Origin of the sequence: Pseudodesulfovibrio hydrargyri (assembly GCF_001874525.1) — a bacterium.
Taxonomy (GTDB): Bacteria; Desulfobacterota; Desulfovibrionia; order Desulfovibrionales; family Desulfovibrionaceae; genus Pseudodesulfovibrio; species Pseudodesulfovibrio hydrargyri.
In genome coordinates this window covers 55,372-168,527 of record NZ_LKAQ01000004.1, presented here as the reverse complement: position 1 = coordinate 168,527, position 113,156 = coordinate 55,372, and the positions used below count along the sequence as shown (strand labels likewise).

Genomic DNA, 113,156 nt, shown 5'->3' with positions numbered 1-113,156 from the left:
ATCGGAGAGGGGCTGCGTTGCCTGGGCGAGATGCTGCGCATGGACCCCACGGCCAAGGTCATCGTCATCACCGGCAACGAGGAAAAGGACGCGGCCCTGCAGGCGGTCCGGCTCGGGGCCTACGACTACTACAAGAAGCCGGTCAACCTGGATGAGCTCAAGGTCATGGTCGACCGGGCCATGTACCTGCAGAACATCGAAAGCGAGAACCAGGAACTGCGCAGGAAGACCGTCAACGAGAGCGGCATCGTGGGCGAATGCGCGCGCATGCAGGCCGTCTTCAATCAGATCGACCGGGTGGCCGCCTCGGACGTGCCGGTCCTGATCTGCGGCGAGTCCGGCACCGGCAAGGAGCTGGTGGCCCGGGCCGTGCACCAAAAAAGCCTGCGCGCGGACATGGAGATGGTCTCGATCAACTGCGGCGCCATCCCCGAGAACCTGCTGGAGTCCGAACTTTTCGGACACGAGAAGGGCGCGTTCACCGGGGCGAACAAGCTGGTCAAGGGCAAGGTCGAGTACGCGGACAAGGGCACCCTGTTCCTGGACGAGATCGGCGAGATGCCCATGGCCCTGCAGGTCAAGCTGCTGCGCTTCCTCCAGGAGATGGTCGTCACCCGGGTGGGCGGGCGCAAGGAGATTCCGGTGGACGTGCGCATCATCACGGCCACCAACATCGACATCCAGAAGGCCATGGAGGAGGGCGCGTTCCGCGAGGACCTCTTCTACCGCATCGGGGTCATGACCATCAACCTGCCGCCCCTGCGGGAGCGCGGCGACGACATCGAGCTTCTGGCCAACTATTTTCTCAAGTCCGTGTCCGTGGGGCAGCGGACCACGTCCAAGCGGTTCTCCGGGGAGGCCATGGCGTGCATCAGGGGGTACGAGTGGCCGGGCAACATCCGCGAGTTGGAAAACCGGGTCAAGCGGGCGGTCATCATGGCCAACGGGCCGGAGATCATGCCCGAGGATCTCGGCATGAAGGGTGACGAACCTCTGCGCCAGAAGCTCCAGACCAACGACATCTCCCTGAAGGACGCCCGGCTCCTCCTGGAGCGGGACATGGTCGAGAACGCCCTGGAGAAGTTCTCCGGGAACATCGTCAAGGCCGCCGCGTCCATCGGCGTCAGCCGGCCCACGTTCTACGACCTGATGAAGAAGCACGGGCTCAAGAGCTCCTAGGGCGCGGTGGAAACCAGAAGACAGACCAGGCCCCGGACCGACGGGGCGAAACATAGCGAACGAGGTTGAACATGTTGCAGCCAGTCATTCTTTGCGGCGGGGAAGGCACCCGCCTGTGGCCCCTGTCCCGGACCCTGTACCCCAAGCAGTTCATCGAGGTGTCCGAAGGACGCGTGCTCTTCGCCGACGCCGTGTCGCGCTGCATGTCCCTGCCCAAGGCCGCCGAGCCCATCGTGGTCTGCAACACCGAGCACCGTTTCCTGGTGGCCGAGCAGCTGCGCAGGCTCGGCACGTCCGGGCGCATGGTCCTGGAGCCCTTCGGGCGCAACACCGCACCGGCCGCGGCCGTGGCCGCCCTCATGGAGCATGGCGGCGACCCGGTTCTGCTGGTCATGCCCGCGGACCACTCCATCGCCGAGGGCGAAGCCTTTGCCCGGGCCGTGGCCCTGGGCTATGAGCGGGCCAAGCAGGGGCGCTTCGTCTGTTTCGGCGTGGTCCCGGACCACCCCCACACCGGGTACGGCTACATCCGCAAGGGGCAGGCCGCGTCCGAGGGCGTGTTTTCCGTGGACAGCTTCGTGGAAAAGCCCGGGCGCGAGGCGGCCGAGGAGTACGTGCGGTCGGGCGAGTATCTCTGGAACAGCGGCATCTTCCTGTTCAAGGCATCCAACTACCTGGACGCCCTGGCCGCCCACGCCCCCGGCATCCTCAAGAGCTGCCGGACGGCCGTGGAGAACAGCTACCGGGACCTGGACTTCATCCGGCTGGGCGAGGAGGAGTTCGGGCAGTGCCCGTCGGATTCCATCGACTACGCGGTCATGGAAAAGGTGGACGGCATCGAGGTGGTCCCCCTGGACATGGCCTGGCGCGATCTCGGCTCCTGGAAGAGCCTGCACGACATGCACCCGAGCGACGAGGCGGGGAACAGCCTGCTCGGCGACGTGGTGGCCGAGGACACCGGCAACTGCTACGTGCGCTCGTCGGGCCGTCTGGTGGTCACCCTGGGGCTGCGGGACACCACCGTGGTGGAGACCACGGACGCGGTCTTCGTGGCCGCCAACGACAAGCTGGACAACATGAAGTCGGTCATCCGCCGCCTTAAGGACGCGGGCAGGCCCGAGACCGAGGCGCACAAGATCGTCTACCGTCCCTGGGGCAGCTTCGAGTCCATCTCGGCGGACGACCGGTTCCAGGTCAAGCGGATCATCGTCAAGCCGGGCGAGGTCCTGTCCCTGCAAAAGCATTTCCACCGGGCCGAGCACTGGGTGGTGGTCAAGGGGACCGCCCGGATCGTCAACGGGGACAATGAGTCCATCCTGTGCGAGGACGAATCCACGTACATCCCGCTGGGCAACATCCACCGCCTGGAAAACCCGGGCAAGATTCCCCTGGAACTCATCGAGGTCCAGACCGGCAGCTACCTGGGCGAGGACGACATCGTCCGGCTCGAGGACAAGTATAAACGCTAGCCCCGGCCGATGCGGCCAGGAGAATGTGAGCCATGTGCGGAATCGCGAGCTTTTTGAGCAACAGGCTGTGGGTGGCCGTGCCGGACGTATCCTGGCTCGGGGAGCTCGAGGCGTCCTTTGCCGAGGCCAACGCCGGGACCGACCTCCTCGCGGCGTCCAAGCCGCTGAATGAGCTGGCGGGTCGGTTTTATGATCTGATGTCGTTCGGGGTGCACATGCGGCTGGTGGGGGATGCGGAGGCGCTGGGGGCGTTGTCGTCCATCCGGGACACCATCCGGGCGTTGCGCAACGCGGCGGCCGTGAAGCTGGAGCAGGGGCCGCGCACGGACGAGCTGGAGTCGCTGCGCGAGGCGTTGGACGACTATCTGTGGCAGATCGAGCGCGAGGTTCTGGTCAACGTGGACCGGACGCTGGCGCTCATGCCCGGGGAGTTGGCCGGGGACGTGGAGGCGCGGGACCGGCATTTTCTGGCCTGGGGGGCCGAGCAGGTGCTCCAGTCCATCGACAAGCTCGAGGTGCGCGGCCGCGACTCGGCGGGCGTGGCCCTGGCATTCGTCCTGCCCGAGGGCGTGGATCCGGAGGCCGGTCTGACCGCCGCTCAGAAACAGGAATTGGCCGACCGCTCGTCCATCAACAACGCCGACACCCGCCAGGTGCTGGTGCGCAAGCTCGCCGACGGCCGGACCGCCTGCCGCTTCCTGTACAAGGTGGCCCAGCTGGTCGGCCAACTCGGGGACAACGGCGCGGCTCTGCGCGAATTCATCAAGCATGACGAGCTGTTGTGGACCATGTCCCAGGGGCTGCGGACGCTGAACATCATCGCCCACACCCGATGGGCGTCCAACGGGATCATCTCGGTGCCCAACTGCCATCCGGTGGACGGCCTGGTCGAGGGCGACATGTCCACGGGGCTGGAAAAGACCATGTTCGTGCTCAACGGCGACGTGGACAACTACCGCACCCTGGTGGAGGAATCGGTCCTGTCCAAGGGGGCGCACATCCCGTCGGCCATCTCGACCGACGCCAAGATCCTGCCCGTGCTCTTCCACCTGGGCGTGGAGGAGAGCGACGACGCCGAGGAGCGGTTCCGCAACGTGCTCAGGCGCTGCGAGGGGTCCCTGGCCGTGGTCATGCAGAATTTGAACGACTTCGACTCGCAGTTCCTGGCCCAGAAGGGGTCGGGCCAGTCCTTTTACATCGGCCGCACGCAGGACGGCTGGCTGGTGGCCAGCGAGGCCTACGGCATGGCCGCCCGGGCGCGGTCGTCCTTCCCGGTGGCCGTGCACCGCCAGGGCGGGGTGTCCGTGGTCCTGCGCGACACCGACCCCTCGGACGCCGTGCCCGTGGCCCGCTACCTGGACAACGGCGAGCCCGTGGCCCTGGCCGAGGAAACGATCGAGATCTTCTCGCGCGACATCTTCCGGGGCGAGTACGCCCACTACATCGAGAAGGAGATCCACGAGGCCCCGGACTCGGTGCGCAACACCCTGCACGGTAAATATCTCAAGAAAAACGGCGGTGTGGAGTTCCTGCCCGAAGGATTCGGGCGCGGCCCGGCCCTGGTCGGGCGGTTCCGGGACAAGACCCGGCCCATCCGGCGGATCATCTGCGTGGGCCAGGGCACGGCCGCCGTGGCCGCCATGGCCGTGTCCCGGCTGCTGCGCCGCACCCTGGCCGACACCGGCATGGCCATCGAGTCCTACACCGGGAGCGAACTCATCGGGTTCATGGGCGACGAGGGCATGGACGACGTGTTCCTGATCCCGGTGTCGCAGTCGGGCACGACCACGGACACCAACCGGGTGGTGGACCTGTGCCGCGACCGGGGCGCGTGGGTCAACTGCATCGTCAACCGGCGCAACTCGCCCCTGGTCCAGAAGTCGGACTCGCACATCTACACGAGCAACGGCCGGGACGTGGAGATGGCCGTGGCCTCGACCAAGGCGTTCTACTCCCAGATCGCGGCGGGCAAGCTGCTCTCCCTCTGGCTGGCGGACATCCTCGGGACCATGGACAAGGGGGCCATCCTCAAGGAAATCGAAGCGTTGGAAGGGCTGCCCGCGAAGATCGACAAGGTTTTGGAGAACAAGGAGCAGATCGCCGAAGTGGCCCGCAAGTACGCGCCCGTGCACCGCTACTGGGCCCTGGTCGGCAACGGCGCCAACTGCGTGGCGGCCCAGGAGGTGCGCATCAAGCTGTCGGAATTATGCTATAAATCCATCCCGTGCGACGTCACGGAGGACAAGAAGCACATCGACCTGTCCACCGAGCCCCTGACCCTGGTCATGGCCTCGGATTTGCCGGAGATGGTCGTCACGGACACGGTCAAGGAGACGACGATCTTCAAGGCGCACAACGGCTCGCCCATCGTGTTTTGCGCCGAGGACGAGGACCGCTTCGACCGGGTGGCCGAGGCCACGGTCAAGGTGCCGCGCGCGGGCGGCGGCCTGGATTTCGTGCTCGAGACCGTGGCCGGGCACTGGTGGGGCGTGTCCGCCGCCAAGGCCATCGACGGCCACGCCGAGCCGTTCCGCAGGGCCCGGGTGCTCATCGGCGGGATGCTCGAGGGCAACACCACCTTCGATCGCGAAAAACTGCTCATCGCCCTGAACGAGTGCGTCGAGCGCATCGCCTCGGGCGCCACGGACTCGGCCCTGCCCGCCCGGGTGGCCGCATCCCTGGCCAACTACATGCTCTGGCTGGTCAACCAGGCCCGGGCCATCCAGGCCACCGAGGCCCGCCTGCCCGACATCCTGACCATCCTGAACAAGGCCATCGAGGAAATGACCCGCCCCATAGACACCATCCGCCACCAGGCCAAAACCGTCACCGTCGGCATCAGCAGGCCGCAGGGCTAGGGCGGACTGGTGACCGAACACGCAACGGCCGACCCCGGAGGACCCGTGACAGTTTCCAAGTGGCTCGAAGCAAACAAGTGGTACGTGGCCGCGTACTGCGTGGTCATCGGTCTGGTGTACCACGAAATCATCACCGACATGGTCTCGGACTGGGCCAGGGACGACAACTACTCCCACGGGTTCCTGGTGCCGCTGGTCTCCGCCTATTTCCTCTGGGCCAACCGCAAGAGCATCCTTGAGGCCCCGGCCGAACCGGCGGGCTGGGGACTGTGGATCGTGCTCCTGGGGCTGGCGCAGCTGGTGGTCGGTTCCCTGGCCACGGAATACTTCACCATGCGGACCTCGATGATCACCGTCACCGGCGGGACGATCGTCTACCTTTTGGGTTGGGAGGCGTGCAGGCGGATGCTGCTTCCCCTGCTGTACCTCCTGCTGATGGTGCCCATTCCGGTGATCCTCTACGACTCCATGACCATGCCGCTCAAACTCTTCGTGGCCAAGGTCTCGGTCCAGGGGCTGGTCTTCTTCGGCTACCCGGTCCTGCGCGAGGGAAACATCATCATGCTGCCCAACATCACCCTGGAGGTGGCGGACGCGTGCAGCGGCCTGCGTTCGCTCATGTCCCTGATCGCGCTCAGCGTGGCCTTCGCCTTCCTGACCCAGCGCGGCGTCTGGAAGAAATGGGTGCTCATCGTCTCGGCCCTGCCCGTGGCCGTGATCACCAACATCATGCGGGTGTTTCTGACCGGCGTGCTGGCCAAGCACTACGGGAGCGTGGCCGCGGAAGGGTTCTTCCACGAGTTCGCCGGGTTCATGGTCTTTTTCGTGGCCATGGTCGTCATGGCCGTGATCGGCTGGGGCCTGAAACTGGGGGAGAAGCGCCATGAATCGTAAGTTCGTCCTCGTTTTCGCCCTGCTGCTCGCGGCAGGGGCCTACATCCAACTGGTCGAACCGAAACCCGTACTCCTGGAAAGGCCGCTGTCCGAGTTCCCGGCGCGGGTGGGGGAATGGCGCATGGTCCGGGAGGACATCTTCTCCCCGGAGATCATGGCCATCCTGCGGCCCACGGACTACATGTCCCGGGACTACGTGGACGCCCAGGGGCACCGGGTGACCCTGTACATCGGCTATCACGGCGGCAGGAAGGGCGACGGCGGCATCCATTCCCCGCGCAACTGCCTGCCCAGTTCGGGCTGGTACACCAATTCCACCGGGCTCATTCCGGTTCGCCTGCGCGACGGCCGGGACGTCGAGATCGTGGACACGGTCATGAGCAAGGACGTTTATACGGTCTCCTTCTATTACTGGTACCAGGTCAGGGGTGGCATTCTGACCAACGAGTACGCGCTCAAACTGTCCGAAATGTGGAACTCCATCGTCTCCCGGCGCAAGGACGCCGCCTTCATCCGCGTGTCCATGCCCATCCCGGACCCGCATGCGGGCCGTAACCCCGTGATGGACCGCTTTGTCGCAGATTTCTATCCCCTCATCCACCAATACCTGCCGGAATGATGGAAGTCGTCTGGTCTAGTGGGCGGTCGGCAATCGGGGACAGTGGAAAAACATGCCCGGCAGGGACATTCTCGCCGGTCCGCAAATGGTGCCTCGGACACGGCACCAGTGAATCAGGAGTCAATTATGGCCGTTGCGGCGAATGAAGAAGTCATGGTCAGTGTCGTCATACCGACGTACAACCGCGCGGGCCTGATCGGCAAAGCCCTCGAGAGCGTGCTGAGGCAATCGTACGGGAAGTACGAAATCATCGTGGTGGACGACGGTTCGGTGGACGATACGAAGGCTGTCGTGACGGGGAACTATCCCCAAGCCCGATATATATACAAGGACAATGGCGGGGCCGCTTCCGCCCGGAACATAGGCATTTCGGAGGCAAGAGGGGAGCTGGTCGCGTTCCTCGACGCCGATGACGCCTGGTATGAAAGCAAGCTTGAGAAACAGGTTGAAGTGATGGCGGCCGATACGGGCATTCCGCTGTGCTTCACGGATTGGCGCGAGGTCAAGGACGGCAGGGTCTGGCATGAATCCGGCGTGCACTGGGGCCGTGGCTTCAGACCGGACGGCGACTATGTTTATCATAACATGGTTAATGGATTCAAAATGTTGCCGTCATGCACCATGGTCAGAAAGGACCTGCTCGTCAAGCACGGCCTCTTCAATGAGGAACTCCCCATTTGCGAGGACTGGGATCTTTTTCTGAAAATATCGACCGAAGGCGACGTGGCCTACATCGATACGCCTCTGCTCGACCGACATCTGGAAGACGACCGGCTGACGGCGAAAAGAGCAATCTGGATGCGTGCCTCCGTGACTATAATTGAAGACCATCTGCGGCTTATATCGAGTGGCCGGCTGGTGGTCGGCGACAGTCGCGCCGCATGGGAAACATTGACCCAAAGGCTGCTGCAGGACGGGCATACCCTGGCGTATATCCTCTACACATCCGGAAAGGGCGCGGAGGCAAGAAACCTCCTTGTCCGGTGCATGCGGATCGCCAAGGGGACCACCAAGGACGCGGTCATACTGCTGCTGAAGACGTTCATCCCGTATAAGATCGGTCATGGAATGAAATATATATTATTGGGCAAGTGGCTGAAAAATGATTAGCGTGCACAGGCTGTTGGCGAGAAACACCATAGCCTCCTTCCTCAGGCATTTCATCAACCTGGGCATCCTTTTCTATCTGACGCCGTTCACCATCGCGGCCATCGGAGACCTGCAGTACGGGCTCTGGGCGGTGGTTCTGACCGTGGCCGGGTATTCCGGGCTGCTGGACATGGGGATCACCACGGCCACGACCAAGCTTGCGGCGGAGTACCGTTCCAAAGGGGAGCTGGATGAACTGAACGAGCTGATAACCTCGTCGATTTCCCTGTTCACCTTGTTCGGGGCGGCATGCCTGGTGGCGATTATGCTGTTCATGCCTCGGTATATAGCCTCCATAGACCACGGCGCGCTCGGGTCCGAGTCGCCCCTGGCCATTTCCGCGCTGATCGGGATCGATATCCTGTTCGTCTTCGTCGCCAACATATTCACGGGTATCATCCTCAGTTTCCATCAGTTCCACATGAAGTCGTTGATAGACATCACTCTTGGCGTGCTGAAGCTGATTGCGACCATCGTTGTCCTGAACGCGGGATACGGCCTGCTCGGCCTGGCGGTGGTCAAGCTGTCCGTGAGCGTCCTGTCCACGATCGCCTTGTACATGGTCTTCAAGAGACAGATGCCGACCCACAAGCTGCGGCTCCGGATGCCGGCTCCGGCGCAGATGAAGAGACTGATCAACCTGGGCGGCAAGTTGTTTTACATGACCCTGGCCATCAGGCTGGTCGACAAGACGTCGCCGATCATCATCGTGTCGACCATCGGCACCATTTGGAATGCCTATAATTCCGTGGTAAACCGCCTGGCCACCTACGGCAACGAGATCGTCTACTCCACCACGGCGGCGTTCATGCCCGTCTTCAGCGAGCTCTACGCCCAGGATGACGACGGGACGGCCCGAGGCCTGTACCTGCAATATACGCGGTACGTCATCGCCCTGAGCATGCCGATATTCTTCGGCGTGATGGTGCTCGGTCCCGATTTCGTCGGCGTGTGGATCGATCCGGTCTACAAGGAGAAAGGCGGGGCCGCCCTGCGGTTTCTCGCCGGGTCCTTCGCCATTGTCGGCCTGCAGCCCCTCCTGGGACGGCTGGTCATCGGCCGTGGGGATGTCGGCTTCTACACGAAGACCATGACAATCGGCCTGGTCCTCAACATCCTGCTCTCCATACCGGCCTGCTACCTGGGCGGGATCACGGCCCTGGCCGCGCTGAGCACCGTCGCCTCGCTGTGTTTCTTCTCCATCTTCACGGTGTATCTGAGCAGAAGTTTTCATATTTCCATCACGGACCAGTTGCTGCGCTGCTACCTGAAGCTGGCCCCGCCTATCGCGGTCTTCCTGCTCGCGTTTTTTCTCATCGACGACAGGCTGCCCTCCAACTCCTACGCCGACGTCTTCCTGAAGGCGGCCATCCTGGTGGCGGCCTATGTCCCGGTGGCGTTCGTGACCATGCTGAGCGCAAACGAGCGCTCGCGGATATGGCGGATGGTCGTCTTACGCGGCCGCCAGGCCGGATAGCTTCTGGGCTAAAGGGCGGCGGTAAACGTCGCTGCGGCCGGAAAAGAGCACGAAAAGGGCGTTCCATGGGACGCCCTTTGTTTTTCGGTTTGGCGGAAGCGTACGGGAGCCTGTAGCCGAGGTTGGCTCTGTGGCAACCTATCAATTCGTATTTGCTGATGATTTACCCTGGCCTCCGTGTGCCGTCCCTGTCATGACTGCTCGAATTCGTTCGCTTTTCAGGGACGGTTCGGAATCTTGGACGAAAGCGGTAGGAGCGGTAGGGAGGTCAATGTACGGCAATCCCCCATGGACGGTGGCGCCGACAGGGAGGCCATGATAGAGAGTGTGTCGATTCGTTGGGCATGGACTCTATCCGGGTGAAGAGACAATCACTCATGTATTAAAAAACAGGAACAAAAGCTTGAACGACAAACATATCCAGCGCATCTCGCAGGAACTTGCGCTCTCCGGCAAGCATGTAAAAGCCGTGGCCTCTCTCATCGACGAAGGGGCCACGGTTCCTTTCATCTCCCGCTATCGCAAGGAAGCCACGGGGAGCATGGACGAAGTGGCCGTCGGCAAAATCCGTGACCGGCTCACCGAGTTGGCCGAACTGGATAAACGCCGCGACTCCATCCTTTCCTCTTTGGCCGAACGGGGGCTTCTCACTGATGAACTCAAAATCGCCATCGAGAACGCCAAGGACAAGACGATCCTTGAGGACATCTACCTTCCGCACCGCCCCAGACGCCAGACACGCGCGAGCATCGCCAAGGAACGCGGCCTGGCTCCTTTGGCAAAGTCGATCTTCAAGCAGGAGGGCATCAATCCCAAATTGGAGGCGAAGCGCTTTGTCGACGCCGACAAGGATGTCCCCGACATTGAGACCGCCCTTGCCGGTGCACGAGACATCATCGCGGAAGATGTGAGCGAGCAATCCAAAATACGTGGAGCCCTCCGCGTCCTGTTCGTGAAGCGTGGCCGTTTCCAGTCCAAGGTCGTCAAGAAGATGATGGAGGAAGGGCAGAAATTCCGGGATTGGTTTGAGTGGGATGAGCCGCTTGTGCGTGTCGCGGGGCATCGGGCCTTGGCCATGTTCAGAGGGGAGAAGGAAAAAGTCCTCCGGCTCTTCTTGCGACCGCCCGATGATGAAGGCGTGGGCCTGCTGGTTCGTGAGCTGGTCCACGGTTCCGGCCCTGATGCCCAGGAGGTCGGATTGGCCCTTGAAGACAGCTACAAACGGCTTCTTCGTCCCTCCATTGAAAACGAGGTCCGTGCGGAAATCAAGAAGAGGGCGGATGCCGAAGCCATTGGCGTATTCGCCTCGAACTTGCGCGAGTTGTTGCTCGCGGCGCCTCTTGGCCAGAAGCGTGTACTGGCTCTTGATCCCGGTTTTCGAACCGGCGCCAAACTTACCGTCCTCGACGCCCAGGGCGCACTCCAGGATCATACCGCGATCTATCCGACCGGCTCAAAGAAACAGCAGACTGACGCGGCGCAGATACTCCGCGATCTTTGTTCACGGTATGACGTCGAAGCCATAGCGATAGGCAACGGCACGGCGGGACGCGAGACCGAGGCCTTCGTGCGTGAGCTTGGTCTTGGTGTTCCCGTCGTTCTGGTCAACGAGTCCGGTGCCTCCATCTACTCGGCCTCCGAAGTGGCCAGGCGTGAGTTCCCGGATCTTGATCTCACTGTGCGCGGCTCTGTTTCCATCGGCCGCAGGCTCATGGACCCGCTGGCCGAACTGGTCAAGATTGATCCCAAATCAATTGGGGTGGGACAGTATCAGCACGACGTGGATCAGACCGCTTTGAAAAAGGGACTTGATGACGTTGTGGAGCGGTGCGTCAACTCTGTAGGCGTCGACCTTAACACCGCCAGCGCCGAACTGCTGACCCATGTCTCCGGCCTTGGACCGGTGCTGGCCGAGAACATCTTGGCTTACCGAGACGAAAATGGATCGTTTTCTTCACGGCGCGAGTTGCTCAAGGTGGCTCGGCTTGGCCCCAAGGCCTTTGAGCAGGCCGCCGGATTCCTCCGCGTCAAAGGCAAAGAGATTCTCGACAGCAGCGCCGTTCATCCCGAGCGATATGATCTGGTGAAAAAGATGGCCAGGGACGCGGGGTGCTCCGTTGCCGAACTGGTGACGAATGAGGACTCCCGGGCCCGCGTGGACATCGGATCGTATGTTTCCGAAGATGTGGGCCTGCCGACCCTTCGGGACATCATGAATGAACTTGCCAAGCCCGGCCGTGATCCACGAGCCGGGTTCAGCGTGTTTTCCTTTGCCGAAGGGGTGAACGACATCAAGGATCTCCACGAGGGCATGAAGCTGCCCGGCATCGTCACCAACGTGACCAAGTTCGGTGCCTTCGTTGATATCGGCGTCCATCAGGACGGCCTGGTGCATATCAGCCAGCTCTCGGACGGTTTTGTCCGTGATCCTTCCGACGTCGTGGCCGCGGGCAAAGAGGTGGAAGTCACTGTGCTCAGTGTTGACGTTCAACGGCGGCGGATTGGGTTGAGCATGAAAAATGGATAATTGTTAGGCCAGCCGTGTGGCTTGCGCAAGCTGGCCTGGCGCAGGAACCATTGCTTTAATAAAAAAAGAGACAGTCTCCGGACTGTCTCTTTTGGTTAGCGATGGCGGAAGCGTACAGGAGTCGAACCTGCCCGTGACATCACTGCCACACATTGGTTTTGAAGACCAAGCGACACACCGGTGCCGAAACGCTTCCCCGAATTTTCGCGCAGGCACGCCGTCTGCGGCGTTGCTGCGGAAATCCCAGACCCTTGCGTATAGGAATACGCGGCGGCCCTGTGATTTCCTTGCGCCTTGCAGCCGACGCGCCTGCGCGAAAATTCGCACTTGAGCGCCGGTTGAGGCGTTGGACGGAAGAAGATGCTGCGTATGGGATACGCGGCCCTTGCTCCAAGCCTTTGCGGGCGGCCGGGGGAGCGGGGGCGCTGGTCGCGTCCTCCCCCGGGGCCTGCAGACAGATGCCTACTGGAAACAGACACCTATCAACTTTGTCCGGGGGGGACAAGGGGGTTGTGTTTGGGCGTGGTTTAGCACCGGTTCAGGGAAACAGGGGCGGTGGGGGCGGGGGCGGCAGGCGGAACAGGCTGAAGGGCCGTTCGCGGTTGCGCCGGATCAGCTCGTCGAGCTCGGCCTGCTGGGTCTGGGTCAGGTGGCCCTTCACCCGCTCGATGCCGTCCGTGACGATGGCCCGGGCACGGGGACGGAGTTCTGCGTGCACGGCCTCGAGCTCGTCCAGGGTGGCGGCCACCTCGGCGCGCACCGCCTTGGCCGCCTCGCCGGTCAGGTCCAGCTCGCGGGACAGGGTGGAGGACACCCGCTCGGTCAACTCCGTCCGGAAGGTCTCGCGGTCCGGGGGCGGGGCGAAGTGCAGCCTGATGTACAGTCCGGTTCCGGCCACGCCGGACAGGGCCCCTGCCAGAAACACCGCCAGAAAGGCGGTCCAGATTTTCCATTTGCGCATGGCCCGCTCCCTATATGCCGAGGCCGGGCGCGCCGAACTGGAGCGCCTGGCTGGACAGGACCGAAAGGATTCGGGTGGACAGGTCGCTGAGGACCCAGAAGGCGGCAAGCAGGCTGACCCCGGACACGGCCGCGGCCGCAAGGGTGAAGCGGGGTGCCAGCCGGTCCAGGTCCATGGCCGAGGCGCGCAGCCGGGCCGCTTCGTCCAGAACCGCGTCGCGCCAGGACCGGTCGGGCCGCCAGTCCGGGCGGGCCGCATGGATCCGGGAAAGCAGGGTGTGAAATTCCTTGGGGGTGGATCTACGCTTCATGCTCCTCTCCTTGGATGCCGTAGCGTTTGAGAAAGCCTTTGAGTTTCCGTTTGGCCCGGAAGGCGCGCACCTTGACGTTGGGCACGCTGAGGCCGAGCATCTCCGCCGTCTCCTTGGTCGAACGCTCCTCCAGGTAGCTTAGGGTCATGACCATTCTGTCCAGCGGCGAAAGCATGTCCAGGACGGCCGCGAGTATCTCGCCCAGCTCACGCCGCCGGGCCAGGGTTTCGAATTCCTCGGCCGAGGCTGCGGCCAGGGCCGTGTCCAGCCAGCGCTGCCCGTCCTCGCTCAGGTCGCATACCGGAGCTTCCCTGCTCCGGTACGTCCTGCGCCAGTAATCCTTGCAGCAGCGCAGGGTCACGGTGGTCAGCCAGTTGCGGAACGGCTTGACCGGACGGTAGCCCGGCAGTCCCTTATACGCCCGGATGAACGCCTCGTGCGCCACCTCGGCCGCCTGGTCGGCGGGCACATGCGCGGCCACCAGCCGGGAGACATGGCTCTCGTGCCGCTTGAGCAGGAGCGCGAAGGCGTCCCGGTCGCCATCGAGGATGCGCTCGATGACCTCTGCGTCGTCCAGGTGTACGGGCATTCGACCTTTTCTATCGTTGCGGTGCCGTCAATGTCCGCAGCATGCCTCATGCGGCGCGGGGCCACAAGCGGGCCGCGCCCTGTATTCGTTGTGGGGGCCGCGCCCGGCGCGGCCCCCGGGAGATCGATCCTTTACCAGGGTGGGGCGGGAGACGGTGCCCCGTGCCGTTGGAGTCGACGGATCGAACAAACGGGGGCCTCCGGCCGGGGGAGGGATCGCCGCGCCCGGCGCCGGTCCGCCCGGAAACCCGTGGGCCGGAAACGCGCCGCCCACAGTGGTAACATCGCCGCGCGTCCGGAAGCGGTTACACGGTTTTTCGCCCGGCGCGAAAAACGGCCCGTCGGCCGGTTGCCCGGCCGCCCGGCCTGGGCTACCCTGGCTCGGCCCGCCGGGGAGAGCCCCGGCGCAATCAAAAGGAGTAAAGACATGGCGAAGACCTATGTGACGGCCGTCATCATGGCCAAGGATGGCTGCGAGGCGGCCCTGGAAAAGGAACTGCGCAAGGTGATCCCCGAGGTCCGCGCCGAGGCGGGCTGCCTGCGCTACGACCTGCACCGCTCGGGCTACGGCAACACCTTCCTGTTCTACGAGATATGGGAGAGCCCGGCCCACCTGGAGGCCCACGGCCGCTCCGCGCACATGGCCGCCATGCGCGAGGCCACGGCCGACCTGCAGGCCTGCCCCACCGAGGTCAACCTCTGGGATGCGGTCGACGCGGCCTGACCGGCCGGTGCCGTCTCAAGCCGGGTCTATCGGGAGCCCGTGAGCGCCCTGGTCAGGCGGGGCGACACGACTCTGAGCAGGGCCAGGAGGAGGCTGGATATCGTTACACCCGCAATGAAGAGGACGAGGAATCGGAGACCGCCCAGGGGCGGAACGTAGTCGCGGATGCTGTTGATGATCGGTTTGTGGAAGACGTAGATGCCGAACATGGACGAGGAGAGGAACAGCAGCAACCGCGCCGGGAGGCCGGAGCCGTCCTGTTTCCATATCAGGTCCAGGAATCGGGCGAAGTACAGGGTGGCGAATGTCCCGGCGATGCCGGTGGCGAAAAACAACAGGTTGGGAGAGATCCTGTATTTGGCCATTATGAAATAGGGGTGGCCGCCGAGCATCCTGGTGGCCACCCACAGGCCGAAGCAGAGAGCGAACGCCGCGAGGTTCCACCTGGGCGAGGGGTTGCGCAGGCTATCCCGGCCGGAGACCAGGACTCCAAGGCTGAAGAAGGCCAGGCCCGGGACTGCGGTGTCCAGGCCGAAGAACAGAAAAGGGCGGACGGGCAAAACCAGGTATGAGGCCGCCAGCCCGAGGACGATCCCGGCTAGGGCGGCGGCCCGGGTGCTCCGCAGCGCGGCTTCGAGCAGCGAGAACGCCACTATGGTGATGAAGAGGCTCGGCAGGAACCAGAGGGGGGAGTTCCACACCAGACCTTCGTCCTTCGCATCGAGCAGCCTGAAGACAATATCCGTGTTGAACAGCGACCCCTGGCCGATTGCCCAGAGGGTGGGCAGCGTGACGATGGCCGCCATGAAATAGGGGACAACCAGCGTGCTCAGCTTGTTGCGCAGGGCGTGCGCGACGCCTCGGGGTTTGTAGAGCAGGCCGCTGATCATGTAGAACACGGTCATGGTGAACGAAGTGATCATCTTTTCCAGCGGAAAAGGCGATTGGGAGTGGGCCATCACCACGAGCATTATGCCGAACACCTTGGCGATGTCGATGCTCAGGTCCCTGTCTCCTTTGCCGGGATGTCCGGGCCGATCCATGCGGACTCCAATTGGTATGCTGGAAGGTTACGCCTGCGCAAGACGCCGGGATGTCCTTGCCGACACGCCCGGCCTCCTTACGGTAAACGATAAATTACCGACCCGGACTCTACGCAAAGAACGGCCCGCTGTACAGGAAGGGCGATGATCCGGCGGCGGATTCCGCCGCCCGCTTTCCGATCCATAATCATCCGTGAAACAAGGGCGTTGCCGTGGCGCGGAAGAGGGGCATTCCGACGGGCCGCGTTGATCGGCCGGCCCCTTTCCCAAAACGGGCCGCGTGTGCTATGCTGGCAGGTATCGTTATCGCTGCCTCCCTGCCGGAGCCGGACGCACCCGGGCCGGGCGGCGGCACAATACGCCCTCTTTGCGGGCGGTTCGATGCGGGGAACAGATCATGGGCACACAGGATTCGAACACCGACGGCAGGGAACAGGATTACCGCAACCCCGAGGAGGTCTTCAGGGACCTGGACAGCTCCGCGCAGGGGCTGAGCTCGGTCGAGGCCGCCAACCGGTTGGCGCAGTACGGGCCCAACGCTTTGGAAGAGCACAAGGTCAGCCCGCTGATGCAGTTTCTCGGCTATTTCTGGGGGCCGATTCCCTGGATGATCGAGGTGGCCGCCGTGCTCTCCCTGGCCGTGCGCCACTGGGCGGACTTCTGCATCATCCTGGCCCTGCTCGTGTTCAACGCGGTGGTCGGCTTCTGGCAGGAATACCAGGCGGGCAACGCCGTGGACGCGCTCAAGAGCAAACTGGCGCTCAAGGGGCGGGTGCTGCGCGACGGCGAGTGGCACAGCGTCGAGGCCCGCGACCTGGTGCCCGGCGACGTCATCCGCCTGCGCATGGGAGACATCATCCCGGCCGACTGCCGCTTGGTGGACGGCGACTATCTCAGCGTGGACCAGTCCGCCCTGACCGGCGAGTCCCTGCCCGTGCAGAAGGGCGTGGGCAACCTGGCCTATTCCGGGGCCGTGGCCAGGCAGGGCGAGATGGAGGCCGTGGTCACGGCCACGGGCGGGGAGACCTTCTTCGGCAAGACCGCCCGGCTGGTGTCCGACGCCAAGGCCGTGTCCCACTTCCAGAAGGCGGTCATCCGGATAGGCGACTACCTGATCTTTCTCAGCCTGGCCCTGGTGGCCGTGCTCATCGTGGTCCAGCTCTTCCGGGGCACCCCGTTCCTGGAGCTGGTCCAGTTCGCCCTGATCCTGACCGTGGCCTCCATCCCGGTGGCCATGCCCGCCGTGCTCTCGGTGACCATGGCCGTGGGCGCCCTGGCCCTGTCCAGGCACAAGGCCATCGTCTCGCGCCTGGAATCCATCGAGGAGATGGCGGGCATGGACATCCTCTGCTCGGACAAGACCGGCACCCTGACCCAGAACAAGCTCAAGCTCGGCGATCCCGTGGTCTTCGAGGCCACGGACGCGGCCGACCTGATCCTGGCCGGGAGCCTGGCCTCCAAGGCCGAGAACGAGGACGCCATCGACATCGCCGTGATGGAGGGGCTTGGGGACAAGGCCGTCCTGTCCACGTATACCCAGGAGAAGTTCGTGCCCTTCGACCCGGTGGGCAAGCGCACCGAGGCCTCGATAAAGAGGGCCGACGGCGCGGGGTTCAAGGTCAGCAAGGGGGCGTTGCAGGTCATCCTGGACCTGGCCGGAGTGGGCGACGACGTCCGCGACAAGGCCGAGGAGGCCTCCCACGGCTTTGCGGTCAAGGGATACCGGACCATCGGCGTGGCCCGCAGCGATGCGGGCGGAGACTGGCGGTTCCTGGGCATCCTGCCCCTGTTCGACCCGCCGCGCGAGGACTCGAAGGAGACCATCGGGCAGGCCGGGAAGCACGGCATCGAGGTCAAGATGGTCACCGGCGACAACCTGGCCATCGCCAAGGAGATTTCCGGCCAGCTCGACCTGGGGCAGAACATCGCCGTGGCCGGGAAGTGGCTCAAGGCGGACGGTCAAGAGGGGGAGGCCGCCGAGGAGGTGGAGCGGTCCGACGGCTTCGCCCAGGTGTTCCCGGAGCACAAGTTCAACATCGTCAAGCTGTTGCAGTCGCGCAACCACATCGTGGGCATGACCGGCGACGGGGTCAACGACGCACCCGCCCTGAAGCAGGCGGACATGGGCATCGCCGTGAGCGGGGCCACGGACGCCGCGCGCATGGCCGCCGACCTGGTCCTGACCGCGCCGGGCATCTCGGTGATCATCAACGCGGTGGAGGAGGCCCGGCGCATCTTCGAGCGCATGGACAGCTACGCCATCTACCGCATCACCGAGACCATCCGGATCATGATCTTCGTGGTCCTGGCCATGATCGCCTTCAATTTCTACCCGATCACGGCCATCATGATCATCCTGCTGGCCTTTCTCAACGACGTGCCGATCATCACCATAGCCTACGACCGCACCTGGCTGGACCCCAACCCGGTGCGCTGGAACATGCACCGGGTCCTGTCGGTCTCCCTGGCCATGGGACTGACCGGGGTGCTCGGCAGCTTCCTGATGCTCTACCTCGGGCTGACCTGGCTGCACCTGACCATCGCCGAGGTCCAGACCTACATCTTCCTGAAGATGGCGGTGTCCGGCCACCTGACCCTGTTCGTCTCGCGCAGCCGGGGGTACTTCTGGAAGCCGCCGTACCCCGCGCCGGTGATGGTCTGGTCCGCCGTGGGCACCAAGCTTCTGGGCACCCTGCTGGCCGCCTACGGCTTCGGGCTCATCGCGCCCATCGACTGGGCGGCCATCGGCCTGGTCTGGGGCTATTCGCTGGCCTGGGCGTTTTTGACCGACTTCGTCAAGATGGCCATCTACAAGCATATGGGCGAGGGCTCATCGCACAACCGGGCCTTCTTGTGCCGGGTGCGGGAATCCCTGCACGCCGGGTCCTGCCTGGACAGCAGCCGTTGAGGACACGGCCGGGGCAAGAATGAAAGGGGGAGCCACGCGGCGACCCCTTCTTGCCGGGACGCGAAAAAGCTGTCGAATTTTTTGTGATTCATTGTTGACAATGATTATTAAAATGTTATTAATACCCCTAGTTGATTGTACCTTTTATTAGCGACTACATACCTGAAGCCGAATGCATCGATCCCCGGGCATCGGTTGGAATCCGACTCAAGCATTGTAGTTTACCCGCTTCGGGCCGTGCGCCCGGACAGCATGCAAGGCGGCATGCGCGACGGGATTTGACTTCGCGAAACAGACCGTTTGCGGCCCGTTTCGTTCAACCACAGCATCCCGAGGCATGTTGCCGATACCGGGCGCCATGCGCCCAAGGAGTTCCACTATGAGTTACGCCACCATCAATCCGTATTCCGGCGAGACCGTCGCCACCTTCCCCTTTGCCACCGACGACGAGGTCCGCAAGGCCCTGGATGACGCGCAGAGCGCTTTCGAAGCCTGGAGGAAGACTCCCTTTGCCGAGCGGGCGGCGGTCATGCGCAAGGCCGCCGAGATCCTGCGCAAGGAGAAGTCCGAGTACGCCCGGCTCCTGACTCTGGAGATGGGCAAGGTCACGGCCGAGGCCGAGGCCGAGGTGGACCTGTCCGCCGACATCTTCGACTATTACGCCAAGCACGCCGAGGCCCAGCTGGCCCCGCGCAAGCTGGACGTGGACCCGTCCACCAAGGGGGAGTACAAGCTCCTGGCCGAACCGCTGGGCGTGCTGCTGGCCATCGAGCCCTGGAACTTCCCGTACTATCAGGTGGCCCGGATCATCGCGCCCCAGCTATCCGCGGGCAACACCCTGCTGCTCAAGCACGCCTCCATCGTGCCCCAGTCCGCCCAGGCCATGCAGAAGCTGATGCTCGAGGCCGGCCTGCCCGCCGGAGCGTTCACCAATCTGTTCGCCACCCGCGACCAGCTGGAGTTGATCATCAACGACGTCCGCGTGCGCGGCGTGGCCCTGACCGGTTCAGAAAAGGCGGGCCAGGTGGTCGCCACCCAGGCGTCCCAGGCGCTGAAGAAGGCCACCCTGGAACTGGGCGGCAACGACGCCTTCGTGGTCCTGGCCGACGCCGACCTGGACAAGACCGTCAAGTGGGGCGTGTTCGGCCGCCACTGGAACGGCGGCCAGGTGTGCTGCTCGTCCAAGCGCATGATCATCGTGGACGAGCTGTACGACCGCTACCGCGAGAAGTACGTCAAGGGCGTGGAGGGCCTCAAGGCCGGTGATCCCTTCGATTCCGCGACCACCCTGGCCCCGCTGTCCTCCCAGGAGGCCGCCGACCAGCTCAAGGCGAGGATCGCCGAGGCCGTGAAGCACGGCGCGACCGCCACCGAAGTGGGCCCCAAGGTCCCGGAGACGGGCGCTTTCGTGCAGCCGACCATCCTGGAGAACGTTGGCCTGGACAACCCGGCCCGCTACTGGGAGTTCTTCGGCCCGGTGTCCATGCTCTTCCGGGCCAAGGACGAGGAAGACGCCGTGGCCATCGCCAACGACACCCCGTTCGGCCTGGGCGGTTCGGTCTTCACCTCGGACCTGAAGCACGGCGAGGAAGTGGCCCGCAAGATCTCCACCGGCATGGTCTTCGTCAACCATCCGACCATGGTCAAGGCGGACATCCCGTTCGGCGGCGTCCGCAATTCCGGCTTCGGCCGCGAGCTGCTCGACCTGGGCATCAAGGAGTTCGTCAACCACAAGGTGGTCGGCGTGGCCGACATCGACGGCGACTTCTAGCCGATTCCCACCAAACGCAAAAAGGGCGGTCCCGATAAGGGGCCGCCCTTTTTTATGACTCCACCCGCGCCGCAGGCGCATAACCGGGATGCAAGGGTGCGAACCCTATCGCTGCTGTCGCTATCTCTAAGGCTCGAGGACTCGCCTAAGAGCTAGTGCTGCCCGCCAGAGGCGAAATCACCCGGCAAACGCCGCGAAGCGGCCATCAAAACCTGATTTGAATCTAAGGAATCAACTGCAAAACAGGCGAGGGCGCGACGCCCAAACCGACGAGGGCGAGCAGGACCAGGAAGACGGCCACGCCGCCCGCCACGGTGAGGCGTTCGGGGAGGGACGGCGCGCCGCCCTCGCGCAGGTAGAGGGCGACCAGGGGGCGAAGGTAATAGAATACGGACAGGGCCGCGCCCAGGATGCCGATGACGCCCAGCCAGTTGTAGCCGCCCATGATGGTCGCCCGGAAGAGGAGCAGTTTGCCGGTGAATCCGGCGGTGGGCGGCAGCCCGGCCAAGGCGGCCAGCCCGGCGGCGAGCAGCCCGGCGGCCCAGGGGCGGGAACGGCCCAGGCCGCGCAGGGAGGCCAGGGTGTCCACGGGCTCGGTCCCGTCGTCCAGCAGGGAGAGCCCGCCGAAGGCGGCCAGGTCCATGACGGCCAGGGCGGCGGCGTAGAACATGACCGGGCCGGGCCCGGCCTGGTTGACGCAGAGCACGCCCATGAGCAGGTAGCCCATGTGCGCGGCGGACGAAAAACCGAGCATGCGCTTGAGGCTGTCCTGGGCCAGAGCGGCCAGGTTGGCGGCCAGCATGGTCAGGGCGGCCAGCCCCCAGAGGACCGGGACCGTGGCGGGCCACAGGTCCGGGCCGAGGTCCAGGACGATGCGCAGCAACCCGCCGCCCACGGCGGCCTTGACCATGGAGGTCAGCAGGGCGGCCACCGAGGCCGGGGCTCCGCGATACACGTCCGGGGCCCAGAGGTGGAACGGGGCGAGCGACAGCTTGAAGGCCACACCGGCCAGGACCATGGCCAGGCCGACGAGCACGGTGCCGCCGCCTTCCGGGGCGCGCAGGCTGTGCGCGATGTCCAGGCTGCCCGAGCCCGCGTAGATGAGGCCGGTGCCGAAGAGCAGTATCCCGCTGGCCGTGGCCCCCATGACGAAATATTTGACCGAGGCCTCGGTGCCGCCGCTGTCCTTGCGCAGGCCGATGAGGATGTACAGCGGCAGGGAGAGGAGTTCCAGGCCGAGGAAGAAGGCCAGCCAGTTCCGGCCGCCCGCCAGGATGACGCCGCCGAGCAGGGCGATCAGGAACAGGGCGTAAAGCTCGTCGTCGTGCTTGTGCCCCTTGCGCTTGAGCTCGCCGCCGAAGAAGAGCAGCACGCCCAGGCCCAGGGCGCAGATCAGGGGCAGGAAATAGGCGGTCAACGCGTCCGTGGCCAGAAACGGCTTCAGGGCGGGGAGGAGCGGGGCCTCGGAGGGGTACGCGGCCATGCCCAGGGCCCCGGCCAGAAGCGTGGACGCGAACGTCACGCCGTACAGCCCGGCCGGGCGCTTGAACAGGGTGCCCAGGACAAAGCAGAGCAGGATGCCCAGGGTGAGCAGCAGGTGCGGTGCGAAGAGAAGGATATCGTGCATGGTCGCCGCCTTTGCCTAGATGGGCCTGCCCGCGGCCAGGATGTTGAGCGGTTCGCGGATCAGGTCGAGCAGCGGACCGGGGTGCACGCCGATGAGCAGCACGGCCAGGGCGAAGACCGACAGGATCAGGATCTCCCGGCCGTCCAGGTCCACGGCCTGGCCGGACTCGGTCAGGGGGCCGGGTTTGCCCAGGATGGTGCCGCGCAGCAGGCGCAGGACGTAGGCCAGGCCGACCACGATGCCGAAAAAGGCCAGGGACGCGCCGACCGGATAGACCTTGAAGGAGCCGAGCATGATCATCAGCTCGCCCACGAAGTTGGACAGGCCGGGCAGCCCGGCCGAGGCCACGGCGAAGAAGAGCATGAACGCGCCGTAGACCGGCATCTTGCCCCACAGCCCGCCGAAGTCGGACAGCCGCCTGGAATGGAACCGCTCGGCCAGCATGCCGACCATGACGAACAGCGCGCCCGTGGTCAGGGCGTGGCTGACCATCATGACCACCGCGCCGGACAGCCCGGTGCGGTCAAAGGCGAACAGGGCGAAGGTCAGCAGCCCCATGTGGGCCACGCTGGAATAGGCCACCAGCCGCTTGGCGTCCTGCTGGGCCATGGCGGTCCAGGAGGCGTAGAACAATCCGGCCAGCCCGAGCCCGGCCAGCCACGGGGCGGCCTGGGCAACGGCATGGGGGAACAGGGGGATGGCCCAGCGGAGCATGGCGTAGGCCCCGGTCTTGAGCAGGACCCCGGCCAGAAGCAGGCTGCCCGCCGTGGGGGCCTGGGTATGGGCGTCCGGCAGCCAGGTGTGGACCGGCAGCAGCGGGGTCTTGACCGCGAAGGCCAGGATGAAGGCCGCCGCGCACCAGCCCTGCATGGCGCCCGGCACGGGCGAGGCGGCCAGGGCGGCCAGGGACGGGTTGACCCCGGTGAGCATGAGCCAAACCACGGCCAGGAGCATGGGCAGCCCGCCGACCATGCTGAAGACGAAGAATTTGAGCGCCGCGTAGCGCCGCCGCTCATGCCCGAACCGCCCGATGAGGAAGAACATGGGGATGAGCTGCGCCTCCCAGAAGAGGTAGAAGAGCAGCAGGTCGCGGGCCAGGAACACGCCGATGGCCGCGCTCAGGGCGGCCAGGAGCAGGCAGTGGAACACGGCCACGCCCTCGCGGATCTCGCGCCACGAGGTCAGGATGCCGAGCACGCCGAGCAGGGCCGTGAGCAGGACCAGGACATAGCTTAGTCCGTCCATGGCCAGGGAATACTGCACGTGCAAAAGCGGAATCCAGTCGAACCGTTCGACCAGGACGCGGGCGTCGAGGACTTTCGGCAGGAGAACCAGGGCCAGAGCCAGCTCGGCCAGGGCGGCGACCAGGCAGATGAAACGCGCCTGGGCCGGTTGGCGGTGGAAGAACAGCCCGGCCAGCCCGCCAAGGAGCGGGAGCAGGATGAGCGCGGTGAGCAGCGGAAAGTCATGCATCATGAGCCTCACCGAATCCCTATGGCGGCCATGACCACGAGCATGGCGACCACGCCCAGCAACAGCCAGAGCAGGTAGTTGGAGAGGCGCTCCGCGCCCCATTTGGAGAGCCGTCCGCCCGCGCGCAGGGCCAGCGCCCCGAGCCCGAGGGCCGCGCCGTCCACCAGCCGGTCCTCGACGTTCCGCCAGACCTTGGAGGCCGCCCGGACGTAGGGCCGGGCCACGGTGTTCATGTACAGGGCGTCCAACCCCCAGCCGTTGAGCAGGAACCGGGGCATCCCCTTGTCCTGGGCCGGGGCGCGGCGTTCGCGCCAAGGGCCGTACAGGGCTAGGGCGACAAGGAGCCCGAGCACGGCCAGCCCGGCGTCCAGTCCCTCGGCAAGGGTGCCGGTCCATTCGGCCCCGTGGCGCGCGGCCGGGATAAGCCCGGTCAGGCGGTCGAGCCACAGGGCGGGCGCGCCGACCAGATGGGCGAAGTGCGCGGGCAGGTCCAGGAGCCCGGCGACCACGGCCAGCAGGGCCAGGGGCCAGAGCACGTGGAGCATGGCCCCGGGCGTCTTTTCCGTGCCGGTCTCGGGCGGCAGGGAGGGACGCCCGGTGAAGGCCAGGAGAAAGACGCGGAAGCTGTAAATGGCGGTGAGCAGGGCCGTGACCGTGCCCGCCGCCCAGACGAAGACCCAGATTCCCTGGCCGGTCTGGGCCATGTTCAGGGCGTTTTCCAGGATGCGGCCCTTGCTGAAGAATCCGGCGAACGGCGGCAATCCGGCCAGGGCGGCGGCCCCGCAGAAAAAAGCCAGGGCCGCGCCGGGTACGATTTTGCGCACCCGCGCGCCCATACGGAAGATGTCGTGTTCCTCATCGAGGGCCTGGATGACGATGCCCGCGACCATGAACAGCAGGGACTTGAAAAAGGCGTGCACCAGCAGGTGGAAGAAGCTGCCCGACGGGTCGCCCGCGCCCACGCCCAGGAACATGTAGCCCACCTGGCTGATGGTCGACCAGGCCAGGACCCTCTTTATGTCGTGCTGGGCCAGGGCCGAGCAGGCGGCCACGAAGGCGGTCAGCGCGCCGACCACGGCCACGGCCTGGAGGGCCGCGGCGTCGGCGTTCAGCAGGACCGGGAAGGTGCGGATGAGCAGGTAGACGCCCGCCGTGACCATGGTGGCCGCGTGGATCAGGGCCGACACCGGGGACGGGCCGGCCATGGCGTCCGGCAGCCAGACCAACAGCGGCAGCTGGGCGGACTTGCCCGTGGCAGCCGTGAGCAGGAGCAGCCCCACCAGGGTCAGGGTACCGGCGGCCATGATGGGCGCGCTGCTCGACAGATGGTGGATGCTCAGGTCGCCGGTGGAGGCGAAGAGCACGGCCAGGGCGCCCAGGAAGGCCACGTCGCCGATGCGCGTGACCAGGAAGGCCTTGTTGCCCGCGAGCACGTTTTTCGGTTCCGCGTACCAGAAGCCGATGAGCGAGAAGGAGCAGAAGCCCACGCCCTCCCAGCCCATGAACAGGAAGACCAGGTCGTCGGCCATGGCGATGGACTGCATGAAGAAGACGAACAGGTTGAGGTAGCAGAAGTAGCGCACCCAGCCGTCGTCGTCGCGCATGAAGAACAGGGAGTGCACGTGGATGACCAGGGAGACGAAGGCGACCATGGTGGTCATGACCGCGCACAGGGGGTTGTAGAGCAGGGTGGCGGACACGCGCAGCCCGCCCGCCTCGAACCAGGTGAAGAGATGGACGACCAGCTCCCGTCCGTGATCAAGCTGCGCCCAGCTTGCGACCGCGCCGGCCAGGGACGCGGCCACGGCCAGGCAGGCCAGCGGGCCGGACGCCATGCGCGGCAACGCTCGTCCGGCCAGGGCCAGGATCACGGCGCCCGCCAGGGGGGCGAAAAGGGTCAGGCAGAGTGTCGCGGTCATGCCGTCAGTCCTCAAGCGTTTTCAGCGAGTCGGGGTTGAGGCTTCGGGTCCTGCGCCAGACGCGGAAGACCAGGGTCAGGCCCACCGCGATCTCGGCGGCGGCCACGCCCATGATGAACAGGACCATGCCCTGGCCCGCGATGTCCCACCAGCGCAGGGCGGCGGCCACGAAGACCACGCCCGCCGCGTTGAGCATGACCTCCACGCCGAGCAGGATCATGATCAGGTTGCGCCGGGCCACCACGGTGATGAGTCCGATGAAGAACAGGGCGGCGGCAAAGAGCAGGACGTGTTCCAAGGGGACGATCATCGTTCATCCTCCGGGTTCACGGCGCAGGGCGGCTGGTCCATGTCCAGGCTCTCGCCGATCTTTTCGGGCCGGTCCGAGTGCACCAGGGGCAGGCCGAGGTAGCGGGCTCCGGCCAGGGCCGCGAAGAGCAGCAGGGAGACGGCCTCCACCGCGGGCCAGGCGTTGCCGAAGACCCAGGCCCCGAGCGCCCGGGGCGAGACGCGCCCGGCGGTCAGCGGCGTGGTGTTGGCCGGGTCGAAGGAGATCAGGGCCATGCAGGCGACGATCCCGGCCAGCCCCCAGACCGTGGGCCAGAACATGCTGGCGAACAGCCTGCGGCGGACCATGGCTCGGACCTCCTTGGGCTCGTTGGGCTCCTGGGCCATGAGCATGATGGCGAACAGGAAGAGGACCATGATCGCCCCGGCGTAGATGATCACCTCGAAACCGGCCAGCAGGGGCGCGCCGAGCAGCAGAAAGATCAGGGCCGTGCCGAGCAGCGAGCCGACCATCCAGACCACGGCGTGGACCAGCACCCGGCGGGTCACGGCCACCAGGGTGCAGATCAGGGTCGCGGCGGCCAGGGAGTAGAACAGGGCGGCGTACAGGGTCATGGCAGGTTGCTCTTGTAGTTGACGGGCGGCTTCTCGCCCTCGTGCTCCTCGCGGGGGAACTTCTCCTCCACACCGGCGTGGCGGTAGAAATCGTACTCGCTGTCCTTGCCCCCGTGGTCCACCAGCAGATCCTCCTTTTCGGCCACCAGCTTGAGCGTGGCGTCGCTGGCGAACTCGTAGGCCGGGGTGAGCTGGATGGCCAGGGTGGGGCAGGCCTCCTCGCACAGGCCGCAGTAGATGCAGCGGGCGAAATTGATGCGGAACCAGGCAGCGTACCGGCGGCCGTCCTCTCGGGTGGCCGCCTGCATGGAGATACAGCTCACCGGGCAGGCCGCCGAGCAAAGATAGCAGGCCACGCAGCGTTCGTCCCCGTCCGGGGAGCGGGTCAGGATGATGTGCGCCCTGGAGCGCGGCGGCGGGGTGCGTTTTTCCTCGGGGTACTGCACGGTGATGGGCTTGGTGAACATGGCCTTGAAGGTCTCGCCGTACCCCTGGAGCAGCCCCTTGGTGCCCCGGCCCACGCCCTTGAGGATGTCGATCAGCCGATCGCGGGTCATGGCCGCTCCTCCCCTGCCGGGTCCGCCTGGGCCGGGTGACCGGACATCCTGCCGGGCCGTTCCAGGCGGTATTGGAAAATCTGGAAGGCCAGCAGCGGGGGCAGCAGCACGGCCGTGGCCACTGTCAGGAACCACAGCTCACCGCCGTCTCCGGCCGGGCCCGTCGCGGCCCACGCGCCGCGCGCCACGGCCGCGCAGGCCGCCAGCGCCAGCCCGATGAGGGCCAGCCCCCAGGGCAGCGGCGATCCTTGCCAGCCGGGCCGCAGGCTGGCGTACAGGACGGCCAGGTCGGCCAGCCCGACGATGCATACGGGGATGAGAAACGGCCACGGGACGAGCATCGCGCCTTCCGCCAGCTGGCCGCAGAGCAGCCCGCCGGTCAGAACCGCGCCCAGGCCGCCCACCAGGGTGAGCGCGGCATAGAGATGCAGGTCGATGTCGGTGCCCCGGGTCCGCCTGAGCCAGCCCAGCCGCCATGCCCCGCCCATGAGCAGGCCGCAGCAGAACAGGAAGAGCAGGGCCGGGAAGAACTCGGGCCGGGCCACGGCCATGAGTCCATACAGGCCCGGGCCTTCCGGCGGCCCCAGGAAGAGCGCGCCGAGCAGCAGCCCCTCGGCGAGCATGACGGCGACCGCGCCCCAGCCCGCCAGCCTGCGCCACGGCCCCGGTTTCGCCGCGTGGTGGCGGTATTCCAGCCCCAGCGCGCGCAGGGCCAGGGCCACGAGCAGCAGGATGACCAGGCCGTACAACCGGGTCAGGACCTCGCCGTACACGTCGGGAAAGGCCCCGAAGAGCATGGCCCCGAGGACCACCAGCCAGGTCTGGTTGGCGTGCCAGACCGAGTCGATGGAGCCGAGCATGGTTTCGGCCCGGTCCCGGGGCGCGAACAGGGAGAGCAGGCAGACGCCCAGGTCGATGCTCCCCAGCCCCAGGTGGAGGAAGAGCACCCCGCCCAGGAGCAGGAACCAGCCGTCGTGCGGGGTCATGGCCGCCTCCCGATTTCGCAGCGGTCGGGCGGCGTGTCGCGGCCCGGCCCCTCCTTGAGCAGCCGTCGGCTGAAGGCGATGAACAGCCAGGTCAGGGCCACGGCGGCCACCAGGAACATGCTCAGCGACAGGCCCACGGCCCGGGCCGTGAGCGGCGAGGCCGTGTCGGCCGTCCTCAGCATGCCGTGGAGGATCCAGGGCTGCCTGCCCACCTCGCGCATGATCCAGCCGGTCCAGACCGAGACCATGGAAAAGGGGGCCAGCCAGACGAAAAAGGTCAGCAGCCTGCGTTGGGCCCCGGCCCGTTCCGGGGTGAGCCGTCCCTTGCGCCAGGCCCATGCGCCGAGCAGCCCGGCCAGGATCATCAGCGTGCCGGTGAAGACCATGATCCGGAAGGAATAGAAGATGAGCACGATGGGCGGCCGCTCGTCGCGCGGGATGTCCTTGAGCCCGACGACCCGGCCGAAGGGATCGTGGGTGGCCAGCAGGCTGAGCACGTAGGGGATGCGGAATTCCACGGCGTTGCGCTCGTTCTGCGCGTCGGGCCAGGCGAAGATGGACCAGGCCGCGCCCTGGCCCGGGCCGTTGGTGTTCCAGAACGCCTCGGTGGCGGCCAGCTTGGCGGGCTGGTGTCTGGCCACGCTTTGCCCGGACAGGTCGCCGGTGCCCGCCTGGAGCAGGGCCAGCAGGAGCCCGGCGGCCACCGCGATCTTGAAGACGCGCAGGTAGAAGGCCGTGTGCCGGGCGCGCAGCAGGTGCCAGGCCGCGACCCCGCCGAGGATGAAGGCCGTGGCCGTCAGGCAGGCCAGGAGCATGTGCGGGAACGAGACGAGCAGATCCGGATTGAGCACGGCCCGCACCCGGTCGGTGACCGCAAACACGCCGTTTTCCATATGTCCGCCGCGCGGGGTCTGCATCCAGGAGTTGGCGACCATGATCCAGAAGGCGGACAGGACCGCCCCGAGGGTGACCATGGCCGTGGTGAACAGGTGCAGCCTGGGCGACAGCCGGCTCCACCCGGCGACCATCAGATAGAGGAAGATGGATTCGAGGAGGAAGCCGGACATGGCCTCCACCGACAGTATCTGGCCCAGGAAGTGGCCGGTGGCGGCGGAGAAGCCGGACCAGTTGGTGCCGAACTGGAATTCCAGGGGGATGCCGCTGATCACGCCCAGGGCGAAGGCCAGGAGGAAGAACCGGCTCCAGAACCGGGCCTGCTGGTACCAGTGCGTCCGGCCGGTGCGCACCCAGGCCAGTTCGGCCAGGAGAATGAACACGGACAGGCCGATGGTCAGTACCGGCCAGATGATGTGGAACATGGTGGTCAGCGCGAACTGGACCCTGGAGAGGAATATGTAGTCGGTCAACGTGTGTACCATGTTTCGCTGCTCGATTCGGCGTTTCAGCGCGCGTCGGAATGAGTCCTGCCGGAACCGCTCCGCAGTGTCCCTCAAAAATCTTGAAGAGGCAACCGGTCCGTGAAAATTGATAGTAACATGAGCACATAGATAAATGTTCTTTGAGGATTTTGCCAACAGTAACTTGTTTTAAGTGCCCGAAGCTATTAAACAGGAGAGGTCGGGCGTCGTTCATCGGGCCCGGAAATGCCGGGCCCCGGGCCCACGACGGCCGGTCGGCCGTTGATTGATAAGGAATCGCAACGCATGCCAACGTCACCGGAATACATGTCCACCGGGTTCAACGCCTGGGACCCGAGCGTCTTCTCCCTGATCGTCTTCGCCCTGCTGGCGGCCGGTCTGGTCACGGCGCTGCTGACTCTGTCCGTGGTCCTGACCCGCAGGCGCGGGGAAGGGGAAAAGGGCCGCCCGTACGAGTGCGGCGTCATCCCCTCGGGTTCGGCCCGGCCGAGCTATCCGGCCCCGTTCTGGCTGGTGGCGGTCTTCTTCCTGCTCTTCGACGTGGAGGCCGTGTACGTGGTCTCCTGGGCCGTGTCCTTCTCCCGCATGACCTGGGCCGCCTGGGGCCAGATAACCTTTTTCATCGGCGTGCTGCTGCTCGGTCTGTTCTGGGTCTGGCGCAAGGGAGGCCTCGAATGGGGCATGACGCGCAAGCGATAGACCGAGCCGTGCGGGCCGCCATGAACGGCGACGAAAACGCGGCCAGGGCTCTGCCCGACAAGGCGGGCCTGGGCGACGTCATCCTCAACTGGTGTCAGGCCAACAGCCTGTGGCCCCTGTTCTTCGGCCTGTCCTGCTGCTTCGTGGAGCAGGCCACGGTCTTTACCGGGCTGTACGACATCGCCCGCTTCGGGGCCGAGGTCCTGCGCGGCTCGCCCCGCCAGGCCGATCTCCTGGTGGTCTCGGGCACGGTCTTCAAGAAGGCCGCGCCCATGGTCAAGCGCGTCTACGAGCAGATGCCCCGGCCCAAGTGGGTCATTTCCATGGGCTCCTGCGCCAACACCGGGGGCATGTACGACGTGTACAGCGTGGTCCAGGGCGTGGACCAGATCATCCCGGTGGACGTCTACGTGACCGGCTGCCCGCCCCGGCCCGAGGCGTTGCTGCACGGCCTGATCACCCTCCAGGACATGATCCGCCAGAAGAGCCGCCCCCTGCGCCCGGTGCTCAACCTGGACGGCGGCCACCTGGGTGGGCGCGACGACATCCTGGTCCCGGGCGTGACCAAGGACCGCGACACGCGCGGCCCGGGCATGGCCGGCATCCCGGCGCGCGGCACCTCGGTGACCCCGCCCGTGTTCGCGGGGTCGCGGTCCGACGAGATGTGGACGCCCCCGGCCCCGAAACTTTCATTCACCCCGGCCCACGACGCCCTGCGCGAGGCCCTGGCCGCCAGGTTCGGCGAGCCTTCGGCCTGGCACGAGACGGTGGTGGACATGCCCACCGTCACGGTTCCGGCCCAGCGCCTTGTCGAGGTCCTCGATTTTCTCAAGCATGAGGCGCCCATCCGGTTCGAACGGCTGGAGGACATCACTGCCGTGGACGAGACCGCGCGCAAGGTCCGGCCCGAACACGACTTTACCGCGATCTACACCCTGACGTCCCTGAGCTCCGTCGAGTACCTGCGGGTGCGCGTGCCCGTGGGGGCGGACCTCGAACTGCCCAGCGCCACGCCGGTCTGGCCCAGCGCCAACTGGTACGAGTGCGAGATATGGGACCTGTTCGGCATCCGGTTTACGGGCCATCCCGGTCTGCGGCGGCTGATCATGCCCGAGGAGTGGCAGGGCCACCCGTTGCGCAAGGGCGACCCGCAGCGGGCCACGGAAATGGCCCCGTACCTGGCCGAGGACGCCCGGCGCGAACAGCCCGAGGACGCGGTCCGCCTGCTGGAAAAGGCCCATGCCGCGCCGCCCGCCCGGCGCGAGTTCGTGCTCAACATCGGCCCGCACCATTACAGCACCCACGGGCTGGTCCGCTTCATCCTCGAGCTTTACGGCGAGGAGATCGTGGATATGACCACGGACATCGGCTATCACCACCGGGGCGTGGAAAAGATCGCCGAGCACCAGTCCTGGCACCAGTTCATTCCCTACACCGACCGGCTGGACTACCTGAGCGGGGCGGCCAACAACCTGACCTACCTGCTGGCCGTGGAAAAGCTTTGCGGCGTGGCCGTGCCGCAGCGTGCGCAGTGCGTGCGCGTCATGCTGGCCGAGTTCTACCGCCTCTCCAACCACCTGCTCTGGCTCGGAACCATGGTCCAGGACCTGGGCATGATCACCCCGGTCTTCCACACCTTCCGCGAGCGCGAGCAAATATTGGACATCATGGAGGCCATCACCGGGGCGCGGCTGCACCCGGCCTGGCTGCGCATTGGCGGCCTGGCCATGGATCTGCCCGACGGCTGGGACAAACTGGTCCGCGATTTCGTCACGATTTTCCCGAAAAGGGTGGCGGGCTACCGGCGGATGATCACCGGCAACCCCATCGTCCGGGCCAGGGTCAAGGGCATCGGCCGCCTGTCGCTTGAGAACGCCGTGGACCACGGCATCTCCGGGGCCAACCTGCGGGCCTGCGGTTCCACCCGGGACCTGCGCAAGGTCGCCCCGTACTCCGGGTACGAGCAGTACGATTTCGACATCCCCACCCGCGACGGGGGCGACTGCCTGGCCCGGTTCGAGGTCCGCTTCGAGGAGATGGTCCAGAGCAACCGGATCATCGCCCAATGCCTGGAGTGGATGCCTTCCGGCCGGTTCATGGCCGACGACTACCGCTACTGCATCCCGGACAAACGGGACACCCTGCGGGACATCGAGAGCCTGATCCATCATTTCATCAACGCCACGCGCGGCCCCAAGGTACCCGCGGGCGAGGCCTACGCGGCCACCGAGGCCCCTCGCGGCGAGCAGGGGTTCTACGTGGTCAGCGACGGCGGCAACATGCCGTACCGGCTGCACATGCGCTCGCCCGGCTACGCCTCGGTACAGGCCCTGCCCCTGATGACCATAGGCCACACCATCGCCGACTTCATCGCCATCATGGGCTCGCTGGACTACATCGCGCCCGATCTGGATCGCTAGGAGAACAGGGAACATGCTCCCCAGGGAATTGGAACAGGAAATAGCGGAGATGGTCCGGGAAACGGACCACGTGGAGGAGAAGATCATCGACGTGATCTACCTCCTGCAGCGGCACTTCGGCTATTTTTCGGACGAGGCCATGGGCCACGCGGCCCGGCTCACGGGCAAGACGCTGGTCGAGCTCGAGGAACTGGCCACCTTCTACGACTTCATCTACCGCGAACCGCTTGGCCGGTTCGTGATCCACGTCTGCGACGGCGTGACCTGTTGGATGCACCACGAGAACGGGCTGTTCGACTACCTCTGCCGCAAGCTCGGGGTGGAGGTGGGCGAAACCACGGCGGACGGGCTGTTCACCGTCCTGCCCACGGCCTGCCTGGGCAACTGCCACAACGCCCCGGCCATGCTCGTCAACGGCGAGCACTACGGCAGGCTGACTCCGGAAAAGGTGGACCGGATACTCGACAATCTGCGCGAAAACGCCGACACCATCCCGCTGTGTCTGTGCAGGTGAGACCATGAGCGAACAGGTGCTTTTCAAGAACCGGCGCGTCGACTGCCGCCCCGCCAGCCTCGCGGACTACCGTGCGGGCGGGGGCTACGAGGCCCTGACAAAGGCGGTGCGGACCATGACCCCGGACGAGGTCATAAAAGTGGTCATGGACTCCGGGCTGCGCGGCCGGGGCGGGGCCGGGTTCCCCACGGGGCGCAAGTGGAGCTTCGTGCGCAAGGACGCGCCCCATCCGCGCTACATCCAGTGCAACACCGACGAGATGGAGCCCGGCACCTTCAAGGACCGCATCCTGGTCAACACCGACCCCCACCTGGTCATCGAGGGCATCGTCCTGTGCGGCTACGCGGTCCAGGCGGACCACGGCGTGTTCTTCATCCGGCCGTCCTACGACGCGGACGCCCGGCTGCTGGAGCGGGAACTGGAAGTGGCCCGGGAGGCCGGGCTGCTGGGCAAAAACATCCTGGGCAGCGATTTTTCCTTCGACATCGACGTGCACCGCAGCGCCGGGCGGTATATCTGCGGCGAGAGCTCGGCCCAGGCCAACGCCATCATGGGCAAGCGGCCCAACCCGGACAAGAACAGTCACATGACCGACTCGGGGTTGTGGGGGCTGCCCACCGTGGTCAACAACGTGGAGACCCTGGCCTCGGTCCCGTCCATCCTGCGCAACGGGGTGGAGTGGTTCCAGACCCTGGCCGCGTCGCCCACCGGGGACGGCACCAAGCTCTACTCCGTGAGCGGCGAGGTGGCCGAGCCCGGCTGCTTCGAGTTGCCGGGCGGCACCAGGCTGGGGGACATCATCTTCGGGGCGGCCGGGGGTATGCTGCCGGGGGCCGAGTTCAAGACCTGCCTGCCGGGCGGCACGTCCACCAGCTTCGTGGCCCGGGAGCACCTGGAGACGCCCATGGACTTCGACTCCATGAAAAAGGCCGGATTGTCCCTGGGCACCGGGTCGGTCATCGTCTTCGACAAGAACACCTGCCTGGTCCAGGCGACCATCAACATCCTGGCCTATTTCGCCCGTGAGTCCTGCGGCTGGTGCACCCCGTGCCGCGAGGGCATCCCCTACATGAAGCACATTCTCGAACGCATCGAGGCGGGCGAGGCCGGGGAGCGCGACGTGGAGCTTCTGCAACGGGTGGCCGACGGCATGGAGCATGCTTACTGCGGCTTCGCCCCGGGCGCGGCCATGCCGGTCCACGGCCTGCTCAAACATTTCCGGGACGAGGTCCGTGAACACCTGGACGGCCGGGGCTGCCCGTTTGTGGGCGAAGGCGTGGCCAAGCCCGGCTTGTGGACGTCCCTTGACCGGGATGAAACGGTCCCCGATGAAGCGGATTCGGAAGGGAGGGACGGCTGATGCCCAGGCTGACCATTGACGGGCGAGCGGTGGAGGTGCCCGCGGGCACCAAGGTCATCGACGCCGCCGAACAACTGGGCATCATGATCCCCCGGTTCTGCTACCTCAAGTCCCTGGGCGCGGTGGGGGCCTGCCGCATGTGCGCGGTCAAATTTCTGGAAGGGCACAAGAAGGACCTGGACATGAGCTGCATGGTCGACGCGCGCGACGGGATGGTCGTGTCCACCGACCACCCGGATGCCGTGGCCTTCCGAGCCCAGGTCATCGAGTGGCTGATGCTCGACCATCCCCACGACTGCCCCATCTGCGACGAGGGCGGGCACTGCCTGCTCCAGGACACCACCGTGTCCGGCGGCCACTCCCTGCGCAACTACCGGGGACCCAAACGGACCTATGAAAACCAGTATCTCGGCCCGCTCATCGAGCACGAGATGAACCGCTGCATCCACTGCTACCGCTGCGTGCGCTTCTACCGGGAATACGCCGGTGGCACGGACTTCGGCACCTTCGGCATCGCCGGGCGGGTGACCTACCAGCGGTTCGAGCCGGGGAGGCTGGAATCGCCGTTTTCCGGCAACCTGGGCGAGATCTGCCCCACCGGCACCCTGACCGACAAGCCGTCCCGGTACCGCGCCCGGCGCTGGGACCTGGAGCGCAAGCCGTCGGTCTGCACGCACTGCTCGCTCGGCTGCAATACTTTGGCAGCCGTGCGCTACCGCGAGGTCCTGCGCGTGGAGAACCGCTTGAACGAGGCCATTAACGGCGATTTCCTGTGCGACCGGGGCCGCTACGGCTTCGGCTACGCCTCCATGCCCGAACGCCCGCGCACCGCGTTGGTGGACGGGCGGTCCGTGTCTCCCGAAGAAGGGACGGGGGCCGCCATGGATCGGCTCAAGGCGATTATCGCCGCCCACGGTCCCGAATCCGTGGCCGTGCACGCGTCGTCCCGATGCACCTTGGAAGATCTGTTCGCGGCCAAGCGGCTGGCGGACGGATTGGGCGTGCCCGCGCCGAGCTTTTTCCTGACCGAGGACGAGCGGCTCGCCTGCCTGAACGTCGCCGCGAGCCTGGACGCGGACCTGGCCTGGAACCTGGAACAGGTCCGCAAGGCCGACATGGTCCTGGTTCTGGGGGCCGATCCCCTGAGCGAAGCGCCCATGGCCGCCCTGGCCGTCCGCCAGGCGGCCCGGTCCGGGGCCACGGTGGCCGTGCTCGACCCCCGGCCCGTGGACCTGCCCTGCGAACCGATCAAATTGCCCGTGCGGCGCGGGCTCTTGCCCGTTGTCCTGGCGAAGCTCCTTGGGCGCGCCTTCATTGAGGCGGATTTTCAGGGCGAGGCGCTGGCCTTCTGGAGGGAATTGCAATCCATAACGGAAGGGCGGGCCGAGGATTTCAGCGAATTGAGCGCCGAATTGGACGAGGTCGCCCACGCCCTGGCCCGGGCCGAGCGTCCGGTGGTGGTCTGCTCGGCCACGGCCATGCCCGCCCAGTGGCCGGTCCTGGCTGCCGGGGTGGCCCGGCTGTTGCGCCGCAAGGGCGGCGATGACCGGGTCGAGGTCCGCTCCGGGCTGTTCTGCCTCCTGCCGCGCGCCGACTCCCTGGGCGCGGCCCTGCTCGCGGGTGGCGACGGAGCCAGCCTGGAAGGGCGGCTGATGCCCGGCGGCGACGGGCGGGGCGTCAAGGCGTTCGTCTGCATCGGGGCCGATCCGCTGGGTGAATATCCCGGCGTGCAGGCCATGGAAGAAGCGGTGGGCAAGCTCGATCTGCTGGTCTGCGTGGATTGCGCCCCGTCGGCTACGTGGAGCAAGGCCCAAGTGGCACTGCCCATGAACACGATTTTCGAGACCGGCGGCTGCCTGGTGGACAACCACGGGTCGCTGCAACGCGCCGAACCGGTCTTTGCCGGGGGCCTGCCCGTGATTCAGGACGGCCATGGCTCGCACCCGCCGCGCACGCCCGGGGCCGGAATCCCCGGAAACGACCCGCGCGGCGCGACCGGGTGGATCGATCTGCTCGCGCCCGATGCCGAGGGCCACACCGCGCCGTCTGCGGCCGAAGAACGGTTGCGGACGGCTATGGCCGAGGCCACGGCGGAACGCGGTGTCCCGGTCCTGCCGTCCGAAGCCCCTGTGCGCTTCGGTTCGCTGGATTGGCTGGCCCCGTTTGTCACGGCCGGGCAGGAGGAAGGACGATGCGACGTGCTGGTCACGGGCTCCACCTTTGGCGCGGACCGGCTGGCCAACCTCGGCGAGCCCGGCGAGACGCTGTTGCCCGATCCCCGCGTGCTCATGCACCCCCTGGACGCGGCGGCCATGCGTTTCGAGGAAGGACAGACCATCCTGATCCCGTTGGCCCAGGGCGTGGCCCGGACCGTGCTGCGCCGCCGGGAGGACATGGCCCGGAACACGGTGGTCCTGCCCAGGACGCCCGGCTCGGGCTGGCGGTTCGCCGGAGGCATGGCCGCGACCATTTCCATGAACCGGCTGTGGCGGGAGCAGGGTGACGAGGACCGGGCGGCCATGGCGCGGGCCGACACGGACGACAGCTGCCCCGGAGGGAACCTGTGATGGGCGAGGAATTCCTGCTCGGATTGACGGTGCTGGTCATCAAGAGCGCGGTGGTGCTCCTGGTGGTCCTGACCCTGGCCGCGTACATGGTCCTGTTCGAGCGCAAGCTGCTCGGGCGCATGCAGCTGCGCTACGGCCCCAACCGCGTGGGCCCCTACGGCTCCCTGCAACTGCTGGCCGACGGCGTCAAACTGCTGCTCAAGGAGGACCTGGTCCCGGACGGGGCGGACCGGGTGCTCTTCTTCCTGGCTCCGGGCATCCTGACCTTCACCACCCTGGCCGTGTTCGCCCTGGTCCCGTTCGGCGGGAATATCGAACTCTTCGGCCGGACCGTGCCCCTGGTCATCGGCGACACGGACATCGGGGTCCTGGTCTTCCTGGCCCTGTCGTCCATCGGCGTGTACAGCGTGGCCCTGGGGGGCTGGGCCTCCAACAACAAGTTCTCGCTCATCGGGTCCGTGCGCGGCGTGGCCCAGATGGTCAGCTACGAACTGCCCCTGTCCCTGTCCCTGGTCCCGGTCTTCATGCTCGCCGGCTCGCTCAGCCTGACCGACATCGTCGACGCCCAGGCGGACTATCCCTTCATCCTGGTCCAGCCCGTGGCCGCCCTGATCTTCTTCGTCTGCGGCCTGGCCGAGTCCAAGCGCATCCCGTTCGACATCCCCGAGGGCGAGAACGAGCTCCAGGCAGGGTTCCACACCGAGTACAGCGGCATGCGCTTCGCCCTGTTCTTCCTGGGCGAGTACGTGAACATGATCCTGCTCGGCGCGCTCATGGCCGTCTTCTTCCTGGGCGGCTGGCGCGGCCCGTGGCTGCCCGGTCCGGTCTGGCTGCTGCTCAAGATCATGATCGTCCCCTTCCTGCTCATCTGGACCCGGGGCACCCTGCCCAGGCTGCGCTACGACCAGCTCATGCACTTCTGCTGGAAAATCCTCATGCCCCTGGCCCTGGTCAACGTCATCGTCACCGGCGCGGTCATGGCCGCCCTGCACTGACCTTCCGTTTCATCCACAGGAAAAAGGGGGTTGCGGGACAGTCCCGCAACCCCCTTTGTTCGTTTCCGGGCCGGTCTAATGCGCCTGGCCGCTGATGTCCTCGTAGGGGCCGAAGCGCTTGTCCATGGGAATGGTCAGGATTTTGCCGCCGTCCAGAGGCAGTTTGTCGAACCGGACGAGGCGGTAGTTCTGGTTCTCGTAGGTGCGCACGTACAGCCCCTTTCGCGCCAGATCGTAGACCGTGGTCCATTGGGTGTAGTCGTATTCCGGCTTGCCGTCGGCCCCGACGCCGCGTGAGACGCCCTTGGCGATGGCAAACCCGGCAATGAGGTTCATGCCCAGGTTGACGGCCCCGTCGGCGTCGTCCGGTTGCAGGGCCGAATTGGCGAGAACGGCCGCGCGGACGAAGCGGGACGGGGGGGTGAAGTCGCCGGGCAGGCCGAGCAGGCCCGTGCCCTCGCCCAGCGGCCGGACCTCGTAACCACCGAGTTTGGCGGATTTTACGTTGTCGGGGTTCAGGTTCATGTACTGGCGTAGGTTGGTCAGATGCCAGCCGAAGGAGGGCGCGTTGGTGAACACGCCCACCGGGTTGTCGCGGATGGTCACCTTGCCGTCGATGGATTCGATGACCGCCGCCTTGCCCGTGGCGTCCATGACGTACCAGTGGGCCAGGGGGACCGTGCGCAGGGCCTCGACCCGCAGACCGGCGATGGTGATGCCGGGCAGGGCGGCCTTGATCTCGTCCACGGTGGCGAAGTTCGTCAGCACCCACGGGACGAAGTACATCTGGGCCACGGTGCGCGGGTAGTCGGTGGGCTGCACGTCCGGGAATTCCGACTCCCCCTCGGTCATCCAGAAGCCGCCAGCGTACAGCCCCTTCTCGTTCATGCCCTCGATGGGCAGGGGCAGCCCCCAGGCGGTGGGCCCGACAAAGGCGTGCTTGGCGGTCCAGCGCAACCCTTGGGCCTTGTCCGGCGCGCCGGAAGTCCACTGCATGCCGCGCTGGGCGACCATCAGGGCGGACCCGATGTCGCTGCCAAATTCCAGGGAACGGGCCCAGGCAACCGACCCGTCCTTTGCCACGACCCGCATTCCGGTGCAGGCGGACGCGTCGGCCGTGACGGCCGGCATCCAGGAGAAGATCGAAAGAAACACGGCGAACAATGCGATGCGCTGAACGGGCATGGCGTAACTCCTGTAAGGTGTTGCGACGAGAATCCCCAAGAATCCTTCAAGGGTATTTCAGATATTGGTATCAGATCAGTGATATCTGTCAACGCGCTCATACGTGGACAATGAAAAAAGGCCCTACGCGCTCGGCGTAAGGCCTTGTATTTCCTTGGCGTCCCCAAGGGGATTTGAACCCCTGTTAACGGCGTGAAAGGCCGCCGTCCTGGACCAGGCTAGACGATGGGGACGCGGGTCGCGAAGGGACGGCTTGGCCGGGCAAGAGCCCGTGACGGCCGGGCCGCTTCGATCGCGGAACCGGCCTTCTGGCATAAAACCCGGTCCGGGGCAAGTCTTTTCGAACCTGCCGGTTGAGGGACGGCCGGACTTATGTCCTTTTTTCACAAACAAAATCGACTGTTCTTCGCTGTTCGGGAAATCCGAACAAAAATAATGTGAAATTATGAACGAAGGCTCTACGCTGCCGTTCCCTGCCGTTTGTCCCTATTGTCTGTTAAACTAAAGGGTCGCTGTGTTGTGCTTGCAGACGACGCTTTTCATTACCGAGAGAGGACGGGCATATCCTGGAGGGGGGACTGTCCAATTATCTGGAGAGGTTACAATATGAGCATCAGATACAAGATCCTGTTGCCGACCATCCCGCTGGTTTTGCTGATCGGGTGTGTCGGCTATTTCCTGTTGACCGGCCAGTTCGGCGCGTTGAGGACCTCGTTCGCCGAAATGCTGGTCGGCAACGCGGCCAAGACCCTGGAGCAGAACACCGAGGAAGCCGCGGTGCGGGCCGAGGAGGAAGCGGCCCTGTTCAGCCGCCTGCCTTCGGTTATCCAGGCATTTTCCCTGGCCCACCAGGGCGATATCGACGACGAGTCCGATCCGGTGGTGCAGGGCGCCCGGGAGGCCCTGCGCGGCCAGCTGGCGCCCGCCCTGGGCGGATACAAGGACGCCATGGGCGAAAAGCTCAGGCTGCACTTCCACCTGCCCAACGGGCGTAGCCTGGCTCGCATGTGGCGCGACAAGCAGGCCAAGCGCAACGGCAAGTGGGTGGACGTGTCCGACGACATTTCCAGCTTCCGCAAGACCGTCCTGGACGTGAACCGCGACGGCAGGCCCCGCCGCGGTATCGAGCCCGGGCGCGGCGGCTTCGCCATCCGGGGTGTGGTGGCGGTCAAGGACGCCTCGGGCCACCAGCTCGGTTCGGTCGAGGTGCTCAAGAGCTACGACGACGTCTTCAAACTCTTCGAGGACGAGGAAGGCAGTTTCTATACCCTGTACATGGACGCTTCCCTGCTCCCGACCACCACCAACCTCCAGGACCCCGCGAAATATCCCCTGATCGGCAAGGCCTACGTCCGCGTGGCGGGCAAGGAAAACGCCGACCTGGACGCCCGCGTCACGCCCGACCAGCTGCGCAGGGCCGTCGACGGCCAGTACGTGGCCATCGAGGGCGACTACGCCGTGGTCTACCTGCCGGTGAAGGACTACCAGGGCAAGCCCATCGGCGTGATCACCCTGGCCCGCGACATCTCGGTCCAGAACGCCATCCTGGACAGCGCCGTGGTCCTGGTCCTGGTCCTCTTCGCCCTGGCCGTGCTCGTGCCCATCCTCACCCTGCTCGGGGTCATGCGCTATGCCGTGTTCAGGCCCCTGAACCGCATCCGCGACCTGGCCGAGCAGGTCTCGCGCGGCAACCTTGCCCAGGGCGAGACCGTGACCAGCCGCGACGAGATCGGGGCCATCCACCGGTCCGTCAGCCGCATTCCGGTCAATCTCTCCGCGCTCATCGACGACTGCGAGGCCACGGCCCGCGAGGTCGCGCGCGGGGTGGTCCGCGCGCGCGGCGACGCCGACCGTTACGAGGGGGCCTACGCCCAACTCATCCAGAGCATGAACCGGGTGGCCGACACCTACACCGCCACCTTCGATTCCTTCCCGTTCCCGATCTTCACCGTGGACCGCGACCACAACCTGCTCTTCGTCAACCAGCACGCCGAGGAGATCGCCGGGCGCGACAGTTCCCGGCTGTTGGGGTCGCCGTGCAGCAGCGTCTTCAACACCGACATCTGCAAGACCGGGGACTGCGTCTGCACCCAGGCCATGCAGACCATGGAACGGGCCGTGGGCAACACCCGGGGCAGGCTCGAGGCGGGCGAAGTGGACATCAAGGGCTACGCCAGCCCCCTGCTCGACGAGAAGAACCGCGTTGTCGGGGCGCTCGAGGTCATCGTGGACCAGACCGACATCCTCGATTCGCAGCGCAAGATGCAGCACGTGGCCGATCAGGCCGGCAGGTTGTCCGAGCGCATGACCTCCGCTTCGCAGCAGCTCCTTGAGCGCGTGGAGGAGTCCCGTCAGGGGGCCGGGGAGCAGAGCGCCCGCGCCACCGAAACGGCCACGGCCATGGAGGAGATGAACGCCACCGTGCTCGAGGTCGCCCGCAACGCCAACGAGGCCGCGCTCAACGCCGACCAGGCCGAGGGCCAGGCCCGGGCCGGGCGCGACGTGGTGGTCAAGGTGGTCTCCTCGGTCAACGAGGTCCAGGAACTCGCCTCCCTGCTGCGCGACAACATGGGCGAACTCGGCAGCCAGGCCGATGACATCGGCCGGGTCATGACCGTGATCAACGACATCGCGGACCAGACCAATCTGCTGGCGCTCAACGCGGCCATCGAGGCCGCCCGCGCGGGCGACGCCGGACGCGGGTTCGCCGTGGTCGCCGACGAGGTCCGCAAGCTGGCCGAAAAGACCATGGTGGCCACCACCGAGGTGGGCAGCGCCATCGGGGCCATCCAGACCATGGCTCAGCGCAACGTCATCGAGACCGACAAGGTCGCTCGCGTGGTCGAGACCTGCACCGCCCTGGCCGAGGAAGCGGGCAAATCACTGGCCGAGATCGTCGATTTCTCGCGCGATTCGGTTCGTCAGGTCCAGGGCATCGCCGCCGCGGCCGAGGAGCAGTCCGCCACCTCGGAACAGATCACCCAGGCCACCGAGGACATGCACCGCATCTCCCAGAACACCAGCCAGGCCATGACCCAGTCCGTCCAGGCCTGCAGCGAACTGACCGCCATCGCCAAGGAACTCGACGGCCTCATCAACGAACTCGGCTCCGCCTAGGCGGTGCCTCCGGCGGCCGGGAGAAGGGGGAAAGGAAACCCTTTGAAAAGGGCTTTCCTTTCCCCCTTCCCCCGGACCCCCATCCCCCTTTCCTTCCTAAACTTTTTATGGCCGCTTCGCGGAGTGCGCGGGCGGTGACGGGTGCTGTCGCGCCTGGGCCTGTCGGGCTTGACGACGCGGCGGTCGGAGGAGGGGAGTTGCGCATGTACTCCGGGCGCGCGCTGTGGTATTGCCTGTGGTATCGGAACCATACGAGGTCGGCACTATGGCATTGCGCGTTATCGAGATCGTCACGCCCCGTTCGGACAAGGACGAGGTCAAGAAATCCCTGGAGGAGCACCAGCCCGACGCGGGCTACGTGTTCTGGGCCTCGCCGCTCGACGACGGCGAGTCCCTGTCCTTCCGCGTGGTCCTGGACGTGGCCGAGACCGCCAACGTCATGGACGAGTTGGAGGAACTGTTCGCCTGGACCGACAAATACCGCATCGTGGTCTATTCCGCCGAGGCCACCCTGCCCCGGTTGGACAAGCTGGCCCTGGAAGAGGAAGAGGAGGAGGGGAGCGATTCCTCCGGGGAGGACAATGGCGGCCAGGCCGCCGTCAGCCGCGAGGAGCTCTATGCAGACGTCCTGGACACGAGCCTGCTCTCCAAGCACTACGTCATGCTCGTCCTGTTCTCCTCCCTGGTGGGCATCATCGGGCTTATGCGCGACAATGTGGCCATCATCATCGGGGCCATGGTCCTGGCTCCGCTCCTCGGGCCCAACGTGGGGTTGTCGCTGGCCACCACGCTGGGCGACGCCAAGCTCAGCCGGGCGGCGCTGAAGACCCTGGCCGTGGGCGTGCTCCTGTGCTTCGCCCTGTCCGCCGGTGTCGGACTGGCCCTGGGCGTGCCCGAGATGACCCACGAACTGTCCGTGCGCAGCATGACCTCCTATTCGGACATCATCCTGGCCATGGTCTCGGGCGCGGCCGGGATCGTCACCGTCACCCTGGGCGTGCCCACTTCCCTGGTCGGGGTCATGGTCGCCCTGTCACTGCTCCCCCCGCTCATCGCCTGCGGCCTGTTCCTGGGCGCGGGGCTTATGCCCGAGGCGGGCGGCGCGGGCCTGCTCTTCGCGGCCAACATCATCTGCCTCAACCTCGCCGGGGTCGGCACCTTCCTGGTCCAGGGCATCCGCCCCTTGTCCTGGTACGAAAAGGAACGCGCCAAAAAGGCCACCCTGCATGCGGCCCTCGTCTGGACCGTGCTCCTTGCCGCGCTCATCGGCCTGATGTTCCTCAAGACGCACTAGCCGGATAGCCTGGCGGGGACGCCGCCGGGGCCGCTAGGCCAGGGTGATGTTCAGCCGGGTGACGGCATCCCCCTCAAGGGTGAATTCGTGCAGCAGGTCCACCGGGCTGCCGGGAAAGTTCCCGGACACGGTGGTGACCACGGACACCACGGCGCCGTTCCTCTCCGCCGAGCGGGGCTCCTGGACCGGGCGGTACTTGGCGAAGCTCTCCTCCTTCCAGGCGCGGATGGCCGCGCGACCGGCATACAGGTTGTTCTCGTCCTCGACCTCCGCGCCGGGCGCGAAGCAGGCCAGCAAAGCCTCGGCGTCCTGATTGTTGGCGGCGTCGAAATAGGCTTTCACGGTGGGGGGCAGATTCATCATGGCGGTTCTCCTTGGTTTGCAGCGGCGGCGTCATTGCCTCCGCGACTCCATGGATAGGCCGGGCGGCTGACAGGTGTATGTCAGCCTGCCGTCCAGGCTGCCTGCTGACATACCCTTGTCAGTCGCGGGGCGCAGGGTGGAGTCGATTCAACAGGAGGATAACGACATGTTCGCAGTCTATTGTGAGAAGCCCGACAACGAGAACCCGCTGGCCGCCCTGGTGGTCGGGGAGCGCCCCGAGCCCGTGGTCCCCGACGGCTGGGTCCGGGTGCGCGTGACCCACGCCAGCCTGAACCGGCACGACATCTTCACCCTGCGCGGCATCACCGGCCAGGACACCCCCATCCCCTTTCCCATGATCCTGGGCAACGACGCCTCGGGCGTGCTGGACGACGGCACCCCGGTGGTGCTCTACCCGCTGATCACCGGCCCGGACCGCGCGGGCGACGAGACCCTGGACCTCGGCTGGCACGTGCTCAGCGAGAAGGCGCAGGGGACTTTTGCCGACCACGTGGTCGTGCCCAGGCGCAACGCGTTGCCGCTGCCCGATGGGTTGTCGCCGCTCCACGCCTCGGTCATGGGCACGGCCTGGCTCACGGCCTACCGCATGCTGGCGACCAAGTCCGGCCTGCGCCTGGGCCAGACCATGCTGGTCCAGGGGGCCACGGGCGGCGTGTCCACGGCCTTGATCCAACTCGGCCGCGCCTCGGGCATGGAGGTATGGGCGACCAGCCGCGACGCCCGCGGCCTGGACCTGGCGACCGGGCTGGGGGCGCACCGGGGCTTTCTGTCCGGCGAGCCCCTGCCCCGCAAGGCGGATGCGGTCTTCGACAGCGTGGGCAAGGCCACCTGGGCGCATTCGCTCGCGTCGGTCAAACGCGGCGGCACCGTGGTCGCCATGGGCATGACCACCGGGCGGCGCGTGGAAATGGACCTGCTTCCGGTGATCGTCAACCAGCTGACCGTCGCCGGGACCATCATGGGCACCCTGGAGGAGATGCGCGACCTGCTCGGGCTGGTGGTGGGGGCGTCCATCGTCCCGCAGATCGGCGACGTGCTCCCCATGGAGCGGGCCGGAGAGGGCGTCAGGACCATGGTCGAGGGGCGCACGCGCGGCAAGATCGTGTTCACGCGCTAGAGGCTTTTCGGCCGCCGGCCCGGTCAGGCGTGCGGCGATGGTGCGCGGCGGCGGCCTCCGCCCGCTCGGCCAGCATCTGGCGGAGCCGGGGCGGGTCGAGCACGGTGGCCGAAGCGCCGAAGGAGAGCAGCCAGGAGGCGACGGTCTCGAGATCCGGGGTGCGCAGGACCAACTCGCCGCTGTCGGCCTCGATTCGCTCCTCCACCAGCCCCATCCACCATTCCCGCCGGGCCCTGTCCAGGACGTCCGCCTCGAACCGCGCCCGCACCAGCAGGTCCGGGGCGGGCATGTGCTCGCGCACGTAGGCGGCCGGGTCGAACTCCTCGCCCGGGGTGAACCCCTGGGGCAGAATCTCCAGGCCGCGCATCCGGTCGGTGCGGAAATCCCGGAATCCCCCGCGCGACCGGCACCAGGCGATGAGGTGCCAGCGGCCGAGATAGTAGAGCAGGCCGCGCGGCTCGACCTCGCGCGTCTCGGCCTCGGTCTTGCCGTATCCCTGGTATTGGAAGCGCAGGACCCGGTGCGTGCCCAGGGCCCGCTGGATGAGCGAGAGGTCGGCCTGCTCCGGGACGGCGGCCTGGGCGATGCTGGCCATGCTGTTCTCGATCCGGTCCGTCTCGGCCCGTTCGGCGGCGGGCAGGGCGGCCTTGATCTTCCGCAGGGCCGTTTCCATGTGCCTGCGGAAGTCCGGGGCCGCATGGCGCTGCAGAAGCAGGCCGCCGGTGACCAGGGCGAAGGCCTCGGCCTTGGTGAAGTTCACGGGCGGCAGACTGTACCCCTTCATCAGGGAGTAGCCCACGCCCGACTCGGCCAGGATGGGCACCCCCACCTCGCCCAGGGCCTTGAGGTCGCGGTAGATGGTCCGCACGCTCAGGCCGAAGTGGTCGGCCATGTCCGCCGCCGTGGCATAGCGCCTGGATTGCAGATAGAGGATCAGCCCCTGCAGTCGCTCGATTCGATTCACCTGACCTCCCGACGGGAGCATGCAGCCTGAAAGCCGCCTGCCCGTTTGTGTTGAACGGCCGTTTCGACAACGCCGCCACGGTACCGTCCCGGAGCCGTTGTGGCAAATGCGACAGGGACTTTGGAAATAGTCCGGCTTCCCCATAAAAGTGTCGGCCCGGCGGTGGGGCCGGGCCGACGGTACTGAGGGTCCACGCCCCCTTATCGGGGGCACGGGGGTTGTCTAGGAGCGCATGGTCCGGATCGGCCTGCCCAGCTTGGCCAGGAACTGCTTTCTGGTCAGGGAATCGGGCATGACGTCCGAGGCGTCGGCCTCCAGGTAGTCGTAGTAGCTCGCCGGATCGACCGCGGCCAGATAGATGACCCGGGTCTCCTCCGGGTCCACCAGCATGGCGTCGGGGTATTTCTCCTGGGCGGCGGCCAGCCGTTCCTCGGCCAGCTTGAGCATGTCCTCGCGGTCGCCGAAGTTCATGGTCCCGGTGGGGCAGGCCTGGACGCAGGCCGGGAGTTTGCCCGCCCGGACCCGGTCGATGCACATGTCGCACTTGTTCACCACCTTGGTCTCGGGATCCACCCTGGGGATGTCGTAGGGGCAGGCCATGCGGATGGATTCGCCGTCCTCCTTGGCCGTCAGTTCGGTGTAGACCACGGCCCCGGTCTCCTTGTCGTGGAGGATCGCCTCGGGGTTGTCGGGCACGGTGGAGCAGGGGGCCTCCAGACAGTGGCGGCACTGTTCCGGGAAGAACAGCCAGCGCAGGGTGCCGTTGTCCACGACCTCGGAGAAGCGGACGAGCCGGATGGTCTTGGACGACAGGTCCTTGGGGTTCTGGTACGAACCCCAGTTGATGGTCTTCTCGGCCGGGAGCTTCTTCCATTGCTTGCAGGCGATCTGGCAGCCCCGGCACGCCGTGCAGCGGGTCAGATCGACCAGGAATGATTTACCGTTCATAGCGTTCTCCTTACATCTTGCGGACGTTGGCCACGAAGACCTTGGTTTCGGGGATGCCGGTGTTGGGGTCGCCCACGGACGGGGTCAGCAGGTTGGACGAATCGCCGCCCCCGCCGTCGTGGGGCATCTGCCAGCCGAAGCACCACGGCATGCCGAGCTGGTACACGGTCTTGCCCATGATCTTCAGCGGGTGCATCCGCTTGGTGACCATGGCGATGGCCCAGATGTTGCCCCGGATGGACTCGACCATGACCTTTTCGCCGTTCTCGATGCCCTTTTCCTTGGCGAGCTCCTCGCTCATCTCCACGAACATCTGCGGCATGGTCTCGAGCAGCCACGGGGTGTGGCGGGTCATCAGACCGGTCTGCCAGTGCTCGGTCACGCGGTAGGTCGTGGCCACGTACGGGTACTTGGGATCGGCCACGGCCATGGGTTCGCGGGCGAAGCGCAGGGCCGTGGGGTTGTTCAGCTGGCTCGAGAACTCGTGCGCCTTGAACGGGGTCTCCATGGGCTCGTAGTGCTCGGGGAAGGGACCGTCGGCCCGGCCCGGTCCGAAGACGTGGCCGTGGCCGTGGGGCTTCATGATGAAGGCGTATTTGGTGCCCGGGGCCCAGCCGCCGTCCGGCACGTCGCCGATCCACTTCTCCCCGTTCCAGATCACCACCGGCTTCTGCGGGGCGTAGGGCTTGCCCGTGTTGTCGCAGGAGGCCCGGTTGTAGATGATCCGACGGTTGACCGGCCAGCACCACGACCAGTTGGGGAACAGCCCGATCTTTGCCTGCTCCGGGGTCTGCTCCGTGCTGCGGCGGGCGGCCCGGTTGCCGTCCTCGGTGTAGGAGTTGCAGTACAGCCAGTTGCCCGAGGCGGTGGAGCCGTCATCCTGGAGCAGGGCGAAGCTCGGCACCAGGGTGCCCTTCCTGTAGGTCTTGCCCTTGATGGTCACGTCCTTGAGGAAGTAGCCGTTGATCAGCTTGGCCACGTTGTGGGCATTGTACTCCCCGTCCTTCTTCCACATCTCCACGGACAGAGACTTGATGGGCTCGGGGAAGGCCCCGCCTTCCTTTGCGTACAGTTTCCGGATGGCCTCGAACAGCTCGGTCATGATGTGGCCGTCGGACTTGGATTCGCCCCTGGGGGTCGGCCCCTGGTAGCGCCACTGCATCCACCGGCCGGAGTTGGTCACGGACCCCTCCTTCTCGATGGACACGCAGCACGGCAGGAAGAAGACCTCGGTCTTGATCTGCTTGGGATCGACGCCCGGGCCGCGCCAGAAGGAGCCGGTCTCGTTGTCGAAGATGTTGACGTTGACCATCCAGTCCAGGTTGGCCATGGCCCTGCGGTTCTTGCCCGCGTTGGCTCCGCCGCAGGCCGGGTTCATGCCCCAGGCGAAGAGTCCGGTGAACGCCTTCTTGTCCATGTGCTCGAACAACTGGAGCCAGGTGTAGGTCTCGCCGTCCTCGGCCTTGGGCAGCCAGTGGTAGCCGTCGTCCAGCGAGGCCTCGGGATACATGGCCTTGAGGAAGCTGGCCATGTACTTGGGATAGTACTGCCACCAGGCCGCGCTCTTGGGGTCCTTGGCTCCTTCCAGGTGCGGCTTGGCCTTGGCGGTCACGTATTTTTCATACGAGTCGAGGGCCGCGTTGGGGGTGGCCAGGTAGCCGGGCAGGATGTGCCACAGCAGACAGTGGTCCGTGGACCCCTGGACGTTGGACTCGCCGCGCAGGGCGTTGACCCCGCCCCCGGCCACGCCGATGTTGCCGAGCAGCAGCTGGACCATGGCCATGGTCCGGATGTACTGCACGCCCACGGTGTGCTGGGTCCAGCCCATGGCGTACATGATGGTCCCGGCCTTGTCCGGCTTGCCCGTGGCCGCGAAGAGCTTGTAGAATTCGAGCAGGTTTTCCTTGTCGATGCCCGATGTGCCGACCACCTTGTCCACATCGTAGCGGGCGTAGTGCTTCTTGAGCAGGTTGTAGACGCAGCGGGGATGCTTGAGGGTCGGGTCCTTCTTGGGCAGCCCGTCGGCATCCTTTTCAAAGGCCCACTGGGATTTATCGTAGGACCCGGCGTAGTCCTTGTCGTCGCCGTTCTTGGTGTAGCCGGAGAACAGGCCGTCGTCGAAGGTGAACTTGTCGCCCACGATGAAGGTCGCGTTGGTGTGGCTGACCACGTAGTCGCGCTGGATCAGGTCGTTGTCCAGGATGTACTTGATCAACCCGCCGAGCACGGCGATGTCCGAACCGGCGCGCAGCTGGCAGTACAGGTCGGCCTTGGCCGAGGTGCGGGTGAAGCGCGGGTCCACGTGGATGAGCTTGGCTCCCCGGGTCATGGCCTTGGTCACCCACTTGAAGGAGATGGGGTGGTTTTCTGCGGCGTTGCTGCCCATGACCAGGACGCAGTCGCTGTTGGCGATGTCGTTCCAGTGGTTGGTCATGGCTCCGCGGCCGAAGGTCTCGGCCAGCGCCGCCACGGTGGAGCTGTGGCAGATGCGCGCCTGGTGTTCGATCCAGACCAGGCCCAGGGCGCGGAGCATGGCCTGGAAGGTCCAGCACTCCTCGTTGTCGATGGCCGCCGAGCCGACCGAGGCCAGCCCGTTGCAGCGGTTGACCACCTGTCCCTTGGCGTTCTTTTCGGTGAAGCTCTCGTCGCGCGTCTTCTTGACCCTTTTCGCGATCTCACCCAGCGCCCAGTCCCAGGAGACCTCCTTCCACTCGGACGAGTAGGGAGCGCGGTACAGCGGGCGGGGCGGGCGCTCCCGATTCTCGGCCAACTGCCAGATGGACGCGCCCTTGGCGCAGGTCGCGCCCTCGTTGATGGGATGGTCCGGGTCGCCCTCGACGTTGACGGCCCGCTTGGTCTTGAGGTCGGTGTTGACGATCAGGCCGCAGCCCACGGCGCAATAGCAGCATACCGAGGTGGTCTGCTTGCTCCATTTGGGCTGCAGCATGGCGATCCGGTCCACGGCCTTGGCATCGGCCGCGAATCCCAACCCGCCGAACGCCGACGACGCGGCGGCCACTGCGGCCAGTTTGAGAAAGCTTCTTCTGTTGACGCTCATATCCACTCCTTTGGTTAGATGGTCATCCGGCCCGCGTTTCCCTGCACAGACGGCATTGCAGGTCGTAGCCGTATGCCTCGGCCGGCCGCGGGCGGACCGGCCGCACGGCGGCGGGCTCCTCCTCCCAGCGGGGGCTATAGGACAGGGCCACGGCCTCCACCGCCCGCATGGCCTGCCCGAGTCCCGAGAACGGGGCGCGGGCGGCCGCAGGGTCGGATGGCGTCGCGTTACGCATTGATTCGGACATTGAATCCTCCATCGACTGTATGGCGAATCCCGCACGTGCGGGTTGCTCTCGAAACGGGCGCGAAACCAGGGATGGGACGGCGGAAGGGATGCCGGGAAAGGGGAAGAGGAAGGACACCGGCCCGGAGAACCGGCGGAGTGCGGCGTGTGCGGTTAGAGGACGCTCCCGCGAGCGTGCGGAGAAGGAAACCGGACCCGGCGCCCATGCGGCCCCCCTCAGTATCGCCGGACCGGCGGCACCGGCCCGGGGTGATATGTGGTTCCAATAGCGTGCATGCCTTCCCTCTGGTCGCGTCCCTCGGAAGATGTTCCCGAGGGGAACCGGCTCGGCGGCCTTCACGCCTCCACGTTTCAAAGGGGGCTGTCGACCCTTCCGCGATCGCCGGGCTTCCGCGCCATTTTCAACCTATGGACAGGTTGAAACCGAAGCAAATGAACAAAACAATACAATGATTCCGCACAATTATGTCGGAACAGGCATAATGGAGGCGGGGGAAGAGGTCGGTTGGAAGCACGGGGCGGGAAGGGCAGTGTTCGGGGCGGGCGCCGGTTGGCTGTGTCAGCCGGACAAAGAAAAAGGCCTTGCGCGGTATGCGCAAGGCCTTCAACTGGCTTAATGGCGTCCCCAAGGGGATTTGAACCCCTGTTAACGGCGTGAAAGGCCGCCGTCCTGGACCAGGCTAGACGATGGGGACGCAAATTTGGCTGGGCTGCAAGGACTCGAACCTTGATTAACGGAGCCAGAACCCGTCGTCCTGCCAATTGAACGACAGCCCAGCAGCGAGAAGTTGATTTAAGGGTTGGGCCTCTTTATGTCAACTTCTTTTTTGCGGAATTTACACGGCGCGGGCGAGCCGACGGGTGCGTTTCTTCAGCTTGGTGATCTGACGGCGCAGGCGGTCGCGCTGGGCGCGGCCCTCGGTCTCGCTCTTTTGCACGCGCAGGGCGCGGATCTGCCGCTTGATCTCGTGGATCTGCTTCTTGTACGGGGAGATCTGCTCCTCGTCGACGATGCCGAAGACTTCCTTGATCTCGGCGACCAGCTCATCCTTTTCCTTGCCGGAAGCACCGGTGATCATGGGGAGCTTCTCCATGCACAGGGCACGCAGCTCCTTGGCGGTCATCTTTTCCAGCGGCTTGGTCAGGCCAAGCTCGTCAAAGGAAATCTCTTTTACTTCTTCACTCATGGTGTACTCCTTAAAAAATGCCCTGCGGCGGAATTCGTTTACGAGTCGTCAAACATGCGCTGGTATGCCCGGTAACATCTGCCGACTGGCGAATCCGGGTCCAGCTTCCCATTTAGGCTGCCTAACTTCTCAGGTTTTTTAAGTTTCCTCGGAGGCTCAGGGGCCTCCGGCCGGATCTCTCCGTCCAAAGGAACTCTGCCGTTTAGCAGTTCGAATACCACCTTGTCAAAGACTTCCTTGCCCAAAAAACCGTTGACCCGCTCAAGGATCATCGGGCCGAGAAATTGGGCCTCCTGCATGACGATGGGGTCGTCAGCGGCCAGGACCAGCCGCCCGCCGCGATGTCCCAGGGGCCGGGCCATGCCGGCCACGTCGCCGAGCAGTTCGTCCCAGGCCCGCCAGAGCCGGACCAGGTCGCGGCCGCCCGCCCTGTCCAGCCCCCTGAGCAGGGTGGGCAGGGCCTCGCCCACGCGCTGGGTCTTCCGCCGCCGCCCGGGGCGGTCGGTCGTGCGTCGATAAGCCATGGATCAGATTCCCGCGCCCTTGGGCGTCAGTTTGATGGTCACGATGGACGGTTCGAGCTCGTAGGCCTCGCCGGTGCGCTCCTGCTCGTCCACCTTCTTGGCCGTTCGGGAGGCCACGCCCCCCGGGCCGTCGCCCAGGATCATCCCGGAAACGACCCCGTCGCGGATGGCCCTTTCCGGTTTGAACCGGCGGCGCAGCACAATCTCCTCCTGCTCGTATCCGTCCTTGACGATAGTCAGCAGGTGGTCGGATTGCCGGTCCAGGTTGACCGAGCAGGGTGTGGCCGAGCACTTCTTTTCACCGTCCGCGTACACGGTCGCGCCCAGCGGATCGGTGGACACCGGGACCCGCTGCATGGGCACGCCGCAGGCGCAGACCGGCAGCAGGCAGGCCAGGCAGGCGAGAACGTGGGCGATGCGGGCCATACTCCCTCCTAGATGCATGTGCGGGCGCGGTAATTGACCAGTACGGACGGGCAGCCCGGCGAGAGCGCCACCTGGATGGTGGTGGATCCCACCGAGGGCTTGGCGTGGTCCTCGCTGGACGAGTATTGGGCCATGATGACCATGTCCGCCTCCTGCCAGCGGGCCTGCTTGAGGATCTCCACGTACGGCACGCCCTCCCAGCAGTGGAATTCGTGGCTGACGCCTTCCAGCGCCCGGGCGTACCGGCTTTGCATGCGGCCGACGGCCTTGTCGATGAAAACCTGCATGGACTGCATGTAGTAGGCCGGGTTGGGCGTGACCTGGCCCACGTCCAGGACGTGGAAGATGTCCAGGTGCGCGCCGAAGGACGAAGCCATCTGCACCGCGTAGCACAGGGCCGAATCCGACGGGGTGGAAAAGTCCGTGGCCATGACGATGCGCTTGATCCGAGCCCCGGCGGGCACGGGGTTGGTGACCACCATGACCGGGCAGAACACGTTGGCGCAGACCTTGCGGATGGTCGTGTCCACCACGCCCCACATGCGGTCCGCACGGTGAGGCGGCTGGGTGTGGTGGCCCATGACGATGAGGTCGATGTCCTCGGCGTGGATGATCTTGAGCATCCGCTCGTGCGCGTTGCCCGTGGACACCCGGATGGAGTGGCGGATGTCCTTGAGATCGTCCTTGTAGAATTCCGCTATCTTGGCCTCGGTCGCGGCCAGCAGCCGGTCCCGGTCCGTCTGGTCGTCAAAACAGCACCACGCGTCCCGCTCCAGGGGCAGGGAGTGGAACAGGACCACTTCCGCATTGCGTGAACGGGCCAACTCAAAGGCCGCCCTGGGCGCGGTCTGCGTATCGATCTGCGGGGTCACCGCCAACAAAATCTTTTTGAACATGCCCAGCTCCTTGTCCGGCCGATGGAGTCCATGCCGCGTTTCGCCAGCCGGCTTGGCGAATGTCCTAGCATACTATCGCAAAAATCCTCCGGCTTTCGCAAGCATAAACCCGGCCGTACAAAGTTTGCAAAATGAGACGAGGTGCGCTGCATGGCGAGGAGGCCTGCGGGCGAGGGCGAGGCAATGCGACAAAGGAGGAGCATTGTATTGCGCACGTTCCTCGCGAAGCGGCACCAACCATTTTGGATGTTTCCGATAACCCTTTTCAGAAGGAGGGCGTCGGAGGCAATCCACAAAAGAAGAGCAATGCCCTCTCATTCCTCCGGCAACGGTTTCCTCGGGCGGGCCGTTGCCGGAGGAATGAGGGCGCTACTTGAAGTGGTCGTACAATGTAAAAATAGCCATGAATACTGGTATGATGACGCTACTAACCACCATGGCGATGGATTTTAGATCGCACGGCCAGTCGTTCGCCTCGGACATGATTTTTTGTAGCAGCAGGATGTTTCTGGCTCTGTTGATATCATCGGGAGACGATTTCGGATTTATCGCTTCCAGCGACTTGGACAACGTCTCGTCCAACTCACTTATCTTGCGATATTTTGCATCGACCATGAGCTTGTGCAGGTTGTACTGCGGGACGATGAACAGGATGACGACCAAAGGGCTGAACATGCCTGCAAGGATCATGGACCGTGTATCCGGTTGAGCGAAGAATTGGCAGACCATGACCAAAGAATAGATGGAACCGGTAATAAAGGCGATTTGCCACAAAAGGTCTCCGGCGGCCCCGATACTTTCCCCTGGATGAGGATAAAACGTAAGATCCATCCGGGAAAACGGGTTTACGTCCTCGTCAGGAGGACACCTGCCGATGTTCCAGGTGACGACGATGATGGATCCGACACACCATATCATGGCTCCCCCCAGGAACAGGAGCAGCAGCATGACGGACTGGTATGTCCATTGCGAGTATGCCCAGAGGTCGTCTACAGGAGTGTTGAAGTAGAAGTCGCCAAGTAGCATCAGGTGTTGAGCACGGTTTTTCTTGGCGGCAGTGTTTTCTTTCGCGGTCAGGGGCTGGTATGCCTTGTTCTTCTTTCCGAAATATTGATCCCATTCGGGGTCGATTTCGGCTCGCCTATTTTCGTCCACCACCAATCCCAGGTCTTCGTCATGGGTCGGGGTCGGAAGATGGGGGGCGTAAGTTTCCTGAGGTGGGTCGGTGAGGAACTTGTACCACTTTTCTCCCTTGTCCTTTTCAGCATCAAATTCTGCGGCCAAATGGATGACCTTGCCCAGCGGCAGTTGCACCCAACCCCAGATGGCCGGGTCCTTGGCCAAGATGGCCTGTCCGCCCGTTTTGCCGTTCTCCGCTTCGCTCACCGCTGCGTTCGCAACCACGTCCTGCGGAAGCGTGCGGTATTTGGTCAGGCCGACGTTGACGCTCAGTCGGTCTCGGACGCCAGCCTTGTGTATGATGTTGTGGGTGGGGGTCGGGTAGATTTGCGTGGATTGCAGGAACAGGCAAAAGGGGACGGTGAGAACGGCACCGGTAATGAGCATGTAGCGATTGTTAAAGACTAAGCGGATACGCCGGTTGACATCTTTGATCATTCTCTCTTTGTGCGCATGGGTAAAGAGTTCGCAGAAGGCGTTGGCGACATTTTTCGCCTGTCTGGAGTAATGGATGATCAAGATAGCCAATACGCCCGGCAAGATGGATTTGACGATGTTGACCGCAAAGCGTCCGTTCTCCTCGTCGCAGAGAACCATGGACAGAATCCTCGCGATGAGCAGGAGCACGCTCACTATGAGCCAGAAAAGATACGGCGCTTTTCGGAAGCCGAAGAATATGCTGATATGCTCGGGAAAGGTTGTGACCACGAATGAGCAGCCGGAATTCAAGTCCTCTCCCTGCCCTGGCGAGGAGAGGTTGTCGCCGCAGGCGCAATTTTCGGACGTTACGACGGCCGTACGTCCGTCCCCCGTGGCTGTTTCCGGAGCATGATCGTTCGCTCCCGAGGAAACCGTGTCGGTCTCATCGGGCTCGTGCATCTTATCCTGCATGACGTACCCCCCTCGATGCCGGTTGCAAAAGATGCTTTTATTTATGCGTATCAATAAATCTATTCATCATATACGAACAAATGTCAACATGTCGAACTGAAAAGCGCCTTGACCGGTGAGTCCTTCTTGGGTAGATATGGGCTGTTCCGTATATCAAGATATCCTGATATAGAGCGAAGCGAATGGAAATAATAAAGTATTGCAAAGCGTTGTCGGATGAGACCCGGGTGCGCCTGGTCAATGTCCTGCTGGAATACGAGCTCAACGTGGGTGAAATCGTCCAGGTCATGGAGATGGGGCAGTCGCGGATTTCGCGGCACCTCAAGATTTTGTCAGAGTCCGGGCTGGTGGGCGTGCGCCGCGAGGGGCTGTGGGCCTTTTACCGGGTCAGTGAGGACGGGCCGGGCCGGGCGTTTCTGAACGGCGTGCGCGAGCTCATGTCCGGCGAGCCCGAGCTCAAGCGGGACCGGAACCGGGCCGAGAAGGTCATCCTGGAACGTACGGCGGCCACCCGCCAGTTCTTCGACGACATCGCGCCCGAGTGGGACCGCATGACCGCCGAGGTCCTGGGCGATCTGGACCTGGGCCGCGAGATCCAGGCCCGGCTGCCCGAGTGCGACTGCGCCGCGGACATCGGTTGCGGCACGGGCGACATGCTCGAGATCCTGGCCCGGTCGTCGCGCTCGGTCATCGGCGTGGACAACTCGCCCAAGATGCTCGAACTGGCCGAGGAGCGGTTCTCCGGCGACGGCCACATGAGCCTGCGCATCGGCGAGATGACCCACCTGCCCCTGCGCGACTGGGAGGCGGACTGCACGGTCATGTCCCTGGTCCTGCACCACCTGGCCATGCCGCTGGACGCCATCCGCGAGGCCGGGCGCGTGCTCAAGATCGGCGGACGGCTGCTCATCGCCGAGTTCGACCAGCACGACAATGAGCTCATGCGCTCGGAGTACGGCGATCGCCGACTGGGCATCCCCCGCGAGAGCATGTGCGGCTGGCTCGAGGAAGCCCGTTTCGATATCCGTTCGGTTACGGAATTCAAGGTCAACATGGGCCTCGTCGTGGTCCTGTACGAGGCCGAAAAACGATAACAATCTCTTATTCGGAGGTATTTATGTCCAAGAACGTCATGCCCGTCGATCCCAAGTGCGAGAGCAAGGTGGCCGACATGTCCCTGGCCGAGTGGGGCCACACCGAGATGCAGCTGTCCGAGCGCGAGATGCCCGGCCTGATGGCCATCATCGAAAAATACGGCCAGGAAAAGCCCCTCAAGGGGCTGAAGGTCACGGGCTCACTGCACATGACCATCCAGACCGCCATGCTGATCAAGTGCCTGCACGCCCTGGGCGCGGACATCCGCTGGGCGTCCTGCAACATCTTTTCCACCCAGGACCATGCCGCCGCGGCCATCGCGGACTCCGGCATGGCCAAGGTCTTCGCCTGGAAGGGCGAGACCCTGGAGGACTACTGGTGGTGCACCGAGCAGGCCCTGACCTGGCCCGACGGCTCCGGCCCGGACCTGATTGTCGATGACGGCGGCGACGCCACCCTGCTTATCCACCAGGGCGTCAAGGTCGAGGCCGACCCGTCCATCGCGGACAAGGGATACGACGTCCATGAGTTCCAGATCATCATGGACCGTCTGGCCGCCTCGGTGAAGGCCAACCCGACCAAGTGGACCGAGATTTCCAAGAAGGTGCGCGGCGTATCCGAGGAAACCACCACCGGCGTGCACCGCCTGTACGAGATGCAGCGCGCGGGCGAACTGCTTTTCCCGGCCGTCAACGTCAACGACTCGGTGACCAAGTCCAAGTTCGACAACCTGTACGGCTGCCGCGAGTCCCTGGCCGACGGCATCAAGCGCGCCACCGACGTGATGGTCGCGGGCAAGGTCGTGGTCGTGGTCGGCTACGGCGACGTGGGCAAGGGCTGCGCCCAGTCCATGCGCGGCTTCGGCGCGCGCGTGCTGGTCACCGAGATCGACCCCATCTGCGCCCTGCAGGCCGCCATGGAGGGCTACGAGGTGACCACCATGGACGACGCCGCCTCCCGCGGCGACATCTTCGTCACCTGCACCGGCAACTACCACGTGGTCACCGGCCGGCACATGGAGGCCATGAAGGACGAGGCCATCCTGTGCAACATCGGCCACTTCGACTCCGAGATAGAGATGGTCTACCTGGAGAAGACCCCGGGCTGCGTGCGCAAGGAGGTCAAGCCCCAGGTGGACAAGTGGACCATGCCGTCCGGCAAGTCCATCATTGTCCTGGCCGAAGGCCGTCTGGTCAACCTCGGCTGCGCCACCGGCCATCCGAGCTTCGTCATGTCCAACTCCTTCACCAACCAGGCCCTGGCCCAGATCGACCTGGCCAAGAACGACTATGAGCCCAAGGTCATGATCCTGCCCAAGAAGCTGGACGAGGAAGTGGCCCGGCTCCACCTGGCCCGCCTCGGCGTCAAGCTCGAGAAGCTGACCAAGAAGCAGGCCGACTACATCGGCGTGGACGTGGAAGGCCCGTTCAAGCCCGATCACTACCGCTATTAGTCCAAGAATCGAGCGTGCAATGGATGAGGGGAGCCCGTTTGGGCTCTCCTCTTTTTTGCCTCGCGGCGAACGGGTGCGGGGACCATGCCCGTTCTGGGACGCAATGCCGGACATGTGGCGGGAGGCGGAGCGAACGGCGTATAGGATCCGCCCGTTCCGGCGGGCAGATAGGGGTTGATTTGTGGGGCTTGCTGGTTCAGTATCAAAAAGCGTAAAATATACTGCTCCATATCGTGTCCCGGGACCGATTTTGGAGGGAGCCCCCATGAAAATCGCCTGTATCGTCCTGCCCACCTACAACGAATCGGAAAACGTCGGGATTCTGCTGCCGCGGATATTCGAGCAGGCGGACAGGATTCCCAGTCATGAACTCCATGTGCTGGTTGTGGACGACAATTCGCCGGACGGAACGGCCGGCGTCGTCAGGGGGCTTCAGGCTCGGTATCCGCATCTGCACGTCATTTCAGGGCAAAAGCGGGGGCTGGGCGAGGCGTACAAGCGCGGTTTCGCGCATGCGATCAAGGAACTCGACCCGGATCTCATCCTGCAGATGGACGCGGACCTGCAGCACTCGCCGGAGTTGCTGCCGTTGATGATCGGCCTGCAGCAGTACGGTTTCAACTTTGTCATCGGTTCCCGGTTCGTCCTCGGCGGCAGCACGCCGAACTTCTCCTTCAAGCGGCGGATGATGAGCCTGGTCGGGAACTGGCTGCTGCGGAACATGGGCGGGCTGCCTGCCATAAAGGACTGCACGTCGGGATTCCGCTGCATCAAGGCGGAGCTGTTGAAGCGCTGCGACCTGGCCGGGCTGTCCACCAAGGGGTATTCCTTCCAGTCGTCGCTGCTCTTCGAACTGGCACGGAACGGGGCCAGGATCATCGAAATCCCCATCACTTTTCCGGATCGGGTCCGGGGAGAATCCAAGCTCGGCCTTGCCGACCAGATCGAGTTCCTGCTCAACCTGGTCAGGATTCGGTTCCGCAACTCCAGCGAATTCATTCGTTTTCTGTTCGTCGGGGCCTCCGGAGTCGTGGTCAACCTGGGGCTGTACTGGGTCCTGACGCGTCTGCTTCCCATCGGGCTGGAGATCGCCGCCCCTGTCGCCATCGAGGTTTCCATTGTATCCAATTTCATATTGAACAACGTCTACACCTTCAGGGAGCGAGGTTCCGGGAACAGCCTGGCTCGGCGTTTCCTGTATTTTCACGTCGCGGCAGGTCTTGCCGGGGTGGTCAACTACTCCATTTTTATTTTGCTCGTGCGCGGGGTCGGCATGTACGACATACTCGCCAACTGCGTCGGCATCGTCGGCGGAACGGTGGTGAACTATCTGATGAACTCGCGCATCACATGGGGCGCCGGGAAAAAGGGCGGGCCGTTTCACTCGGACAACCGGTCGATGCGGTAGGGTGGCCGCCGCCCGGGCCGCCATGACAACAGGATGATGACAGAAAACCATTTGCGCTTTTTGGGGAATCCCCAAGCGGCGGTGCCGCTGCTCCTTGTCCTGGCGTTCGCCGTCCGGTTTCCCGCCTTTTATACGCCGACGATCGACTGGGACGAGTCCACCTTCATCCTGTTCGGGCAGCACATCCTCAACGGCGGCCTGCCGTATGCCGATTATTTCGACATAAAGCCCCCGCTCCTGTTCTACTTCTTCGCCGGTGCGATCAAGCTGTTCGGGGCCTCGGTCCCGGCCGTGCGCGCGGCGGGCGCCCTGTGCGTCTTTGTCACGGCCGGTGCCTGCTATTTTCTGGCCCGGCGCATGTGGGACGGGCGGGCCGGTTTGCTCGCCGGGATCCTGTGTATCTCCGGCATGTCCGTGGGAAGCGGGGCGGCCGTGCTGTCGGAAGCGGTGGCCATGGCTCCGCTGATGGTCTGCGTGTATCTGGTCATCGCCGAAAACAAACGCGGCTGGGCCATGTTTCTGGCCGGGGCGTGCATGGGCGCGGCCGTGCTGATCCGGAGCAATCTGGCGTACACCTGTCTTTTCTCGGCACCGGGCGTCCTGTTCATCCTGCTCGAGGACAGACGCGGATTTCCGCGCCGGGCCTCGCTCTACGCCCTGGGCGGCGTCTGCGTTCTGCTCCTGACCCTGTATCCGTTTTACGCCCGCCATGCCCTCGGCGACCTGTACCGGGCCGTGGTCCTGACTCCCCTGGAGGGGCTGGACGGGGCCATGAGCATCGGCGGGCTGAAGATGCTCCTGTGGACGTGGAACGACGGCTGGAACCCCTTCATGGTAGTGGCGCTTTGCGGACTGTTTCTCGACATCGCGCAACGCGCCGGACGCCCCTCCGGGCATGCCAGGCATCTGGTGTTTCTGGGGTTGATCCTGGCGGCCACGACGGTGTCCTTTCTGGGCGGGAAGACGCTCTATGCGCATTATGTCATTCAACTGATCCCGGCCCTGGCATTGTTCGGCGGGCTTGTCCTGTCCCGTCTTCTCAAATATGGCGTCGGGCCGCGGCTGCTGGGCCTTGGTCTGGCTCTCTACATCCTCCTGCTGCCGTTGCTGCCCCTGTCCTTCACGCTCCAGCGGCTGTCCGGGATCGTCTGGCATATGGACGGCGAGTACCATGTCGTCGCCAGCGACGAATCCGAAACGGCCCGGTACATACGCGCGCACCTTCCGGAGGGGCGGGCAATATGGGCCATGAACGATCACATCATATACTGGCTGCTCTCCATGGAGCCGCCCTCCAGATATGTGATGCACCCGAGCAAGATCACATTGCCGGTCGAGGTCTCGATCGACTCCGGCCGCACGGCGACGGCGCTCTCCGAGATCGAGGATACCTTTGCCAAAAAGCCGTACTTCATCGTTCGCGGAACCAACAACCGGTACATCCGGGAGGGGACGCCCGAAGGGGACCTGATCAACGCGGCCATGCGCCGAAGCTACGAAAAGGTCGCGCAGTTCGGCAGGCTGGGCGTCTTCCGGATAACGGACGGGTAGGGGGGAGACGCCCGCCTGTTCCGGGCAGGGTGCGCACTCGCCGGTTAACACCTCGACAACACACGCGAATGTCGTGCCTTTTCTTGCCCAAGTTTTTATGCGGACGGACGCGGGCTGTTGTGATAGGTAAGCCGACATGATTCATCTCCGTCTTCATAGGGTCCCGTTGCCTCTGCTTTTCCTGTTCGCGTGCATGCTTTGGGCCGGTCCGGCCCGAGCCCTGAACGTGAACGTCCGGGTGTCCAGCTTCAAGGTGGACCTCGGTCTCGAATACGCGCCGGGGAACCTGATGGACGGCGATCCGTCCACGGCCTGGGCCGGGGGGAGCATCTCCTCGGGGGAAGGGCAGTGGATGGAGTTCTCCTTCGACATGCCGGTGCGGATCACGGGGTTGGGCATCTACAACGGGCACCAGGGCGAGGGGCAGTTCGAGAAATTCCGGCGCATCCGGTCGGGCCGGGTGGTCTATCCCGACGGCTCGGAGTTCCCCTTCTGGCTGCGCGACGAAAAGGGCGAGCAGGTCATCAAGTGTCCGGGCAAGCCGTTCAAGTCCCTGCGCATCGTGGTCGACTCGGTCTTTCCCGAGGGCGTGGCCCTGGCGCGGATGAAACTGGCCGTGTCCGAGGTCAAGCTGTACCTGACGCTGATGCCCGCGCCGCAGAGCGGGGTGGAAGGCGGCAAGGACCCGGCGGATACGTTCGAGCCCCAGGTGCCGCCCGCGGACACGGTCAATCCCGTGCCCGAGGAGATACAGGTTCTGCTCAGGGAGTTCTACGTCAGGCAGACCTCGCTGGACGACGACTTCCATATGCTTTTCGCGCCCCACGTGCGCGACCGCTTCGACTTCCAGTTCGAGGTATTCAAGGAGATTCAGCGCCAGCGCGGGACCTACAAGCTGCTGCGTACGGCCAAGGTGGACCCGTCCGGGCTCGGCTTCGAGCTGGTCTATCTGGATAAGGACGTGGCCGAGGTCCGCGTGTTCGGGAGCTACCGCGTCCAGGTGGGCAAGCTGGACAGAAACCTGGAGGACGATTCCGTCTTCGTGCTGATGAAGGGGCAGGAGGGCTGGAGGATTCTCGAACTCGATGGCCAGGAAGAGGATTTCTAATCGAATGACAGCTAAATCAGGCTGTTAGACAATCCAAATATCAATCAACTCCGAGGCGTAGAGCCCTTCGGAGTCGGCCGGGATCACGGCCAGTCCGTGGGCCTGGACAATGGTCCGAAGCAGGCCGGATTTGCCGAGCACCGGATGGGCCAGGGGCGGCTGCCCGTCGCGTTCCTCCAGGCGGATGCGAACGTAGTCCTCGCGGCCCGGCTTGGAGGCCACGTTGCGGGCCAGCTCGGCCTTGCGCAGGCAGCGCCGGGCCGGGGAAAAGGCGTTCCCGTCGCCCATGAGATGGCGGATAAGCGGCAGGATCAGGACGTGCATCACGACCAGGGCCGAGGTCACCTGGCCGGGCAGGCCGATGACCGGCTTGTGGCCCACGCGGCCGAGGATGGTCGGCTTGCCCGGGCTGATGGCCACCCCGTGGGCCAGGATTTCCGCCTCGTCCATGGCCTCGATGGCCTGGACCGTGAGGTCGCGCACGCCGATGGAGCTGCCTCCGGACAGCAGGACCGCGTCGTTTTCGGCTATGGCCCGCTCAAGCGCCCGGCTCAGGCTGTCGAGGTCGTCCTTGACGATGCCGTAGGGCACGGGCGCGCCGCCCGCCTGTTCCACCAGGGCGGCGACGGTGTGGGTGTTCACGTCGCGCACCTGGCCCGGCTTCGGTGTCTGGCCGACTTCTATCAACTCGTCGCCCGTGGACAGGATGCCCACCCTGGGGCGCTTGCGCAGGGACAGTTTTTCGAAGCCCAGGGCCGCGGCCAGGCCGATTTCCTGGGGCCGCAGGACCGTGCCCGGGGGCAGGGCCTCGGCGTCCTTGCGGGCGTCCTCGCCGCGCTGCATGACGTTCTCGCCCGGGGCCACGGACTTGCGTATCTCGATGGTCCCGCCCACGGTCTCGTCCTGCATGGCCTGGGTGTGCTCGACCATGACCACGGCGTCCGCGCCTTCGGGCAGCACGCCGCCCGTGGCGATGCGCGCGCATTCTCCCGGGGAGAGGACGGTGTCCGGCAACTTGTCGATGGGCAGGGCGGCCACGCATTCCAGGTAGCCGGGGTTGGACTCTCCGGACCCGAACACGTCGCGGGCGCTGACCGCGAACCCGTCCATGCAGGAGCGGTCGAGCAGGGGCCAGTCGTGCGGTGCGACCAGGCCTTCGGCCAGGACGCGCCCGGCCGCCTTGGCCAGGTCCACGGTCTCGGGGGAAAGCGGCGCGAACCCGCGCAGCAGGGCCTCGAATTCGGACCGGGAGATGATCGTGAAAAATCCGTGTTCCATGGGCCCGGCCTAGTAGATGATTTCGGTGCCGATACCGGACTTGGTGAACAGCTCCAGCAGGATGCAGTTTTCCACCCGGCCGTCGATGATGGCCGATTTCTCCACCCCGGCCACGGCCTCCAGGCAGCAGGTGATCTTCGGGATCATGCCGCCGGTGACCACGCCCGAGCGGATGGCCTCGAAGGCTTCCTTGGCGGTCAGGGAGGTGATCAGTTCACCCTCGGCGTCGAGCAGGCCGGGCACGTCGGTCAGAAGGTACAGCCGTTTGGCCCCCAGCGCGGTGGCCACGGCCCCGGCCACGGAGTCGGCGTTGATATTGTAGGTCGCGCCTTCATTGTCCACGCCCACGGGCGCGATGACCGGGATGAATCCGTCGTTGAGCAGCGAGTGGATGAGCTTGGTATTGACCGCGGTGACCTCGCCGACCTTGCCCAGGTCGATGATCTCGGGCGGGGCGTCCTTCTTCTCCACGGCCAGTTCCTTGGGCTCGGCCGTGATCAGCCGCCCGTCCTTGCCGGACAGCCCCACGGCCTGGCCGCCGTGCAGGTTGATCAGGTTGACGATCTCCTTGTTGACCTTGCCCACCAGGACCATCTCGACCACGTCCATGGTGGCCTGGTCCGTGACCCGGTATCCCTCGCGGAAGTGGGACTCGATGTTCAGGGCCTTGAGCATCTTGCCGATCTGCGGCCCGCCGCCGTGCACGACCACCGGGTTGATGCCGATGTACTTGAGCAGGATGATGTTCAGGGCGAAGGCGCGCTTCAGGTCCTCGTCGATCATGGCGTTGCCGCCGTACTTGATGACGATGGTCTTGCCGTAGAATTCGGTGATGAACGGCAGGGTCTCGATGATGGACTTGGCCTGAAGCTGGTACCGCTTCATGTCCCGCTTGCTGACGGACTCGTGTTTCATGCTTGGCTCCTGGTTGCCGGAAAAGTGCCGGAATAGGCCCGAATTGTCGTGGAAACACGGCGGGAAGTCAATTGCCGGCTTGCTCGGCGTGTCTCCGCCGCGCGGGCCTGCGCATGCCGCACAGGATGAAAGGAGTCCGTGAAATCGGCGTGAAACCGGCAGATTGCGGTTGCGGGCATTGAACCGAGTCTGGTAAATCCCCCTAAAGTGCGAGGAGAATAACCAGAGGATAGCCATATGCGACTCAGCTTCAACCGGATGGAATGGGCGGGCTCCATGGGCGACTTGGGGACCCTGCTGCCGCTGGCCTTCGGCATGATCATGATCAACGGGATGTCCGCCACCGGGCTGTTCCTGACCGTGGGGCTCATGTACCTCCTGGCCGGGTTCTACTACCGGGTGCCCATCGCGGTGCAGCCCATGAAGGTCATCTCGGCCTACGCCATCGGCCTGGCCCTCTCGCCCCAAATGATCACCGCCTCGGGCATCCTCCTGGCCGTGATCCTCCTGTTTCTCGGGACCACCGGCCTGGTCGACCGGGTGGCGCGGCTGGTGCCCAAGGCGGTCATCCGGGGCGTGCAGCTGTCCACCGGCATCCTGCTCCTGTCCAAGGGCGTCTTCCTCATTGTGGGCAAGAACCCGCTCCAGCTCATGGACGGGGTCCCGGAACCGTTTCTGGTGGTCCAGTCCATCGGGCCGGTGTCCATGTCCATCATCTCCGGCGTGGTCTTCGGGCTCATCGCCCTGCTGCTGTTGCGCAGCGCCCGCTACCCGGCCGGGCTGGTGGTGGTCGTCAGCGGGGCGGTCTTCGGCACCCTGTTCGGGGCCTGGCGCGAACTGGCCGACGTCCACGTCGGGGTGCACCTGCCCGAAATCCTGCCCTTCGGCATCCCGACCCTGCCGGACTTCAGCTTCGCCCTGCTCGCCCTGGTGGCCCCGCAGATTCCCATGACCATGGGCAACGCGGTCATCGCCAGCCGGGACCTGAGCTTCGAATATTTCGGCGACGAGAGCAGGCGGGTCACGGACCGCGCCCTGTGCGTCTCCATGGGACTGGCCAACGTGTTCGCGGCCCTGGTGGGCGGCATGCCGGTCTGCCACGGCGCGGGCGGCCTGGCCGCGCACTACACCTTCGGGGCGCGCACCGCGGGCTCCAACGTGATCATCGGCGTGCTCTTCGTGGCCCTGGCCGTGCTTCTGGGCTCCCAGGCCATCAACGTCCTGCACCTTCTGCCCATGGGCGTGCTCGGCATGCTCCTCTTCTTTGCCGGGGCCCAGCTGGCCCTGACCATCCAGGACATCCGGACCCGGTCCGGCCTGTTCGTCATGATGGTCATGCTCGGCATCACCATGGCCTCCAACCTGGCCTGGGCCTTCGGCGTGGGCATCTGCATGAACTGGATCATCGAACGGGGGCGGATTTCCATCTGAGCATGATGCTCAGTCGAGCGTAATTCCAAACGGCTTGCCATTTTTTCCCCATCAGGTACAATGGTTCGGAATCTCAAGAACCGAGCAGGAGGAAAGGCATGGCCAAGCTCATCAAGGAGAAGGACGCCAAGGGGCGGCTGCACATCGACACCCCGCTCATGGGCGAGTCCCTGGTCGACCGCGCCCTGCTCGCGAGCACCGAGGCGGGCGAGTACTTCCGCATGCAGCCGGACGTCAACGTGCTCAAGATCGGCGGCCAGTCCATCATGGACCGCGGGGCCAAGGCGCTGTTCCCCATCCTCGATGAACTGGTCAAGGCCAAGGAAAAGCACAAGATCCTGCTCATGTGCGGCGGCGGCACCCGGGCTCGCCACGTCTACTCCATCGGCGTGGACCTGGGCATGCCCACCGGCGTCCTGTCCAAGCTCGGCGACAAGGTCTCGGCCCAGAACGCCGAGATGCTCTCGGTCCTGCTGGCCAAACACGGCGGGGCCCTGATCGGCCACGGCGACCACCTGGAGCAGCTGCACATGTACTGCCAGCTCGGCTACCTGCCCATCACCACCGGCATCCCGCCCTACGGGTTCTTCGAGCACCCGGCCGAGCAGGGCTCCATCCCGCCCCACCGGACCGATTCCGGGGCCTTTCTACTGGCCGAGAACATCGGCGCGCGCTCGCTCATCTACCTCAAGGACGAGAAGGGCATGTTCGAGAGCGATCCCAAAAAGGCCAAGAGCCGCGACGCGCTCAAATTTTACGACAGGATCCACGTGGACGAGCTCCTTGCGCTCGATCTCGAGGACCTCATTGTCGAACGTCCGGTCCTGACCTTCCTCAAGAACGCCAAGACCATGAAGTCCTTCCAGATCATCGACGTCCTCCGGCATCCCGAGCACCTTCACGCCGCCCTGGACGGCGAGCACGTGGGCACCATCGTGTACAAGGATTGACGCATCCGGCGCCCGGGGGGCGGGGAGAGGCAGGCCTAAGCCAAAGAAGGCCGTCGATCCCCGCCCCCTGGTCCCATTTTTATCTTTCCGCATCGCGACAACGACAAAAGGCCTTGCCAATCCATCGGCAAGGCCTTTTGGTCTCCCCGAAACGGGGATTTCTTTTCCTTAGAGCACGGGCGTCCTCTTCTTCCGGAGACTAGGCCTCTTTGTTGACGCCCTCGCCGTCCCGGCTGAGGTAGACGATTTCGGCCCCGGTGATTTCGGCCAACTCGATGAGTTCGCACTTGCGGATGCGTTTGACGTGGAGTTTCAGATCGCCGCCCTGGACGCCGACAACGCGGAACCTCGGTTTCTTGGTCCCTTCCTCGGAACGCATGCGTTCCCGCACGATAATCTTCATGGTTGCCTCCTTGGGTTGTGCCTCGATGGATAATTGTCTATACTGTATATATATCCTTAAAGCACATATAGTCAAGAAGGACTTTTACGAATGTCGAAAAAAGTGGGCGGCGCCAAGCCGCAACGGTACGTGCAACCCTCCCTGCTCATGGCCCTCAAGGCCGGGCCTTCCTACGGATACCAACTCATCCAGACCATCGCGGACTACGGTTTTTTGAGCGGCGACGCGCCTCCGGGCATGATCTACCGCCACCTGCGCCAGATGGACGAGGAGGGGCTGGTCGTGTCCTCCTGGGACAGCGAGGGCGACGGCCCGGCAAAGCGGGTCTATTCGGTCACCAACGAGGGGCTCGAGGTCCTGGAGGCGTGGATTCTGCACATGGAAAGGCAGCGCGACCGGCTGGACGCCTTCATCCGGCGGTACCGGGAGTCGTAGGGCGGCCCCGGGCGGGGCGGCGGATCAGGACAGGATGTGCCGGTACAGGGCGCGTTCCCAGCAGCTGGAGACCATGACGGCGGGCCGATGGGCCATGCCCAGGGAGCGGAGCCTGCAATAGACATGCAGGGGATTGAGCCTGTGTTGCAGGCGGGAGCGGATGGAGGTCATACTGTCTTATCGGCTTGCGGTTTCCGGCCGATTAGGGGCCGGGTTGATGTTGACGATGTGGAAGCGCGCCAGGATCAGGATGGCCACCGCGCAGACGAAGCCCCCCCAGAAAACGGCGTCCATGCCGCCCATGGCGTAGAGCCCTCCCATGACCATGGGAGCCACGGTCTGGGCTAGGCGCAGGAGCAGCCCGTTGGCGGCCATGAACGCGCCGCGCTGCTCCATGGGCGCGATGGTCGTCAGCATGGTCATGACCGTGGGGATGTTCAGCCCCTGGGCCAGGCCGAAGCAGATGACCGGGGGAATGGTCAGCAGCAGGGTCGGCGCGTGCGGGGTCAGGAGCATGCACAGCCCGTAGAGCACGGCCGCGGCCGTGAGCAGGGTCCGCTGCCCGAAACGCAGGGTCAGCCTGCCGAGCTGGAACGAGGCCAGCCCGGTGAAGCCCGAGGCGGCCAGGAAGACCAACCCGATTGTCGCGGGCGAGGCCGCGAACCGGTGGCTGAGCAGCAGGGGCAGGTAGGTGATCAGCGGGCCGTACAGGATGACGAAGGTCAAAAGGGTGGTGGCGAACAGGGCCATGGCCTGGCGCGTCTTCATCCGCCGCATGGCCTCCGTGAAATATTCCTTGAGGCTCCCGGATTTCTTGGGTTCCGGGTTGTGCATGAAGAAGAGGATGGTCAGTCCCAGGGGCACGGCCAGCAGGGGCAGCAGGAATGGGTAGTTCCAGCCGAGCAGGGCCAGGACCCCGCCCACGGCCGGGTAGCCCGCCGTGCCCATGGCCAGGACCGAGGCGTTGTAGCCCATGGCCTGGCCGCGCTCCATGCCGTGGTACAGGTCGCCGATCATGGTCGAGTAGAGCACGCCCAGCGGGGCCGCGCCCACGCCCTGGAAGAAGCGCAGGATCAGGAGTTGGTCCATGGTTCGGGCGAAGAAGCAGGCGAAGCCGAAGCCGCTGAACACGAACAGCGAGGGCACCAGGAGCACCTTGCGGCCCATGCGGTCGGCCATGATCCCGACCAGCGGCGAGAAGAGCACGCCCGGCAGGGTGAAGGCCGAGATGACCAGGCCGATCTGCACCGCGCTCAGGTGCAGCCCCTTCATGATGTCCGGCAGTGCCGGGATGATCGACGACACGCCGAGCACGGCCATGAGCGTGACGCCGAAGACGTACTGGAGATTGCGGTCCAGGTAGAGCCTGCGCATCAGATGGCCGCGTCCAGGAGCATGTTGTCGCGGTGGACGGCCTCGTCCGAGACCATGGGGCCGACAATGGCCGCCAGTTCGTCCGTGCGCTTGCCCTTGATGCGGCACAACTCGTCGGCGGAGTAGTTGGTCTGGCCCACGCCGAGTTCGTCGCCGTCAGCGGTCTTGATGAAGATGAGCGCCCCGCGCTCGAAACAGCCTTCCACCCCGGTGATGCCGATGGGCAGCAGCGACGTGCCCTTGGTCAGCAGGGCGTTGGCCGCGCCGCCGTCCACCAGGATGGACCCGGACGGGTCGTCTCGGTAGGCCAGCCAGAATTTCTTGCTCGAGACCACCCGGTCGTCGGGCAGGATGAGCGTTCCCGTGTCGCCGCCCCGAAGGGCCGCGGGGATGTCGAACGCGCCCTTGCCCGAGGCGATCAGGGTGGGCACGCCGAGCTGGGCCGCCCGCCGGGCCGCGCGCAGCTTGGAGTACATGCCGCCGGTGCCCACGTTGGTCTTGCCGTCGCACATGCTCTCCAGGTCCAGGGCAGCGATGTCCTCGATGAGCGGGATGGGCCGGGCGTCCGGGTTGGCGTCCGGGTTCCTGTCGAAGACCCCGTCGGCCGAGGTCAGGTTGACGAACAGGTCAGCGCCGATCAACCCCAGGCACATGGCTGCCAGGGTGTCGTTGTCCCCGAATTCCAGCTCCCGGGTGGACACGGTGTCGTTTTCGTTGATGATCGGGATGACGCCCCATTCCAGGAGCCTCTCCAGGGTGTTGCGGGCATTCAGGAAACGGTCGCGGAGCTTGAGGCCGCTGCGGGTCAGCAGGACCTGGGCCGTGACCTTGCCGTGCCTGGCGAAGGCCTCGTCGTAGTCGTGCATCAGCCGCCCCTGGCCCACGGCCGAGGCCGCCTGCCGGGAGACCATGTCCTTGCCGTTGCGGTGCTTCTTCCGGGTCCGCTCGAAGATGCGCTGCCTGCCCGCGGCCACCGCGCCCGAGGAGACCAGGATCACGTCCAGGCCGCGATCCGACAGCTCGGCCAGCTGGTCGGCCAGCCGGTTGATGGCCGCGCCGTTCAGGCCGTCGCGGGTGGCCAGCACGGCCGAGCCGACCTTGACCACCACCCGCCGGACATTGTCGAGCAGGGTGTCTCTGGTGATGCGCGATTTCGTCATGGGGCGCACGGTACTCCAACTGGTTCCGGCCTGCAAGGAGGGACTTGTCCGGAGTGCGGCCCGGGCAAACCGGCCCGGCATTATTCATAGTAAAAATACAATCCACATATGGAGCCAATATAAAGATATGTGAAGACGTGTCGATATGAGTTGGTGACCAGGCCCTATCCCGCCCGGCACGGAACAAGGAGCGAACATGATCGATCCCGTCAGCAGCGCCTCGACCTCACTGGCCTATTCCGTCAATGGAAGCCGGGCCGACTCCGTTGGACAGGCGGGCTCGTCCGCCAACAGGGACGTGGTCTCCATCAGCGACGAGGCCCTGCGCAAGTACGCGGCCGGGCGGGCCGGAACGGCCTCCACGGACGAGAGCGAACAGGACGCCGCCCGGGCCGAGGGCTCGCCCTGGAAGCTGCCCGGCGGCCTGGCCCACTCCGAGCGCACCCTCAAGAACGGGCACACCGAGATCATCGACATCGACGGCGGGACCCTGACCGTGCGCGAGTACGACGGGGACAAGCTGGTCAAGTCCGTGGACGGGACCATGGGTGACGAACGGGCCGTGCTCGACACCACCTACTATGACGAGACCGGCAAGGTCTCCCAGACCATCCACGCGGAAATGGCCCGGATCGAGGAGAAGGGCGGCTGGACCGGCGCGGTCATGAATCGCTCGGTCACCTGGTACAAGGACGGGCAGGTCGAGCGCACCCTGGGCGACGAGATGTATATGCGCACCCGCAACACCGGCCAGGCCACCATCAGCCTGTCCGGCAACGAATTTTCGCGTATGACCGAGGATGTGGACGGCGACGCGGACACCCTGGTCCTCAAGCTGACCAACGAGGATCACAGCCTGAGCTACCACGCCGACATCCAGGAGTTTTACGACAACAAGCAGCTCGCCAGGAACATCGTCATCGACCAGACGGGCGAGTTCACCCAGGAGTCCAACCGCCACGGCGTGGAGGTGGGCGGCATGGGGCCCCTTGCGACTCGTGAACTCCACCACGACACCCGGCTGTCCGTGGTCAGCGAGGAGTATGACCGGGACGGCGAACTTCTGCGCGAGGCCACGGTCACCGACGCCTCGGAGGACGGGGTCGGCGACAAGAACGGCGAACAATACCAGACCGCGGACGTCAGCTGGTACAAGGACGGCGAACTGGTCAAGCACGGCCGCGGCTCCTTCCGCCTGGAGGAGTTCGCCGGGCACAAGCTCATGAAGCGGCCCGGAGTCCTGGACCTCCTGGGCCTCAAGCCCGAGGAATACCTCACCCCCGAGGCACAGGATTCCTCGGAGCTGCTGGGGACCAAGCTGGAGGAAAGTTCATCAGCGCCCGAATTCTTCCTGGAAGGGCTGGGCAGGGCCGTGGCCAAGGGGCAGTATGGCTCGGCCGCCGACATGGCCGAATACGGCCGCTTCGGGCAACCCTTTGACGCGGACTGGACCACCGAACTCTACGAGGACGGCGAGATGGTCATGCGCAAGCAGGACAGCCACCAGGCCCGGAACGCGCCGGAGCGCGGCGTGGACGACCGGCTGCCCTTCCGCACCGTGGCCGGGCTGAGCGACGGCGACCGACCGGCGGTCCTGCAACACACCTCGCACACCACCGAGATTCTCGAGAACGGCAAGACCGTGGCCCGGGAGTCCCAGGAGACCCGCGAGTTCCTCCAGCCCGACGAGCACGGGCCGGACACGCTCATGACCCTGGCCGGCTACAACCGCCTGAACGACAACGGCGACGACGGCGTCAACGTGGTCTACAAGGGCGGCATTGATGCGGCCGACCCGGACTCGAGCGCCGCCCTGCGCTCATTGGGCGAGGAACTCGATTTGACCATGGACGTGGTCTATGAAGCGTACCGCGATGCGCGCGGGCGCGGGAACTTTGGCGACAAGGCCAGCGGGTTCCGTTTCAACGGGTTTGACCAGGCCTGAGTTTCATCCAGGAAAAGACGGCTAGGGATGCCGCTTCACGGCGTTCCCGGATGACATCGCCTTGATTCGTCCCGTCCTGGGGCTCGCTCTCTGCACCCCGGTAAGGCACCTTCGGCGCCGGGCTTCTTCAGGAGTTGAGCGAGGAAGGTAGCCAGGGCCGGGCCGTGAGGTTCGGGCCGGGCGATGAGGTGAAAGGTCAGTTCGGGTGTCGGGACGGCAAAGGGGATAAAGGTGACGTCCCTGCGCCCGCTGTCCGCCGTGGAGCGGGGCACGGGCGAGACGCCCAGGCCCGCCGCCACCAGGGCCACGGTGGCGTGCTTGGTCAGGACCTCCTGGGCCACGCGCAGCCTCGCCCCGGCCCCGGAGAGCATGGCGGTCCACTGGTCGTACAGCACCGGGTTCAGCTTGCGCGGGAACATGATCAGCGGCTCGTCGTCGAGCATTTCCGTCTCAACGGCCTGCTCCTTTGCCAGGCGGTGACCGACGGGTACGGCCAGAACGTAACTCTCCCGATGGTAGACGTGCCGCTCCAGCCCGTCCGGGCCCGGCTCGGACACCCTGACCACGGCCGCGTCCAGCCCCTTGCCCCGGACCCTCTCCACCAGCTCCGGGGTGGATTTCTCCATCAACTCCAGGGTGATGCCCGGGTGGTTTTCGCAAAACGCCTTCAGGTCCGGTCCCAGCGGACCATCGATGGCCGGGCCGATGAACCCCACGCGCAATCGGCCCACGCGCCCCAGTCCCGTGTCCACGGCCCGCCGCTCGGCGGCCTCCATGTCGGCGAGAATACGGCGCACGTCCGACAGCAGGCTTTCGCCCGCCTCGGTCAGGGCCACGGACCGGCGGTCGCGCGTAAACAGGGGCACGCCCAGCTCCTCCTCGAAGGACGCGATCTGCTGGGACAGCGGCGGCTGGGTCATGTGCAGCCGCTCCGCCGCCCTGCGGAAGTGCAGGGTTTCGGCCACGGCCAGGAAATAGCGCATCTGACGGTCGGTCATGAGTGATACTTATACCATATCACAGGTCGTGAAAAGTGATATTGGACGTGTCACAGCCTCGGGGCCATGGTGGAAAAAAGGAGGTTCTCATGGACAACGAACGATACGAACGAGGCCTGGATATGCTCGCCCGCGTGGACGGGGAACAGGGAGACAGGGTGGTGGAGGCGTTGGCGGACATCGCCCCGGATTTCGGACGGCTCATGCTCGAATTCGGCTTCGGGGACATCTATGCCCGGCCGGGCCTGTCCCTCAAGGACCGGGAGCTGATCACCATCTCGGCCCTGGCCGCCAAGGGGGCGTGCGAGCCGCAGCTCAAGGTGCACATCCACGGCGCGCTGAACGTGGGCTGGACGCGTGAGGAGATCGTCGAGACCTTCATGCAGGTCGCGGTCTACGCGGGATTCCCGGCGGCCCTGAACGCGATCTTCGCGGCCAAGGCGGTCTTTGCCGAGCGGGAGTAGGGTTTATTCCCCGTCGAGTCGGGCGAGCTGCGACCACATGGCGTCCAGCAGCTCGTCCACGCCCTCGCCGGTCAGGGCGGAGATGAAGTGGACCGTTTCCCCGGAAGCCGCGACCTTGGCCTTCATGTCGGCCAGTTCCTCTTCGGACAGGGTGTCGATCTTGTTGATGACCTGGATTTGCGGCTTTCGGGCCATTTCGGCGTTGTATTCGCGCAGCTCCTGGTTGAGCATGGCGTAGCCGTCGGTCGGATCGTCGCGGTTGACGTCCTCGGCGGCCAGGATGTGGACCAGAAAGCGGGTCCGCTCCACGTGCTTGAGGAAGGTGATGCCCAGGCCGCGCCCCTCGCTGGCCCCTTCGATCAGGCCGGGGATGTCGGCGATGACCATGCGCGTGAAGTCGTCGTTTTCGATGACCCCGAGGTTGGGCACCAGGGTGGTGAACGGGTAGGCAGCGATCTTGGGCCGGGCGGCCGAGACCTTGGAGATGAATGTGGACTTGCCCGCCGACGGCAGGCCGAGCAGCCCCACGTCGGCCAGGATCTTGAGTTCCAGCCGCAGCTGCTTCTCCTCGCCCGGAAAGCCGGGTTCGGCGTAGCGCGGGGTGCGGTTGACCGAGGACTTGAAGTGCAGGTTGCCGCGTCCGCCGTCGCCGCCTTTGCAGATGACGATCTCGGTGCCGTCCTCCACCAGGTCGGCGATGAATTCTTCGCGGACGGTCCCGTCCTCTTCCTCGATGATCTCGAAGATGAGCGTGCCCACGGGCAGGTCGACGATCAGGTCGTCGGCGGCCTTGCCGTAGCGGTCGCGGCCCATGCCTCCCTGGCCGTTTCTGGCCGTGTAGTGGCGCTTGAGACGGAAATCGTAGAGCGACATCAGTCGGCCGGAGCCGCGCAGGATCACGTCGCCGCCCTTGCCGCCGTCGCCGCCGTCCGGGCCGCCCTTGGGCAGGTTGGCCTCGCGCCGCAGGCTGGCGCAGCCGTTGCCGCCCTTGCCGGACGCCACCTTGATGGTCGCTTCATCCACGAATTTCATGTCGTTTCCTTACTCTTTTGCCCGGTTGGCCGCCGTTCCCTCAACGCAAAAAACGGGCAGGGAGCATGACGTCTCCCTGCCCGGCAACTATGCTTGCGTAATCGAGAACTAGGCCTCGGCGGGCGTCACGCTCACACGGGTCTTGACGACCTTCTTGCGGGTGAACTTCTCGAATTTGACCACGCCGTCGACCAGGGCGAACAGGGTGTAGTCCTTGCCCATGCCGACGCCGTCGCCGGGGTGAAATCTTGTACCGAGCTGCCGCACGAGGATGTTTCCGGCAACCACTTCCTGACCGCCGAAGCGCTTCACGCCGCGCCGCTGACCGGCACTGTCGCGACCGTTTCTGGAGCTACCACCAGCTTTCTTATGAGCCATGTTATCCTCCCTTCCTGGCGCTAGGCCGTGATGGAATTGACTTTAAGTTTGGTGTAATCCTGACGGTGACCCTGGGTCTTGCGGGCGTCCTTCTTGGACAGCTTGTGGAAGACCACGACCTTGTCGCCGCGGAGATGGCCCAGGACTTCGCACTCGACCTTTGCGCCGTCGACGTACGGGGCACCGATCTTGGTGTCGCCGTCGTTGTCGACCAGGAGAACGGAATCGATGCTCAGCGAATCGCCGGCATCGGCCTTCAGCAAATCTACATTGAGTTCAAGACCTTCTTCAACGCGGTACTGTTTCCCGCCGGTCTCGATGATAGCGAACATAGTTAAAACCTCCAATTCGTAAGAGGAGGCAACCTAGCCGCAACAGTCGGTGGAAGTCAAGCCCCGATCCCGCTTTTTTCGCTTTTTTTTGCCCTTTTCCCAAGACTCCGGACAATACATATATCACAGAGGTCCGGTGGGCTCCCGCTGGGCCCGGGCCAGGACCAGGACGTCCACCCCTTTGCTGCCCGCCCGCTTCAGGGTCCGGGCGCATTCCCGCAGGGTCGAGCCCGTGGTGTACACGTCGTCCACCAGGAGCAGCCGCCTGCCCTTGACCAAGGCCGGGTCCGCCGCAAAGGCCCCCTTGATGTTGGCCTGCCGCTCCTTGAGTCCGAACCGGGTCTGGGGCGGGGTGTTGCGCGTGCGCGTAAGCCCGTGGACCAGCAGGGGCCTGTCCACGTGCCGGGCCAGGCCGCGCGCGATCTCCAGGCTCTGGTTGAAGCCGCGCCAGACCAGCCGCCGGTCGTGCAGGGGGACCGGGACCACCGCGTCGGGCGCGCGCGCCGGCCGGGCGGAGAAGGCGGCCACGGCCAGAGCGGCCAGGAGCCGGTTGCGCTCAAACCGGTTGTGGAACTTGTAGCCGAGGATCAGGCCGCGCAGGACCCCGGCGTATTGCCCGTGGAAATAGAGTTCGTCCCAGGGCGGCGGATCGTGCCGGCATTCCGGGCACAGGCTGGGCGGGTCCGCCTCCCGGCCGGACATCTCCCCGCAGGCCGGGCACAGCCCCCCGGTGCGCAGGGGCAGACTCTGCGCGCAGGCCGCGCACAGGGAACGGCCGCCGTCCGCCAGGATCGCGGAGCAGACCGCGCAGCGTCCGGCCCGCAGGCCGAGCCGCCGGGCGAGGTTTCGGACCGGCCGGAACACGCGGGTCAGCCCGTCCGGTCCGGGCCGGTTTCCCAGGCTTTGGCTCCCAGCTCGACGATGCGCGTCTCGAAGTCGGACCTGGCCCGCAGGTCGCTGCGCGTGTCCACCCCCCGGAAGACCAGGGGGGCGGCCAGGGCCATGTTGAAATTCTTGACGAAATATTTGAGCGTCAGCCGCGCCCCGTCAAAGAGCTTTTCGCCCGAGGGCTGGCCCGCCAGCAGCGCCGCGTGGGCCGTGCGCTCCGGCAGGTCCCTGATCCACGGCTCGTCGTCCAGCCGGGCCCGCCAGAACTGCTGGCCCCGGTCGATCCAGGTCTTCAGCCGCGAGGGCAGGTGGTAGAAGTAGATGGGCGAGGCGAACAGGATGGTCCGGGCGGACAGGCAGTGGGCGAAGAGGTCCCAGGCCTGGTCCGTGGTCCCGAGCACGCAGCGCTCCCGACCGGTCCGCTCCGGCGAGTCGCAGTAGCCGCAGGCCAGGCAGGGCATGACCTTGAAATCGCGCACGTAAAGCACCTCGGCCCGGCCGCCCGCCTCGCGCACCCCCCTGGCCAGCAGTTCGGCGGCGTGGTCCGAGTTGCCCCCCCGGCGGTGGGAACAGGCGAAAACGGCGGCGTGGTCCGAGTTGCCCCCCCGGCGGTGGGAACAGGCGAAAACGGCGGCGTGGTCCATCAGGGCTCCTTGTCGTACACGGGTTGCCTGCGGGTCATGACCGCAAGGGCGTGGTCCTCAAACTCCTCGATCTCGAAGGCCCAGTCCGGGAAGACGTGCGCCTGGTGGCGCACCTGCGGGGCCGCCTTGAGGGCGACCTGGGCCTCGACGCGGTCCGTCAGGGCGAAACGGAGGTACCAACCTACCTCCAGTCCCACTCCTCAACACTTGTCGCGGATGTCGATGCGAACGGGCTCGCTCATGGTCAGAATCCCCCGACGAACGGGTTGTGGTTTTGCTCGTCCGCGACCGAGGTCTCCGGGCCGTGGCCGGACAACAGCCTGGTCTCGGGCGGCAGGGTGAAGATGCGCTCCCGGACCGAGCGCTTGAGCGTGTCGAGGTCGCCGCCGGGAAAGTCCGTGCGCCCGATGGAGCGGTAGAAGATCAGATCGCCCACCAGGGCGGCCCCGGCGTCCGGGAAATAGAAGGTCAGACTGCCCGGCGAATGGCCAGGGGTATGAAAGACGGAACACGGGACCCCGGCAAGGATGGTATCGCCCGGCCCGAGGTTCTTCCACTCGTAGGGATCGATGGGCGGCAACCCCATGTCGCCGCCTCTGCCCAGCCAGGTCTCCAGGAGGTAGGCGTCAGCGTCGTTGGCCATGATCGGCGCGCCCGTGGCCTCGGAAAGGGCCTTGTTGCCCCCGGTGTGGTCGAAGTGCAGGTGCGTGTTCAGGATGGCGGTCAGGGTCAGTCCCTTGGCCTCGAGGTGGTCGATCAGGGGGGCGGGGTCGCCGCCGGGGTCCACGGCCACGGCCTCGCGGCCGTTGCTCACCACATAACAGTTGGTCTGCATGTGCCCCAGCGGGAACGTGACGATATCCATCAAAAATCCTCCAGCATGAGTTCGGACAGGGGTTTGCGTTTGGAGCCGCCTTTCTGGTCCGGGTGGCCCAGAGCGAGGACGGCCTGGAGTTCCAGTTCGGCCCCGGACAACCCCAGGGCGGACAGGGCGGCCTGTTGGTCGTTGACGATCTGGCCCAGCCAGACCGCGCCCAGGCCCAGCGTGTGGATGGCCAGGAGCATGTTCTGGATGCATGCCCCGGCCCCCTGGTGGTCCTTCATCTCGCTGTACATGGACCGCTTGTCCAGAAATACGCAGATGCATGCCGCCGAGGCGCGGACGATGGGCGTGTATTGGGTGCAGGCGGCCAGCTTGTCCATGCGCGGATCGTCACGGGTGACGACCAGGAAGCGCCAGGGCTGGTTGTTCTTGCCGCTGGGGGCCCACTGTCCGGCCTCCAGGATGGCCGTCAGGGTCCGCTTGTCGACCGGCTCCGGGGTGAACTTGCGGATGGAGCGGCGCTCGCGGAGGGCTCGGAGCACCGGATTATCGCGGGGATCCATGGTTGTTGTCTCCTTGTCTATTCGTGTACGTTGATAGCCTAGTCCGAAACCGCGGGCAAGGGTTGTGACCCGGACCGGCGCGGGCGCGTATAGTAGGGTGCAGATGAGTTGCGGTCCCGCAAGGGCCCGCCGGAAGGACAATGAAAGAGAAACGCGAAGCGGAAATTGTACGGAACATCCTGCTGGGCGAAGTCCGGCTGTACGGCGATCTGGTGCGCGAGTACCAGGGGCCCGTGTACAATCTCATGCTGCGCATGACGGGCGACGCGGACGTCTCGGCCGACCTCGCCCAGGACGCCTTTGTCCGCGCCTACGAGAAACTCGAGACCTTCAACCAGCGCAGGCGGTTCTTCCCATGGCTGTACACGCTGGCCCTGAACGTGGCTCGGGATTGGCTCCGCAAGGAGGGCCGGGACCGGCACGTGTTCGTCGAGGACGCGTCGGTCATGGTCCGCGAACAGGACAGGCGGGACGAGTCCAGGGCCATGAACGACCGCCTCGACGGGGCCAAGGCCTTCGAGACCGTGATGGCCCTGGACCCGAAATACCGCGAGGCGCTCATTCTCCGGTACCGCCACGATTTCACCATGCAGGAAATCGCGAGCACCCTGGGGATCGGCGTGAGCGCCGTCAAGATGCGCCTGAGCAGAGGACTGGACATGGTCCGGCACCGATTCGACGGGGGGAGCAACCCATGACCGAAGATCGAAACAAGACACATATGGAAGATATCATCATCCATGCCGTGCAGACCGGCCCCGAGGCCGAGCCGCCCGCGGACCTGGTCGCCCGGATCATGTCGCGGCTCGAACCCAAGCGCCCGCCGCTGCTCACGAGGCTGCGCCTGTGGCTGCTGCGCCCCAGGGTCCTGACCGTCCGGCCGATCACCGCCATCCCGGCCATGACCCTGGCCGCGGCCCTGCTGGCCCTGGTCCTCGTGACCAGCAACAACCCCATGGACGGCGGCGGCCCGAGCCTTGCCACGGTGCGCTTCGTCCTGCACGACACGGACATGAGCGCCCGCCGGGTCTCGGTCATCGGGTCCTTCAACAATTGGCGGGCGGACCGTTCGGTCATGTGGTACAGTCCGGACGCGCAGGCCTGGATACTCGAGGCCCAGCTTCCCCCGGGCGACCATGAGTACCTGTTCCTGGTGAACGGAAAGCAGCTCGTGCCCGACCCCAATGCGCCCATGACCAGCGACGACGGGTTCGGCAACCGGAATTCCATAGTCTTCGTGAACGGGGAACATGAACAGACATTATAGCCTCCATACCCTCCGTACCCTGGCCCTCCTGCTGGCGCTGTGCCTGGCCTTCCCGGCGCGCCCGGCGGGAGCCGGGGATGCGGGCCTCGCCTCCATGGCCGAGCGCGCCGGTGAGTGCGGCCTTTCTTCCGAAACCGTTGACCGCGTCCGCACCGCCGTGGCCTCGGGCGACCTGTCCGAAGCGGACGGGGCGTCCCTGTTCGAACCGCTCATCGAGGCCTGCGGCCTCGGGCTCCCCCTGGGCCCGCTGGAGGACAAGCTCGAGGAAGGGCTGTCCAAGCGCGTCCGGCCCGCGCTCATCGTCCGCGCCCTGCGGACCCGCATCGACGACTACCTCTTCGTGGCCGAGTTGTTGCCCGGCCCGCGCGACAAGGTCGACCCGCGCGTGCTGACGGCCCTGGGCGAGGGCGTGGCCAAGGGGACCCCGCGCGAGGAGGTCCAGGCCTATGTCGGCGAATTTTCCGGCCAGTCTGCCGATTCCTTCCTGACGGGCGCGGAGATGGTTTCCCTCCTGGGCCAGGCCAGGTTCGACTACGCACTGACCCGGGCCGTGCTCAAGGCAGGGTTCGACGCGGGCTCCCTGACCCCGGAGTGGCGCTACTTCATCCGCCTGGTGCTCATCGCCCGGCAGCGGGGGCTCAAGGACCGGGACGTCGCGGCCGGCGCGGCCGCCGTGCTGGACGATCGCGGTTCCCTGGGCGACCTCTCCATCCGCCTGGGCTTCACCAACCGCAGTCTCACCGGCCGTTCCGTCTCTAATTAACATTTCTTGAGATATATGTGACCTTGGGTCCTTATTCCCGGTATATCCGACAGAGGGGTCGAGAGGCCCGGAAACCCATGGGAGCCTTTGAGTGAAGAAGTTCATTGCAGTGTTGTTGCTCGCGTCCGTCCTGTCCGCCGCCGGATGCGCCACGGTGATGGGACCGTACTACCTGGAGCAGGAAGAGTACGAGGAAGGGATCAAGGTCATGAGCGGGCAGCTCAGGGAGAATCCCGACGACGCCCCATCGGCGTATTACGTGGGCCGGTACTATCTGGCCCTGAACAAGCCGGAGCAGGCCCTTCCCTATCTGCAGAAGGCCGTGCGGCTGGATCCCGCGAGCGCGGACTATGTCTTTTGGACCGGGGTGGCCTACTGGGCCATGATGGATTTCGACCGGGAAAGGGCGGCCTACGAAAAGGCCATCGGCCTGGACCCGAACCATATTTCCGCCCATCTCTACCTGGGCCACGGCTACGCGGACCGGGGACAGTGGGCGCAGGCCCTCAGGCAGTACGAGGTGGTCCTCAAGCTGGACCCGTACAACCCGGAAGCGCTGTACAACAGGGCGCGGGCCTTGAGGGGAATTGACAGAACGAGCGATGAGATCGCGGCATGGAAGCGGTTCCTTGAGTACTATCCCGACGGGAGCATGGCCATGACGGCCACGGAGCAACTCAATCTGCACGGGGACTTCACCTACCGCAATCACATAATCGGCAAGCGCAACGTCACGCTGAGAAGCCTGGCGTTCAAACCCGGAACCAGCGTCCCGGATGCCGACGGCAGGGCCTCATTGGACGTGCTTAGCGCGATGATGCGGGTCAACAGGGAGTTGACGGTGAACATCGTCGCCTACGTCAAGGGGAACGCTCCCCTGGCCAAGGCCCGGGCCAACGCCGTCCGCGACTACATGCTCAACGGCAATCCGGACGTGAATCGGAGCAGGCTGCCCCTGAGCTGGTTTGGAACGGCCGAAAACGTCCAGGTGGGCGACAAGGCGTTCGCCCTGGACCAATCGGTGAACTTTATTACCGAAGTCCGGTAATCACATGGAGAAATGCTATGTCTATCGTGCAGAATAAATTGGCTCTTTTGCTCGCCGTCCTGATCCTGGCCGTGATGGTCGCGGCCCCGCGCGCCGTGGCCCAGACCGATACGGGGACCGGCGACACCGCAGGCGACACCACCGACGATACCGGCGATACCGGCGACACCGGGGATACGGAAACGGACGCGCCGTCCTTCTCCAATCCGGCTCAGGCCGCCAAGGCGGAGTCCCTGGCCGAAGCGGCGGCCGCGGCTTCGGCCCAGAACGTGGCCGACGCCGAGCAGGCCGTGAGCGACGCCGAGCAGGCCGTGGCCGACGCCGAACAGGCCGTGGCCGACGCCCGGGCCGCCCAGGACGTGGAAGCCGAGGCCGCCGCCCAGGCCCAGCTCGACGCGGCCATGGCCGACCTCGAGACGGCCCAGGCGACCGCCGAGCAGGCCGTGGCCGACGCCGCCTCCGTGTCCGTGGACACCATCGCCTCCATGCGCGCCGAGCATATGGGCTGGGGCGTTATCGCCCAGGAACTGGGCGTGCATCCGAGCACCCTGGGTCTCGGGCACAGGAACCAGCACCAACACCAGACCCGCGCCGAGACCAAGAGCCGGGGCGTGGGCAAGGCCATGGCCTCGGTGTCCGCCCAGGCGGGCAAGGCCACCAGCCGCAACGTCAAATCCGGTGTGTCCAAAACCCCGGGCGTGAGCGGCGGCAAGGGCTCCAAGGCCGTGGGCTTGAGCCGGGCCTCGGACAAGGCCAAGAGCGGGGCCAAGAATTCCGATTCCTCCAAGGGCAAGGATTCGTCCGGCCGGGGCAATTCCGGCGGTTCCAACGCGGGCGGCAACGGCAAGGGCAAGGGCAATTCCGGCAGTTCCAACGGGGGCGGCAAGGGCAACGGCCACAGCAAGTAGCCTCCCGCACACACCAAGCCATGACGGCGGGTCCCGGTACCGGGGCCCGCCTTTTTGGGGCCGCGCAAGCCGCCCGGCCCCTTCAAAACAGGCGGAAATCAGGGTATGGAAGGCATGACGCGAACCGCAACAAGGTGAATGCATGGCTGAAAACACCGATCCCGGCTCCCTTTCCGAGACCTACCTGCAGATCAGTCCCAACATCCTGGCCAGTTTCCCCAAGTTCAGGCCCCCGGTGGACCTGTACGTCTTCGACCCGGCCGTGGGCCGCACCGGCCGCTACCTGCGCGGCGGCGAGCGGCTGTCGCGCGAGGGCCAGACCGAGGTGGCCCGGTTCGCCGAGGAGGGGCGGCTTTTTCTCCTGCGCGAGGACTACCGCGTCTATGCCGAGCATCTGAGCAAAAGGCTCGGCCTGATGCTGGTGGAGGAGGGTTTTCTGCCCCAGGAGGTGGCCGAGATATTCTTCCTCGCCCTGCGCGACCGCATGGCGGATTTCCTGGACCAGCCGCGCGAGGACACTTTCGAGGCGCTGCGCAGGGACGTCTCCATCCTGGCCGAATACGTCTGGATCGACCCGAGCCGGGTGGCCTTCCTGACCCATACCCTGGAGCGGGACTACGACCTGGCCGTGCATGCGGTGAACACCATGCTCATCGGCCTGGCCCTGTACCTTCGCTTGACCGGGGGCAAGGTGGAGAAAACAGTGCTCATCAGCCTGAGCCTCGGGCTGTTGCTCCACGACCTGGGCATGGTCATGGTCCCCAGGTTCATCCGCGACAAGGAGCAGTTCCTGGTCCGGAGGGACCGGGAGTCCATCGAGCGGCACATCGAGGCCGGACGGAACATGGTCCGGCGGCTCGGGATACAGGACCCGATCATCCTGGAATGCATGGAACAGCACCACGAGCGGCTGGACGGCTCGGGCTATCCGGAGCGCCGCTTCGACAAGGATATCTCGACCATGGGCAGGCTCTGCGCCGTGGCCGATTCCTTCTCGGCCATCGTCGGCGACCGACCCTACCATTCGGCCCGGGACACGGCCGACGCCGTGCGCCTGCTCATCGGCGACGGCAGGCGCTACGATCCGGCCCTGACCGCGCTGCTGGCCCGGGTCATGGACGAGCGCGTCACAGAATGATGTAGCCGCCGGCCGCGGACCGCTCGGGGTCCTCGAACCGGGCCATGGCCGTGAGCATGGGCTTGAACCCGAAGCGCGCGTAGAACGGCTCCTTGCCCGGCACGGACCACAGGACCACGCCCGGGGTGCCGAGGCGCTCCAGCATGGCCTCCATCATCCGCGTGCCCAGCCCCTTGCCCTGGCATTCGGGGAGCATGCACAGGTCGTATATGACCGAATGCACCGTGCGGTCGCTCAGGGCGCGGGCGATGCCCACCATGGTGGGGCCTTCCCAGGCGAAGCAGGTCAGGTCGCTGTTCTCGAAGGTCCGGCGCAGCACGTCCGGCTCGCGGGTGCCCAGCGGGGCGCGCTCGAAAATGGACGCCGCCTCCACCCAGTCGATGCCGTCGGTTTCGAAGGTCAGGGTGATGTCCTTGCTCACGGCCGCCTCCACCAGGAGCGCATGCGCACGATCTCCTTGTTGTCCGAAACACGGGTCAGGCCGTGCAGGAAGGTGTCCATGGACTGGTCCGGTTCGCCCTTGGCGCATTCCGAGACCAGCTCGTCGCCGGGGAAGGACTCGCTGCGGAACTGGATGTCCACCCCGTGGCAGCGGTTGTCCGCGATCCACTCGGCGGGCACGGCCTCGAAGCAGTATTCCAGGTATTTCACGTTGTTCACGTGGCCGTTGATGTCCATGTCCGCACGCCGGGCCGTGAGCCGCGTTTGGTGTTCGCCCCACTTGAGCCGGGTCACGGCCTTGGTGGGGAAGGTCAGGGCGTGCTCACGGTCCGGGATGAACCGCTCATGGAGCACGGTCTGGGGCGGGTCCGGGCGGTGGGTTTTGGCGTTCATGGTCACCCAGGAGGTGGTCGCCCGGCCCAGGGGACCGTCATCGTCCAGGACCAGGAAGTCGCGCAAGGCCACCAGTCGCTCGTTGCCCGAGGGCCAGGTGACGATGTCGGTTCGCCCGCCGAAGCCGGGCAGCCGGTCGACCATGAGGTGCAACCGGGCCAGAATCCAGAAGTGGCCGCTCTGCTCCAGGTCGCGGTGGCCGAAGCCGAGCCGGTCCGCGTGGCGCGAGGCGATGTCCTGCAACTGGTTGCAGATGGCGGTCACGGACACGCGGCCGTCCGGGCGCGGTTCGTAGGAGCGGATGTCGTAGCCGTGTTCGAAGGTCAGGGGGGATTCGGTTGTCATGGCGACCGAGTTTAAGGGCAGTTCGGGCCCGGTGTAAAGGGACGGGTCAGCGGCGTTCATTGATGCCCAGGATGCGGTCGATCTCGCCGGACTCGCGCATGGCCCTCATCTCGCCGGTGATCAGGGGGACGAGGGCGGCGTGGCTGCGGTTCAGGTAGTGATAGAGGGGTACGATCACCAGGGGCGGCTCGTTGACGCGCAGGCAACCCATGCCCGGCTTGGCCATCTCGGCCTCGGCCCAGGCGCGGTCCACCAGCAGGGCGTCGAGGCGGCCCTCCAGAAGCAGGGTCATCAGCTTTTTCTCGTGGGGCAGCCGGGTCACGGAGGGCATGCCTTTGGTGAGCATCTCGGCGTAGCGGTTGCCGATCTTGATGCCCAGGTGGAGGTTGCGGATGGCCTCCAGGGTGACGTGCTCCAGGCTGGTATCGCAGGTCATGACGACCCCCTCCAGCCGGTTGACCGGCACGTCGATGCGCATCAGGCGGGGGTATTGCTCCTCGATGGCCTCGATGCGGTTGACCTCGCCGTCCACCTGGCCGTTTTCGGCCATCTCCAGGGAACGGGCCGCGGGCAGCCGCTTGCCAGTGATCTCCACGCCGATGCGCCGGTAGGCCTCCTTGAGCACCTTGAGCGAGGCGATGGACAGGGAGCCCCCGCCGTAGCCCAGGACCAGGGGTTCACCGCCCAGGGCCGGGGAGCCCAGGAGCAGGGCGGCTATGCATAGCAGGAGGATACGCATGAGGTTGTAAGTATATACTGATTTTGCGCCGAGGTCCATGGGGCGCGCGGGGCGGGTGAAGCTCCCCGCCGCGCGGGGAGGACCGGGCCTGTGCACCCGGGACCGGGCCGGTATCAGGACAGGAAATTGCGCACGCCGGTGAAGGCGATCTGGGCGGCCATGGCGGACAGGACCAGGCCGGTGATCTTGGTCAGTACGTTGAGGCCCATGCGGCCGATGACCCGCTTCAGGCTGGACGCGGAAAAGAGGATGACGCCCACGGACAGGCAGGCGCAGACCAGGGCGCCCGCGCCGGTCAGCTTCTCCTCGGCCCCGGGCAGCTCCGCGCCGAGGATGAGCAGGGTGCCGATGGTCGCCGGGCCCACGGTGATGGGCATGGCCAGCGGGACCACGGCCACGTCGGAATCGTCGTCCGGCTCGGGCCGCTGTTTCTTGCCCGATACCAGGGACACGGCGGACAGGAACAGCAGCGCCCCGGACCCCACCCGGAACCCGTCCAGGGTGATCCCCAGCGTGGAAAAGATCGGATTGCCCGCGAAGTAGAGCACCAGGGAAATGACCAGCACCGCCATGGTCGTGCGAATGGCCAGCCGATGCTGCTCCGGCTTGTCCATTTCCTCGGTCATGGACAGGAACACGGACAGCACGAAGAACGGCGTCAAAAGAAAGAACCACTTTATGTAGAGCGAAATAAACAGGTTGATCACAGCCCACCCCGCGCGAAGCGCACCCAAAAAGTTTAGGAGAGGAGAGGGGATGGGGGGTCCGGGGGAAGGGGAGAGGGGAAGCCCTTTTCAAAGGGTTCCCCTCTCCCCTTCCCCCGGCCGATCGCTGCTGTCCTCATCCGTAAGGCTCGAAGACTCGCCAACGGCTGAGGCCCGGAGGCGCTTTCCATCCCCTACTTACATAGTTTTTCGGCCAGGGCCGCGCCCTGTTCGCCGCCTCCGGCCATGCGGGCCAGTTCGCATTTGATCTCGTCGTTGTCCAGCCGTTCGCACCGGGTGTAGGTGGCGTTGTCCACGACCTCCTTCTTGATCAGGAAGTGGCGGTCGGCCATGCGGGCGAGCTGCGGCCAGTGGGTGATGAGCAGCATCTGCTGGCGGTCGGCCAGGGCGCGCAGCTTCTTGCCCACGGAGTTGAGCGTCAGCCCGCCGATGCCCGCGTCCACCTCGTCGAAGATGAGCGAGGGCCGGGCGTCGTTTTCCTCGCCGTCCGCGTTGCCGTGGCCGCGCATGGTCACCAGGGCGAGCAGGAACCGGGAGAGCTCGCCGCCCGAGGCGATCTTGTCGAGCGGCTGGGCGGGCTGGCCCGGGTTGGGCACCCACATGAGCCGTCCGCGCATGTCGTCGCAGCCCGGGTAGAGCTCGCGCGCGTCGAACTCGAAGTGGACCTTGACGTGCTCGGAAAAGCCGAGGTCGGTCAGCTCGTCCACAATGCGGATGGCCAGCTCCCCGGCGGCCTTCTTGCGGGCCTTGTTCAGGCTCGCAAGGGTCTCCTTGAGGGCGGCTGCCGCCAGGTCCTCCTCGCGGGAGAGATTCTTCATGTCCAGGGCGCAGGCGTCGAGGAAGGAGAGGCTTTCGTCGATTTCGGCCTTCATGTCAACGATTTCATCCAGGCCCCGGCGCAATTTGCGTTTGAGCTTGGCCAGTTCGAACAGGCGCGCCTCGATGTCGTCCAGGGACATGGGATCGTCGTCGTCGAAATCCGACGGGCCGCGTCGCAGCCGGGAATCCATGTCGTGCAGGCGCATGCGCAGTTCCCCGATGGCCTCGCGGTCCTCCTCGAACCCGGGGAAGAGCCGGGCGATGATCTCCACCTCGCGGTTCAGGAGCGTCATGGCGTCGAGCAGGCCGACCTCGCCGTGCAGGATGTCCAGGGCGTTCTGCAGGCACTCGCCCGCGCGTTCGCGGTCCTTGAGGATTTTCTTGCGTTCCTCCAGGTCGTTCTCCTCGTCCGGCTGCGGGTCCACGGTCTCGATTTCCTTTTTCTGGAACTCCAGGAACTCCCGCTGCTTTTGCAGGTCGTCGAATTTTTCGGACAGGCGGCGCTTGCGTTCGAGCACGTCGTTAAGCGCGGCGAGCTGGTCGCTGCGCGCGGCCAGCAGGGACTGGTCCGGCAGGAAGGAGTCGAGGATTTCGGACTGGAAGGCCGGGGAGAGGAGCTTCTGCTGCCCGTGCTGGGAGGTGTGGATGACCAGCCGGGCGGCCATGTCGCGGATGGTCGGCTGGGAGGACAGGGTGTCGTTGACGAACACCCGGCTGCGTCCGGTCTCGGCGGACAGCTCGCGGCGGATCACGGTCTCGCCCTCGGGCAGGACGAAGAGCGCCTCCACCGTGGCCTTTTCCGTGCCGGGCCGGACGAGTTTCTTGTCCATGCGCTCGCCCATGAGGAAGTCCACGGCCCGCATGATGAAGGACTTGCCCGCGCCGGTTTCGCCGGTCAGGGCGTTCAGGCCGGGGGAGAACTCCAGTTCGGCGTCCTCGATGAGGGCCAGGTTACGGATGCGCAGCAGTTCGAGCATGTGGTGGTGCCTCCGGGGCCGGGGATCGATCGTTACGGTCAGTACGCGATGAAGGACGTTTCGCGGGCGAGTTTCCTTTCGTCCAGCGCGTCCAGATAATCGAGATAGCGAGTGTCGTTATACACCAGAGCCGCGCGGCGGAAAAGGGGAACGTAGGCATGGGGGGCGAAGCGGCCCGCCCGGGTTCCGGGTAAGGGATGTCGGATCATGGCATAGCCTCGTATGGCCCGGCCCGGGAGAACGGGCGGCGGGAGTCGTTCCCGTATACCCCACCGCGCCCCCGGGGGAAAGGGGGGCTTCGGGAGCGGTTCGAAAATAATGTCCCCGGCCCCGCGCCGGGAGTAGTTTGGAGCCAGCATGGAGGCGTGCCTCTTTTGGGCGGGCGCGCGCCGTGCGGGGGGACGGCGCATGTTCGAACTGCAACGCATACGCACGCGACTGGGGATCGTGGCCAGGGTCATCGCCTGCGAGCTGGACAGGGTCAAGGACACTCTGCACTACCTCGCCTGCCACACCCTGGAACTGTTCAAGATCACGCCGCGCGACCCGGCCCTGATAAACGCCTGGCTTGAGCGCGAGGGATTCGCCCTGGGCGAGGACGGGTTCTATCTGAGTCTGCCCGACCTCAACGCCTTTCGCGCGGGCCGGCTGCCCGGCGGCGTGATGAGCTATTCCTGGCCGCCGGACAGAGTCGACGACCCGGACGCCCGATACCGGCTCTTCTGCCACCGGAACATGGGCGATCTGCTGCGCACCCTGCAGGAACGGCTGCCCGGCACGGTGTGGGTCTACTACCAGGACGCGACCAACACGGCCATCCAGTATCCCTACATCGACCAGATCACGGCCATCACCCCGGATTTCCAGTGGTCCGATTACCACACCTGCGCCTCGGTCTGCCCCGAGGCCAACCCCGAGCGGCTGGCCCGCTGGTCGCCGCCGCACGTCGACTACGCCGGGCAGGGGTTGATCACCGCCGCCTCCATCCCCATCTACGAGAACGACGAGTTCATCGGCCTGTGGTCCATCGACCTGCGCGTGGACAGCCTGGTCCGGGCCTCGGTTCTGGCCCCGGCCTACCCCTCGCAGCTGACCTGCGTGGTCGGCGCGGACGGCATGGTCATCGCCGCCGACCGGGGCGTGGTGGCGGACGGCATGGCCAAGGGCAAGCAGGCCGTGATCTCCTTCAATGAACTGCATCCCGCCTTTGCCGAACTCGATCTCCGGGAGATGCTCGATCAGCGCCAGGGGTGCCTGTCCGTGGGGGCCGAGGACGACGATTTTCACGTCTGCTGGACGGATCTGCACTGCATGGACTGGCTGTGCGTCACGGTCCTGTGCCGGGACGACCTCCTGGACACGGCCAAGGAGCAGTTCCGCCACGCCTTCGACAACCTGGGGCTGGGCCGTCCCGATTCCTCGGTGGGCGTGGACGGGCTGCCCCCGGAGTTCCTGGAGCTGGGCGAGGCCTACAACCATATGGTCGAGAAGCTCAACCTGGCCCGGGGCGACCTCCAGCGCCAGAAGGCCGAGCTGGCCCGGCAAAAGGAGCGGGCCGAGGCCGCCAACGCGGCCAAGACGTTCTTCCTGGCCAACATGAGCCATGAGCTGCGCACACCGCTCAACGGCATCGTGGGCATGCACCGCCTGCTCCAGGGGACCGACCTGGACAGGGAGCAGGCCGAATACGTGGACCTGGCCGTGCAGTCCGTGTCCCGGCTGACCGACCTGGTCGGGGACATCCTGGACCTGACCCGCGTCGAGTCCGGCAAGCTGACCCTGAACGAGGGGCCGTTCCACCTGCGGGAGATACTTGGCTTCGTGGGCCAGCTCTTCGCCCCGTCCTGCCAGGACAAGGGCATCACCCTGGACATCCACGTGGATCCGGCCGTGCCCGACGTGCTGGTGGGCGACGCGGTGCGCTTCCAGCAGGTGGTCAACAACCTGGTGGGCAACGCGATCAAATTCACGGACGAGGGGGGCGTGGAGGTCGAGGCGTACGCCCTGCCGGGCGGAACCCCCGACGTCTGCCGGGTGCTTTTCGCCGTGTCCGACACCGGCATCGGCATGGACGAGGCGGAGATGGACGAACTCTTCGAACCGTTCATGCAGGCGGACAGCGGCTACGGCAGGCGGTTCCAGGGTGCGGGGCTCGGCCTGTCCATCGTCCGCCGCCTGGTGGACCTCATGGGCGGCAGCGTGGACGCGGCCAGCCGTCCCGGCCTGGGCACGGCCTTCCACTTTTGCCTGCCCTTCGGGCTGATGGGCCGCGACGCGGAGGAAGCCCTGGCCAGGCCGGTTCCGTTCTGCCTCCCCGAGACCGGGTGCACCGTGCTCCTGGCCGAGGACGAACCGGTCAACCGCATGGCCATCAAGGCGTATCTGCAAAAGATCGGGTATGCGGCCGCGGCCGTGGAGAACGGGGCCGAGGCCCTGCGCTCGCTCGATCAGGGGGATTTCGGACTGGTGCTCATGGACATCCAGATGCCGGTCATGGACGGGCTCGCGGCCATCCGGGCCATCCGGTCCGGCGAGGCCGGGGAGCGGAACGCGGAGGTCCCCATCGTGGTCCTGACCGCCTTTGCCCTGTCCGGGGACCGCGAGGTCTTTCTCGAGGCCGGGGCCGACGACTACCTGCCCAAGCCCGTGGACCTGGACCGGCTGGCCGTGGTCATGAACCGGCTGTTGGCCGGGGAAGCGGCGGTCGGCCGGTCCGCCTAGAGGGGCTTGAGCATGCGGCGGACGTTCTCGCCCGCCAGATAGTTGGTGGCGACGTAGGTCCGCTCCACGGCGAACCCCTTGGTTTGGTAGAAACTCAGCGCCTTCTTGTTGCGCTCCAGGCAGTCCAGGGTCAGCGCGCCGAATCCGGCCCGGCGGGCGCGGTCCTCGGCATGGTCGAGCAGGGCCGAGCCCACCCCCAGGCCCATGAACTCAGGGCGGACCCACAGATGGTCCACATAGTTTTCCTTGAGAAGCAGGGCGCCCGCCGGCGCGCCGCCGACCTCGGCCAGGCTGAAGCTCGAGGCGTTTTCGCGGGCCACCCGGGCGGGGCGGTCCATGTCGAGAATCTTCCTGAACTGGTGCTCGGGCAGGAAATGCGCGTAGCTGGCGAGCATGGAGGCGCGGATGATCTCCGCGACGCATGCTTCGTCCCCGGCCGTGGCCTGGCGGATGCGGATCATTGCTTGAGTCTAGGGTCGAGCAGGTCGCGCAGGGATTCGCCGAGCAGGTTGTAGCCGAGCACGGTCAGCAGGATGGCCAACCCCGGAAATACGGACAGCCACCAGGCGATGCCCAGGACTTCCTTGCCCTCCATCAGGATGTTGCCCCAGGAGGCGTCGGGCGGCTGCACGCCCAGGCCGAGGAAGGAGAGCGAGGACTCGGTCAGGATGGCCCCTGCCACGCCCAGCGTGGCGGACACCAGCACCGGGCCCATGGCGTTGGGCATGATGTGCCGGAAGATGATCCGCCCTGGCCCGGCCCCGGCGGCGCGGGCGGCCAAAACATAGTCCCGTTCGCGGATGGACAGGGTCTCGGCGCGCACCAGCCGGGCCACGCCCATCCAGCCGGTCAGGCCGATGACGATCATGATGTTGGTCAGGCTCGGCTCCAGGAAGGCGATGACCGCCAGGATCAGGAAGAACGACGGGAAGCAGAGCATGACGTCCACCCCGCGCATGATGATCTCGTCCACGATGCGCCCGAAATAGCCGGAGACGAGCCCCAGGACCACGCCGATGGAGGTGGCGATGCCCACGGCCACGAATCCGACCCACAGGGACACGCGCCCGCCGTAGAGGATGCGCGAGAACACGTCGCGGCCGAGCGCGTCCGTGCCCATGATGTGGGCCGCGCTCGGCGGCAGGAGCAGGGCGTCCACGTTGATGAAGTTCGGGTTGTAGGGCGCGATGAGCGGGGCGAACACGGCCCCGAAGGACATGATCCCGACTATGAGCGCGCCCAGCACCAGCAGGGCGTGCCGCGCCCATGGGGAGACGCGTTTGAGCGGACGGCGCTTCATCGGCTCCTCCCCCGGCCCACGCGGATGCGCGGGTCGGCCAGGCCGTAGCCCACGTCGGCCAGCAGGTTGCCGGCCAGGGTCAGGACCGCGCCCAGGACCAGCGAGCCCATGATCAGCGGATAGTCGCGGGCCATGACCGCCTGGTAGAAGAGTTGGCCCAGGCCGGGCAGGGCGAATATGGACTCGATGATCACCGACCCGCCGATGAGCGCCGGGACCGACAGGCCGAGGATGGTGATGACCGGCATGAGCGCGTTCCTGAGCGCGTGCTTGAACAGGACCACCCGGCTGGACAGCCCCTTGGCCCGTGCGGTCATGATGTAGTCCTGGCGCAGGACTTCGAGCATGCTTGAGCGCATGAACCGGGACATGCCCGCCCAGGAGCCCGATGTGTATATGAAGATGGGCAGGATCAGGTGCTTGGTCACGTCCCACCACTGCCCGGGGCCGGACATGGACTCGAAGCCCATGGAGGTCAGGCCGGAGATGGGCAGGATGGGCCAGGCTATGCCCAGCCAGAGCATGAGCAGCAGGGCCAGCCAGAAGCCGGGCATGGCGAACCCGATGAACACGATGACCGTGGAGATTTTGTCGAAGGCCCCGCCGCGCCACCACGCCGCGGCCACGCCGATGGGCACGGCGATGAGCAGGGTCAGGAGTAGGGAGGCCACGTTCATGCCGAAGGTCAGGGGCAGCCGCTCCCTGATCTTGTCCCAGACCGGCCTGTGGTCGCCGGACATGGACTGGCCGAAGTCGAGGCGCACCAGCCTCTTCAGCCAGCCCACGTACTGCACGTGCAGGGGCTGGTCCAGGCCGTAGAGCTTTTCGAGCTGGAGGCGCGCCTCCACGCCCGCCTCGGGATTGAGCGTGGTCTGCAGGTCCGTGGGCGACCCTGGGGCCAGGTGGATGACCCAGAAGCTGATGACCGTGATCCCCAGAAAGACCACGCCCACCCACAACAGCTTTATCAGAATTTTCTTGAGGACCTGGCCCATTGATTCTCCTAATGATTCCAACTGCCCTCATCTCTTACTGCAAGACCGCCCCCGAATCAATCAACAAGGCCGCCCGCCGATTTTTTCCATTGACATCCGCGCGCCCCTTGGCTAATTACCCTCCACCCAACGACGTGGGGCTGTAGCTCAGTTGGGAGAGCGCTTGAATGGCATTCAAGAGGTCGTGGGTTCAATTCCCTCCAGCTCCACCAATGAATTTAAAGGCTTAGAAGGTTTTCCTTCTAAGCCTTTTTTCGTGGGATATACAAAAAAATATACAAATGAAATCTGGTGGATAGAAAGTGAATTGGGCAAGGATGGGAATTATGTATTGTGTCCCCAGATTTCCAGATTTCCGTGCGGGAGGTCGTCAATTTCCCCTTGCGGAACCCCGCTTGCTCCTGGCGGTGTGGTGTCAGCGACGGCGACGGAGGCGCGAACTTTTTTGCTTTGGCTCAAGAGGCAGTCAGGGCTTCTTCATGTTTAACCAGCGGCTGTTACTAAGCGGTTCAAAAAATTGGACTCATTACTTCTTTCCTCAACAAGGTCGAGAACCAGAACCTAGTGGGCTAAGCATGGGAGAAAACGTGATGCATGCCGTTCTACCCGCTCTGCCGCACCATCCTGGTGGCGAACAAGGTTATCAGGCCACCGAGCATGATGTAGCCGAGAATGACTTCTGCCGCCAGCCAGAGTTGTCCTGCCGTGTCTGTTGGCGTCACATCCCCGAAACCAAGGGTGGTGAAGGTCACGATACTGAAATAATAAGGAGTGAACCAGCCCTCTTGGATTTCGGGGTTGCCGTACTTAAAGGACGGGGCAATGGAGACAAGAAAACTTTGCAGCCAGTCAGGCAACCAGGACCAGGCCGGGTAGCGGGCGAAGGCAACACCAAACAGCAGGGCAAGGCCAAACGATATGGTGGCCCACAACGATATGGACCGTCCACAGTTGGAGGTGCATTTCCACAGCCAATATTTGAGCGGATATCGTTCCCTGGCCTCCGCAATGAAGTCCAAGTCCATGACATGGCGAATAAACCGTTGGTTACCACGACAGCCTTGGACGTTGGTGCTACGGCATATTATGTTGTTGTATTGTATGCCCATGATGTGCGCTTCGGACAGGTCCGCCCCATAAAGGTTCACTCCTCTAATGTCCGCACCGTTGAGGTTCGTTTTATAGAGGTGTGTCCCGATGAGATTAGCCCTTTGGAGGTTGCCTCCAAGGAGATTAGCCCCTTGGAGGTCTGCAAAAGCAAGAATTGCAGCCATAAGGTGTGTTTTAACAAGCATTGCCTTGCTGAGGTCCGCTCCTCTAATGTCTGCGTCGTTGAGGTTCGCTTTATAGAGGTTAGCCTTTTGGAGGTTCGCGAAAGCAAGATTTACACCTCTAAGGTTCGCCTCTTGGAGGAGCGCCCCGGAAAGGTCCGGTTTTTCTTCAGGATTCTCCTTCCGCCATTTGTTCCAGGCCTCAACGCCCTCTTCCAACAAGATTCTGACATGTTCGGGATTCGCCATGGAAAGACCTCCTGATATCGCGGGGAGTGGTAATCATTACGTCAATGGCCACGGGCGGAAGGTCACGCATCCTCCACGTTTTCAGCGGAGAATTTCATGGTCAATCCGTAGGATTGGAGTTTGGCCTGCAAGGCGATGAATTCGGCCATGGCCTGGGGAAGCAGATCCGTCTTGTCTCCCAACTCAGCGCGGACCTCGTCGGGAACCACAAAGTGTTCAGCGCATGCCGCCCGGTCCTCCTCGGATATATCGACCATCAGGGTTCCTTCTTGGAGGGCGGGGAGTTGTTCGTCCGATGCCGGAGGGGCCGATTCGGGAGATTCTTTTTCTTCCGCAGGCGGCGGGGTGAGGGCTTCGGTCTCGACTTGGGGAGTTTGTCGCAGCTTGCTGATTCCGTCGGTAGCTTCGTTGAAGGTGCAGGCCGCTACCCAGCATCCTGCCAGCAACAGCGCCACACGGGCTATAAAACGCCGTTCTTTTTTCGAGAAGGTGTCCAGGGCCACCCCGATAAGATATTCCCAGGACCCGGACTCCACTGCTAGGACACGCATGGCGCGACGCAGATCATTGGGGAAGCACGGGCCTTTGATGGCTTCGTCCACGATTTTCTGCGAATCGCTTGTCTCAAGCAGATACCGGATGCGGTTGCAGGTTATCCCTAACGCGATCAGAAGCACGCCCCACTCTTCAAGGGACAGGGGAGGCCCGTCCACATGCAGGCGCAGCATGGGGGGCGCTGCCGGCCAAACAGTGCCTTCCACGTGGCATTTCCAGCCGCTATAAAAATCCTTTTCGTCAAGGAAAATCGCCTGGGCTTCCTGCTGGCTGGTGAGGCGAGAAGTCAGTCCATTGAGTTGGGCACGGGAGGAGAACTTGCAGTCGGTCAGGTCCGCCCCCTCGAGGCTCGCCCCTTGGAGGTTAGCCTCATCAAGATTTGCCTTCTTGAAGTTCGCCTTCTCAAAGTTCGTCCCCTTGAGGTTCGCCTCCCTGAGGTTCACCCCCATGAGGTTCGTCCCCCTGAGGTTCGCCTTCTCAAGGTTTGCCCCCCCGAGGTTCGCCCCTACGAGATTCGTCCTTTGGAGGCTCGCCCCTTGGAGGTTCGCGTCCTTGAGGTTCGCTACTATGAATTTCGCCACCTGGAGGTCTGCCCTTACGAGGTTCGCCTTTTCGAAATTCGCTTCCATGAGGTTCGCCTTCCTGAGATCCGCCTCCTCAAGTACCGTCGCTTGGAGGTTTGCCCCTTGGAGGTTCGCCCCTTGGAGATTCGCGCCCTTAAGGTTCGCCCCTTGGATATCCGCCTCTCGGAGGTCCGCTCCATGGAAGTACATCTTTTGGCGTTTCGTATTATAGGAGACAACTTCGCTGAGGTCTGCTCTTCCGAGATTCGCCTCTTGGAGATTGGCTCCTTTGAGGTTCGCCCGTTGGAGGAATGCCTCTCTAAGCTCCGGCTTCACACCAGGATTTTTCGCCCGCCACTTGTTCCAGGTCTCAACGCCTTGCTTCAGAATTTCGACATGCTCAGGATTCGCCACGGGGAAAGCCTCCAACGGAAACATGAATTAGAAAAAAACGATTACGCCGGAGAGTGCTATGAATAGGAATTATCTGTCAATGGTTGCGATTTGTTTATACAGGGGCGCAAAGATATACAGGGAGCGGTTATGGCAGAAAAATGCGCCCTGAGTTCTTTGCTTTGCTCGGTTTCCGGGAAACGCAATGGAGCAAAGGCGGAGAGACCTCTATCGAAAATCCTCAGACATTGTGCTCAGAATCCAATCTTGGGAAAGGAGCACAACCCTAGGGGCTGTCCCAGATAACTGGCCCATATGTTGTTTAGCCCACAATCATACCTTAATGTTCGCACTACAATTTGACACTACAAAACCAGCAATTGCTAGGTTGGAAAGGCGATTATTTGATATAAAGATGTTTTAAAACAGTATGTTGAGTTGGTCTGCTTTGAATGGCATTCTGTAAATCTGGGGACACAATACTATTTTCTGCTAGGAATTCGTCATGGCAAGATTAGCACGAGTGGTTGCAGCGGAACAGCCACACCACATAACACAGCGCGGCAATCGCAGGCAGCAAGTATTCTTCTGTGATGAGGATTGTCAAGTATATATGACTGTTATGAACGAGTGGTGCGTCAAATGGGGAGTGGATATCTGGGCGTACTGTTTGATGCCCAACCATGTGCACCTGATTTCAGTTCCAGGAATTAGGGGGACACCAGGGAATTAGGGGGACACCATACCAATTTAATGAATAACCCACCATGTCATCCTAGATAATCCCTTTGAGTTGATCCTGAGTCCGATTGTGACTATCTGAGTGAGGAATTCTTCGCCACCCAACCAGATGAGATCATAGATGCCTTACATCGGATGCACTCAGAAGCTTTTGGCTGAGATCAAGCCAACACAAATCCTAGAGCCTACCAATCAACGTGGGCTACAAGGCTGGCATGGCAACATCTTTAGATTCTTTCGTAGAAAATCAGTTCTACTGGTCAACGATGAAACTCGGTTTGCCGTATTCATGCCCGGCTTGGTCAAGAAGGACTTCATGAACTTCGACAAGGTGTTCATAGAGCACTTCGAGATAGCTCTTCAGGACATTGGGGCAACATCAGCGCAAATAGCTCAAGCCAAGTTGCTGCTTGGCCCGTTCTCTTATGGCAAGACCTATAGCCGCAGTGTGCTTGGAACGATGAACGATATGAAGTTCAACATGGAGTACATGTTGAAGAATCGGCTTGGTCATTTGCCGAGGACGAGTGGTGAGATTCAATGGATTACGGGGTTACTCAACGAAACACCCTATAGCGGCAAAGACATTGATGGCTGTGTGTTTGCTGAGAGGGACATGCTTCGGCTAATAGATGATGACGAGAAGTCGTGAGATGGTTATCTGCCAGACTAGAGGGGACGTTGTCTCAAGCAATGATTATAAAGGGTTAGAAGGTTTTCCTTCTAACCCTTTTTTCGTGGGATATACAAAAGAATATACAAATGCTAATTGTGATTCAAAAAGCGCCGGGAAAAGTCAATTTTTCAATGGGTTATGAATGAGTAGTAGATGTTTTAATGAGTTCTTTGTACCGTTTAATACTCCCAAGGAGTATTGGATGAACAAAAAGAGCTGGTCGATTCATGCCCCATATCAATGGTAATGGCATTCACATGATAAGGAGTCTGCTATGGCTATTTTATTGTCTGGTAAAGAGCTTAGAGCTTCAGTAAGTGAGATTGGGGGTATAAATCAGGGGTTATTCTTTCGACCGATGAAATGAAGAATTTGTTAGCTGAGCACGAAACAGTCAGCATGTTGGATGGGGATGGTTTTAAAAGGCTTTATTCAACAGATATTGAGCAGTTGGTGGCTGATCTTTTGTTCAAGGTTGGGAATATTGATAACCCAACCACGATCCCTCAACATATTCTGATGTTCCATGCTATTAAAGATGATCCAAATAAGGTTGCCATTTACGAAAAAGTTATGAAGTCTTTTGTGGCGTTTATGAAGGCTACCTTAGCAAATTCAGATAGTGTCAAAGACAATAAGATTGATCCGACTGCGTTCTTGATTGAAGCTGCGAAGCTTGGAAAACAGGGAGTAGAAATGGCTGAAAATCTTCTGAGCTCTGCAAATCATCAAATGCATATTAGCCCATGGGGGAAAGTGAGGCGGCTTGAATATAAGGATCCCGTTAAGTTGAAGGATCTGTTTGAAAGCTCATCTCTTGAGGCAGAGCATGGGAGCTATATTGACCAGCGGTTTATCGATTATTTGCATCAGAATTTTTTTGCCATTGATGATTTGCACTGGAGAAAATTCGAAGGGCTGACGGCAGAGTTTTTTGAAAGAGAAGGCTTCAGGGTGGAGATAGGGCCTGGACGAGATGATGGCGGCGTCGATATCCGGGTGTACAAAGAGAGCAAGGAGGCGTCTGACCCTGAAGTCATATTGGTTCAATGCAAGAGAACAAAATCAAAAGTTGGGCGAACTGTTGTTAAAGCTTTATGGGCTGATGTTGTTCATGAAGATGCTGAGTCAGGTCTTATCGTGACGACTTCGGCAATTTCTCCTGGCGCTAAGCAGGATCTGGGTGCCAGAGGGTATCCGATCGAAGAAGCTGACAGGGATACTGTCAAAAAGTGGATTGAAGCGATGAAGACGCCTAATACAGGCGTTTTTATGGGAGAGTAGTGTCATTTTTCGTTTGTAACTGCAATGTTCAGGGTGGCTTAACCCCTGCCATTAATTGGGGGGATTACCGGGGAAGTTGGCAAAATTTACTCCCTCTCAAATCGATAAGTTCTGGTAGCTCACTAAAATAATTGGTAAGACAAAGTTAAAGAATATTTGACAGTTACCAGTGCTGAGTTCGGGTGCTTTCATTAGATAACACATAGAGATAAGTCTTATGGGAAAAATACTAGACGTCCTTGAGAAGGAAACCCACGCTAAGCGGTATAACTCGCATCGTTACTCGTATGAGACAGTCAAGATGCCTGGGATTAAATACGATGAACGCGAGGTTGTCTGGAAGAGCCATGGTGAAACCGAAAATCACAAGACCCCCATTAATCTTAAAAGTAAAGCTCAGCTTGTGGGGGAGCAGGAGTCTATTTTTACGTATTTTTTGGATGGTTCGAGGCGTACTTATAAAGTGGATGATTTTTCCTATACAAAAAATGTTTATCCGGTGTTGGCAGGGCAGGTAGGGGTGGGCTGCTGTAGGCGAGTTGACAGAGAGATGGCCGAAGAACAGCTGCGCAAGCGGAATCTGATTGTGTTGCCAGACAAAGCCAACAAAGATGGCTGGAACACATCTAAGCGGTGTGCGCATTGGTTGGCAAAAGTGAATTCGATATCTCACTCAACTAGTGGTCAGTTTACATTTGACGACATTCTTACCTACTCAACAAAAGAAGATGAGAAATTAGAGAATAAAGGCATAGCTGCAATTCAAGATTATATGACAGAGCTAGAGAAGATAGCTGTTGCTGAACTTGTATCTCAAAAGAAGTTAGATCAGAGTAATTACCTCATTAAAGACGGATCATTGGAATATCGAAGAGATATCCATAATAAGCAAGCTTTGAATTTGAGCGAGAAGCATATTGCAAATAACTACAAATATGTTGTGGGCGTTTCGAAATCATTTAACCCCACTAAATGCAAAGTGAAGGGTGGGGGATCGAATTCGGATATCGTCGCCAAATTAAAACTATATGAACGTACTCCTGCATATATGTACCAATCTGGAAACGTTGGCGATGTAAGCTTTGCAATCTGGTATTTGCGCATACAGGATGCAAAATACACACAAAATATTTTTGATGGGATTCTTAAGGTCGAGAAGGTGATCACTGATGAAAAAGCTCAAAGAGAAGGTCTTGATTCGGCTGAGATAGATAAAATTTCAGCTCACCTTTTGAACGAGAGAAATCCAGTCTGCTATGGTGCCGATGCAAGATGGGCAAACCATATTTATCCTGTATATTTGACCGAATCATATGTGAAAAGCCATTATTTGAGCAGTAACTTTTTTCTCCAGTTGTTCTAGGAGCACGCCATGAAGTTGATAGGAAGAGTCATCGCGACAGAGAAGAATCCCACGACAATCGATACCTTTTACTTTTGGACAAAAAGAGATTTTATTCTAAATCCTTTTGATGTCGTAAAAGTTGAACATGTGGATGGGAGCGAGACATTTGCTGTCATAGAAGAAATATCTCATATAACTGATGCTGCTAGTTTTTTAACGAGTTACATCTCGTCTGATTTTGGGGATGTGAACGTTACTGAAAGAACACATCGAGTCGGGATGAACTATGTAAAGGCAAATGTTGTAGGGAATACCAAGGATATTTTTATCCCAGCTCAAAATAATGCAAAGGTCTATTTGGCTTCAAAAGACGAGATTTCATATGCTCTCGGTCTCGATAAGATCAATAATCCCCTAATTTGTGGGTACTTGGAGATGTATGGGGGGGTTAAGGATCATGAGAAGGTCACTCTCCCTGTGCCAATAGATTCAAATTTCCTGATTGGTCCAGAAGGAGCCCATCTGAATATCTCAGGCATTTCCGGCCTTGCTGCCAAAACGTCATACGGCATGTTTCTGCTGAAAGCTCTCCAGAGTAAGCTAGTGAACAATGAGACCGATGAAAATGTTGCATTCGTGGTGTTTAACGTGAAAGGACAGGATTTGTTGGCGTTGGATCTCGATAATGAGTTTGAGAGTGACGACGAAAGAGAGCAAGTAGAAGCCTGTTATGAAATGCTTGGGATTGAGCCAAAGCCATTTCGCCAGGTACATTACTTATATCCATATTCTGACAAGAGGAGTTTGAATTCCTATGTGCAGCAAGAGTTGTTTGAAAAGCAGAAGAAGTTTGGGAGAGCTTTTCAGTACAAATATGACTACCAAATGGACAAAGAAGGGCTAGATTTACTTTTCGCAAATATTGATGACAGCCATCAAACGATGGACTCAATCTTGAGTGAGATTCTGAGAGAGGATTCTGATTTTAGTCGAATTACGACTTGGAATGAGTTTATCCAACGATTGGAGGAATTAGGCACCGCTGGGCAAACACGAGGTTCGAGAGATATTACTGTTGGTAGTTGGCGTAAGTTTACCCGTTTAATTAAGAAGACAATTCAGGGCAATGTGATCTTCTCATCTCCGAACGAAGAGGAAGGGGAAACCCGTATAGCCGATAAGATTGCAGGGATTAAACGCAACGATGTCTTTGTAGTAGATGTCGCTAAATTAAATACTGATATGCAAGCATTTGTTTTCGGCAATACCATCAAAGAATTATATGATTTATGTCTTGGAGTTAAGGACTTTACAGAGAATGGGGATGCACCATCAAAGATAATAATTTTCATTGATGAGTTGAATAAGTTTGCCTCTAGTGAGGTGCCAAAAAATTCTCCAATATTAAGGCAAATATTAGATATCGCAGAGCGTGGGCGATCATTAGGTGTCATCCTTTTTGGGGCAGAACAATTTAAAAGTGCGATTCACCAAAGGGTTACGGGAAACTGCTCCACCTTTGCGTATGGGAGAACTAACTCTATAGAAGTGGCAAGAAGTGATTATAGATATATACCAGCGGTATATAAAAGTATGATGACAAGACTGAAGCCTGGAGAGTATTTGATACAGAATCCGATATTTAGATCGGTGTTAAATGTGAAGTTTCCCAAACCGATTTACAAGCAATTCAAGTAGCGGAGAGTTTGGCGTGGGTAAAATTAAGTTTGGAAAAAATGTCATTGAGAACCTGACATCGGGTATGTACCAGGACTCCCGTATCGTATACAGGGAGTATATTCAAAATAGTGCTGATCAGATTGATATAGCAGTAGATAATGGACTCTATGGAGATGGCGATTCCCCAAAGATAGATATCTCAATTGATAAGAAAAAGAGGCTTATTAGAATTGAAGACAATGCTACTGGTATTGAAAAGGCCTTGGTTCACACGGAGTTGGCTGATGTTGCGGATTCGAAAAAGAAGCGTGAACAAAATAAGGGATTCAGAGGGATCGGACGTCTTGGTGGTTTAGCATACTGTGACACCCTTCGTTTTGTAACATCCGCAGCAGGGGAAGACGTTAAGACTGTAATGGAGTGGAATGCGCAAAAATGTATGCAGTTGATCAATGACAGCAGTGTTCGGGATGATGCTGAGACTATTTTACTGGATATTATCGATTACAGAGAAGAGCCTTGCTCGGAAGATGAACATTTTTTTAAAGTAGAGCTTGTTGGCATAAAGAAAGAGAATGAAGATTTACTGAATGTTGATCGAGTCAAAGAATATATATCTGAGAACACCCCGATCCCAATTAATAACAATTTCATATTTGATAAAAGAATATACGAATATGCCAGAGAGAAGGGGTATACTTTTGACGAGTATAATATATTTGTAAATGGCGAGGATATGCTAAAGCCCTATGTCAATGATTTATATGAAAAATCAGACAGCAAGAAGCGCAAGTATGATGAGATTGTAGATATTAAGTATCGAGAATTCAAGACTTCAGGAGGAGAACCGCTAGCCTGGATGTGGTACGGGGTGAGCTCATTTGAACGACAAATACCTCAAGCGTTCAATCGCATGCGAGGAATACGCTTGCGGAAAGGGAATATTCAGATTGGTGGCAGCGATTGTCTCGCAAAACTCTTTAAGGAGTCGCGTGGAACACATTATTTTTTGGGGGAAGTACACGCACTGCATCCTGATCTGATTCCAAATGGTAGACGCGATTATTTTAACGAGAATGAGATTAGAGTGGAGTTTGAAGAAGAACTCAGATGGTTCTTTGGCGAGACCCTTCACAAGCTCTATTACGCAGCATCGAATATCAAAAGTGCTTTAAGGGCTCAGGGCACTTTTTTAGAGAAGCAGGAGCAATTCGTTGAAAAGGAAAAAAAAGGGCTTTGGGTTAACACTGATGAGAAGAATGAATTAGAAGTGCAGCTTGGCCAATATGAGAAAAAAGCCAATACAGCTAAAAAGCGACTTGATAATTGGAGAGAAAAGGCCACAGAGGACGCCAGCATTCAACAGGTGCTTAGTATCGTGGAGGGTAAACATGGTGTTGGACTTGACAGTTCAGCAAAGACGACTAGAAACACACAGAAAACGAGCAGCAAAAAGAAGTCGCAATTTATGACCGACGAGCTAACTGCTCTTGCCAAAAAAGAGCGTAAATTGGTCTCAAGAATCTATTCTGTAATTAGAGATGTTTTGAAAGAAGATCAAAGCTCTCGTGTTATTGGCGCTATACAAGAAGAGCTGAAATGTAATGGCAAGAAAAATACTTTTAATTGAACCTAATTATAAGAATAAGTATCCCCCGATGGGATTGATGAAGCTATCTACTTATCACAAAATATTAGGTGACTCTGTTCGTTTCTACAAAGGTGATTTTTCAACTTTTGTCCTTGAGAGCCTTTATTTAGATTTTTTAGATGAATCTAAAGCCATGGAGAGTGGTGTAGATTGGTCTGAGCATAAAGGGCTAATCTTGGGTTACATCAAACGTGGGTTTTCAAAGAACTTGGAGCATATCGAACGCCTTGATGATTGGGGAGGCATTGTTGAGGTCCTCGGCAAGTACCGCTCTCAATATTTGCATAAGGACTACCTCAAGAACCCCAAGTGGGACAGGATTTGTATCACATCCCTATTTACATTTCACTGGCAAGTATTGGTGGAAACAATCAATAGTTTTAAGCTGCTATGCAAGTCTGCCGATGAGGTTTTAGTCGGCGGGATAGCCGCGAGCGTTGTGCCGGAGGACGTGAAATCTGCAACTGGCATTTCTCCACATATTGGCTTGTTAGATGTGCCGGGCGTTCTCGATGATAATGAGATTGTTATTGACCACCTTCCGTTAGATTATTCGATTCTCACAGAAATTGATTACGTATATCCCGAAAATAACGGCTATTACGCTTATATGACCAGAGGATGTCCAAACCGCTGTCGATTCTGTGCCGTTCCTACTCTTGAGCCTGCGTACCAGGACTATATAAATCTTAAGTCTCAGATAGAATATGTAGACCGAAAGTTCGGGCAGAAGCGTAACTTGTTATTGCTAGACAACAACGTACTAGCCTCTGAACGATTCGACGATATTATTGATGAAATTAAGGCCTGTGGTTTCGGAAGAGGAGCGAAATACACCCCTCCCAATGAGTATGAGACATTCTATCGAGGTCTGTTGTCAGGGGATAACGATCGAGGTTACGTAAAGGCTATTGTCAAGCAGTACGATATTCTTCAAGAAAAAATATCAGGCGAAGACTCTCGTATTCTGGTTCAGTTGCTGGCAAGTAATAAACTGTTACATCCAGATACCGCCACTAAAGCAAGCGTTCTTGCTGTTCATGACGATGTAAAAGAACTTTTTTCTCGTGTTTACAAAAAACGGTTTTTGGCACGATACGTCGATTTTAACCAAGGTGTTGATGCGCGGAGACTAACAGAAGATAAGGTAAAAAAGTTAGCGGAGATAGCAATTAAGCCACTGAGGATAGCTTTTGATTCGTATCGATCAAAAGATGTCTACGAGAAGGCTGTTCGCACAGCAGCTAAACATGGCATTAGATCTATGTCGAACTATCTGCTGTATAACTTTGAAGATGAACCTATAGAGCTTTACAAAAGACTTAAACTGAATGTGGAGCTGTGCGATGAGCTTGGGGTTGGTATTTACTCATTTCCAATGAAGTATCATCCCATCAAAGACACCGCTTTTTTTAAAAACAGAAATTATATTGGCATCCATTGGAATAAAAAATTTATACGGGCTGTTCAGGCTATCCTGAATGCAACAAAAGGTAAGATAGGAAAAGGGCTGTCGTTTTTTTATGAGGCATTTGGGAAGACTGAAGATGAGTTCTTCAAGCTTATGTATATGCCCGAGGCATTTATTGTTTACCGATTTTACTACAAAGATACCGGACAGACTGAAGATTGGTGGAATGATTACCAATTGTTATCCACTCAGCAACGTGGAACAGTAAATCAAATTATTGAGACGAATACTTTTGGTGCTGTTGAAGAAATGTCGGATGACCCAATGATCCAACAGGTGCTTAGCTACTATAAGATTACCCGCGATACACCTCGCGACCGACCATTAAGGAACTGAGTGATCTGGCCCTTCTCTTTAGTCGTGAACAAAACATGGTAAGGAAGCCAGCATGAAGAATGAGCGCTACCTTGTTGATCATCCTTTGTGGAGAAAAAAAGTTGATTCCTCACTATTTGAAAGTAGGGGGACTGCTATTCCCAAATGGGCAAGTCAAATGTGGGGGATTCCAACGCTATTCTCTGGTTGCAGGTCTAAGAAAAACCAATGTTCAGAGGTCGTTATCCGTTATAAGGGGAATGGGTACGCAGGCTTTGTCACAGAGAAAGCAAAAGGAAGAAAGACACCTCACTTTCGACTTTGGTATGAAGATGATTTGCTGGCTCAATTGAAGGACGTTTTTTTAATGTCCTTCATGCGTGATATCGAGCGACGTTTGAGAAAAGTACGTAAGGGGCTTGAAGAGGAGATTCCCTTCTGGGAATTCTTAGACATAGAGTTCGATCAGGCCCGCAAGGAATTCTTTTTTACGGCACATTATACTCAGCTTCCCACCTTCCCGGAGTTGTTCAAAAGACTCGCTAGTTCGCCAGTGATTAAAGAAATCGATGATGCTGCCTTTGGCAAGAAGCGTAGCCGAGCCTATCAGCAAAACTGGCGGCCAAGGGAAGAGCTTGACTACGAACTTGGTGCTACAAATGTGATTTATTACCTCATTGATACGAACAAACGAGAATTGTACGTTGGTGAGGCCGGTAAACTTGTTCAACGTCTTAGGCAGCGTTACGAAGTAATCCCTAATTGGGATTACTACCGATATGAAAAGCTCCCTGCTGAACTTGCTGACAATAGAAAGACGATAGAAGAAGTCATTATTCGGGCTTTTGCCGCAGTGCTACCTAATAGGACAAGGTTTCAGACAAAACGTATCGCAGAGTTCATGCTGGTGAATAGAGATGTGCGTGGCTGATATGTGAGTTGGGCTTAAAGATCAAATTTTGCTATGCTATGTACAATTTTTAAGATTTCTGCACTTCTTTACCCCACAAAATGATTAAGTTGACTTATGAAGTCGTTTGATTGTGTGTCTGCTGCCATTATTGGGGGTGCCAGAAGCTGTCTTTCCAACTAGTTTCGTAACGTTTCGCAAAGTCTCTCATTTCACGGACGTTGGTCTCTGGGCTGCGACAGGCTTGAGCGCAGGTAAAAACAACATCGTTATAAAACTCACGAGAAACAGGGATTATTCCTTCATAATTCATAAGCAGATCGGGAAGTCGATCTGTAATTGTTGCGCCACGGGGGGACATCACAATGCTAGGTGGTTTCCCATACGTGTTGAGTAAAATATACCGCCAGCTTGGGTCTGCGACTCCATGGCAAGGAATAATCTCACAAGGGGATGCACACCCTCCTTCGGATATGGATTCATAAGCATTTTTAAGTGCTAGTGGCTTTTGGGCCATCAAAACATATGGTCCTTCTTCAGAATAGTTGCCGGTGTGTTCGTCGTAAACAATACCGAGCAAATCTTCTAAGGCACCCCGAATTTGAGGGTCAAGGGAAGCCTCTTTTGAAATGAACCATTGTAATTTTTTTAATGTGGTCCCTATACTCTTTGCGATCTCAAGTGGGGGATTAGGCCAGCACGCTATGAGGTTTTTGGCTATTTCAGCTACGCCGTAGTATTGATCATCCCAAAAAATATCTTCAGCAGTTTCCTCCAGTACGTTTTTTCCGATTAGGAGGCAGGGTCTTAGATTAAACCCACCGTGGTAGAAATAGCGAGGCATGTCGGGTGGAACAGAGGACTCCCAAGACGATAGCCAAGGGCCAAGTTCCCAATCAAGTTCACATGGTGCAGAGGCGATCGGCTTTTGTACTGAAAGGGACATCCATTGCTGGACCATTTCTTTTTCCTTTCCGCTCCTTGTGCCCCTATTGCCATCCATTACAGAATAGTCATGGTCGCGTTGAGCATCCATACAAAGCGCTTTGATAGACTCGCTAAGTGATTTGTCCGTGCTGCTGTGTGTGTCGAGTAACCATTTGCTGGAATCTTGAGCTGACCGTAGTGAGGCAGAAGGAGATTTGTTTTTGGCGTCAACGATTTTTACTTCAACATCCATTTTCCCCAACTTCTGCTTCAAGTCCGGGCTGGCTTTGGCTAAGTGGCGGTTTATCCACAAGATGTTTGGTTTTCCTCGTAGACCTTTGGCATCACGCCATGCCTCTGTTAGAACATTTTGGAATGCCCTTGGCTTATCGGCTGGAGTATATGTCATCCAACGAATGGGTACCCCTGCTACCGACAGAGCGTAGAGAATGAGAGGACTTAGTGCATACTTTTCAGCGTCTTTTAATTTAATTGGGTCGCCTACCGAAATAACACCATGTTTTGGGTGGTAGAATAAGAATTTTGCAATTGCTACGTAGAAATAGTGCTCTCGTGGTGCAGGTGATGATTGTTGATTCATATCTATTCCCTGAATAGTTGCGTACTCTTCGAGAGGATGTTGCCGTACTTGATGACTAATTCCGTATTTTGAATACAAAACAATATGGTGGAGTTAAAGCACCTACCGTCTTGTTGTCTGCGGGATATCTAGTCAAATCGATTGTACATTTCTTCATGGCATTGTTTGAGGAATGTCATCATTTCAGAGTGCTCACCGCTTTCGTAGAATTTGATCATCCCAGCGTTGTACTCAGTCAGCCTCTTGGCTGGGACCGACAATGGGGGATAGCCATTACTCATCAAGTGCCCGTTGAGCATGAGTAGGCCAGTTCGTTTGTTCCCATCGTAAAAGAACTGGTTGCGAGCAAAGTCCAAGTGCAGCCTGTATGCCTGTTCCCGGATATCTTTGATCTCTAGGATGTCCTCAATTGTGGCGGCAAAAATATCATCTAATTCGCCTGCCTTGGGAGGCCTGTACTCAGTGCCAGCAATACTTACTTGCCCTGAACGGAATTGGCCGACTTCAAGGGCTTCGTCTTTGGCGATGACTTCCTGAATCGAACAAGCCACTTCTTTGGAGACGGAGAAGGCATCTGTTTTTACCAATTCGATGAGCTTCTCCCAGCCGAGGATTTGCTGCTTGAGTTTTGCTTCGTCTGTAACCTTGTGGCCGCCAACGGTAATGCCCTGAATGTATGTTTGTACCTCTGGCATTGTGAAGGGCATTCCTTCTAAGCTTTGAACATCAAAGACGAGTTCGGCAAACACCTTTTGGGCTATGAATAGGGCTTTCTTTTTGTCTTGTTTCATGGCTTCTTATTGTCCCGAATTGAAGAAAGAGTCAATTTGTTCGCAGGAGGTTGCGTTGAATGTTGGGCTGGATTTCACCAAATCGTTTTACCTCCCACGAGCAATCGACCTCCACCCGTAGAGGACCGACTTTCACGCTTTTCAGTTCCTGCAAAGAGAAGTAGCCCCACTCGGCATTTTGCATGTCTCCGTTGAGGATGGCATAGCCAAAGAAGATGTCCTCGCCGTCGAATTCGGCTGCATACCAGTGGGTGTTTCCTATGAAGAAGTGGTGGTAGATAAGCTTCTCTTCTGCCGGGATGTTCTCTGTCTCGTATAAGCGGGGAATCCTGCCTTGTCTTTCGTCCTTGTAGCCGGATGTCATCGTCTCGACCTCTCGTGTGGCTTGTCGGAGCTTCTTGTCGAAAATCCATATGGTTTATCAGTCTTGTAGTTGCGTGGCCTCGTCGGGACTCTACGATGGTGTAGCCCTGAACTCTCGCTGAAAGATGAAAGGCCCATCCTTTCGGACGGGCCTCTACGATCATGGTGAAATGATCTATTGGGTTTCGGGTTTCTTGGCCCGGGCCTTCTTGGGCTTGGTCTTCTTCCAAAGCTCCATGTTCTTCATGCGCTCGGAACGTGCCTTGGCCGTGTCCCGGCAGGAGAGCGGTTGGCCCTTGGGGTATCCCCATTTCGCCTTGTATGCGGCGGGCGTCAGGCCGTGGCTTTCCAGGTGCCGCTTGGTGATGGTCTTGAAGGTCTTGCCGCACTCGACGCAGGTGATCGTCTTCTTCCTGATAGCCTTCCTGGGATCGACCGTCGGTTCCTGCGCCTTGTCTCCGATCTCGCCAGTGGCAATCCCGGTGAGGCCCATGTTCACTTGCTTGACCATCGAGATCATGCCCTCGGCGGTCATTTCACGCACACCTGCCTGTGCTTCGACCATCTTCATTGCCTGTTCCATGCAATCCATATTTATGCTCCTTGTTATTCAATGATTTCAGATGATAAGCTGCTCAATTGTGTCAATATACAGCGGGTCGGCGAAAGTACACTGTTTCCTGAACGAGAAAAGCCCATCCGCAGGGGATGGGCTTTGGAGAGGTCGCTTGGGGAGTTCTCAATTCCCAAGCTTCCAACGTTTGGTCTTAGTTCTTGTAATTGGCCTTCATGGCTCGCATCCATTCGGGATCGACCTGGGCCAGCACACCGTCGAACTTGCCGTTCGCTTCCACGATCAGTTTGTTCAGATCGTAGAATTCGGTCATGTCCTCGGTGGGCACTGCGGTGCGGGCTTCGACCTCCTCCTGGATGGTCAGCAGGAATTCCCTGCCTCCTTTCAGTTGGCCGATGTTGCAGTCAAGCTCGGCGTACAGCTTGTGTTCTCCTGCATTCATCATGTGCGCCGCCTTGGGTTCGAGGGGCGCTGCCTGTTGGGAGCAGATGGTGCTCGGATCGAAAGCGGGGGTTTTGCTTGAGCAGCCATAGAAAACAGTGGTCATCAGGAGGATGCCAAGAAATACCGGTATGAAGCTTTTCGTTTTCATGTCGATTCCTTTTCCTGTGGGTTATCGTTTTCGAATGATGTCTCGTTCACGTTGAGCAGCTTGATCGAACCATATAAATTTGTTGTCTATTTGAGCCTCGATTGGAGTTGTTCGAGATACCGTCCCAACCGTTTCAGATTAATGTTCCATAGCTGGACTTCTGATCCTGCCGAAGCGATCAGATAGTATTCACCATCTATCCCCGTGTTTGATTTCCTTTCACCGTATTGGGCTTGAATTTCGGCGCGGACTTTGGGCCACAGATGAATGTCGATGGTGGCACAGTGGGCAACAAGGGTATCGTCCTTGTCGTATGTCTTCTCGTAAAACGGCGAGTAGAAGAACTCCCGCTTCAGGATCGGACTTTCGGCCTTGGGGACGGCGTACACCTTGTCGAAGACAATGATGTTCCGATTGCTCTTTTGGAGGGTGCTGGAACTCGAAACGAAATCGTTCCAGAGTTGCCGGATGGCCTCATAGCTTCGAATGGCCTTGTCCGTGTTGGCCGGTCGGTATCGCTCGATGATCTGCCAGTATAGCTCCTGGTACTTCGACAGGAGTTGGTCTTCTGCCCATTCTTCATAGGAGAAAAAGGGAAGTGGATTCCAAGTTAGTCCTTGGACTTTGCCGCAATCGTCAGACTTGAATTGGTCCACGAAGGCATTGAAGGCCTGTAAGCGAGTGCCATGGGTGTGGTCGGGATAGGCCGTGCAGTATCCTTGTTTGTTCAGTTCGAAAACTGTTGTTTCCGGCGACCAACTCCACCTCACATCATTGAAATATGCCAGCCGTGGGGCGTCCTCCTGCCCGCCCGTGCATCCAAGTAGGCACAGGCAGACAAGGAGGATTGTTGTCGTTCTCATAGCGACTTATCCGAGGAGGCTGTTTTTCTTCATGATGAGGGACTGGAACAGCTTGCGGAGATTGTTGGCCGACTTGCCGTGCGCCTTCTTGCAGTTGAATGCGCCGATCTCGTTGTTGTTCACGGTCAGGGTAATCATATCCATGATGGAGTGCGGCTTGGTATCGAATTGGGTGATATCGGCGATGTCTATCTTGCCCATGGTCTGCTGCTTGGCGTCACCGGATTTCTTCGACCTCGGCATGTTGTAGTAGAGAGTCGTGTTGGTGAGCAGGACGCAGCTTGGACTCATCGCGCCGATCTTGTGGAAGAGGAGGGGTATCTCTCGGTTGATGTCCATGTTGATCCACTCGGAATGAGCCGCATAGAGCTTGTCGAGATCGATGGCCTTGCCGTGGTCAAGTTCATGGACGATGGCTTTGGGAGTAATCTGCCGGAAGGCAAGGGGGATTCCCCAGAAGAGGATGCCGATGCCCCAATTGATGAGGCCGTAGTCCAGATATTTACTGCCTTCGGTATCAACGAAGTCGTTGACGAATTTCACCAACCGGGCATTGGGAATGTCGAGTTGGTTGGGATCGGCTCCGATCCGTTGTTCCATGATCTTGACGAACTCTTCCTTGGTGGCGGACATGCTTTCTCCTTTTTCAGTCTGAGGTCGAGGTTTTGCTCCTCACAACCTCCAGGTGGCTAAATGGCTGCGTTGACCCTTTATAAGTGGTAAATTTGAGAAAGTAAACACGTATAGAGGGTTTAGTTCGCTTGTTTGCCACCTATACTTATGTATTGGAGGTAGGCATGTCGGATCTTAAAGTCAGGTTGGGAAATCGAATTCGTGAGCTACGGATTGCTCGAAACTTGTCTCAAGACAGTGTCGCCGAGCGGTTTGGCTCAAGCGGCAAGTATCTGGGCGAGGTTGAACGGGCTGAGTGTAATGTTTCAATCGAAAAACTCGAAAAGATAGCCGAGGCCCTTGAGGTCCCTATCGGTAGCCTTCTCGACAATGCCCATATGGAAGACCGGGCCTATTTGATTAAGGATATAGGCGGGATGCTGGATGAAGCCGACGATGACGAGGTCCGACTTGTCCATCGGCTCGTGTCGGATGTGCTGAGGTAGCCCCTAACTGTCCTTCGTTATTAAAAGTATACAGCTTTTGCGGGTTGTATATTCCTGCCTTCGTTAATCCCCCGAAATGAATTCAAGGTCGAGGCCGCATGATCCCTCGTGCGGTCTCGTCAGTTGCTTGTTCTTGTTCTCTCGGTTGATGAAAAGTGGCTCATGTGGCCCTCGTGCTCTCCCGTGCATCCCCGTCCGTATAAATAAATCGGCTGCCAAGGAGTAGCTTCAACCTTGGAGCGAGGAGAGATCATGTCCGATGAGATTGTGCTGAAATATCTGGATGGTGAAAACGAACTGCCCGTAGTGGACGGAGTGGGGATTTCGGACCTGTTGGCCGACAAGGGTGAAACGTCTTCCCTGGCTGTGCTGGCCAAGGCTCGAAAGATCGTCCAGGGATATCGGCCAGGCCGAAAATGATGTTCAGCGATTGAACCACGTAATGGCCCTGATGTGCCTTTTGTTGGGGAGCATCGATAGCAAGAATCTCAACTCGTATGTGGTGCTGGCTGCCAGGCTGAAGGAGCTGGAGTAGGGCATGAAAAAGCCCGAAGGATTGTGCTTCCTCCGGGCTCTGGCTTTCGGGTTGGAGGCTGTTACCTCAACTGGCCCCATTTACTCGTGCTGAAGTTGACTCGGACGCCGGTTTTTCGTCCGTGTGCTCTCGATGATGTTGGCGTCATGGAGAGCCTTGTAGGCCTTGTCGACGGTTCTCGGATCATGGCCGGTCATGTGCGCGACATTGACCGACTTGAAGTCGATGGTGCGCCCCTGGTATCCCACGGTTTCCCTGTAGGTGTACATGAACACGGCCCATTCGGAGCCGTTGGGCTTTTGCGCCATGAAGGCATCGTAGATGCGGTTGTAGAAGACCGTGTAGGTATACTTGGGGTTCTTCTTCCTCTTCGGCTCGGAATCTTTCAGCGTGAGAGCCTTCGGCTTATTCGGGCCTTTGCCGCCCGGTGCCGCCGAGGTGGGCAGTCCGGTACATCTTTCTTTGTTCTTCTCGATCTTTTTCGGTCAGCATTACTGCATCTCCTTGTTAATGGTTTCAATCGTGACGGTGCCTTCGACCGTCGTTCCTTTTGTCGTACCTTGGTCCTCGGCATTGTCGGGCTGGAGGACATCTCGATTGTCGCCGGTGATCCTGGCGTATTTGAGCCATTTATCGAGTTCGGACTCATCGAATATCTTCAATGTGCCGAGGTCCCAGTAAAAACTGCCGCCCAGGCCATGCTTTCCGGCGATACGATTCTTCACGATCTTGTATCGGCGCTCGTTCAGGTACGTGCGTTCCTGGTCCTCGTAGTTGGCAAGGATGATCGCCACGTCCGTCGAGTGCATGATGGCGATCGATTCACTGACGGAATCCATGCCCAACTCGTCGAGCTTTTTGTTCATGCCGCCTCGGTTGATCTGGGCTGCGGTGACGGTGGGGATCGCGGTTTCCATGGCGAGCCTTCTCAGGCTGGCCGCCACTTCCTTGGGGCCTTCATACATGGTGGTCGTTCTCATGCCGATCGGCGGCATGATCTTGCCTATGTAGTCCACATAGATGACGTCGATATTTTCAACGCCGACCTCATGGATGATCGCTCGCAAATCGCTGACGCGGAACTCTCGTTCGCTTCGGTCCACGATCCACAACTGGCCCATGTCCGCAAGCTGCTTTTTCAACTCGGGCATGGTGCTCTCAAGCTGCTCCTGCTTTCTTTCCCTGTGAA

General features: G+C 62.1%; 105 protein-coding genes and 5 tRNA genes (2 of these 110 only partly in view). 48 read left to right on the top strand and 62 right to left on the bottom strand.

Going from position 1 to position 113,156, the window contains the following annotated elements; all coding sequences use genetic code 11:
- The 8 genes from prsR to BerOc1_RS05255 form a co-directional block, all read left to right on the top strand.
- A protein-coding gene (gene prsR, locus BerOc1_RS05290; protein ID WP_071544693.1) for a PEP-CTERM-box response regulator transcription factor crosses the window boundary here: on the top strand, window positions 1–1,179 show its 3' portion. 183 nt of this gene lie to the left of the window's left edge; only the last 1,179 of its 1,362 coding nucleotides appear in the window; its start codon lies off the left edge, out of view; the stop codon is at window positions 1,177–1,179.
- 71 nt (window positions 1,180–1,250) lie between these two features.
- A complete protein-coding gene (locus tag BerOc1_RS05285; RefSeq protein ID WP_084641113.1) occupies window positions 1,251–2,648 on the top strand; it encodes a mannose-1-phosphate guanylyltransferase/mannose-6-phosphate isomerase in 1,398 nt (465 codons plus the stop codon).
- A 32-nt stretch (window positions 2,649–2,680) separates the two neighbouring features.
- The gene (locus tag BerOc1_RS05280) at window positions 2,681–5,506 is read left to right on the top strand and encodes an SIS domain-containing protein (RefSeq protein ID WP_071544691.1); all 2,826 of its coding nucleotides are present in this window, start codon (window positions 2,681–2,683) and stop codon (window positions 5,504–5,506) included.
- A 45-nt stretch (window positions 5,507–5,551) separates the two neighbouring features.
- A complete protein-coding gene (gene xrtA, locus BerOc1_RS05275; RefSeq protein WP_071544690.1) occupies window positions 5,552–6,400 on the top strand; it encodes an exosortase A in 849 nt (282 codons plus the stop codon).
- Window positions 6,390–7,019, top strand: coding sequence for an exosortase C-terminal domain/associated protein EpsI (locus BerOc1_RS05270; protein ID WP_071544689.1), 630 nt, complete (start codon window positions 6,390–6,392; stop codon window positions 7,017–7,019). The genes xrtA and BerOc1_RS05270 overlap by 11 nt, the downstream gene beginning before the upstream one ends.
- Before the next feature lie 126 nt (window positions 7,020–7,145).
- On the top strand, window positions 7,146–8,129 hold the full coding sequence (locus tag BerOc1_RS05265) for a glycosyltransferase family 2 protein (protein WP_071544688.1): 984 nt from the start codon (window positions 7,146–7,148) through the stop codon (window positions 8,127–8,129).
- Window positions 8,122–9,645 (top strand): oligosaccharide flippase family protein, encoded by a 1,524-nt coding sequence (locus tag BerOc1_RS05260; protein ID WP_084641111.1) that lies wholly within the window; start codon window positions 8,122–8,124, stop codon window positions 9,643–9,645. The genes BerOc1_RS05265 and BerOc1_RS05260 overlap by 8 nt, the downstream gene beginning before the upstream one ends.
- 403 nt (window positions 9,646–10,048) lie before the next feature.
- Window positions 10,049–12,172: a Tex family protein gene (locus BerOc1_RS05255; protein WP_071544686.1), complete on the top strand. Its 2,124-nt coding sequence runs from the start codon at window positions 10,049–10,051 to the stop codon at window positions 12,170–12,172.
- Window positions 12,173–12,274: 102 nt separating this feature from the next.
- Here BerOc1_RS05255 and BerOc1_RS05250 read toward each other — a convergent pair.
- From BerOc1_RS05250 to BerOc1_RS05235, 4 genes are all read right to left on the bottom strand, one after another.
- Window positions 12,275–12,368, bottom strand: a tRNA-Sec gene (locus BerOc1_RS05250).
- 342 nt (window positions 12,369–12,710) lie between these two features.
- Entirely contained in the window at window positions 12,711–13,133 is a 423-nt protein-coding gene (locus BerOc1_RS05245) for a hypothetical protein (protein WP_071544685.1), read from the bottom strand.
- A gap of 10 nt (window positions 13,134–13,143) precedes the next feature.
- Complete coding sequence (locus tag BerOc1_RS05240) at window positions 13,144–13,443, bottom strand: hypothetical protein (RefSeq protein WP_071544684.1); 300 nt, start codon at window positions 13,441–13,443, stop codon at window positions 13,144–13,146.
- Window positions 13,433–14,032, bottom strand: a complete 600-nt coding sequence (locus BerOc1_RS05235) for an RNA polymerase sigma factor (protein ID WP_071544683.1) — start codon at window positions 14,030–14,032, stop codon at window positions 13,433–13,435. Before BerOc1_RS05235 ends, BerOc1_RS05240 begins: the two co-directional genes overlap by 11 nt.
- A gap of 426 nt (window positions 14,033–14,458) precedes the next feature.
- Here BerOc1_RS05235 and BerOc1_RS05230 point away from each other — a divergent pair, with 426 nt between their 5' ends.
- On the top strand, window positions 14,459–14,755 hold the full coding sequence (locus tag BerOc1_RS05230; RefSeq protein ID WP_071544682.1) for a putative quinol monooxygenase: 297 nt from the start codon (window positions 14,459–14,461) through the stop codon (window positions 14,753–14,755).
- A 26-nt stretch (window positions 14,756–14,781) separates the two neighbouring features.
- Here BerOc1_RS05230 and BerOc1_RS05225 read toward each other — a convergent pair whose 3' ends face one another.
- Window positions 14,782–15,798 (bottom strand): acyltransferase family protein, encoded by a 1,017-nt coding sequence (locus BerOc1_RS05225; protein WP_071544681.1) that lies wholly within the window; start codon window positions 15,796–15,798, stop codon window positions 14,782–14,784.
- A gap of 397 nt (window positions 15,799–16,195) precedes the next feature.
- Here BerOc1_RS05225 and BerOc1_RS05220 point away from each other — a divergent pair, with 397 nt between their 5' ends.
- Together BerOc1_RS05220 and BerOc1_RS05215 are read left to right on the top strand one after the other, a co-directional pair.
- Window positions 16,196–18,706, top strand: coding sequence for a plasma-membrane proton-efflux P-type ATPase (locus BerOc1_RS05220; protein ID WP_071544680.1), 2,511 nt, complete (start codon window positions 16,196–16,198; stop codon window positions 18,704–18,706).
- 379 nt (window positions 18,707–19,085) lie between these two features.
- The gene (locus tag BerOc1_RS05215; RefSeq protein ID WP_071544679.1) at window positions 19,086–20,477 is read left to right on the top strand and encodes an NAD-dependent succinate-semialdehyde dehydrogenase; all 1,392 of its coding nucleotides are present in this window, start codon (window positions 19,086–19,088) and stop codon (window positions 20,475–20,477) included.
- Between the two features lie 223 nt (window positions 20,478–20,700).
- On the opposite strand, the gene BerOc1_RS05210 is transcribed toward BerOc1_RS05215, so the two are convergent.
- The 8 genes from BerOc1_RS05210 to BerOc1_RS05175 are packed head-to-tail and all read right to left on the bottom strand — an operon-like array spanning window position 20,701 to window position 29,321.
- Entirely contained in the window at window positions 20,701–22,104 is a 1,404-nt protein-coding gene (locus BerOc1_RS05210) for an NADH-quinone oxidoreductase subunit N (RefSeq protein WP_071544678.1), read from the bottom strand.
- 15 nt (window positions 22,105–22,119) lie between these two features.
- Entirely contained in the window at window positions 22,120–23,580 is a 1,461-nt protein-coding gene (locus BerOc1_RS05205) for a complex I subunit 4 family protein (protein ID WP_207503293.1), read from the bottom strand.
- Window positions 23,581–23,585: 5 nt separating this feature from the next.
- The gene (gene nuoL, locus BerOc1_RS05200) at window positions 23,586–25,496 is read right to left on the bottom strand and encodes an NADH-quinone oxidoreductase subunit L (protein ID WP_071544677.1); all 1,911 of its coding nucleotides are present in this window, start codon (window positions 25,494–25,496) and stop codon (window positions 23,586–23,588) included.
- 4 nt (window positions 25,497–25,500) lie between these two features.
- Entirely contained in the window at window positions 25,501–25,806 is a 306-nt protein-coding gene (gene nuoK, locus BerOc1_RS05195) for an NADH-quinone oxidoreductase subunit NuoK (protein ID WP_071544676.1), read from the bottom strand.
- A complete protein-coding gene (locus BerOc1_RS05190) occupies window positions 25,803–26,399 on the bottom strand; it encodes an NADH-quinone oxidoreductase subunit J family protein (protein WP_071544675.1) in 597 nt (198 codons plus the stop codon). The genes nuoK and BerOc1_RS05190 overlap by 4 nt, the downstream gene beginning before the upstream one ends.
- The gene (nuoI, locus tag BerOc1_RS05185; RefSeq protein WP_071544674.1) at window positions 26,396–26,956 is read right to left on the bottom strand and encodes an NADH-quinone oxidoreductase subunit NuoI; all 561 of its coding nucleotides are present in this window, start codon (window positions 26,954–26,956) and stop codon (window positions 26,396–26,398) included. The genes BerOc1_RS05190 and nuoI overlap by 4 nt, the downstream gene beginning before the upstream one ends.
- Window positions 26,953–27,942 (bottom strand): cytochrome d ubiquinol oxidase subunit II, encoded by a 990-nt coding sequence (locus BerOc1_RS05180; RefSeq protein ID WP_071544673.1) that lies wholly within the window; start codon window positions 27,940–27,942, stop codon window positions 26,953–26,955. The genes nuoI and BerOc1_RS05180 overlap by 4 nt, the downstream gene beginning before the upstream one ends.
- The gene (locus BerOc1_RS05175; RefSeq protein WP_071544672.1) at window positions 27,939–29,321 is read right to left on the bottom strand and encodes a cytochrome ubiquinol oxidase subunit I; all 1,383 of its coding nucleotides are present in this window, start codon (window positions 29,319–29,321) and stop codon (window positions 27,939–27,941) included. The genes BerOc1_RS05180 and BerOc1_RS05175 overlap by 4 nt, the downstream gene beginning before the upstream one ends.
- A gap of 285 nt (window positions 29,322–29,606) precedes the next feature.
- Here BerOc1_RS05175 and BerOc1_RS05170 point away from each other — a divergent pair, with 285 nt between their 5' ends.
- The 6 genes from BerOc1_RS05170 to nuoH are packed head-to-tail and all read left to right on the top strand — an operon-like array spanning window position 29,607 to window position 37,876.
- On the top strand, window positions 29,607–30,020 hold the full coding sequence (locus tag BerOc1_RS05170) for an NADH-quinone oxidoreductase subunit A (protein ID WP_071544671.1): 414 nt from the start codon (window positions 29,607–29,609) through the stop codon (window positions 30,018–30,020).
- A gap of 20 nt (window positions 30,021–30,040) precedes the next feature.
- Complete coding sequence (locus tag BerOc1_RS05165) at window positions 30,041–32,440, top strand: NADH-quinone oxidoreductase subunit B/C/D (protein WP_071544670.1); 2,400 nt, start codon at window positions 30,041–30,043, stop codon at window positions 32,438–32,440.
- 13 nt (window positions 32,441–32,453) lie between these two features.
- Entirely contained in the window at window positions 32,454–32,954 is a 501-nt protein-coding gene (gene nuoE / locus BerOc1_RS05160) for an NADH-quinone oxidoreductase subunit NuoE (RefSeq protein ID WP_071544669.1), read from the top strand.
- Between the two features lie 4 nt (window positions 32,955–32,958).
- Window positions 32,959–34,314 (top strand): complex I 51 kDa subunit family protein, encoded by a 1,356-nt coding sequence (locus BerOc1_RS05155; RefSeq protein WP_071544668.1) that lies wholly within the window; start codon window positions 32,959–32,961, stop codon window positions 34,312–34,314.
- Window positions 34,314–36,881 (top strand): NADH-quinone oxidoreductase subunit NuoG, encoded by a 2,568-nt coding sequence (nuoG, locus tag BerOc1_RS05150; RefSeq protein ID WP_071544667.1) that lies wholly within the window; start codon window positions 34,314–34,316, stop codon window positions 36,879–36,881. Before BerOc1_RS05155 ends, nuoG begins: the two co-directional genes overlap by 1 nt.
- A complete protein-coding gene (gene nuoH, locus BerOc1_RS05145; RefSeq protein ID WP_071544666.1) occupies window positions 36,881–37,876 on the top strand; it encodes an NADH-quinone oxidoreductase subunit NuoH in 996 nt (331 codons plus the stop codon). Before nuoG ends, nuoH begins: the two co-directional genes overlap by 1 nt.
- A gap of 75 nt (window positions 37,877–37,951) precedes the next feature.
- Here the strand turns inward: nuoH and BerOc1_RS05140 are convergent, their stop codons facing one another.
- A complete protein-coding gene (locus BerOc1_RS05140) occupies window positions 37,952–39,061 on the bottom strand; it encodes a linear amide C-N hydrolase (protein WP_084641108.1) in 1,110 nt (369 codons plus the stop codon).
- Between the two features lie 155 nt (window positions 39,062–39,216).
- A tRNA-Glu gene (locus BerOc1_RS05135) sits at window positions 39,217–39,294 on the bottom strand.
- A gap of 373 nt (window positions 39,295–39,667) precedes the next feature.
- Here BerOc1_RS05135 and BerOc1_RS05130 point away from each other — a divergent pair.
- Complete coding sequence (locus tag BerOc1_RS05130) at window positions 39,668–42,178, top strand: methyl-accepting chemotaxis protein (RefSeq protein WP_071544665.1); 2,511 nt, start codon at window positions 39,668–39,670, stop codon at window positions 42,176–42,178.
- 265 nt (window positions 42,179–42,443) lie between these two features.
- Window positions 42,444–43,472 (top strand): TIGR00341 family protein, encoded by a 1,029-nt coding sequence (locus BerOc1_RS05125; protein WP_071544664.1) that lies wholly within the window; start codon window positions 42,444–42,446, stop codon window positions 43,470–43,472.
- A gap of 33 nt (window positions 43,473–43,505) precedes the next feature.
- Here the strand turns inward: BerOc1_RS05125 and BerOc1_RS05120 are convergent, their stop codons facing one another.
- Window positions 43,506–43,835: a nuclear transport factor 2 family protein gene (locus BerOc1_RS05120; protein ID WP_071544663.1), complete on the bottom strand. Its 330-nt coding sequence runs from the start codon at window positions 43,833–43,835 to the stop codon at window positions 43,506–43,508.
- A gap of 166 nt (window positions 43,836–44,001) precedes the next feature.
- On the opposite strand from BerOc1_RS05120, the gene BerOc1_RS05115 reads away from it, so the two are divergent.
- Complete coding sequence (locus tag BerOc1_RS05115; protein ID WP_071544662.1) at window positions 44,002–44,973, top strand: quinone oxidoreductase family protein; 972 nt, start codon at window positions 44,002–44,004, stop codon at window positions 44,971–44,973.
- On the opposite strand, the gene BerOc1_RS05110 is transcribed toward BerOc1_RS05115, so the two are convergent.
- From BerOc1_RS05110 to BerOc1_RS05060, 11 genes are all read right to left on the bottom strand, one after another.
- On the bottom strand, window positions 44,963–45,937 hold the full coding sequence (locus tag BerOc1_RS05110; protein ID WP_071544661.1) for a helix-turn-helix transcriptional regulator: 975 nt from the start codon (window positions 45,935–45,937) through the stop codon (window positions 44,963–44,965). The two genes, BerOc1_RS05115 and BerOc1_RS05110, sit on opposite strands and share 11 nt — an antisense overlap.
- Window positions 45,938–46,159: 222 nt before the next feature.
- Window positions 46,160–46,885 carry a 4Fe-4S dicluster domain-containing protein gene (locus BerOc1_RS05105; protein ID WP_071544660.1) on the bottom strand — a complete coding sequence of 242 codons (726 nt, stop codon included), beginning with the start codon at window positions 46,883–46,885 and terminating at the stop codon, window positions 46,160–46,162.
- Between the two features lie 10 nt (window positions 46,886–46,895).
- Window positions 46,896–49,943 carry a formate dehydrogenase-N subunit alpha gene (gene fdnG, locus BerOc1_RS05100; RefSeq protein ID WP_071544659.1) on the bottom strand — a complete coding sequence of 1,016 codons (3,048 nt, stop codon included), beginning with the start codon at window positions 49,941–49,943 and terminating at the stop codon, window positions 46,896–46,898.
- A gap of 22 nt (window positions 49,944–49,965) precedes the next feature.
- Window positions 49,966–50,190: a hypothetical protein gene (locus tag BerOc1_RS05095; RefSeq protein WP_071544658.1), complete on the bottom strand. Its 225-nt coding sequence runs from the start codon at window positions 50,188–50,190 to the stop codon at window positions 49,966–49,968.
- A 616-nt stretch (window positions 50,191–50,806) separates the two neighbouring features.
- Window positions 50,807–50,884 (bottom strand) — tRNA-Glu (locus BerOc1_RS05090).
- Window positions 50,885–50,891: 7 nt separating this feature from the next.
- Window positions 50,892–50,966 (bottom strand) — tRNA-Gln (locus BerOc1_RS05085).
- 59 nt (window positions 50,967–51,025) lie between these two features.
- Window positions 51,026–51,376: a hypothetical protein gene (locus tag BerOc1_RS05080; protein WP_071544657.1), complete on the bottom strand. Its 351-nt coding sequence runs from the start codon at window positions 51,374–51,376 to the stop codon at window positions 51,026–51,028.
- 38 nt (window positions 51,377–51,414) lie between these two features.
- Window positions 51,415–51,900, bottom strand: coding sequence for a DciA family protein (locus tag BerOc1_RS05075; protein ID WP_071544656.1), 486 nt, complete (start codon window positions 51,898–51,900; stop codon window positions 51,415–51,417).
- Between the two features lie 3 nt (window positions 51,901–51,903).
- Entirely contained in the window at window positions 51,904–52,326 is a 423-nt protein-coding gene (locus tag BerOc1_RS05070) for a PEGA domain-containing protein (protein ID WP_071544655.1), read from the bottom strand.
- A gap of 8 nt (window positions 52,327–52,334) precedes the next feature.
- Window positions 52,335–53,222, bottom strand: a complete 888-nt coding sequence (locus BerOc1_RS05065; protein ID WP_071544654.1) for a universal stress protein — start codon at window positions 53,220–53,222, stop codon at window positions 52,335–52,337.
- Window positions 53,223–53,591: 369 nt separating this feature from the next.
- The gene (locus BerOc1_RS05060; RefSeq protein WP_071544653.1) at window positions 53,592–55,292 is read right to left on the bottom strand and encodes a hypothetical protein; all 1,701 of its coding nucleotides are present in this window, start codon (window positions 55,290–55,292) and stop codon (window positions 53,592–53,594) included.
- A 182-nt stretch (window positions 55,293–55,474) separates the two neighbouring features.
- Between BerOc1_RS05060 and BerOc1_RS05055 the strand changes: the two genes are divergently transcribed.
- The 5 genes from BerOc1_RS05055 to BerOc1_RS05035 all read left to right on the top strand — a co-directional run bounded on the left by BerOc1_RS05055 (window position 55,475) and on the right by BerOc1_RS05035 (window position 61,907).
- Entirely contained in the window at window positions 55,475–56,386 is a 912-nt protein-coding gene (locus tag BerOc1_RS05055; RefSeq protein WP_071544652.1) for an ArsR/SmtB family transcription factor, read from the top strand.
- A gap of 23 nt (window positions 56,387–56,409) precedes the next feature.
- Window positions 56,410–57,840, top strand: a complete 1,431-nt coding sequence (gene ahcY / locus BerOc1_RS05050; protein WP_071544651.1) for an adenosylhomocysteinase — start codon at window positions 56,410–56,412, stop codon at window positions 57,838–57,840.
- A 265-nt stretch (window positions 57,841–58,105) separates the two neighbouring features.
- On the top strand, window positions 58,106–59,248 hold the full coding sequence (locus BerOc1_RS05045) for a GtrA family protein (protein WP_071544650.1): 1,143 nt from the start codon (window positions 58,106–58,108) through the stop codon (window positions 59,246–59,248).
- 81 nt (window positions 59,249–59,329) lie between these two features.
- Window positions 59,330–60,799: an ArnT family glycosyltransferase gene (locus tag BerOc1_RS05040; RefSeq protein WP_165610786.1), complete on the top strand. Its 1,470-nt coding sequence runs from the start codon at window positions 59,330–59,332 to the stop codon at window positions 60,797–60,799.
- 136 nt (window positions 60,800–60,935) lie between these two features.
- Window positions 60,936–61,907, top strand: a complete 972-nt coding sequence (locus BerOc1_RS05035; protein ID WP_071544648.1) for a discoidin domain-containing protein — start codon at window positions 60,936–60,938, stop codon at window positions 61,905–61,907.
- Between the two features lie 24 nt (window positions 61,908–61,931).
- Here the strand turns inward: BerOc1_RS05035 and BerOc1_RS05030 are convergent, their stop codons facing one another.
- Complete coding sequence (locus BerOc1_RS05030; RefSeq protein ID WP_071544647.1) at window positions 61,932–63,185, bottom strand: molybdopterin molybdotransferase MoeA; 1,254 nt, start codon at window positions 63,183–63,185, stop codon at window positions 61,932–61,934.
- Between the two features lie 9 nt (window positions 63,186–63,194).
- Window positions 63,195–64,070: an acetylglutamate kinase gene (gene argB / locus BerOc1_RS05025; protein ID WP_071547012.1), complete on the bottom strand. Its 876-nt coding sequence runs from the start codon at window positions 64,068–64,070 to the stop codon at window positions 63,195–63,197.
- Window positions 64,071–64,337: 267 nt separating this feature from the next.
- Between argB and BerOc1_RS05020 the strand changes: the two genes are divergently transcribed.
- Together BerOc1_RS05020 and BerOc1_RS05015 are read left to right on the top strand one after the other, a co-directional pair.
- A complete protein-coding gene (locus BerOc1_RS05020) occupies window positions 64,338–65,531 on the top strand; it encodes a putative sulfate/molybdate transporter (RefSeq protein ID WP_071544646.1) in 1,194 nt (397 codons plus the stop codon).
- A 98-nt stretch (window positions 65,532–65,629) separates the two neighbouring features.
- Entirely contained in the window at window positions 65,630–66,481 is an 852-nt protein-coding gene (locus BerOc1_RS05015; RefSeq protein WP_071544645.1) for an amino acid kinase family protein, read from the top strand.
- 199 nt (window positions 66,482–66,680) lie between these two features.
- On the opposite strand, the gene BerOc1_RS05010 is transcribed toward BerOc1_RS05015, so the two are convergent.
- Window positions 66,681–66,884: a hypothetical protein gene (locus tag BerOc1_RS05010; protein WP_071544644.1), complete on the bottom strand. Its 204-nt coding sequence runs from the start codon at window positions 66,882–66,884 to the stop codon at window positions 66,681–66,683.
- Window positions 66,885–66,974: 90 nt separating this feature from the next.
- Here BerOc1_RS05010 and BerOc1_RS05005 point away from each other — a divergent pair, with 90 nt between their 5' ends.
- Complete coding sequence (locus tag BerOc1_RS05005; protein ID WP_071544643.1) at window positions 66,975–67,319, top strand: helix-turn-helix transcriptional regulator; 345 nt, start codon at window positions 66,975–66,977, stop codon at window positions 67,317–67,319.
- 24 nt (window positions 67,320–67,343) lie between these two features.
- On the opposite strand, the gene BerOc1_RS19030 is transcribed toward BerOc1_RS05005, so the two are convergent.
- The 3 genes from BerOc1_RS19030 to proB are packed head-to-tail and all read right to left on the bottom strand — an operon-like array spanning window position 67,344 to window position 69,853.
- Window positions 67,344–67,490, bottom strand: coding sequence for a hypothetical protein (locus BerOc1_RS19030; protein WP_165610785.1), 147 nt, complete (start codon window positions 67,488–67,490; stop codon window positions 67,344–67,346).
- Window positions 67,491–67,496: 6 nt separating this feature from the next.
- Window positions 67,497–68,693 carry an MFS transporter gene (locus BerOc1_RS05000; RefSeq protein WP_071544642.1) on the bottom strand — a complete coding sequence of 399 codons (1,197 nt, stop codon included), beginning with the start codon at window positions 68,691–68,693 and terminating at the stop codon, window positions 67,497–67,499.
- Entirely contained in the window at window positions 68,693–69,853 is a 1,161-nt protein-coding gene (proB, locus tag BerOc1_RS04995) for a glutamate 5-kinase (protein ID WP_071544641.1), read from the bottom strand. The genes BerOc1_RS05000 and proB overlap by 1 nt, the downstream gene beginning before the upstream one ends.
- A gap of 196 nt (window positions 69,854–70,049) precedes the next feature.
- Here proB and BerOc1_RS04990 point away from each other — a divergent pair, with 196 nt between their 5' ends.
- Complete coding sequence (locus BerOc1_RS04990) at window positions 70,050–71,798, top strand: hypothetical protein (RefSeq protein ID WP_071544640.1); 1,749 nt, start codon at window positions 70,050–70,052, stop codon at window positions 71,796–71,798.
- A 35-nt stretch (window positions 71,799–71,833) separates the two neighbouring features.
- Here the strand turns inward: BerOc1_RS04990 and BerOc1_RS04985 are convergent, their stop codons facing one another.
- Window positions 71,834–72,796, bottom strand: coding sequence for a LysR family transcriptional regulator (locus BerOc1_RS04985; protein ID WP_242652868.1), 963 nt, complete (start codon window positions 72,794–72,796; stop codon window positions 71,834–71,836).
- An 89-nt stretch (window positions 72,797–72,885) separates the two neighbouring features.
- Here BerOc1_RS04985 and BerOc1_RS04980 point away from each other — a divergent pair, with 89 nt between their 5' ends.
- The gene (locus BerOc1_RS04980) at window positions 72,886–73,260 is read left to right on the top strand and encodes a carboxymuconolactone decarboxylase family protein (RefSeq protein WP_071544639.1); all 375 of its coding nucleotides are present in this window, start codon (window positions 72,886–72,888) and stop codon (window positions 73,258–73,260) included.
- 3 nt (window positions 73,261–73,263) lie between these two features.
- Here BerOc1_RS04980 and obgE read toward each other — a convergent pair whose 3' ends face one another.
- From obgE to BerOc1_RS04940, 8 genes are all read right to left on the bottom strand, one after another.
- A complete protein-coding gene (obgE, locus tag BerOc1_RS04975) occupies window positions 73,264–74,292 on the bottom strand; it encodes a GTPase ObgE (protein WP_071544638.1) in 1,029 nt (342 codons plus the stop codon).
- 108 nt (window positions 74,293–74,400) lie between these two features.
- On the bottom strand, window positions 74,401–74,670 hold the full coding sequence (rpmA, locus tag BerOc1_RS04970; protein ID WP_071544637.1) for a 50S ribosomal protein L27: 270 nt from the start codon (window positions 74,668–74,670) through the stop codon (window positions 74,401–74,403).
- A 20-nt stretch (window positions 74,671–74,690) separates the two neighbouring features.
- Window positions 74,691–75,002, bottom strand: coding sequence for a 50S ribosomal protein L21 (gene rplU, locus BerOc1_RS04965; RefSeq protein ID WP_071544636.1), 312 nt, complete (start codon window positions 75,000–75,002; stop codon window positions 74,691–74,693).
- A gap of 123 nt (window positions 75,003–75,125) precedes the next feature.
- Complete coding sequence (locus tag BerOc1_RS04960) at window positions 75,126–75,866, bottom strand: ComFC family protein (protein WP_071544635.1); 741 nt, start codon at window positions 75,864–75,866, stop codon at window positions 75,126–75,128.
- Window positions 75,867–75,871: 5 nt separating this feature from the next.
- Window positions 75,872–76,534, bottom strand: a complete 663-nt coding sequence (locus tag BerOc1_RS04955) for a flavodoxin family protein (RefSeq protein ID WP_071544634.1) — start codon at window positions 76,532–76,534, stop codon at window positions 75,872–75,874.
- Complete coding sequence (locus BerOc1_RS04950; RefSeq protein WP_071544633.1) at window positions 76,534–76,731, bottom strand: hypothetical protein; 198 nt, start codon at window positions 76,729–76,731, stop codon at window positions 76,534–76,536. The genes BerOc1_RS04955 and BerOc1_RS04950 overlap by 1 nt, the downstream gene beginning before the upstream one ends.
- A gap of 47 nt (window positions 76,732–76,778) precedes the next feature.
- Window positions 76,779–77,399, bottom strand: a complete 621-nt coding sequence (locus tag BerOc1_RS04945; RefSeq protein ID WP_071544632.1) for an MBL fold metallo-hydrolase — start codon at window positions 77,397–77,399, stop codon at window positions 76,779–76,781.
- A complete protein-coding gene (locus BerOc1_RS04940; RefSeq protein WP_071544631.1) occupies window positions 77,399–77,920 on the bottom strand; it encodes a nitroreductase family protein in 522 nt (173 codons plus the stop codon). The genes BerOc1_RS04945 and BerOc1_RS04940 overlap by 1 nt, the downstream gene beginning before the upstream one ends.
- 140 nt (window positions 77,921–78,060) lie before the next feature.
- Here BerOc1_RS04940 and BerOc1_RS04935 point away from each other — a divergent pair, with 140 nt between their 5' ends.
- The 6 genes from BerOc1_RS04935 (at window position 78,061) to BerOc1_RS04910 (ending at window position 83,044) form a co-directional block, all read left to right on the top strand.
- Window positions 78,061–78,618 carry an RNA polymerase sigma factor gene (locus tag BerOc1_RS04935; protein ID WP_071544630.1) on the top strand — a complete coding sequence of 186 codons (558 nt, stop codon included), beginning with the start codon at window positions 78,061–78,063 and terminating at the stop codon, window positions 78,616–78,618.
- Complete coding sequence (locus BerOc1_RS04930) at window positions 78,615–79,187, top strand: glycogen-binding domain-containing protein (RefSeq protein ID WP_084641106.1); 573 nt, start codon at window positions 78,615–78,617, stop codon at window positions 79,185–79,187. The genes BerOc1_RS04935 and BerOc1_RS04930 overlap by 4 nt, the downstream gene beginning before the upstream one ends.
- Window positions 79,171–79,950, top strand: a complete 780-nt coding sequence (locus tag BerOc1_RS04925) for a hypothetical protein (protein ID WP_071544628.1) — start codon at window positions 79,171–79,173, stop codon at window positions 79,948–79,950. Before BerOc1_RS04930 ends, BerOc1_RS04925 begins: the two co-directional genes overlap by 17 nt.
- Before the next feature lie 91 nt (window positions 79,951–80,041).
- Window positions 80,042–80,998 (top strand): tetratricopeptide repeat protein, encoded by a 957-nt coding sequence (locus BerOc1_RS04920; RefSeq protein WP_071544627.1) that lies wholly within the window; start codon window positions 80,042–80,044, stop codon window positions 80,996–80,998.
- 17 nt (window positions 80,999–81,015) lie between these two features.
- The gene (locus BerOc1_RS04915; protein ID WP_071544626.1) at window positions 81,016–81,906 is read left to right on the top strand and encodes a hypothetical protein; all 891 of its coding nucleotides are present in this window, start codon (window positions 81,016–81,018) and stop codon (window positions 81,904–81,906) included.
- A gap of 142 nt (window positions 81,907–82,048) precedes the next feature.
- Entirely contained in the window at window positions 82,049–83,044 is a 996-nt protein-coding gene (locus BerOc1_RS04910) for an HD-GYP domain-containing protein (protein WP_071544625.1), read from the top strand.
- Here the strand turns inward: BerOc1_RS04910 and BerOc1_RS04905 are convergent.
- From BerOc1_RS04905 to BerOc1_RS19025, 6 genes are all read right to left on the bottom strand, one after another.
- The gene (locus tag BerOc1_RS04905) at window positions 83,034–83,465 is read right to left on the bottom strand and encodes a GNAT family N-acetyltransferase (RefSeq protein ID WP_071547010.1); all 432 of its coding nucleotides are present in this window, start codon (window positions 83,463–83,465) and stop codon (window positions 83,034–83,036) included. The two genes, BerOc1_RS04910 and BerOc1_RS04905, sit on opposite strands and share 11 nt — an antisense overlap.
- Entirely contained in the window at window positions 83,462–84,223 is a 762-nt protein-coding gene (locus BerOc1_RS04900; protein WP_071547011.1) for an acyl-[acyl-carrier-protein] thioesterase, read from the bottom strand. Before BerOc1_RS04900 ends, BerOc1_RS04905 begins: the two co-directional genes overlap by 4 nt.
- Before the next feature lie 46 nt (window positions 84,224–84,269).
- Entirely contained in the window at window positions 84,270–84,962 is a 693-nt protein-coding gene (locus BerOc1_RS04895) for a substrate-binding periplasmic protein (RefSeq protein WP_071544624.1), read from the bottom strand.
- A gap of 113 nt (window positions 84,963–85,075) precedes the next feature.
- On the bottom strand, window positions 85,076–85,669 hold the full coding sequence (locus tag BerOc1_RS04890; RefSeq protein WP_071544623.1) for a MarC family protein: 594 nt from the start codon (window positions 85,667–85,669) through the stop codon (window positions 85,076–85,078).
- Between the two features lie 191 nt (window positions 85,670–85,860).
- Window positions 85,861–87,483, bottom strand: a complete 1,623-nt coding sequence (locus tag BerOc1_RS04885; protein WP_071544622.1) for a DNA repair protein RecN — start codon at window positions 87,481–87,483, stop codon at window positions 85,861–85,863.
- Between the two features lie 38 nt (window positions 87,484–87,521).
- Entirely contained in the window at window positions 87,522–87,692 is a 171-nt protein-coding gene (locus BerOc1_RS19025) for a hypothetical protein (protein WP_165610783.1), read from the bottom strand.
- 199 nt (window positions 87,693–87,891) lie between these two features.
- On the opposite strand from BerOc1_RS19025, the gene BerOc1_RS04875 reads away from it, so the two are divergent.
- Window positions 87,892–90,204 (top strand): ATP-binding protein, encoded by a 2,313-nt coding sequence (locus BerOc1_RS04875; RefSeq protein ID WP_129586489.1) that lies wholly within the window; start codon window positions 87,892–87,894, stop codon window positions 90,202–90,204.
- On the opposite strand, the gene BerOc1_RS04870 is transcribed toward BerOc1_RS04875, so the two are convergent.
- Genes BerOc1_RS04870 through BerOc1_RS04860 form a run of 3 tightly spaced genes read right to left on the bottom strand, consistent with a single transcriptional unit; the run spans window position 90,201 to window position 92,499 of the window.
- A complete protein-coding gene (locus BerOc1_RS04870) occupies window positions 90,201–90,665 on the bottom strand; it encodes a GNAT family N-acetyltransferase (RefSeq protein WP_071544619.1) in 465 nt (154 codons plus the stop codon). The two genes, BerOc1_RS04875 and BerOc1_RS04870, sit on opposite strands and share 4 nt — an antisense overlap.
- Window positions 90,662–91,504, bottom strand: a complete 843-nt coding sequence (locus tag BerOc1_RS04865) for an ABC transporter permease (protein ID WP_071544618.1) — start codon at window positions 91,502–91,504, stop codon at window positions 90,662–90,664. The genes BerOc1_RS04870 and BerOc1_RS04865 overlap by 4 nt, the downstream gene beginning before the upstream one ends.
- Window positions 91,501–92,499, bottom strand: a complete 999-nt coding sequence (locus BerOc1_RS04860; RefSeq protein WP_071544617.1) for an ABC transporter permease — start codon at window positions 92,497–92,499, stop codon at window positions 91,501–91,503. Before BerOc1_RS04860 ends, BerOc1_RS04865 begins: the two co-directional genes overlap by 4 nt.
- A gap of 136 nt (window positions 92,500–92,635) precedes the next feature.
- Between BerOc1_RS04860 and BerOc1_RS04855 the strand changes: the two genes are divergently transcribed.
- A tRNA-Ala gene (locus BerOc1_RS04855) sits at window positions 92,636–92,711 on the top strand.
- 390 nt (window positions 92,712–93,101) lie between these two features.
- Here BerOc1_RS04855 and BerOc1_RS04850 read toward each other — a convergent pair.
- Window positions 93,102–94,019, bottom strand: coding sequence for a pentapeptide repeat-containing protein (locus BerOc1_RS04850; protein ID WP_071544616.1), 918 nt, complete (start codon window positions 94,017–94,019; stop codon window positions 93,102–93,104).
- A gap of 62 nt (window positions 94,020–94,081) precedes the next feature.
- Window positions 94,082–95,551 carry a pentapeptide repeat-containing protein gene (locus BerOc1_RS04845; protein WP_165610782.1) on the bottom strand — a complete coding sequence of 490 codons (1,470 nt, stop codon included), beginning with the start codon at window positions 95,549–95,551 and terminating at the stop codon, window positions 94,082–94,084.
- Between the two features lie 484 nt (window positions 95,552–96,035).
- Here BerOc1_RS04845 and BerOc1_RS19505 point away from each other — a divergent pair, with 484 nt between their 5' ends.
- The 8 genes from BerOc1_RS19505 (at window position 96,036) to BerOc1_RS04805 (ending at window position 105,624) form a co-directional block, all read left to right on the top strand.
- Entirely contained in the window at window positions 96,036–96,263 is a 228-nt protein-coding gene (locus BerOc1_RS19505) for a transposase (protein ID WP_207503292.1), read from the top strand.
- A 129-nt stretch (window positions 96,264–96,392) separates the two neighbouring features.
- Window positions 96,393–96,923, top strand: a complete 531-nt coding sequence (locus BerOc1_RS04835; protein ID WP_071544614.1) for a DUF6933 domain-containing protein — start codon at window positions 96,393–96,395, stop codon at window positions 96,921–96,923.
- 387 nt (window positions 96,924–97,310) lie between these two features.
- Complete coding sequence (locus tag BerOc1_RS04830) at window positions 97,311–98,231, top strand: restriction endonuclease (RefSeq protein ID WP_071544613.1); 921 nt, start codon at window positions 97,311–97,313, stop codon at window positions 98,229–98,231.
- 301 nt (window positions 98,232–98,532) lie between these two features.
- On the top strand, window positions 98,533–99,594 hold the full coding sequence (locus BerOc1_RS18790; protein ID WP_129586488.1) for a hypothetical protein: 1,062 nt from the start codon (window positions 98,533–98,535) through the stop codon (window positions 99,592–99,594).
- A 9-nt stretch (window positions 99,595–99,603) separates the two neighbouring features.
- Window positions 99,604–101,274, top strand: a complete 1,671-nt coding sequence (locus tag BerOc1_RS04820; protein ID WP_071544611.1) for an ATP-binding protein — start codon at window positions 99,604–99,606, stop codon at window positions 101,272–101,274.
- A 13-nt stretch (window positions 101,275–101,287) separates the two neighbouring features.
- Window positions 101,288–102,886, top strand: a complete 1,599-nt coding sequence (locus tag BerOc1_RS04815; RefSeq protein ID WP_084641102.1) for an ATP-binding protein — start codon at window positions 101,288–101,290, stop codon at window positions 102,884–102,886.
- The gene (locus BerOc1_RS04810) at window positions 102,861–104,714 is read left to right on the top strand and encodes a radical SAM protein (RefSeq protein ID WP_071544610.1); all 1,854 of its coding nucleotides are present in this window, start codon (window positions 102,861–102,863) and stop codon (window positions 104,712–104,714) included. Before BerOc1_RS04815 ends, BerOc1_RS04810 begins: the two co-directional genes overlap by 26 nt.
- Before the next feature lie 52 nt (window positions 104,715–104,766).
- On the top strand, window positions 104,767–105,624 hold the full coding sequence (locus tag BerOc1_RS04805; RefSeq protein WP_071544609.1) for a hypothetical protein: 858 nt from the start codon (window positions 104,767–104,769) through the stop codon (window positions 105,622–105,624).
- A gap of 127 nt (window positions 105,625–105,751) precedes the next feature.
- Here the strand turns inward: BerOc1_RS04805 and BerOc1_RS04800 are convergent, their stop codons facing one another.
- The 7 genes from BerOc1_RS04800 to BerOc1_RS04770 form a co-directional block, all read right to left on the bottom strand.
- On the bottom strand, window positions 105,752–107,131 hold the full coding sequence (locus BerOc1_RS04800) for a hypothetical protein (protein WP_071544608.1): 1,380 nt from the start codon (window positions 107,129–107,131) through the stop codon (window positions 105,752–105,754).
- Between the two features lie 128 nt (window positions 107,132–107,259).
- Window positions 107,260–107,922: a Fic family protein gene (locus BerOc1_RS04795; protein ID WP_071544607.1), complete on the bottom strand. Its 663-nt coding sequence runs from the start codon at window positions 107,920–107,922 to the stop codon at window positions 107,260–107,262.
- Between the two features lie 31 nt (window positions 107,923–107,953).
- A complete protein-coding gene (locus tag BerOc1_RS04790) occupies window positions 107,954–108,286 on the bottom strand; it encodes a DUF2958 domain-containing protein (protein WP_071544606.1) in 333 nt (110 codons plus the stop codon).
- A gap of 174 nt (window positions 108,287–108,460) precedes the next feature.
- Window positions 108,461–108,877: a Ros/MucR family transcriptional regulator gene (locus BerOc1_RS04785; RefSeq protein WP_071544605.1), complete on the bottom strand. Its 417-nt coding sequence runs from the start codon at window positions 108,875–108,877 to the stop codon at window positions 108,461–108,463.
- Window positions 108,878–109,052: 175 nt separating this feature from the next.
- Window positions 109,053–109,304 (bottom strand): hypothetical protein, encoded by a 252-nt coding sequence (locus tag BerOc1_RS18785; protein ID WP_129586487.1) that lies wholly within the window; start codon window positions 109,302–109,304, stop codon window positions 109,053–109,055.
- Window positions 109,305–109,537: 233 nt separating this feature from the next.
- Window positions 109,538–110,314, bottom strand: a complete 777-nt coding sequence (locus BerOc1_RS04775) for a hypothetical protein (protein ID WP_071544603.1) — start codon at window positions 110,312–110,314, stop codon at window positions 109,538–109,540.
- Window positions 110,315–110,320: 6 nt separating this feature from the next.
- On the bottom strand, window positions 110,321–110,947 hold the full coding sequence (locus BerOc1_RS04770) for a hypothetical protein (RefSeq protein ID WP_071544602.1): 627 nt from the start codon (window positions 110,945–110,947) through the stop codon (window positions 110,321–110,323).
- 164 nt (window positions 110,948–111,111) lie between these two features.
- On the opposite strand from BerOc1_RS04770, the gene BerOc1_RS04765 reads away from it, so the two are divergent.
- Together BerOc1_RS04765 and BerOc1_RS19020 are read left to right on the top strand one after the other, a co-directional pair.
- The gene (locus tag BerOc1_RS04765) at window positions 111,112–111,432 is read left to right on the top strand and encodes a helix-turn-helix domain-containing protein (protein WP_071544601.1); all 321 of its coding nucleotides are present in this window, start codon (window positions 111,112–111,114) and stop codon (window positions 111,430–111,432) included.
- Between the two features lie 252 nt (window positions 111,433–111,684).
- Entirely contained in the window at window positions 111,685–111,852 is a 168-nt protein-coding gene (locus tag BerOc1_RS19020) for a hypothetical protein (RefSeq protein WP_165610781.1), read from the top strand.
- A gap of 195 nt (window positions 111,853–112,047) precedes the next feature.
- On the opposite strand, the gene BerOc1_RS19205 is transcribed toward BerOc1_RS19020, so the two are convergent.
- Both BerOc1_RS19205 and BerOc1_RS04755 read right to left on the bottom strand, forming a co-directional pair.
- Complete coding sequence (locus BerOc1_RS19205; RefSeq protein ID WP_278248081.1) at window positions 112,048–112,356, bottom strand: replication protein; 309 nt, start codon at window positions 112,354–112,356, stop codon at window positions 112,048–112,050.
- Between the two features lie 102 nt (window positions 112,357–112,458).
- Window positions 112,459–113,156, bottom strand: the 3' portion of a protein-coding gene (locus BerOc1_RS04755) for a DnaB-like helicase C-terminal domain-containing protein (protein ID WP_071544599.1). It continues 136 nt past the right edge of the window; the window shows 698 of its 834 coding nt (coding positions 137–834); the start codon falls outside the window, past its right edge — the gene reads right to left on this strand; it ends in the stop codon at window positions 112,459–112,461.

Bases quoted from the DNA above. Each gene is read 5' to 3' on its own strand.
- BerOc1_RS05285 (WP_084641113.1), top strand. From the start codon at position 1,251: ATGTTGCAGCCAGTCATTCTTTGCGGCGGGGAAGGCACCCGCCTGTGG.
- BerOc1_RS05280 (WP_071544691.1), top strand. From the start codon at position 2,681: ATGTGCGGAATCGCGAGCTTTTTGAGCAACAGGCTGTGGGTGGCCGTG.
- BerOc1_RS05270 (WP_071544689.1), top strand. From the start codon at position 6,390: ATGAATCGTAAGTTCGTCCTCGTTTTCGCCCTGCTGCTCGCGGCAGGG.
- BerOc1_RS05265 (WP_071544688.1), top strand. From the start codon at position 7,146: ATGGCCGTTGCGGCGAATGAAGAAGTCATGGTCAGTGTCGTCATACCG.
- BerOc1_RS05260 (WP_084641111.1), top strand. From the start codon at position 8,122: ATGATTAGCGTGCACAGGCTGTTGGCGAGAAACACCATAGCCTCCTTC.
- BerOc1_RS05245 (WP_071544685.1), bottom strand. From the start codon at position 13,133: ATGCGCAAATGGAAAATCTGGACCGCCTTTCTGGCGGTGTTTCTGGCA.
- BerOc1_RS05240 (WP_071544684.1), bottom strand. From the start codon at position 13,443: ATGAAGCGTAGATCCACCCCCAAGGAATTTCACACCCTGCTTTCCCGG.
- BerOc1_RS05235 (WP_071544683.1), bottom strand. From the start codon at position 14,032: ATGCCCGTACACCTGGACGACGCAGAGGTCATCGAGCGCATCCTCGAT.
- BerOc1_RS05230 (WP_071544682.1), top strand. From the start codon at position 14,459: ATGGCGAAGACCTATGTGACGGCCGTCATCATGGCCAAGGATGGCTGC.
- BerOc1_RS05225 (WP_071544681.1), bottom strand. From the start codon at position 15,798: ATGGATCGGCCCGGACATCCCGGCAAAGGAGACAGGGACCTGAGCATC.
- BerOc1_RS05220 (WP_071544680.1), top strand. From the start codon at position 16,196: ATGGGCACACAGGATTCGAACACCGACGGCAGGGAACAGGATTACCGC.
- BerOc1_RS05215 (WP_071544679.1), top strand. From the start codon at position 19,086: ATGAGTTACGCCACCATCAATCCGTATTCCGGCGAGACCGTCGCCACC.
- BerOc1_RS05210 (WP_071544678.1), bottom strand. From the start codon at position 22,104: ATGCACGATATCCTTCTCTTCGCACCGCACCTGCTGCTCACCCTGGGC.
- BerOc1_RS05205 (WP_207503293.1), bottom strand. From the start codon at position 23,580: ATGATGCATGACTTTCCGCTGCTCACCGCGCTCATCCTGCTCCCGCTC.
- nuoL (WP_071544677.1), bottom strand. From the start codon at position 25,496: ATGACCGCGACACTCTGCCTGACCCTTTTCGCCCCCCTGGCGGGCGCC.
- nuoK (WP_071544676.1), bottom strand. From the start codon at position 25,806: ATGATCGTCCCCTTGGAACACGTCCTGCTCTTTGCCGCCGCCCTGTTC.
- BerOc1_RS05190 (WP_071544675.1), bottom strand. From the start codon at position 26,399: ATGACCCTGTACGCCGCCCTGTTCTACTCCCTGGCCGCCGCGACCCTG.
- nuoI (WP_071544674.1), bottom strand. From the start codon at position 26,956: ATGACCCGCGATCGGCTGATCGACATCCTCAAGGGCGTGGGCCGGGGC.
- BerOc1_RS05180 (WP_071544673.1), bottom strand. From the start codon at position 27,942: ATGACCCCGCACGACGGCTGGTTCCTGCTCCTGGGCGGGGTGCTCTTC.
- BerOc1_RS05175 (WP_071544672.1), bottom strand. From the start codon at position 29,321: ATGGTACACACGTTGACCGACTACATATTCCTCTCCAGGGTCCAGTTC.
- BerOc1_RS05170 (WP_071544671.1), top strand. From the start codon at position 29,607: ATGCCAACGTCACCGGAATACATGTCCACCGGGTTCAACGCCTGGGAC.
- BerOc1_RS05165 (WP_071544670.1), top strand. From the start codon at position 30,041: ATGAACGGCGACGAAAACGCGGCCAGGGCTCTGCCCGACAAGGCGGGC.
- nuoE (WP_071544669.1), top strand. From the start codon at position 32,454: ATGCTCCCCAGGGAATTGGAACAGGAAATAGCGGAGATGGTCCGGGAA.
- BerOc1_RS05155 (WP_071544668.1), top strand. From the start codon at position 32,959: ATGAGCGAACAGGTGCTTTTCAAGAACCGGCGCGTCGACTGCCGCCCC.
- nuoG (WP_071544667.1), top strand. From the start codon at position 34,314: ATGCCCAGGCTGACCATTGACGGGCGAGCGGTGGAGGTGCCCGCGGGC.
- nuoH (WP_071544666.1), top strand. From the start codon at position 36,881: ATGGGCGAGGAATTCCTGCTCGGATTGACGGTGCTGGTCATCAAGAGC.
- BerOc1_RS05140 (WP_084641108.1), bottom strand. From the start codon at position 39,061: ATGCCCGTTCAGCGCATCGCATTGTTCGCCGTGTTTCTTTCGATCTTC.
- BerOc1_RS05130 (WP_071544665.1), top strand. From the start codon at position 39,668: ATGAGCATCAGATACAAGATCCTGTTGCCGACCATCCCGCTGGTTTTG.
- BerOc1_RS05125 (WP_071544664.1), top strand. From the start codon at position 42,444: ATGGCATTGCGCGTTATCGAGATCGTCACGCCCCGTTCGGACAAGGAC.
- BerOc1_RS05120 (WP_071544663.1), bottom strand. From the start codon at position 43,835: ATGATGAATCTGCCCCCCACCGTGAAAGCCTATTTCGACGCCGCCAAC.
- BerOc1_RS05115 (WP_071544662.1), top strand. From the start codon at position 44,002: ATGTTCGCAGTCTATTGTGAGAAGCCCGACAACGAGAACCCGCTGGCC.
- BerOc1_RS05105 (WP_071544660.1), bottom strand. From the start codon at position 46,885: ATGAACGGTAAATCATTCCTGGTCGATCTGACCCGCTGCACGGCGTGC.
- fdnG (WP_071544659.1), bottom strand. From the start codon at position 49,943: ATGAGCGTCAACAGAAGAAGCTTTCTCAAACTGGCCGCAGTGGCCGCC.
- BerOc1_RS05095 (WP_071544658.1), bottom strand. From the start codon at position 50,190: ATGTCCGAATCAATGCGTAACGCGACGCCATCCGACCCTGCGGCCGCC.
- BerOc1_RS05080 (WP_071544657.1), bottom strand. From the start codon at position 51,376: ATGAGTGAAGAAGTAAAAGAGATTTCCTTTGACGAGCTTGGCCTGACC.
- BerOc1_RS05075 (WP_071544656.1), bottom strand. From the start codon at position 51,900: ATGGCTTATCGACGCACGACCGACCGCCCCGGGCGGCGGCGGAAGACC.
- BerOc1_RS05070 (WP_071544655.1), bottom strand. From the start codon at position 52,326: ATGGCCCGCATCGCCCACGTTCTCGCCTGCCTGGCCTGCCTGCTGCCG.
- BerOc1_RS05065 (WP_071544654.1), bottom strand. From the start codon at position 53,222: ATGTTCAAAAAGATTTTGTTGGCGGTGACCCCGCAGATCGATACGCAG.
- BerOc1_RS05060 (WP_071544653.1), bottom strand. From the start codon at position 55,292: ATGCAGGATAAGATGCACGAGCCCGATGAGACCGACACGGTTTCCTCG.
- BerOc1_RS05055 (WP_071544652.1), top strand. From the start codon at position 55,475: ATGGAAATAATAAAGTATTGCAAAGCGTTGTCGGATGAGACCCGGGTG.
- ahcY (WP_071544651.1), top strand. From the start codon at position 56,410: ATGTCCAAGAACGTCATGCCCGTCGATCCCAAGTGCGAGAGCAAGGTG.
- BerOc1_RS05045 (WP_071544650.1), top strand. From the start codon at position 58,106: ATGAAAATCGCCTGTATCGTCCTGCCCACCTACAACGAATCGGAAAAC.
- BerOc1_RS05035 (WP_071544648.1), top strand. From the start codon at position 60,936: ATGATTCATCTCCGTCTTCATAGGGTCCCGTTGCCTCTGCTTTTCCTG.
- BerOc1_RS05030 (WP_071544647.1), bottom strand. From the start codon at position 63,185: ATGGAACACGGATTTTTCACGATCATCTCCCGGTCCGAATTCGAGGCC.
- argB (WP_071547012.1), bottom strand. From the start codon at position 64,070: ATGAAGCGGTACCAGCTTCAGGCCAAGTCCATCATCGAGACCCTGCCG.
- BerOc1_RS05020 (WP_071544646.1), top strand. From the start codon at position 64,338: ATGCGACTCAGCTTCAACCGGATGGAATGGGCGGGCTCCATGGGCGAC.
- BerOc1_RS05015 (WP_071544645.1), top strand. From the start codon at position 65,630: ATGGCCAAGCTCATCAAGGAGAAGGACGCCAAGGGGCGGCTGCACATC.
- BerOc1_RS05010 (WP_071544644.1), bottom strand. From the start codon at position 66,884: ATGAAGATTATCGTGCGGGAACGCATGCGTTCCGAGGAAGGGACCAAG.
- BerOc1_RS05005 (WP_071544643.1), top strand. From the start codon at position 66,975: ATGTCGAAAAAAGTGGGCGGCGCCAAGCCGCAACGGTACGTGCAACCC.
- BerOc1_RS19030 (WP_165610785.1), bottom strand. From the start codon at position 67,490: ATGACCTCCATCCGCTCCCGCCTGCAACACAGGCTCAATCCCCTGCAT.
- BerOc1_RS05000 (WP_071544642.1), bottom strand. From the start codon at position 68,693: ATGCGCAGGCTCTACCTGGACCGCAATCTCCAGTACGTCTTCGGCGTC.
- proB (WP_071544641.1), bottom strand. From the start codon at position 69,853: ATGACGAAATCGCGCATCACCAGAGACACCCTGCTCGACAATGTCCGG.
- BerOc1_RS04990 (WP_071544640.1), top strand. From the start codon at position 70,050: ATGATCGATCCCGTCAGCAGCGCCTCGACCTCACTGGCCTATTCCGTC.
- BerOc1_RS04985 (WP_242652868.1), bottom strand. From the start codon at position 72,796: ATGACCGACCGTCAGATGCGCTATTTCCTGGCCGTGGCCGAAACCCTG.
- BerOc1_RS04980 (WP_071544639.1), top strand. From the start codon at position 72,886: ATGGACAACGAACGATACGAACGAGGCCTGGATATGCTCGCCCGCGTG.
- obgE (WP_071544638.1), bottom strand. From the start codon at position 74,292: ATGAAATTCGTGGATGAAGCGACCATCAAGGTGGCGTCCGGCAAGGGC.
- rpmA (WP_071544637.1), bottom strand. From the start codon at position 74,670: ATGGCTCATAAGAAAGCTGGTGGTAGCTCCAGAAACGGTCGCGACAGT.
- rplU (WP_071544636.1), bottom strand. From the start codon at position 75,002: ATGTTCGCTATCATCGAGACCGGCGGGAAACAGTACCGCGTTGAAGAA.
- BerOc1_RS04955 (WP_071544634.1), bottom strand. From the start codon at position 76,534: ATGGACCACGCCGCCGTTTTCGCCTGTTCCCACCGCCGGGGGGGCAAC.
- BerOc1_RS04945 (WP_071544632.1), bottom strand. From the start codon at position 77,399: ATGGATATCGTCACGTTCCCGCTGGGGCACATGCAGACCAACTGTTAT.
- BerOc1_RS04940 (WP_071544631.1), bottom strand. From the start codon at position 77,920: ATGGATCCCCGCGATAATCCGGTGCTCCGAGCCCTCCGCGAGCGCCGC.
- BerOc1_RS04935 (WP_071544630.1), top strand. From the start codon at position 78,061: ATGAAAGAGAAACGCGAAGCGGAAATTGTACGGAACATCCTGCTGGGC.
- BerOc1_RS04930 (WP_084641106.1), top strand. From the start codon at position 78,615: ATGACCGAAGATCGAAACAAGACACATATGGAAGATATCATCATCCAT.
- BerOc1_RS04925 (WP_071544628.1), top strand. From the start codon at position 79,171: ATGAACAGACATTATAGCCTCCATACCCTCCGTACCCTGGCCCTCCTG.
- BerOc1_RS04915 (WP_071544626.1), top strand. From the start codon at position 81,016: ATGTCTATCGTGCAGAATAAATTGGCTCTTTTGCTCGCCGTCCTGATC.
- BerOc1_RS04910 (WP_071544625.1), top strand. From the start codon at position 82,049: ATGGCTGAAAACACCGATCCCGGCTCCCTTTCCGAGACCTACCTGCAG.
- BerOc1_RS04900 (WP_071547011.1), bottom strand. From the start codon at position 84,223: ATGACAACCGAATCCCCCCTGACCTTCGAACACGGCTACGACATCCGC.
- BerOc1_RS04895 (WP_071544624.1), bottom strand. From the start codon at position 84,962: ATGCGTATCCTCCTGCTATGCATAGCCGCCCTGCTCCTGGGCTCCCCG.
- BerOc1_RS04885 (WP_071544622.1), bottom strand. From the start codon at position 87,483: ATGCTCGAACTGCTGCGCATCCGTAACCTGGCCCTCATCGAGGACGCC.
- BerOc1_RS19025 (WP_165610783.1), bottom strand. From the start codon at position 87,692: ATGATCCGACATCCCTTACCCGGAACCCGGGCGGGCCGCTTCGCCCCC.
- BerOc1_RS04875 (WP_129586489.1), top strand. From the start codon at position 87,892: ATGTTCGAACTGCAACGCATACGCACGCGACTGGGGATCGTGGCCAGG.
- BerOc1_RS04870 (WP_071544619.1), bottom strand. From the start codon at position 90,665: ATGATCCGCATCCGCCAGGCCACGGCCGGGGACGAAGCATGCGTCGCG.
- BerOc1_RS04865 (WP_071544618.1), bottom strand. From the start codon at position 91,504: ATGAAGCGCCGTCCGCTCAAACGCGTCTCCCCATGGGCGCGGCACGCC.
- BerOc1_RS04860 (WP_071544617.1), bottom strand. From the start codon at position 92,499: ATGGGCCAGGTCCTCAAGAAAATTCTGATAAAGCTGTTGTGGGTGGGC.
- BerOc1_RS04850 (WP_071544616.1), bottom strand. From the start codon at position 94,019: ATGGCGAATCCCGAACATGTCAGAATCTTGTTGGAAGAGGGCGTTGAG.
- BerOc1_RS19505 (WP_207503292.1), top strand. From the start codon at position 96,036: ATGGCAAGATTAGCACGAGTGGTTGCAGCGGAACAGCCACACCACATA.
- BerOc1_RS04835 (WP_071544614.1), top strand. From the start codon at position 96,393: ATGCCTTACATCGGATGCACTCAGAAGCTTTTGGCTGAGATCAAGCCA.
- BerOc1_RS04830 (WP_071544613.1), top strand. From the start codon at position 97,311: ATGAAGAATTTGTTAGCTGAGCACGAAACAGTCAGCATGTTGGATGGG.
- BerOc1_RS18790 (WP_129586488.1), top strand. From the start codon at position 98,533: ATGCCTGGGATTAAATACGATGAACGCGAGGTTGTCTGGAAGAGCCAT.
- BerOc1_RS04820 (WP_071544611.1), top strand. From the start codon at position 99,604: ATGAAGTTGATAGGAAGAGTCATCGCGACAGAGAAGAATCCCACGACA.
- BerOc1_RS04810 (WP_071544610.1), top strand. From the start codon at position 102,861: ATGGCAAGAAAAATACTTTTAATTGAACCTAATTATAAGAATAAGTAT.
- BerOc1_RS04805 (WP_071544609.1), top strand. From the start codon at position 104,767: ATGAAGAATGAGCGCTACCTTGTTGATCATCCTTTGTGGAGAAAAAAA.
- BerOc1_RS04800 (WP_071544608.1), bottom strand. From the start codon at position 107,131: ATGAATCAACAATCATCACCTGCACCACGAGAGCACTATTTCTACGTA.
- BerOc1_RS04795 (WP_071544607.1), bottom strand. From the start codon at position 107,922: ATGAAACAAGACAAAAAGAAAGCCCTATTCATAGCCCAAAAGGTGTTT.
- BerOc1_RS04790 (WP_071544606.1), bottom strand. From the start codon at position 108,286: ATGACATCCGGCTACAAGGACGAAAGACAAGGCAGGATTCCCCGCTTA.
- BerOc1_RS04785 (WP_071544605.1), bottom strand. From the start codon at position 108,877: ATGGATTGCATGGAACAGGCAATGAAGATGGTCGAAGCACAGGCAGGT.
- BerOc1_RS18785 (WP_129586487.1), bottom strand. From the start codon at position 109,304: ATGATGAATGCAGGAGAACACAAGCTGTACGCCGAGCTTGACTGCAAC.
- BerOc1_RS04775 (WP_071544603.1), bottom strand. From the start codon at position 110,314: ATGAGAACGACAACAATCCTCCTTGTCTGCCTGTGCCTACTTGGATGC.
- BerOc1_RS04770 (WP_071544602.1), bottom strand. From the start codon at position 110,947: ATGTCCGCCACCAAGGAAGAGTTCGTCAAGATCATGGAACAACGGATC.
- BerOc1_RS04765 (WP_071544601.1), top strand. From the start codon at position 111,112: ATGTCGGATCTTAAAGTCAGGTTGGGAAATCGAATTCGTGAGCTACGG.
- BerOc1_RS19020 (WP_165610781.1), top strand. From the start codon at position 111,685: ATGTCCGATGAGATTGTGCTGAAATATCTGGATGGTGAAAACGAACTG.